Below are 109,604 nucleotides of genomic sequence, written 5' to 3' on the forward strand. Positions count from 1 at the left end.
CGAGGACACGGGGAGCCCAGTCTCACCAGCGAACTGCGACGCATACATGCGGTACTGATCGAGCAACGGTTGCATCGTCATCTGCGGGAACTGCTGCACCGTGGGAGTGTCGCCGTCCTCGTCCTTAGTGAGCGCAAACCAGCGGTCGATCGCCGCTTCCCACTTGCCATTCGAGAAGGCATCCTCAGCCACACCAAGCGCAGCCATACGGGGCGCCGCATAGAAATCAGACGCAATCTCGGAACGAACGATCGTAGACAACGCATGATCAGTGATCGTCATTACCGCGCGAGAGATCCTCGAACGGCCAAACGGGCGATCCAACTGCGGATCGTACGTCAACGGCTCCGCAGCGACCTCACCCAACAGGTTCGGAATCACCTCAGCGGACCAACGCCCCCGATTGTCGCGCGAGCACTTCAGGACTCGCTCGGGAAGGTACACATCGAACGACTCGAGCAAACCACCCTCGGTGATGCCCGTGACCCCCATATATGCCGAAACCCTGCGTCGACGCTTGTCCCAAAGCGCAGCTGACCATTCAGCCGAGCGGGCCTGAATGACAACCTCCGGGTCGCCAGACTGCACATCGCCACGCGTCGTCGTGATGAACGCACACGAGTGCTTGAACGCCGAGACGACTGCCTGTGGGAACTCAAGATCGAAGCTATTCGCCTCCAGAAGACTGCCAAGCTCGAACGGATCCTGGTCCGTTGACGGAGTAACGAACCCATCAAACACTGTGCGCTGCGCGAGAGCCTGCACCGACTTTGCCGGCCAACCGAGGACCGCCCTGATACGCTGCATCGCCTCTGCAGGAATGTTCCCGGTCGGCTTCAGCGGCATCTTGCCGTCGTAATAGACAGACCGCAACTGGTTCCGCGTGAGCTTCGCTCTCCACGTAACGGCGAGCTTCTGAATTACACGCAGGTCGCCATCGGACACCCCCGCGATAACTTGGGGGAGCTCCTCGATCACTGCAATTGCTGTCATAGCAGCACCTGCTTTCTGCCTGGTCGGCGCTTCGATACCTTCGCTGCCCAAAACGCGAGCGTTGCTGCGTCGAGAGCGACTACCGTTCCGCCTTCGGGGGCTTGCCAACCCCATCCGCCAGACTTGCCAATGGTTCGTTTCGTGGCCGCAGTGACCTGGGCCGTGAAGTCTTTCTGTCCGCCGTGAGACAAGCCGCCCGAGATGATGTTCTGCTCAAACATCGTGTGGGCAGCCAACACCTGATCCAGCGAGGGAACGAGCAACTGCTTCTTGTTCCGCACGCCAGCATCGTTGAGTTCGTTAACCAGGGCACCGACGCCGGCCTTCCCGTCGATGACGATCTGCGCAGCATCGGGAGCGAGCGCGACGAGCTCGCGCACCAGCCAATCGATACCCTCGCCAAGATTCGCCTGTTTCAAAGGCTGAACGAACACCGGGCCAAGGACGGGCTTGTAAGCCGCAACGAGCGCGACACCAGAGCCATCAGCGGTGAACTTCACCCCATAGGACACGACCGACTCGTCAGGTAGAGTGCCGCGAAGCCGGTCCCAAGCTTTCTCCTTGATCGCCTTCGGATCGAGCTTCTCCTCATCCCAGATGCCGAAGCCCTCGCGCCTGAACGACTCATCGGAACCGAGCAGCTTCTGCATACGGCGGATAGCACTCTCGCTCGTGCGATGAGGGTAAGAAGGATTCGCCTTCGCGAGCTGTTTGCGGTCGTCAGACTTCGCGTCAGGATCCGCCGAGAACTCGACATATACCGTGTCTTCATCGCCCTCGAGCGCACGCTTGCGGGCACCCGCGAACACATCGCCAGGGTCCTTCGGTCGCGGAGGCGTTCCCATCAGGAAAACCAGTCCGTTCGGTGCCGCGTTTGTGGCGGGCACCATATCCGACATCGCATCCTCCGAAAGGATCTGCGCCTCATCAAGCACCAGCACATCGACTTCATCGAAGCCGCGTCCAAAGCCAGACTCTCGCGCACCAAACAGGATCCGCGACCCGTTGACGAAAGTGATCTCCTGCTCGCCATTCGCGGCACGCACGTTCTCGACGTACGGCGCGATCTTCTTGCGCCGAGACATCGACTGCATCTTCTTGAACGTCTCGTTATGAGTGCGAGTGCGGTGCGCCGTCCAAATCACCGTGATGTTCGGGAACAACGTACACAACGCGAACACCAGCGCAGCAATCAGATAGGTCTTACCAACCTGCCTCGGAATACTGAGAACAACGCCGCCCTCGCCAGCGGCATACAAGCCGCCCTCACGCTTCGCCAAAGCGAGACGCGCGACACCCTGCTGCCACCCATCAAGCGGCATACCCATCTCAACCGAACGCCGATACACAGGACGAAACCCCGTCGACACGATCCCCGAAGGCTGAACCACATGACGAGCAAGATCAGATAGCTTCTTCTGACCACTCTTCGTCTGAGGTGTCGGCATCCTGCACCGCCTCTTCCTCAAGCTGACGACGCAAAGACTCAATCTCCTTCGAGATCTCCAACTGCCTCCGCGTCAACGACGCCAAATCACGCGCCGGCGTATCCTCGTCCTGAACCGCCTTCGCGATCCGCTTATGTGTCGCAACCATCTCCGCCAAACGGTCACCAGCTTCAACCGCCTCAACGATCGTCAACGGCTTAGCTCGAGGCTTCTCGCCAGGTTTTACGGCACGCAACTTCGGAGCAGCCATCACAAATCACCGCCTGAACCCTGTGGGGTGGTTGGAAAAAACTACGGGGAGAGATATTTCGCTATGCCGCGGGTGCGAGCGGGACCGAGGGGGAGGGGGGGCACCCCCTGTGTGTGTCTGTGTGCGCCTCGGGCCGCGTGTGGCTGTGTCGCGTCTGGTTGTGGCTTCTGCATCTGTCTGGTGAACGAGGGCGGTGTGCGGAGGTCTGTGGTGGCTGCTGGGGCGTTGTGTCCGCCTGGCCGTCTCTGTGTGCCTGGTCGTGTGTTGTCTACCTGTGTGTGGGGCCGACGTGCGGGGCTGGTTGCCCTCTGCGTGTGCGGGTGTCCCTGTTTGTCAGGTGGTGAAGTCGATGGTTGTGACTTGTTCGCGCTTCTTTGGGCGTTTGTCGCCTTGTGATGTGTTGCAGGTGAAGCAGATGACTGCGAGGTTGTTGGTGTCGTCTGTGCCGCCGTTTGCCCATGCTGTGATGTGGTCTGTTGTTGCGCCGTTTGGTCTGCGTCGGTTCTCGTAGTCGAGTGGGATGTTGCAGCGTCTGCCTTTGTGGTGTCGGCAGTGTGCTTGGCATGGGCAGTTGGTGAGTCCGTTGCGTTGTGCTTGGCGTAGGGCTTTGGTGCTGTTGTGTTTGTATCGGGTGGTGCCGGTGCGTGATGTGGCCATGACCCCTCCCGCTGTTCTACAGGGGCTTGAATGTCCAGGCGTACCCCTTGAGGTAGCCCCCCTTGTATTTGTCGGGGGCCACGTATCGGGTGACCCCCTCTAATGCGAGGGGGCGCCCCTTGCTTTGGGTGAGGGCCAGCTCTGCGGCCTCCCCGTATGCTTCTTCACCGTCGTTGGTGGTGGTGACAATGATCGGCTTCATCTGTTCTCCTCGGTGTATCGGTCGCCGCGGTACTCCTCATCACAACAGAGCATGGCGGCGCGTACGGACGGGTAGACGGCGCCACACTCGGTACAGGTGCGATCGTCAGCCATCGGTGATGCTCCCTACAGATCGTTGCTGTGCGACGAAGTAAGCCAGCCCCATCGTGGTTACGGAAGACTGTCCGTCAGGTACGACGTCGACAACATGCGAGAAGCCGTCGTCTCCACCGAGTGGGACGCGTTCGGTGATGAGCACCCATGATGCCGCTAGTGAGTCGTCGTGCTCGTCAGCGATGTGCGCGCGGATGGCTTCGTCCAGTGCTTGCTTGGTTGCTGCGCTCATTGTCGTCCCCTCGGGAGGTTGTTGATGATGACGCCGGCAACGATGAGTGCGATGATCAGCACGTACGTTGTGTTGTCATCCATCGTGTGCCTCCGTTGGTAGGGATCCCCGCGCGCGCACCCATAGGTCGTGAAGCGTCACGCCGTGAGCGTGCGAATGAATGACTGCCGACGATGCGGCGCGGGGAAGAGTGTGGGGGAATGGCAAAACCCCCGGTGGGATGCCGGGGGTTTTGGTCTGAGGTCGTGTGGTGCTCTAGGAAGCGAGAATCTGCTTGGCGATTTCTAGCCCCGCTGGGCCGTCAAGTTCAGGGAGGTTTGCCCATCGCCCGCCTGACACTGTTACTTCGACGCCTGGCACCCAAATTGTTGTTCCGATGACGGCAGAGATTCCGATGTCGACTGTCATCGTGAACGCGTCACCGTTGTTCGCAGTGACCCATTCGTCGCTGACGCGCTCGAAGCCTGCCATGCCCTCTAGCGGACTGTAGTCGGGCCGCTCTGAGATCGCCGCGAATCTGACTTCCACCGAGCGAGCATTATCTGGTGTGACGTCCTCCGGTGGCGTATCCCAGCCGCAGTGAATGTCAGTCTCGGAGACGCTGTTCCAGTCGTAAGGCTTGAGGCCTTCGACCCAAGTCGACACGAACGGTTCTACGTCATCGCAGGATTTTATGTGGGCGAATGAGAAGTCGCCGTCAGCGCTAGTCTGCTCGGCTGGGGCCTTCGAGGTGTCCTCGGTTGGGGCGGGGGTGTCGTGCTGTTCAGCCGGGGCTGAGCATCCAAGAAGTGAAAAAGCGAGAGCGGTCGTTACACACACTAAAAAGGTCATTCTCATAGCTACAGCATAGGCCGGAAGGTGCAGCCGGCTGACAAGGCAGCCCGTCCTCCTCGCTTCACGAGAACACGAACTCGTAGCCCGCCAGAGATGGGGCAGCGATGCGGCGCGGGGAAGAATGAGGGGCTTTATCGCTAGGGTGAGTAGCTATGAGCAACCCGGCACGCGACCTCTTTGAAGTATTCTCTGGATGGCGCTCCAAACTTGACAAAGAGGACCCGACTTACATGGTGTGGGCCGTCGATGTGCGTGAGTCGTCTGGTGCCATGGAAATCCTGAAAGTGTTCAGGATTATTGACCGCGTGTCGGCAGCGATCGATGCTGCCGAGCACTCGACTGGCTCCGACCTGAGTGTCTTTCGGGCGGAGGTGCCTCAATGGGTGCAAACGGCAGTGGCGTTGCCTGTTCACTGGGTTGACGTCTGCGATCCAGAGGATGCTGTGCCGATGGCGCTGTTGAAAGACCTGAACCATTTGGCACTGTATTTGGACGGAAAAGTCTTGGTTCTGGATAGTACGCGCCGAGCTTCACTTGGGGATCTTTTGACTGAGATTGAGGAGGCCCTCAACGCTGGTGGAATCTCCGCTGAGCTTAAGCTTTACGCCAGTCGCCTCGTTGCAGAGATACGGGCTTCGATCTCGGATGCTAATGCCGGACTCGGCTTCGACCTGTCGGAGGCACTGCGTCGCCTTTGGATCTGTCTTGGGGCAGCGCAAAATGAGGCCCCGGAGAAATCAAAGGGTGTCTTTAAAGCGCTACGGGAGAAAGTCGTGCCTAGCGTAGTGAGCAGCGTGGGCTCGGCAGGACTAATCGCCGGAGGCACGGCAGCTCTTGGCCTGCTCCCTTAGCTTGGCGAACTCGACTTCTAGTATTGCATCAATGAGGCGCTGCAATTCCGGAGCTGCGAGCACGGAGGCCTCTGTGACTACAGCTGTTAACCTGCCGCGGAGGAAGGCCACCATGTTCAATGCTCCGTCAATTTGCTCTTTCGTTTCCGCGATCTGCATGGTTTCTCCTGTCTGAGTGTTGGGGTGCCGCGCATGGTGGACAAACCATGCCGCACCCACTCGACCGGACTTTATACGGCGGACAGTTGATGAGTTGGGTCTAGACCGCTGTCATCATCGTGTACACGTCGGGCCCGCCCTTGATGTGCGTTTCGTGCGTGACTGTGAACCCGTGCTTTTCGTAAAGTGCGACGTTGCCCTCTGCAGATGTCTCAAGCGATACGCGAGGGTTTCCTGAACTGGTGGCTCGATGAAGTGCCTGTCTGATGAGTGCGCCTCCGAGGCCTTTGCCTGCGTGGTCGGGGTGCACTCCGATGGTGGCAAAATCCCAAGAGTTAGCGGGGCGCTGAGGTAGCTCGACTTCCATGACCGCATTGAGTCGGTCACCCATGAGGTCTGCGATCTGAGCCTGAACGGGCTCTAGCGGCTCTGGGGTATTGGGAGGTAGCATGGCGGCCACGCCGGTGAGTTCGCTGGTCACGAGAACGATCCCATGTTGGATCGCGTGGGATAGGTAGATGGCTTGGAGTTGTTCTAGTCGTGCTTCGTAGTCCTGGGCGGGGATGCTCCACCGCGTCCAGGGATATGTTGCGAATGCTGCCGCGAGGGTTGCTGCTGCGGCAGGGACGTCGGCCTGTGTTGCCGGTCGGATTGTCTTCTCTTGGTCGTTCATGTGGCTTCTAGCCTATTTGTAGTTCCTCCGCTTGGGGCAGCGGGCGGCCTTGCGCTCGCCTTGCACAGTGGGTTGCGAACGTCTCTTTGTGGCTCTGTTTAACGGGAAGAGTGTGTGCTTGCTGCGCAGTGCGTGGCTGTCGCAGGCGCTCGACCGCCCGGTTGGGATGGTGGAACGAATTCTGAGGATTGCCTCAAATCTCTTGCATTGCTGACGCTTCGCACGTTGACTGGCTGTAGGCGGTTCAATGATCAGCCTCTTGCTCGTCGCTGAGCCGTCCGATTCCCACAAGCATGCTCAGGCTGTGCCGGAGCGAATAATGCAGGACGGAGCGAACAATGAGCAGTAACGTGAAGAAAGAAGTCCAGAAGGTTGCAGATAAGACCGCATGGAATCCCATGCGTCTTGTGAGCAGCTGGGGTGTTCGGAGCAACCACGCCTATACCGCCGGCCTGCTCTCAGTTGGCGTCTCACTCGCCACCTGGCTTGTGTCGCGGGGCAAGAATGATGCTAAGTCGCAGTCTGACCGATGGGGAATCTTCATCGGTCAATGGGCGCCGACGTTCTTCGTACTCGGTGTAGGTCTGAAGTTGGAGGAGGAGTCATGAACGTTCTCCTGGGGGTTTCAAAGATCTTGACCATCATCGGTGGCCTCAACTGGGGGCTGATTGGTTTTTTCGACTTCAACCTGGTTGATGCGATCTTCGGTGCGGGTTCCGTTGGATCAAAAGTGGTGTACATCGTCGTTGGTATCGCCGCAATCCTGACGCTACTGGACTTTGTGCCACGAGAAGGCCGCGGGCGAACTGAAGTCTGAATCAGTGCTGCCCGTGTGCTCGGTCGTTGAACGCCGAGCGCACGGGTGGCACTCTTCCTGGTGGGGCTCCCCAATCAGAGTTCAGCGACAGCTCCCGTCACGCGCGGGAAGTGTGTGGTCGTGAGCCGGTACGTTCTTGCGCCACCGCTTCCGCTCTGATTCGTCCCGGCTTCAATATCCAGGGTCATGTTCGTCAGATAGCGTCCCCGTCACGCCGGGGAAAGGGGTAACCCGCAGAGTTCCCCGCCGTCGCGGCTATCTGCGTCTTCCATGCCGCCGTGTATACCCGGCATTGGCTTGGCTGTCTTCACTTAGACGATTGGGTCGTGACGCTCCCAGGGTTCGAACCTGGACTGGATTCCCTTGTCAGGCGGCCTCTACCACTTGGGCTAGAGCGTCAGGCGCCCGCACGAGTGTGCGAGCTATTGAATTGTGTATTCAGTTATGGGCGCAGAAAGCAAGAAACCCCGGTGCCGTGAGGCTATCCGGGGTCGCTTGAAGTGCGTGGTACGAATGTACCATGATCGAAGCTATGTTGCAAACATACTTACTACTCCTCGTTGGTATGGTTCGCATCGGCCCGCATGCTTTGCCAGCGAGCGCGGATAGACTTCGCCGTGAGAAGGGGCCACTTCCATGCATGGAACACCAACTTGGCGTCCTCGCGACGGCGCTTGATGGGGTCGTCTGGGTCATAACTTGACAGGCCAGCGATCATGAGTCCGACTGTTCCGGAAGCGTAGATGAGTGCAATGGCAAGGGAAGTGTTCCACCAGTTCATGCTGCCACCCCCATTGCGAGCTCGCGGAGTGCAGCAACATCGACTTCAAGGCCCATCGCCTCGGCGAGCGCGACGAGTTCGGTCTCTGTCGCCCACATGGCTCCGCAGCTTCGGCATTCCGCGATAACGGCGCGGCCGCGCTTGACGGGGATGGAGACCGCGGCGACCTGCCGAGTGTCGGTGACGTTCCCGTCTTCGTCTTTCTCCTGCACTAGGTGGTGCCGTTCACCACATTCAGGGCACGGGGCTGTGAGTTCCTTCTGGTGGGGCGGGTCGAACAGGTCTTCAATCTCGTACACCCATTTGCCGAAGGCGGATTCGAGGCGTTCGCGGAAGTCGTCATCGATCGCGCCGGCCGCGTGCTGGGCTTGGATAGCGTGGGGGAGGCGCTGCAGAGCCTCAGCGAGTTGGCCACCGTGGTCTAGTCCCCATGTGCGAAGCCAGCCTCGGACGATGCCGTCGATGTATTCCCAGAGGTTGAGTGCGTCGAGGTTGAGCAGGTTCCCACCAGTGCCCCCGCCGCCACCGGAACCGGCGCCAGTCGAAGAGGAGATTGCTTCGCGGAGCTGCTCGAGCAGGGGCGCGCACTCGTACTCTGCGCCCTCGAGGTGGACAATGTGGGGTTGCGTGAGCCGCTCAACTGCACGAGCTGTGTCTGTCATGTGTGTTCCTCCCGAAAATAGAAAAGGCCCATCACAAGTCGATTCCACGTTCTCCGTGGGATCTAGTTGTGATGGGCCTAAAGCACCTATTGAGATCTAGTGTACGCGCAATTTGAGGATTGCGCCAGCGTTCCTATCGCGAGCCTTGGGGCCCGCCGTCGCGGTGCAGGTGCATGCGTCACGGCCTCAATGTGCAGGCGTATTCGCGTCGCAAGAAGAGCGCAGGTGCAGGCCAAGCAGGCGGGAAGCGGACTGCGCCAGAACGCTGTCGGTGTGTGCCACTCAATAGGAAGTTCGTAGTCATTCAGTGGCGGATCGCTGCGGCCTTGAGGGGCTGGTGCTACGTAGTGTGGACATCGGCTAGGCGCAGAGGTTGAAATCCGCTGAGTTGCGCGCCCGAAGTTGCGAGCATCACGCCCGAGGAGACCAGGCTCCCGGAACAGCGCCATCGAACGAAGGATTAGTTGGCGGAGAGATCTCGGTAGTACTCCGCCATTCTCTCGATGGCACTTTTCTCAAGATCGTTGTCCGAGTAGTTGTTCCCATGCATATTTAGCTCCAGGGGAACGAGCAAGTCGAGAGCGGGCGCAACTCCCACCCACAGTCGAGGCCATTGTCCAGGGCGCAACCCTTGGGTCATCACTTGGAACTTCCACACCTCAAAGCCCTCACCGTCGTGCAGATGAATGAGGCGCTTGGGTCCAAGGGGGCGCGCTGGCTTTGCAGGGCAGAGGTGGTGATTAAGTAACGTGAATGCCTGCTCGAAATCCGCAGGAAACGTTCTGTGCTTCTTCGCAATATCCTTTAAGACTGACGCACAGAACGTCTTAACTGACTCACGCTGCATCAGTGAAATCGGTGTCCCGGTAAAAAGCCAACTCGAGCGGGATCGTATCCTTGTGTTCGACAGCAAGCCAGGGGGCTTCCTCGTGGCTTAGATCTTGAAGCTGTTTCCCGGTGAGGGGCAGGTACTTCCTCACAACCCGGTCGATAATCGCCATATCCTCGGGGGAGAACACCGAAAGGTCAGGGCTAGCCTGTGCGCGGAAAACAGTGGTATTCCGGCGCCCGGCGAACTGGGCTTCCTCCGTGACTTCCAAAAGCCCTTTGCCGCTCATGCTGTTGATTACTCCAGTCATGGACTTGGGTACCGGCCCCATTGGCAGGCGGCGATAGCCGTCGCCGGTCACGCTTTCCATTGACTCGTTGAACTCGAACCGGTCAAAGTCCACGTAGTACAGCAGCTTCGCGAGCTTGACCTTGCCCTGGATGGCCTTCTCTGGGAGCTTGGAGCAGAGGTACAAGATCACATTCTCGTACTTTTCGAGCTTGAGATTGTTCACGCCCGACTCCTTTCCACAGGTTTTCCACTGATCTATCCACAGGATCGATCTACTATGAGTGTACTACTTTACCGCCCGAATGGGCCGGTTTTCGCTCACTGCGGACCGTGTTCCCTTGTGCTGCGAGAACCGGTTTCAGGGCCCTCGGTCTTGGCGGACCGTTGATAATTGTCCGATGGGAATTGAATCAGAGGTCCAAAAACTCGTGCGGGAAGAGCTGGGCCGCGCGATAGAGCGGCTCAGGAGGGGGAGTGAAAGCGAAGGCAAGATTGCGACGTGCCTTGTCTGTGGCCACGATGGAGCGCGTCACGACGCGTCAGCTTTTGTGCCCGGTTATGAGCCAGCGTGGACCACAGCGCAGGTCGCAGCATTCTTAGGGCTCAAACCGCGAACTATACTCAACATCCTCTCGGCGAAGACAGCCGGCTTCCCGAAACCTCGAAAGAATGGGAAGCTCCATGCTTTCGTGCCCTCGGAGGTGGCCGAGTATCGGCGCGCGCGTTTGGGATTTTGACAGCAATCCTCAGATTGCGCGAGTGGATAGCCCTGTATGTACCCCCAGGTGCGAGCATCGGTCTATGGAAGAAATCTTGGCGCAGCTTCTCAAGTCAGTAGTTTCTGACGCCGTGGTGGATGCACTGGACAGGGTATGGGTCATTAAGGCTCTAGACGCATTGCCGCCCGGCCCGTGTTCATGCAGCGTGGAATTTGAATCCCTTGTGCGAGCAATGTTTGAGGCGCGCGAGGTCGATGGGCCGAGTACTTGGGATCCTGACCGGCTATTAACGAAGGTACAGCTCGCGGAGTATTTGCAGGTGGATGTGCGGACTCTGGAGCGATGGGCAGCAGAGCGCGGGCGCAGTGGTCCTCAAGGGCCGCCTTATGTCCGTTTCCCCGAGCTTCGCTCCGTGCGATATCGAGTTCGCGATGTCCGAGATTGGCTCGATATCTAGTTGCTCATCGCGGGCGACCATGGGAGCGCTGTCAGGCTTACGTGAAAGCGCAGTGGTGGCGCTCTCGTGCGAGCTCTATTTGGGCTCGGCATCCGTGCCGGGATCTTCGCGCGCCTACAAGGGGTTCCTATGCATTTCCAGAGTAGACGAGTGGGATCTGCGCCACGTCTCGTGAGCGAGTGATGGCATCTCGTCTGCTGGCGGTATAAATCTACGTGCTGGGTTTGTTGCGTCGATGTGGTCGTTGGCCCACGCGATGTATCTAGTGAGTGCCCTTCGGTGCTCGGTTCCCTCTGGTAGTGAGTTAGCGTATGCGGTGAGTTCGTCGACGGCGGCAGCTACCTTGTGGTGTCGCGAGACGCTGGAAGCCAGCTTCTCTAGTGGGGACAGCCATGACTCGTACTGCCAGGTGAGGTGTTCGATCTCACGCCGCTCCTTTTCTTCCCTGGCTCGCTCGATGGCCCACTCCTCAGCCCGGCGCCGATTGTCGAGGACTTTCGTTGTCGCATCTTCGACCTTCTGCAAAGCGCGTGAGATCCCGTCCTCAATGGATTTCCTTGGCCCGTCTCGCAGCACTGTCGGCGAGTACGGGTCGGCCCTGACCTCGACCTGGATAGCGTTGATAGGAATGAAAGCCCATTTTGGGATGTCCCAGCTGAAAGGCTTTGACTTCCTGCTTGCCTCGTTGTGGTCTGGAGTGTGGGGTTCCTTTCTGAACTGCATTCGAATTCGGATGTTTATCGGAGCACTTCCCGCATCAATCGCAAGCAAGTTTCGACCGGGCGGTGCATAAGCGGTTGTACTGCGAGTGTGATTGTGTCCTGAAGGCTGCACCGGAGGCACAACTTTCCAGCCTCTGCGAATGGCCTCGGAGGTGAGGGCGTGGAGGATTTGGAGCGCTCGTGCTCGGTGCTCTTCTGTAACGTCGAGCTTTCGGGGCGACTTGCTGAGTGCTTTCACTAGGCGATGTGCGTTGTTCAAGTCAGTGTGGGGTGGCGCCGTTGGCCGGGAGCTCGCGGGATTTGCGTTCATATTTTGATTGTGAGGGAGGTTGGGCTCGCTTGCAACGCCCCCGGGTGTCGGCCAGTTCGTCGGGGACGCCGCGCAGTCTCAGGGCCGCGTGAACGATAGCTTTGGCGGGGATAAACCGCTGCGTGCATCCCACATTCATCCCACATGGCTCTGAGCGAGCGAGGAAATTCGTGTCCGTCTAAGTCCCCTTTGGTGGCATATAAACCCCTGATCGTAGTGTGTAAACGAGGTAACTTGGGTGTACGCGGGTACCCCTGTCCAAACGTGCGAGGGCATGACGGGGTCGCAGGTTCAAATCCTGTCATCCCGACCACGAAAGCCGCGGAAACCTTCGGGTGTCCGCGGCTTTTTAGGTTTCGCGACCAATTCGAACAACCTGGCCACAACTTCGCGTCATGGCGCAAGAACGTGTGGATACCGGTTCACGCACCCGTATTCCAGCTTGGTCAGAGAGGTGCCAGTCTGGGGCATACGTTTCTCTAGAAGGGGACGAATAGCCTGGGCTCTCCCGTGGAGATGTCGAGCGAGACCCCGGGCTGATACCATCCGCGTGGCTAGCCGTCGCGAGACCTCCGACGTACACTGGGGGCATGTCCATGAATCTTGCGGAAGTTGAGCAGGCGATGCTCGCGCTGGATCGACGCGACCTCGCCGCGTTGATTCGTCGTGGCCTTCAAGCGCTGGACTACGGAGATTCCGAGGCTTCTCAGGACGAGGTCGATGAGGCTTGGCGTGACGAGTTGCGCAAGCGCGTTGACGATATCGAGAGAGGCCGAGTCGAGACCGTTCCGCTTGCAGAGTCCTTCGCTCGTGCTCGTGAGGCAGTGGCAGCAACGCGAATGTGAACGTCCCTCACCAATCACACCCACGTGCCGACCATGAACTGGTTGAGGCGGCACGCTGGTATGAGGGTGAAAAGGCGGGGCTTGGCGATGATTTTCTTGACGCTGCGAACGAAGCCGTGGAGGCGATCCTTGCATGGCCCCTCAGTGCTCCAGCGTTCCCTGGGTGGTGTCGTGAGCCTGTGGTTCGTTCAAAGAGGATCAAACGGTTCCCGTATCGTGTGCTCTATTTCGTCTCCGAAGACCACGTGCTGACAGTGGTGGCGTATGCGCACAACCGCCGTAAACCGGGATATTGGATGCCCCGTCTAGTCAATTGAATGCAGAATGCTTCCCGCCCGATATCAAACGGAATCACCCGCGGCGATTCCGAACCAGCCGGTTACACTCGAAATAGGTGAAACGCCTCGATTTTAAGTTAGTCGAGGGAACCCGAGGGAACGACTCGTAACTCACAGTTCCGTCGATTCGGGCGTTTAAGTGATGGGGCGCGGGTTCAAATATTGTCATACGGCCTCTGTTATCCCGTCTCGGTGCCGAATAACGACGACGGATCGATGAAGAATGATGATGCCAGCTGAGTGGAGCGCGAGCGGCGAAGGCAGCATGCTTCGCGTTCGAGCCGGGAGCTTGCGTGAGGCCCTATCGCCCGGGATGGTCGCGCTTGCGGCCGCGCTCGGCGTGGGCAGCACGGCCGTTGCGCTGGCAGCTAGAGGCAGCCTGAGCACCGGGGCGCTCGTCGGACTCGTGCTCGGGGCGCTGTGCCTCGTCTTTACGGGATATCTGCGTCTCAGTTCGCAGGCCACGGAGGTGACGATCGCACTGAACGAGCAGACGATCATGTTCGGCAGCGACAAGGATCGCGTCACGCAGCCACTCACCAGCCTCCTCCGGCTGCGCATCGTTCACGATGGTGCGACAGCGCGGATCGCAATCCATGCCGGCGGCATGCGGCGTTCCTGGGCGATCGGGCATCTGTACCGACACAATTCGATCGAGCGTTTCGTCGAGGAGGTTCCGGAGCAGGCCGACCGGTGGCTGACGGGCTCGGGCATGCGGCGCACCTCGACCATGCGGCGTGGCGTGCTCACGACCGAGTACCGCCGGTAGGCTTCCGGAAACGCTCGAGGCCGGTCCCGCGCGAGCGAATTGGATGAACAAATCTCGCCATTAGGGCGAGCGAATTCCAAATTATTGCAGCGCTGGCATAACATGGACACCATGCTTAGTGACAGTTTCCGTCGACTTCCGTCATATGTCCAGCAGGGGGTGCTCGACTATCTTGATGAGGAAATCCGAATCGGATTCCAAAAGAGCGAGGATGCGGCGGCCGATGAAAAGACCACGCCGGAGGGGGCCCGGCAGCTTGCGGACGGTATCGTCCGCTCGCTGGCTCTCCGCAACTCATTCACAGGGGAGTCGGTTTCGAGTCCTCGCGACCTAGGGATTGGCAAGCGCCAGTAACCGCTGAGACTCTGAACAACAGCCCCGCCGGCGCGATGCGCACGCGGGGCTGTTCTGTCCCAGCGGCACCCGCGCCAACGTGGCGCTAGCGGCGACCGTTCGCCGGCCCAGAGGTTGCACGAGACACCTGCGCCACCTGGTTCGTGTCCCAGAGCACCGAGCCGTTCGCCTCCTCAAGCGTGTCGTGCTGCGAGACCACCCGGCGTTTTGACGGCTCGGGGTGCCAGGTCATGACAAAGAATAAGGGCACGTTCTCGCGGTTCGCGAGCCCCTGAATCATCGCGACAGGCCGGTCCTTCGGGTAGCGCATGACCGCCCACAAGTTGGTGTCAACCTGCACGTACGGCATGCGCTCGCGCTCGGTATCTTTCTCGCGCTCGTTCCGGTACACGGCCCTACCCCCATTCGAATGTGTGTTCGATGAGTGTAAATCGGGGCTCGGACATTTGCGTCGAGTATGCTCGGTGGCGTTATGAGGATTCGCGCCAACACGACAATCGGGGGAGCATCGCGCTTCGACGCTGCCGCAGCCGAGGAGACGCTTCGTGAGCTCGAAGAGCAGTACGCGAACGGGGACATCGAGCGCCACGCCTACTTCGAGAAGAAGAGCTCGCTCGTGCGCCTCTTTGTGAAGTCCACGACGTCGCCCACACGGAAGCCGCGCGGCGACTTCGACTAACCGTCACGCGCGCCATGCGCAGGCTTTCCGCGCACAGGCTCGCCAGCGGCGTGCTCGGGCCGCGTCCGCTCGTCACGCGCGCCCTCCCGCCGCGCCCATGATGGGGCCGCCTCCGGGTGATTCGCATCGAAGGCCGGGGATTCGGATCTGATGCGCGGGATCGAGACGAAGTTGTGCCGCGGCGGCGGGCACGACGTGGCCCACTCGAGTGAGCGGCCGAACCCCCAGGGGTCGTGACGGGTCACGCGCTCACCGCGCCGCGCGGTGAGGTAGACGTTGACGAAGAATGGGATCATCGAGGCGCCGAGAATCATCGAGCCGACGGTGGAGACCTGGTTTCCCCAGGTGACCCCGTCCTCAGGCAGGTAGCTGTAGTAGCGGCGCGGCATTGCCATGACGCCGAGCCAGTGCTGCACGAGGAACGTCGTGTGGAAGCCGATGAACAGCACCCAGAAGTGGATCTTGCCGAGGCGCTCGTTGAGCATCTTGCCGGTCCACTTGGGCCACCAGAAGTAGAACCCAGCGAACATCGCGAAGACGACCGTGCCGAACACGACGTAGTGGAAGTGCGCCACGACGAAGTACGTGTCCGAGAGGTGGAAGTCGAGCGCGGGCGAGGCGAGGATGACGCCGGTGAGGCCACCGAACACGAAGGTCACGAGGAAGCCGAGCGACCAGAGCATCGGGGTCTCGAACGTGATCGAGCCACGCCACATCGTCCCGATCCAGTTGAAGATCTTCACGCCGGTGGGAACCGCGATGAGCATGCTCATGAGCGCGAAGAACGGCAGGAGCACCGACCCGCTCACGTACATGTGGTGCGCCCACACTGTCAGCGAGAGCGCGGCGATGGCGATCGTCGCGTAGATCAGCGTCTTGTATCCGAAGATCGGTTTGCGGCTGAACACGGGAAGGATCTCGGAGACGATGCCGAAGAACGGCAGCGCGATGATGTACACCTCGGGGTGGCCGAAGAACCAGAAGAGGTGCTGCCAGAGGATTGCGCCGCCCTCGCCCGAGAAGATCTGCCCGCCGAAGACTCGATCCAGTGCGAGCGCGAAGAGCGCCGCGGCGAGTACCGGAAACGCGACGAGGACGAGCAGCGACGTGACGAGCACGTTCCACGAAAACACGGACATGCGCCACATGGTCATGCCAGGCGCGCGCATCGTGATGATGGTGGTGATGAAGTTCACCGACCCGAGAATCGTGCCGAATCCCGAGATGCCGAGCCCGAGCACCCACAGGTTGCCGCCGACGCCGGGGGAGAACGTCTCGGACGAGAGCGGCGCGTACGCGAACCAGCCGAACGAGGCGGCGCCCTGCGGGGTGAGGAAGCCGCCGACGGCGATGAGCGAGCCGAACGTGTAGAGCCAGAAGGAGAACGCGTTCAGGCGCGGGAACGCGACGTCGGGGGCGCCGATCTGCAGCGGCATCATCACGTTCGCGAACCCGGTGAACAGCGGTGTCGCGAACATCAGCAGCATGATGGTGCCGTGCATGGTGAACAGCTGGTTGTACTGTTCCTTGGTGGCGACGACGTCGAGCCCCGGCGCGAAGAGTTGCGCGCGGATGATGAGCGCGAGGACACCGCCGACGAGAAACCATCCGACCGAACTGATGAGATACATGTATCCGATCACCTTGTGGTCGGTTGACGTGACCCACGAGACGATCGTGCTGCGTGCGGACATGGTGGAGTGCTCCTCTCGGTGGTGGAATGTTTGTCGACGGCCGTGTCAGTCGCGGGGCGGCCGCGATGGCGGGGCGAGCATGCGTCGCACCTCGGCCGCCGCGTATTCGACGGCCTCGTCGACGTCGTGGCGCTCGATCAGTGCGGTCGCGAGGGCGGCGGTGAACGCATCGCCGAGCCCTTTCGCGGTGGTGTTGCGCTGCTGCTGGCGGTGCACGCTGCTCCATGAGCGCGTCACGAGCACCTCGCAGATGTCGGGATGATGGCCCGGCTCGTTCCGCAGGCCCGGCAGGCTGACCCCCGTGACAACCACCCACTCAGTCTGCGGCCCCATGAGCGTGCGGGCGGCCGCCTCGATCGCCGCCCGGGAGCGGAGCGCGGCGCGCGGTGAGCCGCTGAGGTGGGCGAGCTCGAAGACGTTTGGGACGATGCCTGTCGCGAGCGGGAGGAGTTCGGCGCGGATCTCGGCTGCGAGGCGCGGGTCGGTATAGAACCCGAGCTCGACGTCGCCGAGCGTGGGGTCGACGATCAGCGCGGGCCGTGTGCGCGCGGGCTCGTCGCGCAGCCACTCGGCGACCGCTGCCGGTTGGCCTGGCGTGGCAAAATAGCCGGTCGTGAGCCACTCGAGCCCCGCGAGGGCGCCCGCGGCAGCCAGGTCGCGGAGGGCGTCGGCGAGCCATGCGGCGGGCACCTGGACGTCGTGCACCGCCGCGTAGTGCGGCATGACGCTGAGGAGGATCGTTGGGATCCGGATCGCGCGCACGCCGCGACTGGAGAACACTCGTTCGGCGGCGTTCAGGCCGACGGAGCCGTGCGCGAGCTGGGAGCCGATGGCGAGGAGTGTCGCGGGTGCGCGCTCGATCTCGAGCGAGCGCGCGTCGGCGAGCTGCACCGCCCGCCGCCGCTCGCCGATCCGTTCGAGCTCCCACGGTGAGCGGCGATGTTTCACACTCACAACATTTGTCATAGGACAAACGCTATCATGGTGGTGACAATGATTCGACAGGCGCCCATCGGCGCGGAGGCACACCCCATGACACAGGCACCCACGCTCATTCCGGCCGCGCGGCCACTCATCGGCAGCGAAGAACGGCTCGCCGTCGACGCGGTACTGCGCTCGGGCAGCCTCGCCCAGGGGCCGGAGGTTGCCGCGTTCGAGGCCGAGTTCTCAAGCCACTTCGTGCTCGGCCGCCCGACGGTCGCGGTGAACTCGGGCACGAGCGGCCAACACCTCGGTCTGCTCGCGGCAGGCGTCGGGCCGGGCGACGAGGTCATCGTCCCGTCGTTCACCTTCGCCGCCGTCGCAAACTCGGTCGCGCTCGCCGGTGCGACGCCGGTGTTCGCTGACATCGAGCCGGACCACTTCACGCTCGATCCGGCGCGCGTGCGCGAGGCGATCACCGAGCGCACGAAGGGCATCATGCCGGTGCACCTGTACGGGCATCCGTTTCAGGTCGACGCGCTCGAGCGGCTCGCGCGCGAGCACGGCCTCGCGATTTTTGAGGACGCCGCGCAGGCGCACGGCGCGAGCTGGCTCGACAGGCCAGTCGGCACCATCGGCGAGTTCGCGATGTTCAGCCTGTACCCCACGAAGAACATGACTGCCATCGAGGGCGGCATGGTCGTGTGTCGTGCCGACGAGACAGCGAGGCGCGTCAGGCTTCTGCGCAACCAGGGCATGGAGACCCAGTACGCGAACGAGGTCGTCGGGTTCAACGCGCGGATGAGCGACGTGCACGCGGCTGTCGGGCGCGCGCAGCTCCGCAAGGTGGACGGCTGGACGAGGATCCGGCAGCGCAACGCGGCCTTCCTCGATCGCGAGCTTGCGCTCGTGCCGGGCGTGACCCCGCCGCGCGTCGCCCCCGAGGCCACGCATGTCTATCATCAGTACACGATTCGGGTCGCTGCCGATGAGCGCGACCGGATCCGCGCCGCGCTCCTGGAGGAGCACGGCGTTGCGACGGGCGTGTACTACCCGATTCCGAACCACCGGCTGCCGTCGCTCGCGCCGTACGCGCCCGCGGTCGACCTGCCGGAGTCCGACCGCGCCGCCGCCGAAGTGCTGTCGCTGCCGGTCCACCCGTCGCTCAGCGAGCACGACCTGCACCGCATTGTCGCGGGCGTGGTCGCGGTCGCGGCTGCGGGCTCCTAGACCTCCCCCTCGCGGCCCGAGGGGGAGAGGTGGGTCGGGGCGTCTCGTGGGGGGTCGCCCTGACCCGCCGCCTTCCGTTGCACCCGGGTGCCGAGGCGGGCGATGATTTCGTAGTTGATGGTGCCCAGGCGCCGGGACCACTCCTCGATCGCGGGCTCGCCGCGTGCCGGGTCCCCGAAGCAGATCGCCCGGTCACCGACGCGCACCCGGTCGGTGAGATGCGTGACGTCGACGACGCACTCGTCCATCGCGATCGGGCCGACGAGTGGCGCGCGAACGCCCGCGACTGTCACCGCGAGGCCCGTGCCGGCGAGGGCGCGCGGCATGCCGTCCGCGAACCCGATGGGGAGCGTGGCGAGCAGGCGCTCGCCGCCGCTTGCGCCTCCGCGGTGCAGCGAGACGATCTCTGCGCTGAGCGTCAGCGCCGGGCGCAGCCCGAGCGGTGGGCTGCCTGCCGCCTGTTCCGGGTCCAAGCCGAGGGCGGCGATTCCGATCCTGACTGCGTCGTACGCGAGGTGCGGGGACGACAGCGCGGCCGCCGACGCGGCGAGGTGTCGGAGCGGCGGGTCGATCCCGGCCGCGCGGAGTAGCCGCGCGCCCGCGTCGAACCGCGCCGCCTGGGCGCGGTCGGCCGCGTCGCCCGCGTTCGCGAGGTGGCTGAAGAGGCCGGTCACCCGCACGGCGCCGGCGCGCGCTGCGGCCGCGGCGGTGGCGAAGAGCTCTGGCCAGGTCTCGGGGGCCGCGCCATTGCGGCTCAACCCGGTATCGAGCTTGAGGTGAATGTCGGCGGTCGCGCCGAGTTCCGCGCTGGCGGCGGCGACGCGCCGCACCTGCTCGGGACGGCTCACGCCGAGCGTGATGCCGTGGCGCACGGCCGCGCGGTAGTCCAGCCGTTCGGCGTGCAGCCAGCAGAGGATCGGGGCCGAGAGTCCGTCGGCCCGAAGGGCGAGTGCCTCGTCGAGACTCGCAACCGCGACCATGACCGCGCCTGCCGCGACGACCGCGGGCGCGACGATGCTCGCCCCCAGGCCGTAGGCGTCGGCCTTCACCACGACGATGACCTCGACGCCGGTGTGGCGCCGGATGGCCCCGATGTTGTGGTGCAGCGCCGGCACCGAGATCTCGGCGAGTCGCACGAGCTACGGCCTGGGTCCCGGGGGAGCGCCGGCGGTCTCCTGCGGGAACGCTTCGGGCCAGTAGTGGCTGTCGGGTACCTGTCGGGCGCCGAAGACCGCCTGACCGACGCGCACGCAGGTCGCGCCCTCCTCGATCGCGACCTCGTAGTCCCCGCTCATGCCCATCGACAACCCGCCGTCCCCGACGAGGCCGGGGTCGAGTTCGCGCATGCGATCCCGAAGCGTGCGCAGCAGCGTGAAGCAGGTGCGCACCCGGGGGGTGTCGCTCGTGAAGATCGCGAGCGTCATGAGCCCGCGGACGCGGAGCGAGGTGTACTGGGGCAGCTCGCGCAGGAACGCCTCGAGCTCTTCGGGTGGGAGGCCGTACTTCTGGGGCTCGGCTGACGTGTTGACCTGCACGTACACGTCGAGGCTGCGCCCGGCGGCCTGCAGCCTGCGGTCGAGCGCCGCAGCGGCGCGCAGTGAGTCGAGCGCCTGAAACTCGCTCGCGAACGCGGCGACGTCGCGGGCCTTGTTCGTTTGCAGGTGGCCGATCATCGACCATTCGACGCCGAGGTCGGCGAGGGTCTCGGATTTTCGTTTGGCTTCCTGCACCTTGTTCTCGCCGAGCTGCGTGCAGCCCGCGGCGATCGCGAGTCGGACGCGTTCCTCGGGCACGGTCTTGCTCACCGGCAGCAGCTGAATGTCTGCGGGCGGGCGGCCGACGCGCGCGGCCGCCCGCGCGATGTTCGCGCGGACATCGGCGATGTTCCGCGTGAACTCGGCGACCGACGTTGCCGTCGGGAAGTCGTGAATGGGAAGCTCATCTGCATCGGGTTGCTTTGTCATAGGACAAAGCGTAACATGGGCTGTGTTGATGCCGGACTGACGAGTTCGGCGCACGTTGAGAAAGGAACGAGCGTGGCGAATCGCAGCGCAGGGCACACCGGCCCCATGGAGATCACCGGCAGCACGGTCGACGACATCGTCGCGAGCATCCGCGGGTTGATCGACGCCGGTGCGCTCGCCCCCGGCGACTCGCTGCCGCCCATGCGCGGGCTCGCCGACTCGCTCGGAGTGAACCGCAACACAGCCTCCGCGGCCTACAAGGCCCTCGTGCAGGCGGGCCTCGCCGAGACGCGCGGCCGCGCCGGCACCGTCATCGTCGACCCGTATGCGGCCCACGAAGAGGAGGGCTTCGCGCGCGACACCGTGCTCCGCGACGTTGGTGACGGCAACCCCGATCCCGCGCTACTGCCGCGCCCGGAGCTCGTGCGGCTCACCCCGGCGGAACCGCGGCTCTACGGGGAGCCGACGATCGATCCTGATCTCGCCGAATGGGCGACGTCGTGGATCGCGACCGACCAGCCGCGCCCGTTCCGCCTGACCGTCGCCGCCGGCGCGGTCGACGCGATCGAGCGACTGCTCGCCCAGACGCTGACGCCCGGCGACCAGCTCGCGGTCGAGGATCCCTGCTTCCTCACGAGCATCAGCACGATCAGGCAGAACGGCTACCGCCCGGTGCCAGTTGCGATGGACGCCGACGGCATGCTCCCCGAGAGCCTGCGCGCAGCGCTCGACGCCGGGGTCCGCGCCGTCATCTGCACCCCGCGGGCGCACAACCCGACCGGGGCGAGCCTCACGCCCGAGCGTGCGGCGGCGCTGCGCGACGTGCTGGCCGACTACCCGCAGGTGCTCGTGATCGAGGACGACCACTTCTCGTTGCTCGCTCGCGCGCCGTACGCGAGCATCATCGGCGAGGGGCAACTGCGGTGGGCGCTCGTCCGATCGATGTCGAAGGCGCTCGGCCCCGACATGCGGATCGCGCTCGTCGCGAGCGACACCGAGACGGCGGAACGCCTCGCCGCCCGCATCAGCGGCGGGATCACGTGGGTCAGCCACCTCATCCAACGGCTCACCGTCGCGCTGCTCACCGATCCCGATACGCAGGCGCTCATCCGCCGCGCGAGCGACCACTACGCGTCGCGGAACGCGGCCTTCGCGGAGCGACTGCGCGCCGTCGGGCTCGCCTCCGACAGCCGAGACGGCCTGAACGTCTGGGTCGACGTTCGCGGCGATTCGTCCGCGGTGCTCGTGCAGCTCATGCGGCGGGGCTGGATCGCACGCGACGGCGCGAGCTTTGGGCTTCAGGGGGAGGGCGAACACTTCCTCAGGCTCACCGTGCACCGCCTCGACGGCGACGAACTCACGCGCCTCGCCGCCGACCTCGCCGCCGCTACCGCCGCCGCACCGCAGCCGCAGGCAGTCACACACGCCCCCGCAACTCCGTAACCGTTCCGCACCATCCCGAAGGGAATTCACGCCATGACTCAGACAGTCGCAGCTCCCGCAACCCTGCAGCGCCCGGAGCTCGTCACCGAGATCCCCGGCCCCCAGAGCCTCGCGATCCACGCCCGCCGGCAGGCGGCAGTGCCGCGCGGCGTCGGGTGCGCCCTCCCCGTCTACATTGACTACGCCGACGGCGCCTGGCTCACCGACGTCGACGGTAACCGCCTGCTCGACCTCGGCTCCGGCATCGGCGTCACAACGCTTGGCCACACGCAGCCGACGGTCGTCGCCGCTGCCAAGGACCAACTCGACCGCGTGAGTCACACGCTCTTCACCGTCACCCCGTACGAGAACTACGTCAGGCTCGCCGAACGCCTCGGCGCGCACACGCCTGGCGCGCACGCGAAGAAGACCTTCTTCGTGAACTCGGGTGCGGAGGCCGTCGAGAACGCGGTGAAGATCGCCCGCGCTCACACTGGCCGGCGCGTCGTTGCGGCCCTCGACCACGCGTTCCACGGTCGCACGAACCTCACCATGGCGATGAACCATCGCGCCGCGCCGTACGGGACCGGCTTCGGCCCGTTCGCGCCAGACATTCAGCGCGTGCCGAACTCGTACCCGTTCCGCGACGGGCTCTCCGGGGCGGAGGCCGCCGCGCGCACGATCGAGTACCTCGAGCAGCGTATCGGCGTGCAGGATCTCGCTGCGGTCATCGCCGAGCCCATCCAGGGCGAGGGCGGATTCGTCGTGCCGGCCGAGGGATACCTCCCGGCGCTGCAGGAGTGGGCGAGCGCGAACGGCGTCGTCTTCATCGCCGACGAGATCCAGTCGGGCCTCGGGCGCACCGGCACCTGGTTCGCGAGCGAGCTGTTCGGTCTCGTGCCCGACCTCGTGCTCACCGCGAAGGGCATCGCCGACGGTCTCCCGCTCGCTGGCGTCACTGGCCGAGCTGAGATCATGGACGCCGCCCTCCCGGGCGGCCTCGGCGGCACGTTCGGCGGCAACCCAGTCTCGATCGCCGCCGCACACGCCGTCCTCGACTTGCTCGAGACCGGCGAACCGTTCGCGGAGGCCGCACGGATCGAGGGTGCCCTCGTCGACAGCGTGCGCGACCTCGCCTCCCGGTTCCCGGAAATCGGCGACATTCGCGGGCACGGCGCGATGATCGCGTTCGAGCTCGTCGAGCCCGGCACCACCACTCCGCTCGCGGGGCTCGCCGGCGAGATCGCCGCCTTCGCCGCGAGCCGCGGAGTGCTCCTGCTCACCGCAGGCAGCTACGGCAACGTCATCCGCTTCCTGCCGTCGCTCGCCGTGACAACCGAGCAGATTGAGTATGCTGTGGAGGTGATCGGCGAGGCCCTTGCGCGTCCGCGCGCGTAGGGTCTCCCCGGGGCCCGTCCCGCTGGGCGGGCCAATCCGGTGGGGTGACCGAATGGCTAGGTCACGGCTCGCAAGGCCGTGTATGCAGGTTCGACTCCTGCCCCCACCTCTCTGTCCAACCGACAGGCGACCTCGCGGCCGCGAACCCATCAGGAGCTTGATCGCCATGCACGCTGCGGCACGTGACACCTGCGGGGTGCGCGCCAGCGACGCCGTCGGGGCTGTGTGATGCACGCGCTCGCCGCGGTGGCGCCGCTTGCGGCGGTGATCCTCACCCTGCTGCTGGGGCGCTCGTCGCGTGCGGCCGCGATCGCCGGGATCGCCGTGCTCGTCCCGCTCATCGCGTTCGTCTTCCCGACGCCGTGGCAGGTCATCGGCCGGGCCGCCATCGAGTGGGCGCCCGTGATGACTGAGGTGGTGCTCGTGCTCGCCGGCGGCATCCTGTTTGCCGAGGCGGGGCGCTTCACCGGCAATCAGCAGCGCATCACTGACTGGGTGACGGGCTCGCTCGGCACCGGGATCGTGCCCGTGCTCGCGATCGTGCACGGGTTCACGCCGCTCACCGAATCGCTCACCGGCTACGGCGTTGGCGCCGCGCTCGCCGTCCCGCTCCTGCTCGGGATCGGGCTGCCGGGCAAGCATGCGGCGATCGTTGGGCTGCTCGGGCTGTGCGCCGTGCCGTGGGGGTCGATGGGGCCGGGGACGCTCATCGCGTCGCACCTGTCGGGCGTCGACTTCGACACGCTCGGCGTGACGACGGCGCTCTTCAACGTTGTCGTGTTCGTCGCCGTCGGTGTGACGGCCGCGCTCCTCGTGGCGGCGCCGGGCCGCAGGGCGCCAGCCGTCCTCGCCGCGCTCGGCTCTGCACTCGCGCTGTCGGCCGCGGTGTTCGGCGCGAACGTGCTCGTCGGCACCGCGCCAGCGGGCGCGATCGGCGGCCTCACGGTGCTCGCGCTGCACATTGGCCTGCGCGCAGCCCGCGGGCACCGGATCGGAATGTCGGCCGATGTCGCCCGCGCGTTCGTCCCGTATGGGATCGTGCTCTGCGGGATGCTCGCGATGACCGCGGCGTTCGCGCTGCTGCCGGCTGGCGAGGGGGCCGCGCATGCGATCCTGACATCGCCGGCGCTCTGGCTGTTCGTGTCGACGGGCGCGCTGCTCGCGACGCATCGCGTCGCGGCGCGGGGCGCGGTGCGGTCGGCGGCGACCACCTGGCTGCGCGTCGCGCCAGCGACGGTACTGTTCGTCGTGCTGGGCGCGCTCATGGGGGTGAGTGGCATGACCGGAGAACTCGCAGGCATCCTTGCGCGCCTTGGCGCGGCGTACCCGTTCTTCCTGCCGCTGTTTGCCTCGCTTATCGGGTTTATCACCGGCTCGAACTCGGGGGCGAACGCGCTCGGCGCCGGCGCGCAGACCGACGTCGCGCGGGCACTCGGGCTCGACGTTCCGCTCGCGATCGGCGCGCATAACGCCGCGGCCGCGACAGCGATGATGGCGTCGCCGGCCCGCGTCGAACTCGCGGTGAGCCTCGCCCGAGTGCCCGAGCAGCGGGGTTCCGTGCAGCGGCTGCTGGTGCTGCAGCTTGGGGCGATCTCGCTCGTGATGGGCGGCCTGAGCTTCCTGCTGCTGTAGCCCGGCGCCCCGCTGAGCGGCGGCGCCGGGCCGGTGCAGCCGTGCCGGTTAGCCGCGCTGGAACGGCACCTCGGGGAAGTCGACGGGGACGTCGAGCGCGATATTGATGTAGTTCGTGAACAGGTTCAGACCGACCTGGGCGATGGTCTCGACGATCTGGCTGTCGGTCCAACCGAGGTCGCGGAGGCCTGCGAGCTGCTGCGGGTCGACCTTGCCCCGGCGCTCCACCAGGCTGTGCGCGAACTGCAGCAGCGCCTCGGTCTTCGGATCGGCGGCCCGGGCGCGCTGCGCGGTGGCGAGTTCCTCCGGGCTCAGGCCGGCCTGCTGGCCGAGCGCCGTGTGCGCGGCCAGGCAGTACGCGCAGTCGTTCGTGTCGGCGACGGCGACCGCGATCTGCTCGGTGAGCGCCGCCCCCAGCGCGCCGGTTGAGAAGGCGCCAAACGACCCCCACATCGACTGCAGCGCGGCGGGGGAGTTCGCGACGGCCGCGAACATGTTGGGGATCGTGCCGAAGGCCTTCTCAACCTTCGCGAGATTCGCTTGGGCTGCGGGTGCGGCTTCTGCGGTGGTGAGGACTGGGACGCGTGCCATGATGATGCTCCTTGGTTCGGTGGCGGCCGTGCCGGCCGGCTCTCTCCAGTGTGGTCGCCGCATCGGGATGTTTCGCGTCGTATCTGCCCGATTCCTTGCCCAATCGTCCATACTGTAGGGATGGAGTCCATCGACCGCCTCGACGCGCTGCTTCGCCGGTTCGGCGTGCAAGCGCAGCAGTTCTTCGACGGTACCCCCTGCGACCAACGACGGTTCGAGCCGCGACCCGGGCGCGGGTTTCTGCACATCCTCCGCGCCGGATCGATGGCCGTGGACGACGGGGCCGGTACCGGGCGGTGGCTCTCCGAGCCGACGCTACTGTTTTACCCGCGCGCGCACGACCACACGTTCGTCCCCGGGCCGGGCCGGGGAGTCGACCTCGCGTGCGCCACGCTCGCGTTCGACGGCGGCGCCTCACACCCGCTCGTCGCTGCCCTGCCCGACGTCGTGAGCGTTCCGATCAGCGAGGTCGCCGGGCTCGACGCAACGCTCGATCTGCTCGCGTCCGAGATCGACGGCGTCGCCTGCGGCCACCGCCACATCGTCGACCGGCTGTTCGAGATTGTGCTGCTCAAGCTCCTACGGCATCTCCTTGACCGACCGGGCGAGCACGGCATCAACCGGGGGATGATCGGCGGGCTCGCGGACCCGCAGATCGCTCGGGCACTTGGTGCCGTCCACGCCGAGCCTGGTGAACCGTGGACGCTCGAGACGCTCGCCCGCGAAGCGGCCATGTCGCGCAGCGCGTTCGCCGCGCGGTTTCGCGACCTCGTCGGGGCCACGCCCCACGACTACCTCACCGAATGGCGGATGACGGTGGGCAAGCAGCTCCTGCGGCGACAGCTGCCGGTCTCGGAGGTCGCGGCGACGCTCGGGTACACGGGGAGCTCGTTCGCGCGGGTGTTCGCCCAGCGAGTGGGGGAGTCACCGCGCGTCTGGGCTGCCGGAGCGTCATCCGCACCGCGTGCGTCGGGCGGGCTCTAACTCTCGGCTGCCGGCTGCCCGAACGTTGCCGGGTCGACCGGGCGCTGCGCCCGCGGGAGCGTCTCGACAACGAGCAGGTATGACTCGGTGACGAGGTCGCGCACGAGCGCTTCCTCGAGTGCGCCGCCGGCGCGGAGCGTAATCCAGTGCCGCTTGTTCATGTGATAGCCGGGAACGATGTCTTCGAACGCCTCGCGCAGCGTCGACGCGTCGGCGGGCTTCGCCTTCACCGTCACGAACGGCTCTCCCGTGGCCTCCGAGAGCAGCAGAAACATCTTGCCGCGCACCTTGTAGACCCAGTGGTCGGGGCCGAACGGCTGCTCCGGGGTCGCGCCCGGAAGCTCGTCCGCGCGTGCGACCGCCCACTCCTGCAGCGTGGTTGGGGTCATGCGGGCTCCGATCGTGGTCGCTGGCTTGTGCAAATCGAGCCTAGTGGAGCCCGCCGACACCAGAAGGCTCGTGCTGCGGGTGCCGCGGGGCCTCAGCCTGTTGCGTCCTGCGCCTGTTGGGTCCTGTGCCTGTGGATTACAGCGGCATGCTGTGGTGTGGCCTGCCGCGCGGACGCAGCGGCACGCCATGCGATCTGCAGAAGGAATCTCGAGAATCGCACTGGGGGACATTTCTGCTGCATATTGCATTGGGTGGGACCCACGCCCTCGGTGGGAGGCGCCGGGGTGCCTGCTCCTGGCGGGGCTGCCGGGGCTACCGGGGCTGGCGGACTAGGGTTGAGGCATGGCATCGGTAGTGCGTGGACGGCCCCCTGCATCCTCACGGGAGACGCTCGCCGACGCCGCGAGCGAGCTGTTTCTCGAGCAGGGCTACGACACGACGACCGTCGCAGACATCACCACACGCGCGGGTGTGAGCCGATCCTCGTTCTTCAACTACTTCGACGGCAAAGCGGCGACCATCTGGTACGCGCTCGACGAACACCTCGCGGAGTTCGCAGCCGCGCTCGCGGCGGGGGAGCCTGCGGGAGATCCCAGGCACGCCGCCGAGGCCCTGGCCCGTCGGGTCGGCACGGCACCACCGCACACGCTCGCCCTGGCGATCGCGAACGCCGACGCGATGGGCGTGCGCGAGGAGCTCGGAACTGGGCGGGCGCTCCGGCAGGCTTCGCTGGCGTCAGCGCTCCCCGCAACCTCAGAGAGCGGATCGCCGAGCGTGATCGCCGAGCAGATCGTCGCGGCGGCGCGCTCGGCAGCGGTGTTCGCCGGGATGTGGCGATGGGCCGAGCGCGGCGCTGGCACAACAAACCTCGAGGCGGAGATCCTCGCGGCGCTGCGGTCCGTGGAATTCGGACTCCCCGAACGGCAGGACGCGCTGAGCGTCGCGGTCGTCGGCAGCGGCGCGATCGGCGCTCGCGTGATCGCTGAACTCGCCGCAGGCAACGTGCCGGGCGCAACGCTGGCGGGCGTTGTGACTCGACGGGCTGATGCGCTGACGGAGGCGGTCGGTCAGCTCTCGGCGGGTATTACCGACTTCGGTGAGGATCTCGATGCGGCGATCCGCGCGAGCGACCTCGTCGTCGAGTGCGCCGGGATCGCCGCAGCACAGACGATCGGCTCGCGGGTGATCGCGGCGGGTCGCGACCTGCTCATCGTCTCGATCGGAGCGCTCGCAGACCCAGCAAGCCGCGACGCCCTGACCGGCGGCCCCGGCGTCCTCAGGCTCGCGACGGGCGCGATCGGTGGCCTCGACCTGCTTGCGGCTGCGGCGCGCCCAGGTGGGATTGAAGACGGGATCACGAGCGCCAGCCTCACCTCAACGAAGGGCGCTGCCTCGCTCGTGCAGCCGTGGATGGATGTCGAGGAGGCTCAGAAACTTGAGACCGCTACCGGACCGTTCGCCCTGTTCGAGGGGACGGTCGCGGATGCCATCGAGCTGTACCCGGGGTCGTTGAACGTCGCGTGCGCGCTCGCCCATGCGACCGGGCTCTGGGGTGAGACGCGCGTGCGGCTCGTTGCTGATCCGGCAGCCGAGCGCACCACGCACGAGATCGTCGCCGCGGGCGCCGCGGGGGAGTATCGCTTCGTGATGACGAACGCGGTCTCCGAAGCGAACCCGACATCCAGTGCCGTCGTCGCGGAGACGGTGCTGCGCGGGATCGCGACGCTCGCGGGCCCCGGCGCGACGTTCGTGTAGCTGGCGAAACGGTCTCCGGCGTCCGCTCCACGCGGGCACTACACTAGCTGAGTGAGTACACCGCGCGCCCTGAAAACGCTTGATCGATTGCCTCGCCGCGTGCTGCAGCTCGCAGTGGGGCTAGCGCTGTTCGGTATCGGTGTATCGCTCATCCTGAAGTCGAACTTGGGCGCCGCCTCGTGGGACGTGCTGACCCAGGGGCTCAGCCACCACCTGCCCCTGAGCTTCGGCACGATCACGATCATCATGAGCGGCATCGTGTTGCTCTGCTGGATTCCGCTGCGTCAGCGCGTCGGATTCGGGACCGTCGCAAACGCGATTCTCATCGGCGTCTTCGCCGACGTCGGTCTCGCGCTGTTCCCGACCCCCGACGGGTTCTGGGTGCGGATCGCGGTGATGCTGCTCGGCGTCGTGCTCGTTGGCATTGCGAGCGGCATCTACATCGGTGCCGGATTTGGCTCGGGGCCTCGCGACGGACTGATGATCGGGCTGCACGAGGTGACGGGGTTGCCGATCTGGGTGGTGCGCACCGCGCTCGAGGTGTTCGTCGTCGTGGTCGGCTGGCTGCTGGGCGGCACCGTCGGCATCGGAACGCTCGCCTTTGCAGTGCTCATCGGCCCGCTCTGCCAGGTGTTCCTCCCGCTGTTCGCCATTCGCGACGCCGAGCGGCAGCCGACCGATGTCGACCCGGCGCTCGAGGCGCCGGTTGTCGTCGCCGAGCCTGAGTTCGCGCCGATCGCCACCGGGAGTATCCCCGTTCAGCCGCCGACCAGTCCGGCGGCGCAGGTCAATGTGACGACGGTCAGCGCGGCGACATCGCCGGTCAGTCCGGCGACGCCGCCAGCCGAGGCGCGGGAGCCCGAGCAGGCGCAGCCCGCACGCGCCGCAACGCCCCTCCCTGAGCAGCGGCCCGAACCGGAGCGCAGCGTCGACGCCTGAGCGGCCCCGGCGACGGCGCGGCAGGTGAGGCTACGCCCCGGCCGCGAGCCTGGTGCCCTGATCGATCGCCCGTTTCGCGTCGAGTTCGCCTGCGACATCGGCGCCGCCGATGAGGTGGGTCGTCACGCCCAGCGCGGTGAGCTCGTCGGCGAGGCTGCGTCGGGACTCCTGCCCGGCACAGATCACAATCGAATCGACTTCGAGAATGCGCCGCTCACCATCCACTGAGATGTGGAGGCCGGCGTCGTCGATCCTGTCGTACTCCACTCCCGCGACCATCTGGACGCCGCGGCGAGCGAGCTCGGTCCTGTGGATCCAGCCGGTGGTCTTCCCCAGCCCCTTGCCGAGCTTGCCGTCCTTGCGCTGCAGCATGACGAGCTCACGCGCGGGCACGAGTTCGGCCGGCGTGGTGAGTCCGCCTGCGCGCGCATAGGCGGGATCGACGCCCCAGTGGTGGAAGAACTCGCCCGCGGTGGCAGGCTCGCCCCGCAGCCCGGGGGAGTCGGCGGGCTCGGTGAGGAACTGCGCGGTGTCGAACCCGATTCCCCCGGCACCGATCACGGCGACCCTGCGCCCGACGGGCGCGCCGTCTCGCAGCACGTCAAGGTAGCCGAGAACGGACGCATGGTCGATCCCTGGGATCGCCGGGACCCGTGGCGAGACCCCGGTCGCAACGACGACCTCGTCGAACTCCGCCGAGGCGAGCGCAGACGCGGTCGCCTCGCTACCGAGCCGAACGTCAACGCCGGTCTCCGCGAGTCGCACCGCGAAGTACCTGAGGGTCTCGCGGAACTCGCTCTTGCCCGGGACCTGCATCGCCACGTTGAGCTGGCCACCGATCGTGTCGCTCGCGTCGAACAGGGTGACGGAGTGCCCGCGCTCGGCAGCGGTCACTGCGTACGCGAGCCCCGCGGGGCCCGCGCCGACCACCGCGAGCCGTTTCGGGCGGTCGGTCGGGGCGATGATGAGCTCGGTCTCGTGGCCGGCGCGCGGGTTCACCAGGCACGATGTCAGCTTGCCGGAGAACGTGTGGTCGAGGCATGCCTGGTTGCACGCGATACACGTGTTGATGCGTTCAGGGGTCCCAGCCGCGGACTTCGAGACGAACTCGGGGTCGGCGAGGAACGGCCGCGCGAGCGAGACGAGGTCGGCGTCGCCCGAAGCGAGCACGTGCTCGGCGGTCTCCGGGGTGTTGATCCGGTTCGTTGCGATCAGCGGCACGCCGACCGCGCCGCGCAGCTCGCGTGTGACCCAAGCGAATGCGCCGCGCGGCACGGACGCGGCGATCGTGGGGATGCGCGCCTCGTGCCACCCGATGCCCGTATTGATGACTGTCGCCCCGGCCGCCTCAACGCGCTGCGCAAGCTCGATGACCTCGGCGAGCGTTGAACCGCCGGGGACGAGGTCGAGCATCGAAAGCCGGTAGATAATGATGAAGCCGGGCCCAACCCGTTCGCGCACTCGGCGCACGATCTCGGTGGGCAGTCGCAGCCTGCCGTCGAGGTCGCCGCCCCAGTCGTCGTCGCGGACGTTCGTCTCGCGCGCGATGAACTCGTTGATCAGGTATCCCTCCGACCCCATGATCTCGACGCCGTCATAGCCGACGGACTGCGCGAGGGCCGCTGCGGTGACGAAGTCGTCGATGGTCCGCTCGACGTCGGCGCCCGTGAGCTCGCGGGGAGTCAGCGGAGAGATCGGCGCTCGAACGGCGCTCGGAGCGACGAGATCCTGCTGCGCGCCGTATCTGCCAGCGTGCAGCAACTGGAGCGCGATCCTGCCACCGACGCCGTGCACCGCCTCCGTGATGAGCCGGTGCGGCGCCGCGTCCGACTCGCTCGCCATCGTCGCGCCGCCTGCGGTCAGCCTGCCCTCCGCGTTCGGCGAGATACCCCCGGTCACGATGAGGGCGGCGCCGCCGGCTGCGCGTTCCCGGTAGAAGGCTGCGAGACGCGCGAAGCCGCCGGGTAGTTCCTCGAGACCGAGGTGCATGGACCCCATGATTGCGCGGTTGCGGAGCGTCACCCCAGTGCCGGGAAGCTCGAGCGGCGTGAAGAGTGTCGGATAGGTCGTCGTTGACATGTGTTCCTCTCGGATCGACGTGCACCGAATCTAGCCGCGCCCGGGCGTGAAGTCGAGCGGGGTGGCGCGAACACACAACAGCAACTCACGTGCTCCGGCGCGTTGTCAGCGGGAAGCTCCCACTCCGAATCACCTCGTCCGCGAGCCCGACCACCCGGTGACCTGCGTCGAGGCGGCGGGCCGCGGCGATGTGCTGCGCCGCGACCGACTCGAGGCCGCGTAGCCACCAGGCCAGCGCGCACAGCGCGACGATCGCGGCGCGATCGTCGCGGGGGACGAGCGGCGCGATGAACGCGAGAGTGTCGGAGGCGGCGACGACCCTGCCGAGTGCCGCCCGCGTTGGCGCGCGCGCCGCGTCGTCAGCGCGGGACATGTCGCCAGCGCGGGACGTGTCGTCGACGCGGGACTCGTCAGCGCGAGACGTGTCGGCGTGGTGCGCCGCGAACGCTGCGGCGGTGAGCTCGCCGAAGGCGCACGCCCAGCCGTCGTCGGTGCAGAGATCGATCACCAGCGAGGCGCACTCCGCGGGCGTGCGGTGTCCTGGCGCGAAGAGCGGTCCGAGGCGCTCGCGGAGGTGACGCTCACGCCGATCGTTGGCGGGCTGCGGCTCGTGCGCTGCGGAGAACGACCCGAAGCTCGGGTGGGCGCGCTTACTTCGCTCGCGCGTGAGGGCCCGGGCAAAGGCGGCGCGCTCGGACCTCGGCACGCGACGCAGCCTGCCGAGATCCGCGAGCGTTGGCGGCGACGAGGTCGGCGCCGCCGCGCTGGCGTCGATGATGCTGAGCGGGTAGCCGTCCGGCGGCGCAGCGAGGTCAAGGTAACTCGCCCAGCCGTCGGGCGCGAGGCAGCACAGCTCTCGCGGGGAGATGCCTGCCCGTTCGAGGCCCGCGTCAAGCCGCCCGGCGAGCCGGCGCCACGGGATCTCGCCGGCATCGGCGAAGCTCAGCGCGCTCGAGACCACGATGGCGGGCCGGCTCGTCCCGTGCCGCTGCTGGGCATGCGCGACCCAGCCGATGAGCTCCGCGATGTACGCGTCGAGTGTCGTCGGGGCCTCGTCGTCGGGCAGATCGACGCGCATGGCGCCGTGGGCGCGGGAACCGGAGAACAGCACGATAAACAGGCTGTCGGGCGCGGTGAACCCAACGAGCCTGGGCAGCGCCGCGAGAAAGTCGGCGGTGGTTTCGCACCGGATGACCGGTGGCGACGTGGGCTCCGCGTGCGGAGCGAGGGTGGGATCTGAGTGCGTATGGGAGATCTGAGGCTGGTGCATGCATTGAGCATGCGGGGTGGGGGAAACCGATCCTGACCTATCCACAGGGAATGCGGGCTCGCGAGCGCCGATCCTGACTGTGGACGGCGCAGGCACCCGCGCGCGCAGCGGCTCGCCCCGGCGCGCGCCGCGTCACCGGGGCGGGCCGTATCACCCGCTACTTCTGTGCGTCGACCTGCACGAGGTCGGCCTCGAGGGCGACCCACGCGAGCATCGCGCATTTCACGCGCATGACGAACTTCGAGACGCCCTGCAGCGCGACCGCGTCGCCAAGCAGCTCCTCGTCAGGCTCGCCCTCGGTCTTCCCGTGAATCATCTCGCGGAACGCGGCGATCCGCTCGCGCGCGGTCTCACCGTCGAGCGTCTCGTCGCGAACGATCTGCGACAGGATCGACGCCGAGGCCATCGAAATGGAGCACCCCTGACCCTCCCACGCGAGCGACGTGATCTCGCCGCTCTCGGGGTCCACCGCGATCGCGAGATCGATCTCGTCGCCGCAGCTCGGATTGAACTCGTGATGAGTGGCCGTCAGCGAGCCCTCGTCGGCGGCGAGCTCGCCCTTACCGATGGGACGCCGCGAATGATCCAGAATGACCTCTTGATACAGTCCGTCGAGAGCGCTCACGCGGACACCTCCAATCCAAAGTACTGTTGTGCGCCGCGAAAGGCGTCGATAAAGCGATCCACCTCGTCCTCGGTGGTTGTCGCGTGCACGCTCGCCCGCGTCGAGGACGCCATTCCAAGCGCGCGGTGCAGCGGCTGCGCGCAGTGGTGGCCGACGCGCACGAGCACGCCCTGCTCGTCGAGGAACTGGCCGACGTCGTGGGCGTGGAGTCCCTCGACCGAGACCGCGGTGAGCGCGACGCGCTGCGCCGTGTCCGCGGGGCCGAGCAGCCGGACCCCGGGGAGCTCCGAAACGCCAGCGACAAGGCGCTCGACGAGCTCGTGCTCGCGCGCGGCGACGCGATCCATGCCGATCTCCGTGAGGAACTCGGCGGCCGCCCCGAGCCCGACGACCTGCGAGACGGGCTGCGTGCCCGCCTCGAACCGCAGTGGGGGCGGCATGAAGTCGGCGCTCTCCATCGTGACGCGCGTGATCGCTGAGCCGCCGGTCCGTGACGCGGGCAGCGCGGCGAGCAGTTCGGGCTTGCCGTAGAGCACACCGATGCCGTTCGGGCCGAGCATCTTGTGGCCTGAGAACGCGGCGAAGTCGACGCCGAGCTCAGCGAAGTTCACCGGGATGTGCGGCACCGACTGGCACGCGTCGACAACCGTGACCGCGCCGACGGCGTGCGCGAGCTCGACGAGCTCGGCGACCGGCGCGACATAGCCCGTGACGTTCGAGACGTGGGCGAACGCGAACACCCGCGTCCGCTCGGTGAGCGCCTCACGGGCGTCGTCCAGGGTCCAGGTTCCGTCCTCGCGCACCGGAATGAAGCGGAGCGTCGCGCCCGTCTTCTTCGCGAGCCGCTGCCACGGGATGAGGTTCGCGTGATGCTCGGCCTCGGTGATGAGGATCTCGTCGCCAGCACCCAGCTCGTAGCGCTCCGAGCCCGCAACGCCGTTGCCCGAGTTCGCCTCGCCCATGCCGAGCGCGACGAGGTTCAGCGCATCGGTCGCGTTCTCGGCCCAGACGATCTGTTCCGGCGCCGCCGCGCCAACGAACGCGGCGATGAGCGCACGCGCGCCCTCGAACGCGCCCGTGGCCGCGCCGACCGCGCCGCTCGTGCCGCGGTGAACCGCGGCATTCGAATGCTCGAGAAAGTTCCGTTCGGCGTCGAGCACGGCGAGCGGCCGTTGCGAGGTTGCAGCCGAATCAAGGTATGCGGGGGCGAGCTGCGGGGCGGCGCCCGCCGCGGCCCGCTCGTCAATCGCCGCGAAGTAGGGGAATGCGGCGCGGAGGCCTGCAACTTCACCCGGGGACAGAGACGCATGCATAGCCTCCATTCTTCCACTTTCGGACCCGTCGCGGCTGGGGAAGCGGGGCGACGGCCTACGCTGCGAGCGAAGCGCGCGGCGTCGGGGGCCGCGCCCGCAGCCCGCGCCCGCAGCCCGCGCTCAGCGTGGCGCATCCCCTATGATCAGAGGCGTGATCGGCGATGTGATCTATGAGGCGCTGCAGCTCGCGGGGATCCTGGCATTCGCGCTGTCAGGCGCCCTCGTCGGAGTGCGCCGTAACCTCGACATTCTCGGAGTCATCGTTGTCGGGGCCGCAACGGGCACTGGCGGCGGCATCCTGCGCGACATGCTCCTCGGCGTGCACCCGCCCGTCTCGTTCTTGCACTGGCCGAACCTCGCGGTCGCGATTGCCGGCTCCCTCGTCATGTTCTTCGTGCACCCGGGCCTGACCCGCATCCGCTACTTCGAGGTCGTGTTCGACGCGTTCGGCCTCGGCTTGTTCTCTGCGAACGGGGCTGCCCTCGCCTTTTCGACGGGGCAGACGCCCATCACGGCCGTGCTTGTCGGCACGATCGCCGCGATCGGGGGTGGCGTGATCCGCGACGTGCTCGTGAACACGGTGCCGGGCGTGCTCACGCGGGAACTGTACGCGGTGTCTGCGCTCGCCGGCGCCGCGATCGCGGTCACGGTTGGAGCGTTCGGTGGCGGCGTGATCGTCGGGTCGCTCGTTGGGGGTGCGGTCGCGATCACCCTGCGCCTCACCTCGTTCGCACGCGGCTGGCACCTGCCACGGCCGAAGTTCGCGCCCGAGCCGGTTCGCGGGACCCCAGAATCGCCCGAGCCGACCCCGGGAAGCGCGGGCGCATAGCGCCGATCAGGATCGCGGCAGCCGCTCCCGCCCGGGGCGGCTACCCGCCGGGCGCCTCCCCTCAGACGGGCGGCAGCCGGATACCGAAGCCGCGGTTAGACGTCGCGGCCTGTGCCTGACGGGGTCAGCAGCCAGTTCAGCGCACCCGCAACCGCGATGACGATGGCAGCGTAGAGCGGCAGCACGAGGGCCGTGTGCACGCCGACGTTCTCGGCGATCGACCCGCCGACCGCCGACGACAGCGACTGGCCAAGGATCACGCCCGAGCCGAGCATCGTCATCACGGTGGCGCTGCGACCCTCCGGGCTGCGCGCCGTCCCGAGGCTATACAGCGTCACGAGAAGCGGGCCGATCCCGATACCGGTGATCGCGAGGCCCACCGCGATCTGCGTCGCGGACGACGCGGATGCGAGCAGCGCCTCGCCGGCGAGCACGAACACCGCGAACACGAGCCAGCGGTAGCGCAGCGTGAACCTCGGCGGGAACAGCGAGACTGAGATCGCGAGCAGCGCCGAGCCGATGCCCATGATCCCGTAGAAGAGCCCGGCCGCCTCGGGCTGGCCCTGCGCCTTCATGAATGCGGTGAGCGCCGTGAGCGTGCTGCCGAACACCAGGCCGACGCCGGTGATGCCTGCAACGACGACGAGGAGCGACGGGCGCGCGAGCTCGGACGCCGGGGCGAGTGTCTCGGCGCGCTCAGCGGCGGACTTCGCCGGCGCACTCGTGTGGTGCAGCGCGAACGCGATGATGAAGAGGAGCGTCAGCGCCGCGGCCGCGAGGATCGGGGTGCGTGGCCCGAAGAACGTGGCGAGGATCCCGACGATGACCGGGCCGAAGACGAAGACGACCTCGTCGGCCGCGGACTCGTACGCGAGCACCTGCGACATCACCTTGGGGCGGCGCTCGGTCGGCAGGAAGTTTTGGATGATGAGCACGAGCCGGGAGCGTGACATCGGCGAGGTCTGCGGGCTCGTGGCACCGACGGCGAACGCGATCGCGAGCATCGCCCAGTCGGGGGCTGACGAGTAGGCGATGAAGGCGAGCCCGACGAGCGCCGCGCTGTGCGTCACGGCGGCGATGAGGAGCGCGACTCGCTGCCCGTAGCGATCGGCCGCGGCGCCGATGAACGGGCCGACGATCGCCGAACCGATGCCGACGACTGCAGAGGAGAGTCCTCCGAGCTGGAGCGAGTCGCGGGCGGAGACGACGAGCGTGAGCACGCCGACAACCATCATCGCGAACGGGAGGCGCGCGACGAGTGCGAGCGGGAAGTAGGCGACACCGGTGCGCTCGAAGAGCGTGGGCGAAGGTTTCGAATCGTGCATAGCCGACCAAGCCTATCCGAGCCGGTGCGCGGGCGCACCTGTCGGGTCGCGCCGGCGGTGTGGTGCCCGCCCGCGTCGGCAGCATGCTGCGAGCCCGTAGCATTGAGGCATGATCCTTCTCGCGGCGACCCCGATTGGCAACCTAGGCGACGCGTCGGTGCGACTGCGCGAGACGCTCGCGAACGCGACGGTCATCGCGGCGGAGGACACGAGGCACACGGCGCAACTGCTCAGGCTGCTCGAGATCGACGCGCGCCCTGAGCTCGTCGCGCTGCACGACCACAACGAGCACGACCGGGCAGCGAGCCTCGTCGAGCGCGCCAAGCACGAAGACATTGTGCTCGTCAGTGACGCTGGCATGCCGACGGTGTCCGATCCTGGTTTCCGGGTCGTGCAGCTCGCGGCCGAGGCCGGCGTGCAGGTGAGCGCGATCCCGGGCCCGTCGGCGGTGATCACGGCGCTCGCCGTCTCCGGGCTGCCGACGGATCGGTTCGCGTTCGAGGGGTTTCTCCCGCGCAAGGCTGGCGAGCGCGGGCGGCTGCTGCGTGATCTCGCGGGCGAGCGCCGCACGCTCGTGTTCTTCGAGTCGCCCTCCCGGCTCGCGACGTCGCTCGCCGATCTCGCCGACGCGTTTGGCGCGGATCGGCCGGCGGCCGTGTGCCGCGAGCTGACGAAGCTGTACGAAGAGGTGAAGCGCGGCGGGCTCGCGGAACTCACCGAGTGGGCGAAGGCCGGGGTGCGCGGCGAGATCGTCGTCGTTGTCGGGGGAGCCACGGCGGCTGCCACATCGCCGGAAGACGCGCTGGCGGAGGTGCTCGAGCGCGTCGCGGCGGGGGATCGGTTGAAGGACGTGACCCGTGAGGTCGCGGAGGCCTCCGGGCTGTCGAGCAAGGAGCTGTACGCGGCTGCGCTGGCGGCGAAGCGCGGGTAGGGGCGGGCCACCCGCGTTCGCGCCGAACCCGTCGGCCGGGCCTCCCGCGTTCGCGCAGTAACCATGGGATCTGCAATACGAATGCACTGGTCCAGCGGTGCGGGGATATCTCCCGCAGATCGCATATCCTCGGGCTGCTCGGTGATCGACTCCGGCGTGCTCACAGCTAGAAAGCGGCGCGATAGCGCACACTTGAAGTACATTTAACCCGTCTGATCCCATCGACGAGAACAGGATCCCCGTGAAACTCTCCCGCCTCTTTATTCCGACCGCCATCGTTGGCGCGCTGCTGCTCTCGGGCTGTTCGACAGGTAGCGACACTGTCATTAGCAAGGACGCGAGCGGTGAGGCCTGCGCCCCGGCCGGCGCCGCGAGCAAGTCGGTGAAGGTGACGGGTGACGTTGGCGGCGAGATCACGCTCACCTCGAAGACCCCGATCGAGGCCGGCGACAAGATCGAGCGCACGGTGCTCAAGAACGGCGAGGCGAAGCCGTTCGCCGAGGGCCAGGTTGCGACCGGGAACTACACGATCTTCAACGGCAAGACCGGCGAGGTCATCAACGTCGCGCCCGACATGAAGTTCCCGAACGAGGCTGACCAGTTCGCAGACGCGAAGTGGGCCTACGAGGCTGTTCGCTGCGGGTCGGTCGGGCAGCGCACCGTCATCGTGTCGTCGGTCGCCGACGCGCTTGGCGACGTGGATCCCGCGGAGCGGGGCTTCACCGGCCTCTCGAAGACCGACGCGTTCGTCTTCGTGTTCGACTTCACTGAGGCTGCCGAGGTCTGCGACGATCCGAAGCCGCGCGACGAGAAGTACCCCGAGGTCGACATGGGCGACGGCAAGACCGAGCCGACGATCACGATTCCGAGCTGCATGGAGGCGCCCGCCGAGCTTGAGCTTAAGGTCCTCGAGGAGGGCGACGGCCCCGTCGTCGCCGACAACGAGAAGATCATGACGAACTACGTCGGCGTCGACTGGAACGGCGCGGAGCGCTTCGACGGCAACTGGAGCGAGACCGGGATCGAGTTCTCGACCGCCGAGGGCGCACTCGTCGAGGGCTTCCGGCAGGCGATGATCGGCCAGAAGGTTGGCTCCACGATCCTCGTCACGATGCCCTCGGAGATGGGCTACAACGACGGCATGACCCGCACCTTCGTGCTGCAGCTGGTCTCGAAGGTCGAATAACCTAGCCGGCCCTGAATAGCGGGTCGCAAGTCGCAACCCACAGCGCGCCTCAGGCAGAATAGTCTGCATGAGGCGCGTTGTGATTTTGGGGTCCACCGGTTCGATCGGCGAGCAGGCGCTCGACGTCATCAGTCGCCATCCCGACAAGTTTGAGGTCGTCGCGCTCGGAACCGGGCGCAACGCCGAACGGCTCGCCGAGCAGGCAACGGAGTTTGGCGTCGAGCACACGGGGCTTGGCGTGGACGCGGCCGTGCAGCTCGCGCGCGACGTCGACGCCGACGTCGTGCTCAACGGCATCACGGGCTCCGTTGGCCTTGCGCCGACGATCGCCGCGCTTGAGGCGGGGCGGACGCTCGCGCTCGCGAACAAGGAGTCGCTCATCGTCGGCGGCGACCTGGTGAAGCGGCTCGCGAAGCCCGGCCAGATCGTGCCCGTCGACTCCGAGCACTCGGCCATCGCGCAGGCGCTCCGCTCTGGCACCCACGAGGAGGTGCGTCGGCTCGTGCTCACCGCATCAGGTGGGCCGTTCCGCGGTCGCACTCGCGACGAGTTGCACGGCGTCACGCCGCAGCAGGCGCTCGCGCACCCGACGTGGGACATGGGCAGGGTCATCACGACGAACTCCGCGACGCTCGTGAACAAGGGGCTCGAGGTCATCGAGGCGCACCTCTTGTTCGACGTTCCCTACGACCAGATTGACATCGTCGTGCACCCACAGTCGATCGTGCATTCGATGGTGGAATTCATCGACGGATCGACGATCGCCCAGGCGTCGCCGCCCGACATGCGGCTGCCGATCGCGCTCGGCCTCGGGTGGCCGGACCGGCTCTCGAACATCGGGGTCCCGCTCGATTGGACGAAGGCGGCAACCTGGGAATTTGAGCCGGTCGACAACGACGCGTTCCCGGCGCTGAACCTCGCGAAACAGGTGGGGGCTGCGAAGGGCACCTTCCCCGCAGTGTTCAACGCCGCAAACGAGGAGGCCGTCGACGCGTTCCACGACGGGAAAATCTCTTTCACGGGTATCGTCGATGCGGTGCGCGAGGTCGTCGACAGGCACGACGGGCCTGCGGAACTCACGCTGGAGAGCCTCGCCGAGGCCGAGCGCTGGGCGCGGGCCGAGGCGCATCGGGTGTTCGCCTGACGCGAGCCCGGAGCGCCGCCTAGCCCGCTGCACACTCCGGATACAGAGTCACCCCTATGCGGCCACCCTGGTTACTCATAGACTGAGTCGAGCTTGGGCACGGTCGCGCAGTCGCGGCCGTGCACGTTACTCGGGGGAGAGACATGCGAACGCGCGCGGGGAAGAGCCGAAACCACGGTCACCGGATCGACGGGAGCGTTCGCACTCGTGAATCGCGGCGCAGCCGGTCCCACGCACGGGCGTGGCGGTCGCTCTCGTTCGTGACCGCGGCTGTCCTCGCAGCGAGTGGGCTCACCGTCACCGGCGCGCTGTCCGCGCCCACACCGGCCAGCGCGGAGTCGCAGCCGACGAACACGCGAGTGATGTCGCCGCAGGTGTGGCACGTCTACGTGAAGGCCGGCGAGCAACTCCGCGTCGATTTCCGAAACCACTCGAACGTGGCCGGCAGCACCGCCGACAATCAGCGCGTACGAGTCATCTCCCCGGACGGGGCGGTGGCGAAGGACTGCACCGACCTCGCCGCAATGGGGAGCGTGTGCGAGTATCTCTCGCCGGCTCAGGCGGCTGACGGGGTCTGGGCGGTCGAAACCTACCGCGCCGACGGCAGCACCAAGCAGGCCCGGAACCGCTTGACCTGGACCATCGAACCCATCGCCGCCACCGGAACGCCCGTGCCAGGGCGCGTCTGGTCCGAGGGGTACCAGATGGAGGACATGGCGACGCTCCCCGAACTGAGCTTCTGGGTGCAAACCGAGTACGGCTACAGCTACCGCATGGACCTGCGCGGGTACCGCGGCGTGAACTCGGCCCTCTTCGCCAACGCCTTTGGCAACGTGGACGGTGCTTCCTGTGGATCCGTCTACCAGTCACTCGGGTTCCCGAACAACCCGTCTCCCCGCGGATACGCTCCGGTCAACGAGGTGCCGGGGTGTGCAGGCTACGAACCATACAAGCTCTTCTTCTCCGAACCGGCCGCCGACCTCCCCGCGCGAGTCGCACTCCCCGGGGGCGACACGACCTGGCTGATCGCCGACCAGGTGGAGCCAACCGTGTCTCGACTCGAGTTCGCGCGCAGCGATGCCCAGTTGGGTGCGAGGGCCGGCACCGTGAGCATCGCGGCGACGGAGTACGAGGGCAACGTGTCGTTGCTGATCGACACCGATGGCGACGGGACGTTCGATGGGCCCAGCGACCGGACGGAGACCGTCGCCCTCGTCGACCCTGGCAACAGTGGCGTGGCGAGCGCAGAGTACGCGTTCGACGGGCTCGACGCCCGCGGCGAGGTCATCCCTGATTCGACTCCGGTCGCGTTCCGCGTCGCGATCACGCGATATGCCGAGGTTCACTTCACGCTCTCCGACGTGGAGATTCTTGAGGGCGGCATCGAGATCACCCGGCTCAACGGGCCTGCGGCAGGCCGGGACAGGCTGTTCTGGAACGATACGCCGCTCACCGACGAAGCGTGGGATGGGCAGGCGAACCAAAAATGCGGATCGGTGCCGACGCCCCTGGAGACCGACGCCGCAAACGGCGTACCGAGCGCTGGCGGCGTGCACGGGTGGAACGCCGAGGGCTGCGACAACATCAACGGCAGCGCCGCATATCCCGGTGGCCCGTGGGGCAACAACCGGCACCTGGACCACTGGGCCTACGTCGACGTCGCGGACGACGACGCCGTGACGCGCACGATCGCGGTGCCGGGCGTCGAGATCACGAAGGCGGCCTCGGCGAGTTCTGAGCCGCTGGAGGCTGGCGGCACGGTCGACTACACCGTCACCGCGCGCGCGGTGCCGTACGCGCACGAGGCGGAGCTCTCGGAGCCGCAGACGCATTGGGGCGGGCGTGTGAGCGACGATCTCACTGGCGTGCTCGACGACGCGACGCTCACGGCCGGGCTCGACACGACGATTGGCGGGACCGCCCCCGCGTCGCCACTGCAGCCAGCGGACTGGCAGGCAGGCAGCGACACCCTCTGGACCTGGGCAGGCGACGGGGTGCCGCTCGCCGACGAGGTTGCAGTGACGTACGCTGCGACGCTGAACGCCTTCGAAGGGGGAGCCCCCACCGGAGACGGTCACGTGCTCAACGTCGCGTTCACCCACCCCGGACTTGAGGCGCCGCCCTTCCCCGAGGATTGCGTGGCGAAGAACAGCGAAACGTGTCAGACAACCGAGCAGCTCGTCGCTGCACTCCAGGCTGCGAAACAGGCCGATCCGATTCGAGAGACGCCGGTCACACCGGGGAGACACTCACCTACAGCCTCGAGTTCGTGAACGAGGGCACGGCCGTCGCCGAGATCGACGCGACGGATCACCTTGCTGGCCTCCTCGACGACGCTGGCGACGTGCGGATTCTCGACGTGGCCGTCACGCCCTCCAACCGCGTCGTGATGGCCGAGGTCGTCGGCGAGACGATCCGCGTGACCGGTGAGATCGAGCCCGGCGATACCGCGGTCGTCACCTATGAGGCCGTCGTCGCGGACGCCGGGGCCGGCGATGGCCCGCTCGAGAACTATCTCGTGCGCGGCGACGCCGAACCGCCCGCCGCCTGCGACGACGGCAACCTGCTCTGCACGGTCCATTTTGTTCCCCAGGTCGCGATTGAGAAGAGCTTCGACAGGCAGAGCTGGCGAGACCTTGACGGTTCAGGCACCGTGAGTATCGGTGATCAGCTCAGCTTCGGGTTCACGGTCACGAACACCGGACGAACGACGCTCAGCCCGGTCACCGTGACCGACCCGATGCTCGCCGAGGCTGGTGTCACGGTCGTTTGCGACGCGTCGCGCCTCGCGCCGGGCGCGCAGACGAGCTGCGCCCAGAACCGCGCCTATGTCGTCAGCGCTGACGATGTCGAAGCCGGCAAGATCGTGAACGTCGCGACCGCAACGGGCGGGCACGCCGGCCCGGCGGGCACGGTGCACGCCGAATCGAACACCGTCGAGGTGCCGATTGTGCCTGTCGAGTCCGGCCTCACGCTCGTGAAACGGCTCGACAAGTCCGTGCACCAGACGGGCGTCGAGGACGTGAACGGGAACGGCCTGCCAGACGAGGGCGATCTCGTGTGGTTCGCCTTCACGCTGGAAAACACGGGGGACACCATCGTCCGCGACCCGCGCATCGTCGACGAACTCCTCGATGAGGCTGGCATTGCGATCGAGTGTGGTGCCGACCTGATCGCTCCGGGGGCAACGCTCGACTGCGCTGCGGTCGCCGGGTACGCGATCACCGCGGCCGACGTCGAGAACGAACGCGTCGTGAACACGGCGAGCGCACTCGGGCAGGCCTCGACCGGAGCCGTGATCGCCCCAGACGCGACGATCACGGTGCCAGTGGTTGAGCCTGCGCCCGGGCTCGCGATCAAGAAATCCCTTAACTCAGCCAAGGGCGAGGGCGGAATCGAGGACCTCGATCTCAGCGGAACGAACAGTCCGGGCGATCTCGTCTGGTACGCGTTTGACGTGACGAACACGGGCAACGTTGCGGTCGCGGACCTGCGCGTTGTCGACGGGCTGCTGGCAGATGCGGGCATCACCGTGAGCTGTGAATCCGCAGACCTGGCGCCCGGTGCCGAGACCCGCTGCGTGGCAGACGCAGGGCTCGCGATGACGCCCGACGATGCCGCGAACGGCAAGCTCACGAACACCGCGACGGCGGCGGCGACGGCGCCTGGCGGCGACACCGTGGCCGCCAAAGAGTCGGTGCACGAGCTCCCCGTCGTTCCCGCACGCGTCTCGCTCGCGATCGACAAGGCGCTGAACGACGCGGAAGGTGCCGGAGGGATCACCGACAGCAACGGGAACGGGTTGATCGACGCGGGAGACCTCGTCTGGTACGCGTTCACCGTGTCGAACACGGGCGAGGTGCCGCTGTCGGCCGTGAGCATTAGCGACGCCAAGCTGCCTGGAGACGGCCAGATCACGTGTGCGGCGACGTCGCTGGCGCCTGGCGCAGAGACGAGCTGCGTCGCCACCGAGGGCGTCGCCATCACTGCGGAGGAGGCGACGTCAGGAGTTGCGACGAACACCGCGACGGCGAGCGCGGCCACGGCCGCTGGAGTCTCGGTCGAATCGCTGCCGTCGACCGTTGACGTGCCGACCGCGGTCGCCGAACCGAGCCTGTTCGCGCAGAAGCATCTCGCGGGATGGTCGGACCTCGACGGCAGCGGGACGCTGAGCCGCGGCGACACGTTGGACTACGAGTTCACCGTGTGGAACGACGGCAATACTCCTCTCAGCGCACTGTCAGTGGAAGACCACCTGCTTGCCGATGCCGGGATTGGCGTGACGTGCGCCGCGGTCGAGCTTGCCCCTGGCGCCCACATGACGTGTGCCGCCGACGCCGGGTACCCGGTCTCGGCGTCTGAGGCCGCGGCGGGGGAGGTCGTGAACACTGCGGTCGCGGTTGGCGCCGCTGGCGAGGCCGGCGAGATCCGCTCGCCCGAGACTGCCCTCGTGACACCGGTCGCCCCCGTGCACCCGGCGCTCGCGCTGATCAAACGGCTCAACACCGATGCGCCGGGCGGGGGCACCGAGGACGTGAACGGTGACGGGCTCGTGAACGCGGGCGACGCGATCTGGTACGCATTCGAGGTTGTGAACCAAGGGGATCTGCCGCTCACCGCCGTGGCGCTCGAGGACGCCCTGCTAACGGGGGCCGGCGTCGAAGTGTCCTGCGAGGTCGCCGATCCGCTGCTGCCGCATGCAGTCGCGAGGTGCACAGCTGACGCAGGCTACGAGGTGACCCTCGACGACGAAGCCGCTGGGCGGGTCCACAACACCGCGCGCGTCACCGGTGAGACGCTGCTCGGCGACGCGGTGGCGTCCCCGACGGCGGCGCACACCACGTGGCTCACGGTCGCGCGGCCGGGCATTGCGATCGAGAAGCGGCTCGACCGCACCGAGGATCTCGACAGCTCGGGCATGGTGACCGCCGGCGATCTTCTCTGGTACGGCTTCACCGTCACCAACATCGGAAACGTGCCGCTCAGCGCGGTGGCGGTCGACGATCCGCTCCTGGCGGAGGCCGGCGTTGACGTGACCTGCGCTGCCGGCGAGCTCGCGCCGGGGGCGACCGTTGAGTGCGCTGCGGTCGCGGGGTACGAGGTCCCGGGCGATGCGGTGGCGGATCGGCGCGTCGTGAACGTCGCAGCGGCAGCGGCAGCCTCGCCTGCGGGCGGCACCGAGAACAGCACACCATTCGAACTGGTGACCACCGTGTACCCCGCGGACGATGGCGAGGGTCCCGGTGGCCCGGGCGCGCCAGGCGGACCCGGCAGCCCTGGTGGCCCCGGGACGCCCGGCGGCCCCAGCGTGATCGGTGAGACGGGCGGGGTGGGGCCGCTCGGCGCGGCCGCCATCGCCGCCCTGCTGCTCGTGCTCGGCGCGCTGCTCGCCAGCAAGCGGCTCGCGCGTCAGCAACGTGGCTAATCTGGCCCGCCCTGTGGCAAAAGTCGCCCTGTCCCGTGAGTTCCGGCTCCGGGCAGGGTAGACTCTGCCCTAACAACTGAACACGCCGTGTAGGCATTGCGGGAGAGACCGGGTCAGCCCCGGCGCCGTAGGAGCAAACCCTCCCCGGGAAACTCTCAGGCCCCTGTACCGCAACGCGTAGGCAACTCTGAAAAGCAGCGGGCTTCCCGCTCACCGAAGGTGCAAGGGCGCAGTGGTGGTTTCACTCGCTCGAATCTCTCAGGTCACAGTACAGAGCGGGGAGGATCTTTACGTTGGTCGCGCCCGACCCCGATATTGGAGATCCTCTGTGACATCACCAGCACTGTCCGTACCCTTCGAGAACCGCCACATCGGCGTCACCTCCGACGCCGACCAGCGGGTCATGCTCGACGCGCTCGGGTTCGAGAGCCGCGCGGCCCTCGTTGACGCCGCCGTTCCGGCCGCGATCCGGAGCGCGCGCCCGCTCGACCTGCCCGACGCGCTGAGCGAGGAGGGGGTCCTCGCAGAACTTCGCGGCCTCGCCTCGCAGAACGTCGTGAAGACGCAGCTCATCGGGCAGGGCTTCTACGGCACGCACACGCCGCCGGTGATCCGCCGCAACGTGCTCGAGAGCCCCTCCTGGTACACGGCGTACACGCCCTACCAGCCCGAGATCTCGCAGGGCCGCCTCGAGGCGCTCCTGAATTTCCAGACCATGGTGTCTGATCTCACAGGCCTGCCCATCGCGAACGCGTCCATGCTTGACGAGGCCTCGTCCGCGGCGGAGGCCGTGCTGCTCATGCGCCGCGCGAACAAGTCGAAGGCCGACGCGAAGACTGTGGTCGACGCAAACCTCTTCCCGCAGACGATCGCCGTCATCACTGGCCGCGCTGAAGCGCTCGGCTTCGACGTTGAGGTCGCGGACCTCTCCACGGGCCTGCCCGACGGCGAGATCTCGGGCATCGTGCTGCAGCAGCCGGGCAACGACGGCGCGGTCGTCGACCACGCGGCGGTGATCCAGGCGGCGAAGGATCGCGGCGCGATGGTCACCATCGCGGCCGACCTCCTCGCGCTCACGCTCATCACCTCGCCGGGCGAGCAGGGCGCCGACATTGCGGTCGGCAACACTCAGCGGTTCGGCGTGCCGCTGTTCTTCGGGGGCCCGCACGCGGCGTTCCTCGCGGTGCGGGAGGGCCTCGAGCGCTCGCTCCCGGGTCGCCTCGTCGGCGTCTCGAAGGATCAGGAAGGCCGCACGGCCTACCGGTTGGCGCTCCAGACGCGCGAGCAGCACATCCGCCGCGAGAAGGCGACAAGCAACATCTGCACCGCGCAGGCGCTCCTCGCGATCACCGCGTCGATGTACGCCGTCTACCACGGCCCCGACGGGCTCAAGCGGATCGCCCAGCGCACGCACGCGCACGCTCGCGCGCTCGCCGCAGCCCTCGCGGGCGTCGGGGTGGAACTCGTGCGCGACTCGTTCTTTGACACCCTCTGGGCGCGGGTTCCGGGCCTCGCTTCGAAGATCGTCGCCGTCGCGGCTGACGCCGGGCTGAACCTTCGGCTCGTCGACGAAGACACCGTCGGTATCTCGCTCGACGAGACGACGACCGCGCAGACCGTTGCGGCCGTCGCCGAGGTCTTCGGCGCGACGGCCCCCGAGGCTGTCGAAGCGGGCGACTACGCCTTCTCGGCCGAGCTCACCCGCACGAGCGAGTACCTCACCCACCCGATCTTCCACGAGGTCCGCTCGGAGACGCAGATGCTGCGCTACCTCCGCCGCCTCGCCGACCGCGACCTCGCGCTCGACCGGACGATGATCCCGCTCGGCTCGTGCACGATGAAGCTCAACTCGACCGCCGAGATGGAATCGATCTCGTGGCCAGAGTTCGCGGGGATCCACCCGTACGTCCCCGCCGACCAGAGCGCGGGCTGGCGCGAGCTCATCGGCCGCCTCGAGAACTGGCTGCTTGAGATCACCGGCTACGCGGGCATCTCGCTACAGCCGAACGCCGGCTCGCAGGGCGAGTACGCGGGCCTCCTCGCGATCCGCAGCTACCACCTCGCGAACGGTGACGACGGCCGCGACGTCTGCCTCATCCCCGAATCCGCGCACGGCACGAACGCCGCGTCTGCGGTGCTCGCCGGCATGCGCGTCGTCATCGTGAAGAACACGCCGACGGGCGCGATCGACCTCGACGACCTCGACGCGAAGATCGAGCAGCACCAGGCGGCGCTGTCGGCCATCATGATCACCTACCCGTCGACCTACGGCGTCTACGACGCTGACGTGCGGGACGTCTGCGACCGCGTGCACGCGGCAGGCGGCCAGGTATACATCGATGGCGCGAACATGAACGCGCTCGTCGGCCTCGGCAAGCCGGGCGAGTTCGGGGGCGACGTCTCCCACCTGAACCTGCACAAGACGTTCGCGATCCCGCACGGCGGCGGCGGGCCCGGCGTCGGCCCGGTCGCGGTCGCCGAGCACCTGAAGCCGTTCCTGCCGGGCAACCCGGCCGCGGGCCTCGCGGCCGACGGGATCCAGACGACCGACGGGATCCCCGTCGCGGCGACCCTGTTCGGTTCCGCTGGCGTCCTGCCGATCTCGTTCGCGTACGTCGCGATGATGGGCGGCGAGGGGCTCACCCGCGCGACCGAGACCGCGCTGCTCTCGGCGAACTACATCGCCGCGCGCCTCCGCGAGCACTTCCCGGTGCTGTTCACCGGCGAGACCGGACTCGTCGCGCACGAGTGCATCCTCGACCTGCGCGAGCTCACCGCGAAGTCAGGCGTCACCGCCGAGGACGTGGCGAAGCGCCTCATCGACTTCGGCTTCCACGCGCCGACGCTCGCGTTTCCGGTTCCGGGCACGCTCATGGTCGAGCCCACCGAGTCCGAGGATCTCGGCGAGATCGAGCGGTTCATCGAGGCGATGATCCAGATCCGCGCCGAGATCGACGACGTCATCGCGGGCACCTACGCGATCGAGGCGTCGCCGCTGCGCGGCGCACCGCACCCCGCCGCCGTCGTCGTCTCCGACAGCTGGGACCGCGCGTACACCCGCGAGCAGGCCGCGTTCCCGAGCGAGCGCCTGCGCGTCGACAAGTACTTCCCGCCCGTCTCGCGCATTGATGGCGCGTTCGGCGACCGCAACCTTGTCTGCTCCTGCCCGCCCATCGAAGCCTACGAGGACTAATCATGACTGAGCACACGACCGAGCAGCCAAAGCACACGTCGCTGCACGCCGAGCACGAGAAGCTCGGCGCATCGTTCACCGACTTCGGCGGCTGGGATATGCCGCTGAAGTACGGCAGCGAACTCGCCGAGCACCGCGCCGTGCGGGAGGCCGCCGGCCTCTTCGACCTGTCGCATATGGGGGAGGTCTGGGTGTCGGGCGACGACGCCGCTGCGTTCCTGAACACCGCCCTCGTCGGCAACTTCGCAGTGACGGCCGTCGGGAAGGCGAAGTACTCACTCATCGTGAACGCCGACGGCGGCATCGTCGACGACCTCATCGTCTACCGCATCGCCGAGACGCGCTTCCTCGTCGTGCCGAACGCGGGCAACGCCCCGACGGTCGCGCGCCTCCTCACCGAGCGGGCCGAGGATTTCGCCGTCGAGGTCACCGACGCGTCGGCCGACACTGCCCTTATTGCCGTGCAGGGGCCGAACTCCGAGGCGATCGTGCGGGCCGTCGTCGCAACCGACGACGAGCGCGCCGCGGTCGCGGACCTCGCGTACTACGCGTGGACGGCGGTCACGGTCTCGGGCATCGACGTGCTGCTCGCGCGCACCGGGTACACCGGCGAGGACGGCTTCGAGCTGTACATCCCGGCCGATCGCGCGCCGGAGCTCTGGCAGCTGCTGCTCGCCGCGGGGGAGGGCCACGGCCTCACCCCGTGCGGCCTCGCCTCGCGTGACTCCCTGCGCCTCGAGGCAGGCATGCCCCTCTACGGCAACGAACTGAGCGTCGACACGACCCCGTTCGAGGCGAACCTCGGCGGCGTCGTCTCGTTCAAGAAGACCGAGAACTTCGTCGGACGCGCCGCGCTCGAGGCGGCGAAGGCTGCCGGGTCGCGCCGCGTACTCGTCGGGCTCAAGGGCCTCGGGCGCCGCGCTGGTCGCGGCGGCTACGCGGTGTTCACACCAGCATCCGAGGTTACCGACGAGGCGCCGCGCGAGATCGGCGTCATCACGAGCGGGCAGCCCAGCCCGACCCTCGGCTACCCGATCGCCCTCGCGAAGCTCGACGCGAGCTTCGCCGAGCCGGGCACGACCGTCGAGGTCGACCTGCGCGGCAAGCGCGAGCCGTTCGAGGTCGTCGCGCTCCCGTTCTACACGCGCAGCGCGTAGCCCCGGCCGTGCGGCAACGAACGCCGCACGGCACCACCGAGCACCCCCACACCACCCCACAGAAAGAACACGAGAACCCCATGAGCCAGGTACACGCAGGATTCCGCTACTCCGACGAGCACGAGTGGATCGACGATCAGAGCCCCGCAACCGTCGGCGTCAGCCAGGTCGCGGCCGACGCGCTCGGCGACGTCGTCTACATCGAGCTGCCCGAGGTCGGTGCGCAGCTCACCGCCGGCGAGGTCTGCGGTGAGATCGAGTCGACGAAGTCGGTCTCCGACCTCTACAGCCCGGTCACGGGCGAGGTCGTCGAGATCAACGACGCCGTCGTTACAGACCCCGCGCTCGTAAACAGCGACCCCTACGGCGCGGCGTGGCTGTTCCGCGTCGCCGTCACGGCGGAGGGCCCGCTGCTCTCGGCCGAGGAGTACGCCGCCGCGAACGACGCCACCGTCGCGTAACGCGACCCCATCACCCCACACCCCGAAAGGCAGGCCGCAGCGTGGCGATCAGCGTCTTCGATCTTTTTTCCGTCGGGATCGGGCCATCGAGCTCACACACCGTCGGACCGATGCGCGCCGGCCATGCGTTCGTGGCGGGTATCGCCGCACGCGGCCAGCTTGACGGGGTAGCCGGGCTGCGGGTGGACCTCTTCGGTTCGCTCGCGGCCACCGGCCACGGGCACGGCACCTTCACCGCGGTGCTGCTCGGGCTCGAGGGTTTCGACCCCGAGACCGTGCTGCCCAGCGAGGTTGAGTCGGCGCTCGCGCGGATCGAGGAGACCGGCGAGCTGAGGGTTGGCGCCGAGCTCGGCACCGCGGCCCTCGGGGCGGGGCCGGCGATCGTGCCGTTCGGCGTCGCCGACATGGTGCTGCGCCCGCTGACCGTGCTCGAAACGCACACGAACGGTATGCGGTTTGCAGCGCTCGACGCCGCGGGCGAGGTGCTCGACGAGCAGACCTACTACTCGGTCGGCGGCGGCTTCATCGTGCGCGACGGGGCGGAGGAGAAGATCCTCGACCGCCTGGCGGAGCAGCTCGCCGAGCAGCCCTACCCGTTCACCACTGCCGCCGAACTGCTCGTGCACAGCGAATCGAACGGGCTGAGCATCGCTGAGGTGATGCTCGCGAACGAGCTCGTGAGTCGCGACGAGGAGGCTGTCCGCGACGGACTCGCCCACATCTGGGATGTGATGGAGGCGTGCAAGAACTCCGCCCTCACCCGCACGGGCGTGCTGCCGGGCGGGCTGAACGTGCGCCGCCGCGCGCCAGAGTGGCACCGCAAGCTGAGCGAACAGGATCCTGATCGCGACCCCGTCTTCTGGCAGGAGTGGATTAACCTCGTTGCCCTCGCCGTGAACGAGGAGAACGCGTCTGGCGGCCGCGTCGTTACCGCGCCGACGAACGGCGCGGCCGGTATCATTCCCGCGGTGCTGTTCTACGCGACGCACTACGCGCCGGGCGCCGCGACCTGGAGCGCGGAAGAGAAGCAGCGCGTCGTCGTCGACTTCCTGCTCGCCGCGGCCGCCGTTGGCGTGCTGTTCAAAGAGCAGGCGTCGATCTCGGGCGCCGAGGTCGGTTGCCAGGGCGAGGTCGGTTCCGCATCGTCGATGGCGGCCGCGGGCCTCGCGCAGATCCTCGGCGGCACGCCGCAGCAGGTCGAGAACGCCGCGGAGATCGCGATGGAGCATAACCTCGGCCTCACGTGCGACCCGATCGGCGGGCTCGTGCAGATCCCGTGCATCGAGCGCAACGCGATCGCGGCGTCGAAGGCGATCAACGCCGCGAAGATGGCGCTCATGGGCGACGGTGAGCACCACGTCACGCTCGACGAGGTCATCATCACGATGCGCGAGACCGGTAAGGACATGAGCGACAAGTACAAGGAGACCGCGCGCGGCGGGCTCGCCGTGAACGTCATCGAGTGCTGAGAACTCGCCCCGCTGAGGGGCGACGCACAGCCGCCGCGGGTACGCTAAACCGGTGACTACCGTTCTCCTCTACGCCCTCGGGATCCTGATCATCGTGCTGCTGCTCGGCATCTCGATCGCGCTGCACGAAATCGGGCATCTGCTCCCCGCCAAGCTCTTTGGCGTGAAGGTGACGCAGTACATGATCGGCTTCGGGCGCACCATCTGGTCACGCAAGAAGGGCGAGACCGAGTACGGCGTGAAGATGCTGCCGCTCGGCGGCTACGTCGCGATGATCGGCATGTATCCGCCGTCGAAGCCGGGGGAGGCGCCGCGCGAGTCCACCACCGGGTTCCTGAACTCGGTCGTCGAAGACGCGCCCGTCAAGGTCGGCAAGAAGCACGGCGAGTCGATCGTCGACGAGATCACGCGGGTTGGGGACGTCGCGCCGGCGGCGCCGAGCGATGCCGGCCCGGGGAACACCGGGCCGAGCGATGCGGACGCCTCGGTAGCAGCTGGGCAGGACGAGACCGAATACCGCCGCGGCCTCGCCGGCTGGGTCGACGAGGCGCGCGACGCGAGCGCGGAGACGATCCCCGATGGGGAGGATCACCGGTCGTTCTACAGGCTCCCCGTCTGGAAGAAGATCATCGTGATGGCGGGCGGGCCGCTCATGAACCTGGTGCTCGCGTTCCTGTTCTTCGGCATCGTGATCTCCGGCTTCGGCGTCGCACAGTCGAGCACGACGCTCGCGCAGGTGAGCGAGTGCCTTGTGCCCGCGGGGAGCACGCAGACGAGCTGCGGGACCGACGACCCGGCGGCGCCAGCCGCGGCCGCTGGGTTGCAGCCAGGGGACACGCTTGTCGCCGTGAACGGGACGAAGATCGAGGACTGGGAGCAGTTCCGCTCGATCGTCGCCTCATCGCCTGGCCTCACCCTGCAGGTCGAGATCGAGCGCAACGGCAAGTCCGACATCATGGCGCTCACGCCCGAGGCGAACGAACGGATCCTCGCGGACAGCAGCGGTAAGGCAGTGCTCAACGAAGACGGCACGCCGAAGACTGAGAGCGTCGGCATGATCGGGGCAACCCCCGGCTCCGAGGTGGTGCAGCGCCCGATCGCCGAGGTACCAGCGTTCGTCGGCGAGAACGTGAAGAACGTCGCCGGGGTCATCGTGAACCTCCCCGCGCGCCTCGTCGACGTCTGGCAGGCTGCCTTCGGTGCGGAGGAACGCGACCCGAACGGCCCGATGGGCGTCGTCGGGATCGGCAGGCTGGCGGGTGAGGTCGTGAGCATGGACGAGGCCCCGCTCGCCGCGCGCGCCCAGTTCATCTTCAGCCTCGCGGGCTCGCTCAACGTGGCGCTGTTCGTGTTCAACCTCGTGCCGCTCATGCCGCTCGACGGCGGGCACATCGCTGGCGCGATCTACGAGGCGATCAAGCGGGGCTGGGCGCGGCTGCGCGGCAAACCCGACCCGGGCCCCGTCGACACGGCGAAGATGGTGCCGGTCACGTTTGTGGTCGTGATCGCCCTCGGTGCGATGAGCCTGCTGCTCATGTACGCCGATATTGTGAAGCCCGTCGCGCTATTCGGCTAACGTTCGGCTGACCCCGGTAGACTCGGTTCCGTGGCAGCAGTGAATTTGGGAATGCCGAAGGTGCCGGAAGTATTGGCACCGCGGCGCAAGACCCGTCAAATCAAGGTCGGCTCAGTCGGCGTGGGCAGTGACTCGCAGATCTCTGTGCAGTCGATGACCACGACTCCGACGACCGACATCAACGGAACGCTCCAGCAGATCGCCGAGCTCACGGCGGCCGGATGCGACATCGTGCGCGTCGCGGTGCCAAGCCAGGACGACGCGGATGTGTTGCACATCATCGCGAAGAAGAGCCAGATTCCGGTGATCGCCGACATCCACTTCCAGCCGCGCTACATCTATGCGGCCATCGATGCCGGGTGCGCCGCGGTTCGCGTGAACCCCGGCAACATCCGCCAGTTCGACGGCAACGTCGGGGCGATCGCGAAGGCCGCCAAGGACGCGGGCGTCTCGCTCAGGATCGGCGTGAACGCCGGCTCCCTCGACCGTCGCCTGCTGCAGAAGTACGGCAAGCCCACCGCCGAGGCGCTCGTCGAGAGCGCCGTCTGGGAGGCGTCGCTCTTCGAAGAGCACGACTTCCACGACTTCAAGATCTCGGTGAAGCACAACGACCCCATCGTCATGACGAAGGCCTACCGGCAGCTCGCTGCCGCCGGCGACTGGCCGCTGCACCTCGGCGTGACCGAGGCCGGTCCCGCGTTCCAGGGCACCATCAAGAGTGCCACCGCGTTTGGCATTCTGCTGTCCGAGGGCATCGGCGACACCATTCGCGTGTCGCTGTCGGCGCCCCCTGTCGAGGAGGTCAAGGTCGGCCTGCAGATCTTGCAGTCGCTGAACCTTCGCGAGCGCAAGCTTGAGATCGTGTCGTGCCCATCGTGTGGCCGCGCGCAGGTCGACGTGTACACGCTCGCCGAGGAGGTCACCAAGGGCCTTGAGGGCATGACGGTGCCGCTGCGCGTCGCTGTCATGGGATGCGTCGTGAACGGCCCCGGCGAGGCGCGCGAGGCAGACCTCGGTGTCGCCTCGGGCAACGGCAAGGGCCAGATCTTCGTGAAGGGCGAGGTCATCAAGACCGTTCCCGAGTCCGAGATTGTCGCCACCCTGATCGAGGAAGCGAACCGTATCGCCGACGAGATGGGGCACGAGCGCGAGTCCGGCGCCCCGGAGGTTCTCGCCGTCAAGTAGCGATCGCTACGCTCTCGCGGCCCCAGCCGCCAGCACGGTCCGGGCCCCAACAGGCCCCGACTGCCAGCGCGGCCCCGGTGCCGATGCGGCCCCAATCCATGCGATCTGCAGATCGTATCCAGGATTGGGGCCGTTCTTGCATTTCAACTGCAGATCTCCAGACGTGCGTTCGAGGGGACCCGGCTTGCACGACTATACACTGTGAGTATACGCTCGGTGTATGGCAACCATGGACTCCTCACATGCCCTCCTCGGGCTGCTCGGAACGGGCTCAGGCTACGGGTACGACCTGAAGCACGACTACGATCGGCATTTCGGCGCAGAGAAGCCGCTCGCGTTCGGGCAGGTGTATGCGACGCTCGCTCGCCTCATGAAGCACGGCTTCATCGCGCTGCTCGGCGACGAAGCCGGAGGCGGGCCAGACCGCAAACGCTACGAGATTACGCCGGCCGGCCGCGCCGAGCTCGAAGATTGGCTGTTCTCCGCTGACACCCCCTCGCCGGCGCTCCAGAGCAACCTGTTCGCGAAGACGATCATCGCGCTGTTGCTCGACGACGACGCCGCACGGCTGCTCGATCTCCAGCGTGCCGAACACCTCGAGCGGATGCGCGAGCTGACGCGGCGAAAGTTGGGCGCTGATCTTGCCACGGTGCTCGTCTGCGACCACGCACTGTTCCACATCGAGGCTGACCTCCGGTGGATCGAGCTCACTTCGGCAAGGCTCGGCGAACTGCGGTCGGAGGTGGCGCGATGAATCCCGTGCTCAGCGTCAGCGGCATCGAACGGTCATTCGGCATGGACGTCGCCCTGCGCGGCGTCGACCTCGACGTCGCGCAGGGCGAGATCCTCGCGATCATGGGGCCATCGGGTTCCGGCAAGTCGACACTGCTGCACATCCTCGCCGGAGTGCTCACTCCCGACGCCGGCACCGCGACCTACCGCGACCCGGCAACCAGCGAGACCGCGGAACTCAGCGCGCTCGGCGAGGCGGCACGGGCGAAGCTTCGGCTCAGCGAATTCGGCTTCATCTTCCAATTCGGGCAGCTGCTCCCGGACCTCAGCGCGGTCGACAACGTATCGTTGCCGCTGTTGCTCGCCGGGCAGCCTCGAAAAGTCGCGCTCCGGCAGGCGCGCCGGTGGCTTGAGCGCCTGGGGCTCGACGCCCACGCGCAGAAGCTTCCGTCGGAGCTGTCGGGCGGCCAAGCGCAGCGCGTCGCGATCGCCCGCGCACTCGTCACCGCCCCCAAAGTGATCTTTGCCGACGAGCCGACAGGGGCGCTCGACTCCCTCTCTGCTGAGCAGGTGATGCTCACGCTCACCGAGCTTTCCCGCGCCTCAGGAACGACGGTGGTGCTCGTCACACACGACGCACGCACCGCCGCGTACGCGGACCGTGAGATCGTCGTGCGCGACGGCAAGCTGTCGGGGCTGGCCCGATGAAGGCGCTGACACTCGGCTGGGTGCTTGCCTCGCGAGAGCGTGGCGGGTCGAAACGCCTCGTCGGCATCGCCGCGGGTGTCGCGGTCGGCGTCGCGCTGCTGTTGCTCGTCATCGCGGCCTACCAGGCGCTCGGCGACCGGAGCGCCCGGTCGACCTGGCCACTCGATAGTGCCTTCAAGACGGGCCAGGTCGCCGAGCTCGAGTTCGGCGACGACACCCTGTGGGTCGCGCCGAGCGGCATGCTCGGAGCCCCGGGCGACTACTACGACGGCCAGGCGATCACGCGGGTCTCGATCGCGGCGACCCCGCAGTCGACGGTCGCGGTGCCGGGCATCGAGCGCGCCCCGCAACCGGGGGAGTACTACGCCTCGCCTGCACTCGCGGCGCTGATCGACGGCACCCCCGCGGACGAGCTCGGGGACCGCTTCGGCACGCGGATCGGCATCGTCGGCCCCGATGCGCTCCTCGGCCCAGAAACCATGCTCGCGATCGTCGGCGCCGACGCAGCCGCCGTCGAACCGATGCTCGGAGCGAGCCTGCACGCGGAACTCTCAGGCGTCCGCTTCCCGACACCCGCGTACGCGATGATCGCGATTGTCGGCGGGATCGCCGTCCTCTTCCCCGTCGTCGTACTCATCTCGATCGTCACCAAGCTCGGGCAGGCCGCACGTACCGAGCGGTTCTCGACGATCCGGCTCATCGGCGCATCGCCGCGGCTCGTCGCCATGCTCGCGGCGCTCGAGGCCGTCGTCCCAGCGCTCGCCGGGGCGCTCGCCGGAGTCGGGCTCTTCTACGCCGTTCGTCCGCTCGCGGCGCTCGTCGAGATCGAAGGATCACGATTCTTCGTGAGCGACCTCGCCGTTCCTGCCTGGGCGATGATCGCCGCCGCACTCGGGACGGCACTGCTCGCCGGCCTGGTCGCGTTCGGTACCGCGCTGCGCACCGGCCTGGGGCCGCTCGGCGGAAGCCGCGAACAGCAGGAGCGCCGGCCTCGATGGTGGTCGCTTGTGCCGCTTGGGCTCGGCGCGGTCGTGATCGCCGCGCCCGCAGTCGTCGCAGCCGCGGGGCTCGACGTGCGGGTCCCCGACGTCGCCGTCCTTGTCGGGTTCATTCTCATCACCGTTGGACTCGTGCTCGCCGGGCCGTGGCTTGCCGCTGCCGTCAGCCGCTTCGGCGCCCGACGCGCGAACGATGCGGCAGGGGTGCTCGCGATGCGCAGGATCGCACGCCACCCGCGCGCAACCTTCCGGTCGGTGAGTGGCCTCGTGCTCGCGCTGTTCGTGGTGACGGTGTTCGCTGTCGGAACGACGACAGAGATCGTTGACGAGGTCGCCGACGTGCCGGCGACCGAACTCGTGCCTGCCGACGCGCTGGTTACGAACCTCGGGTTCGAAGCCGACGAAGCGGAACAGGAGCGGGCGCTCGCTCGCGTCGCCGCCGCTGACGGGGTCGACCGCGTCGTTCGGGTCGGCTGGTACGACGACGAGACCGCGGGCGCTGACGGTGAGCAGGGCGACGCCGGCGACGCGTCCGCCGAGGCGAACGGCGAAGCGCTCGGTGGCGGCTTCGTCGTGTCGGCGGCGGACGCGGCGGCGCTCGGCCTCGACGCGGGGAGCGCCGAGTGGCTGTGGATCGAACAGCCCTACTTCAGCCCCTTCGAGATCGGCAGAGACATTGACACCGCCCCGATGACCGCAGCGGCCGCTGCCACCGCGACGCCGGCGCTCGTCACCGTGCTCACCGACGGGCAACCTGGCTCGCGTGAGCGGGCGCGGACCGCCATAACGACCAGCGGCCTCACTGTCGCTGGCCTGCCAGCGACGCGGGCGGAGAGTACAGATGCGAGCGCGACCCGGTTCGCGCGGCAGTACGTCAGCCTTGCCTGGATCGGGATCCTGATCGCCACGCTCATCTCGGCGATCTCGCTGTCTGTCTCGACAGTCGCGGGCATGATCGATCGACGGCGCCAGCTTGGCCTGTTGCGGCTGAGCGGGATGCCAGCAGCGACGCTCCGGCGAATGATTGTGGTCGAGACCGCGCTGCCGCTCGCGACGGTGTTCCTGCTCACGGTCGGCCTCGGCTTCCTCACCGCGTGGGCCGTCGTCGTCGCGTTGAGCGGGGGCGACCGAGGCGTGACGCTCCCCGACGTCGGCTACCTCGGGCTCATCGGGATCTGCCTGGGGCTCGCTGCCGCCGCGATCCTCGTCGTGTTCCGCACAGTGCGAAGTGAGCTGCCGCTCGCCGCGACCCGGTTCGAATAGGGCGCGGAGGAGTCAGGCCGCGACGAGCTCGATCGTGCCGGTCGCGACATCGGCCCGCACCACTCGGACGCGGGCGTGGCGTCCCGCGACGAGCGCGCCGCCCGGATTGGGGACGCGCGCGGTGACGGCAGGGTCAACGATCTGCACTCGCGCGGTCTCGCCGCGAGCTTCGAGCACGACCGCGTCAAACGCTTCCCCGGCGCGGTCGCGGAGCAGCGCGGCCTCGATCCTGTCGAGCGCCTCCGAGTTGAGCCTGCCCGCGATCGCGGCTGAGGATCGCATGAGCCCGGGGACCTCGCCGAGGCTCGCGAGCGCCCACTCCGGCACATCGCGGCCAGCGCAGAGGGCCTCGCAGATCGCGAGCCCCCACCTGTCGACGAGCCGCCGAAGTGGTGCGGTCACGTGCGCGTACGGGGCCGCGATCGCGGCCTGCTCGGGATGCTCGGGCGGTGCGAGCGTCACGCCGTCGTGCGTCACGCCGAACGCGGCGTAATCCGCGCCGCGGAAGAGGCTTGACGCGGCGTGCAGCACGGCGGCGCCCGCCGGCGTGTCAGCTGGGACGGTTCGGAGGTATTCGCCGTAAGGGATGCCGTCCGGCCAGGGGAGCCCGAGCGCAGCGACGCGGCCGTGAAACTCGGCGAGCGCGGTGGCGTCGGGCGGCAACATCGTGCGAAGGATCCCGATCCCGCCGTCAAGCATGATCCTGCCTGCCGCCATCCCGGTGAGGAGGGACAGCTGGGCGTTCCACTCCTCGACACGGAGCGGGAACCGGCGCTCGATCCGGTAGCCGTGCTCGTCGCGGACAACCTCCTCTTCGGCCATGTTCAGGCTCGCACCGCCGCGCGCCCGCTCGCAGGCGATCCGGAGCTCGCCGACCACCGGGAGAAGCGCGAGGGCCGCGGCTGCGGCTGCGGTGCCTGTGGGCGGGGCCCCGGCACCCGCGGCACCGGTGCCAGGCCCGGCCGTGCCCGAATCGACAGCGACCTGCGCCGACGCATAGTCGAGCTTCGCGCGGGAACGGATCCGGGCGCGCTCGACGCGGGCAGGGCCGACATCCGCCCCGTCGAGCGCGGCACGGCCATCGGCGTCGAGCTCGATCGTCCAGACGAACGCGCTCCGATCCTCGTTCGGGAGCAGCGAGGCGCGCCCCTCACTGAGTTCGCGCGGGTGCAGCGGCACCGACCCGTCCGGAAGATAGAGGGTCTGGCCGCGGCGCCGTGCCTCGGCGTCGAGCGCGCCGCACGGCGCCACAAAGCCCGGCACGTCGGCGATCGCGTAGCGGAGCATGAACCCGGCGCGGCCGGTGCGCTCGATATGGAACGCCTGGTCGAGGTCACGCGACTCCGCTGGGTCGAGCGTCACAAACTCGATGTCGCGGAGGTCGAGATCGGGGACGGGCGGCGCGGCCGAGACGGCCTCTGCGAGCGCTTCCGGTGGGAACGCGTCGACGATCCCGTTCGCCTCCCTGAGCGCGGTGAGCGCCGCGGCGAGCTGGCCGCCTGGCGCGTGAGGTGCGATGTGCGTCCGCCTGCTGGGCATGGTCGTAGCCTAGCGCCTCGGCCCCAACAAACTCCTAGACTGGGGGCATGACAGCCGCAGCGAGTGACCAGACCACGGAAGCCGTAGACGCCCTTCTCAAAGTGGCCGGGGTGACGCAGCAGCGCGGGCTCGTTCGGAGGATCGTCGAGGCAGGCCTCGGGCTGTCCGCAGACGCCGCTTCACGGCTGGACCTGAAGATCTCTGCCGCGGCGCTCGAAGAGATGCGGGAGGCCTTCGCCCTATTCGCCCCCTACGCTGGCGTGCGGAAGGCGACGATCTTCGGGTCCGCGCGCACGCAGCCGGGCGACCTGCTCTACACCGCGGCGGAGGCGAGCGCGCGGGCACTCTCGGACGACGACTGGATGGTCGTGACCGGCGCCGGTCCAGGGATCATGGAGGCCGCCGCAATCGGGGCAGGCGCCGAGCACTCCCTCGGGGTCTCGATCCGGCTGCCCTTCGAGGAAGAGCCGAATGCGTTCGTCGCGAACGATGAACGGCACGTCGCGATGAAGTACTTCTTCACCCGGAAGCTCATGCTCGTGAAGGAATCGAGCGCCTTCATCTGCCTGCCCGGCGGATTCGGCACGATGGACGGGACGTTCGAGCTACTCACCCTGCAGCAGACGGGAAAGATGGCGCCCGTACCGATCGTACTGCTCGACCGGCCGGGCGGAACCTACTGGGAGGGATTCAAGAGCTTCGTGCTCAACGAGCTCGAGCGCGGGGGCTTCGTCACGCCGGGCGACCTCGACCGCGTCCTCATCACGGACTCCGCAGACGCCGCCGTCGAGCACGTGCACGGTTTCTGGAGCAACTACACGGACCTGCGCTGGTTCCCGACCCACGTGCCAGGCGAGCGTGACGCGCTGCTGCTGTACGTGCGGACGGCTCCGACCGCGGCGCAGCTTGCCGAGCTCACCGAACGCTTTGGGTTCATGCTCGCGGCCGGAGCGATTGAGGTCGTGGAGCCCTACGCCGAAGAAGGATCGGAGCGCGCCAACCTCGTGCGGGTACGCCTGGTGCCCCGGCCGCACGCGATCGGGGAACTCTACCGGCTCATCTGGGCGTTGAACGAGATGGTGCCCGGCGACCCGTCGACGGAGGAATAGCCGTGGGCGCGGCACCCGGCTCAGGCGACGACGCGTTTCGTGCCGCGCTCGCGGACGCGCGTACGGAGGTCGCCGGACGCCTGGCCGATCTCGAGCGCACCCTGGCCGAGCTTGTGCGCAGCCGCGAGTCAGCGAACGATGACGACGAGCACGACCCTGAGGGCGTGACGCTCTCCTCCGAGTGGTCCCGGCTCAGCGGCCTCGCGGACGCGGCGCGCACCGAACTCGCCGAGGCAGACGTGGCGCTCGAGCGGTGGGCGGCAGGCCGCTATGGTGTGTGCGAGAACTGCGGTGGGCCGATCCCTGTCGAGCGGCTCGAGGTGCGCCCGTTCGCGACGCGCTGCGTGCCGTGCGCGAGTCTGCGGCGCTGACAGGAGCCGTCGACGTGCGACGCCGCGGGGCGGTTGTCCACAGATCGCGCGAGGCGGTCGCCGTGCGCGGGGCTCGTCGCAATCCTTGAGACATGAACAGGCCCGCACGCCAGTTGCCAGCAGACCTCGGCGACGCGTTTCTGCGGTCGGAGGCGATCGCCGCTGGCGTCTCCCCTCGACGCTTGCGAAATGCTGACCTTGACACGCCATTTCGAGGCGTACGGAGGAAACGCGTTGATCCGTGCAGCATGTCGCAGCCTGGGCCGACCGGGCAGGTTTCCGCCGGTCACGCGAGCGCTGCTCACCCGCTCGCCCGACGGCGGGCCGAGCACCTCGAGCGGGCAAGGCTCTACAGCCTGATCGCGTCCGATGGCGCGTTCTTCTGCGGCAGAACGGCTGCGGTGATCCTGGGGCTCCCCGTTGCGCTCAAGCCCGCTCAAGATCTCGAGGTTGGGCGGCTATATCCCGCCCGCGCACCGCGAGCGCGGAGCATCCGGGGCGTCCAAGCTCGGCCAGCCCTCGTCACGCTGCAGTCGACGGCGGGGCTGCGCACGACCAGCCCGTCGACAACGTGGGCGATGCTCGGCCGCTGGCTCAGCCTGGAAGAACTTGTAGTGCTCGGCGACGCGATTGTGAACGACTCGCGCTTTGGGCGGGACGCGCCGACCGCGCTTGATGCGGCCGCGAACGCGCCAGGACGGCCTCGCGCGCGGCTGCTCAGGGAGGCGCTCTCGCTCGTGCGCGTAGGCAGTGCTTCTCCGCCCGAGACTCAGCTGCGGTTGGCGCTTCGCGCTGCTCGCCTACCCGAGCCCGAGCTCGATGTTGACGTGCGGGACGCGAGCGGGGGTCTCCTAGGGCGGAGCGAGCTCGCGTATCCGGAGAGCCGGGTTGCGATTGAGTACGAGAGCGACCACCACCGCGTTGACCAGCGGCAGTGGAACCGCGACATCGAGAAGTATCAGGCCTACGCCGAGTCAGGCTGGCGCATCATCCGGGTGACCGCGGCCATGCTGTACACCAACAGGGATGAGATGGTCAGGCAGGTTGCGGATGCCCTCGCAGTGGCAGGGCGTCCAGCCCGGTAGTCCCAGTGGCTCTGCAGTGCCAGTCACGGAGGTGCCAGCCACAGAGGTGCCAGTCATGGAGTTGGCAGTCCTGGAGTTGGCAGTTGTGGTCGCTTACGGGCCGCCAGAACGACCACTAGTGCCAACCCGGGCGGGGTGGAGGAGCCTGGGGGAGATATCTTGCCCACGGCCCCACCTGCCGCCCGCCTCCTGCCTCCTGCCGCCTGCCGTGAGTTGGCAGTTGTGGTCGCTTGCCGGGGCGTACAGCGACAACTACTGCCAACCGCCGGGGGTGTGGAGTGGGGTGGGCAGGGGCCGGGCCGGGGTGGCCCGGCCCGGGCAGGCCCGGCCCCTAGCCGACGTACTCCGCGAGGTGCTCGCCCGTGAGGGTGGACTTCGCCTCCACCAGGGCCGCGGGTGTGCCTTCGAAGACGACGGTGCCGCCGTCCTGCCCTGCCCCGGGCCCGATGTCGATGATCCAGTCGGCGTGGGCCATCACGGCCTGATGATGCTCGATAACGACGACGCTCTTGCCCGAGTCCACGAGCTTGTCGAGCACGCCGAGCAGCTGCTCGACATCGGCGAGATGCAGACCCGTCGTTGGCTCGTCGAGCACGTACACGCCAGCGTCTTCTGCCATCGCGATCGCGAGCTTCACGCGCTGGCGCTCGCCGCCGGAGAGCGTAGTCAGGGGCTGGCCGAGGGTGAGGTATCCGACCCCGACGTCGACGAGGCGGGACAGGATCTTCGCGGCCTTCGGCACCTTCGCGCTCGCGCCGGCTGGGGAGGTCCCGGACAGGAACTCGTTGGCGTCACTGATCGACATCTCGAGCAGCTCGGCGATGTTCTTCCCGCCCTCATCTTCGCTCCCGCCGAGCCTGTACTGCAGCACTTCGGCCTGGTAGCGCCGGCCCTCGCACTCGTCACAGGGGGTGGCGACGCCGGCCATCACGACGAGGTCGGTGTAGATAACGCCCGCGCCCTTGCAGACCGGGCAGGCGCCCTGCGAGTTTGCCGAGAACAGCGCCGGCTTCACCCCGTTCGCCTTCGCAAACGCGGTGCGGATCGGGTCGAGCACGCCCGTGTATGTTGCAGGGTTCGACCTGCGCGATCCCTTGATGGGGGACTGGTCGACGGCGATGACTCCCTCCCGGCCCGACACGTAGCCGTGGATGAGCGACGACTTGCCGGAGCCGGCGACGCCCGTGATCGTGCACAGCACGCCGAGCGGGACGTCGACGTCGACGTCGCGGAGGTTGTTGCGGTCTGCTCCGCGCACCTCGATCTTGCCCGTGGCCTCGCGCACCGATTCCTTGAGTGAGGCGCGGTCACCAAAGTGCTTACCGGTGACGGTGTCAGACGCTGCGAGGTCGTCGACGGTGCCCTCGAAGCAGATCTCGCCGCCCGCGGCACCAGCTGCCGGGCCGAGGTCGACGACGTGGTCGGCGATCTTGATCATCTCGGGCTTGTGCTCGACGACAAGCACGGTGTTGCCCTTGTCGCGCAGCCTGAGCAGCAGGCCGTTCATGCGCTGGATGTCGTGGGGGTGGAGTCCGATCGATGGCTCGTCGAAGATGTACGTCACGTCGGTGAGGCTCGACCCGAGATGGCGGATCATCTTCGTGCGCTGCGACTCGCCGCCCGAGAGCGTGCCGGCGGGCCGGTCGAGCGACAGGTACCCGAGCCCGATCTCAACGAACGAGTCGAGGGTGTCGCCGAGGTTTGCGAGGAGCGGCGCGACCGAAGCGTCTTCGAGCCCACGCACCCACGTGGCAAGGTCAGAGATTTGCATCATGCAGGCGTCGGCGATGGAGATGCCGTTGATCTTTGACGAGCGGGCGAGCTCGGTGAGCCGGGTGCCCTCGCACTCGGGACAGGTGTCGAAGGTGATCGCGCGGTCGACGAACGCGCGAATGTGCGGCTGCATGGCCTCGCGATCCTTCGAGAGCATCGACTTCTGAATCTTCGGGATGAGCCCTTCGTAGGTGACGTTGATGCCGTCGACCTTGATCTTCGTCGGCTCCTTGTAGAGGAGCGCGTCGAGCTGCTTCTCGGTGAAGTCCTTGATCGGGGTGTCGGCGTCGAAGAAGTCGTTCCCGCCGAAGATGCGCCCGTACCAGCCGTCCATCGAGTACCCGGGGATCGTGAGCGCGCCCTCGTTGAGGGTCTTCGAGGCGTCGTACAGCGCGGTGAGGTCGAAGTCGCTGACCTTGCCTCGGCCCTCGCAGCGCGGGCACATGCCGCCGATGATGTTGAACGAGCGGCGCTCCTTGGTGGTGCGGCCGCCCTTCTCAAGCGTGACGGCGCCAGCGCCCGAGATCGAGGCGACGTTGAAGGAGAACGCCTTCGCGGGGCCGATGTGCGGCGTGCCGAGCCGGCTGAAGAGGATGCGCAGCATTGCGTTCGCGTCGGTCGCAGTGCCCACGGTGGAGCGCGGGTCGGCGCCCATCCGCTGCTGATCGACGAGGATCGCGGTGGTCACCCCGTCGAGCAGGTCGACGTCGGGGCGGGCGAGGGTGGGCATGAATCCCTGCACGAACGTCGAATACGTCTCGTTGATGAGCCGCTGGGACTCGGCCGCGATCGTCGCGAATACGAGGGAGCTCTTGCCGGAGCCGGACACCCCGGTGAACGCGGTGAGGCGCCGCTTCGGGAGCTCGACGCTCACGTCCTTCAGGTTGTTTTCGCGGGCGCCATAGACGCGAATACGGTCGTGTGAATCGGCTGGATGGGAGGCTGCCTCAGTGCTCATACGCACAGCGTAGTCCTCCACAATTGTGAGCACGGAAAAACTTGTTCATGCATTGCAATACTTGCTACGCAAGGTATAGTCGCCGGTATGGATCCACAGGCGGAGCGAATAGCCACGAACCTCCGCAAGGGCGTGCTCGAGTACTGCGTGCTCGCGCTGCTCTCAGGCCGCGACATGTACGGACTCGAGCTCGCGGGCGCGCTCATGGATCGCGGCCTGACCGCGAGCGAGGGGAGCCTCTACCCGCTGCTCGCCAGGATGCGCGAAGCCGGCGCGGTCGAGACCAGGTGGGAGCAGCCTGAAGACACGGGCGGCACCCGCCCGCGGCGGTACTACGCGATCACCGCGCGGGGTCGTGAACTGCTCGCGGTCTTCGCCACGGTGTGGGGCGGGATCGCAGCCCAGGTGGAATCGCTCATCGCCGATGCCCGACCAATTGAGCCCGCGGCGGAACCTGAGCCCGGCACAGACACCAAGGAGCCCTCATGAATGCACGGACCCAGGCCGGGCAGGTCGAGACGTACCTGCGCTCGCTCGGCGACGCACTCAGCGATGCGCCCGCCGCACTGCGGAACGCCGCGCTTGACGATGTCCGCGCGCACGTCGCTGAGGCCCAGGACAGCGGGCGTTCGGACGCAGAGGCGCTCGCGGGCCTCGGCGATCCCGAAATCCTCGCGTCGCAGTATCTCGCCGAGCTCGACCCAGCGACCGTGGGGGCAGACGCGAGCGGGCGCCGGGCCGAGCGCGCAGCCTGGCTGCTGCAGGCCGCCGGCCTTGCGGTCGCGATCCTCACCGCGGCGTTCTCCGGGTTCCTGATGCGCGGTGGCGGCCAGGCAGCGCTCCTCTCGCTGATCCCCATTGCGATCGTCGCGCTCGGGCTCGTGCTTCCAACGCGGTACCGGCTCGCCTACGCCTGGGCGAGCGCCGCCTCGGTGACGGCGTTCGCCGCGATCGTCAGCGCGATCCCCGCGGCGCTCCTCTCGGTCGTCGAGTACCTGCCGTTGCTCCTCGTGGTGTGGGGCGCCGCGGTCACCCCCTGGCGGCTCTCGCGCGGGATCGGGCCGCGGGAGGCGCGGGTGTGGCGCTGGGTGGGGGCGGCGGTCGTCGCGCTCCCGGCCGTCTGGATGGGGGTCGCGGGCCTCATCGGCACGTTCGGCCTCGACTGGACCGCGTGGGTTGTGCTCGCCGTGCTCTTGGCGGTCGCCGTGTGGTGTGGGCTCGGGAGCAGGATCGCGGTGTCGGCTGTTGCCCTCGCCGGTGCAGTACTGCTGTCGATGCCATTCTTCGACGGCGGGGTCCTGACCCTCCTGTGGTGGTGGGTCGGCGGGCTCTTCCTCGCGGTGGGATTGCCGGCGGTGGTCGCGGGGCGCCAGCGGGAATCGTCGGCCGTACGCTGAGTGCGGGCTGTTGCTGCGGGGTGCGGTTACGCTAATGCCATGAGCGGGACGACACGGCGCCACGCGCGCGACGCGCGGGACCCGGGCGGGAGCCGGGAGGCGCGTTTGGGTCTCGGCCTTGTCGCCGCGCTCTGCGTGGTGCTCGCCGCCCCAGCTTTCTTCGTCGCCGAGCTGCCGTGGCTCGGGGCGGGGCTGCTCGCGGCCGGGCTCCTCGGTGCGGTCGTGGCGGACAGGCGGGCAGGGATCCGGATCTCGCCGCGGACGGGAGACCCCGCCGCGCCCTCGCTCACGCGCGATCTCTCGCTCGTCGCGCTCGGCCTGATGATCGTGCGCACAATCCCGCTCGCGGCCGAACTCGACACGCTCTCGATGCTGCGGTTCACGCTCGCGCTCGGCGGGGCGGTGCTCGTCCCGTACCTCGTGTCGCGCTTCGTCTACGGCGACCGGGCCACGGGGTTCCCGTGGCGGGGCGAGCCGCCACGGCGGCGGTGGGGCGCGCTGCACTGGGGCTGGCTCGCTGGCGTGCTCGTGCTCGGGTGGCTGATCCTGCCGTACTACTTCATCTCATCGGGCGTATACGCGAACTGGCCGGAGGTGAACACGCCCGATCTCGTCGCTCGCCTGTTCGTTGGCGTGGGGGCCGTGGGCATCTGGGACGAACTGTTCTTCATCTGTACGGTGTTCGCGGTGATGCTGCGCCACTTCCCAGCGTGGCTCGCGAACGTGCTCCAGGCGGTGGTGTTCGTGTCGTTCCTCTGGGAACTCGGCTACCGCGCGTGGGGCCCACTCCTGACAATCCCGTTTGCGCTCGTGCAGGGTCTCATCTTCCTGCGGACGCGCTCGCTCGGGTACGTCGTGACCGTGCACCTCTTATTCGACGCCGTGGTCTTCGCTGTGCTCGTGCACGCGCACAACCCGGCGCTGTTCGACGTCTTCCCGACGGCCCCGTAGGCGCCCGGGACTCCGGGAGGCGCCCCTGGGGGTTCTGTCAGCTCCTCCGGCAGCCCCGTCGGTGCCGTCGGGTGCCGTTGGTGCCGTCGGGCTAGCGTGCGAGGAGACCGGCGATCCGGCGTACCGCGAACTCGTACCCCTGGATGCCCGCGCCGGTAATCACGAACTCGGCGAGCGGGGAGAGGAACGAGTGGTGGCGGAACTCCTCGCGGGCGAAGACGTTCGAGATGTGGATCTCGGCGAACGGCAGCGGCACCCCAGCGAGCGCGTCGCGCAGCACGACGGACGTGTGCGTGAGGCCAGCCGGATTGATGATGATCGCTGAGCAGTCATGGCGCGCCTCGTGGATCGCGTCAAGGATCTCACCCTCGTGATTCGACTGCACGGCACGGACATCGATGCCGTATTCCTTCGCGACGCGGAACACGAGGCGCTCGACGTCTTTGAGGGTGTCGCTGCCGTAAATCTCAGGCTCGCGGGTGCCGAGCAGGTTGAGGTTCGGCCCGTTCACCAGCAGGATCCGCTTCATCTCGGCACACTCCTTGTGACTCGTTTGGTGTCTCACTATCGTAGCCCCGCGCCGAGCTCGCGGCGGGATACGCGGAGCGCCGTAATTGCACTCTCAGGGGCGCCCGGCTACCGTTGACGGGTGACTGAGCAGCCGCGCAAGCCTTTTGATCCCTCGACATTCCGCGACAAGCCCGTATCGTTTGTCCGCCGCAGCGGCAGGATGACGCCGTCGCAGGAGCGGGCCTGGGAAGAGTCGCGTAGCGACTTCCTGCTCGAGATCGCGCACGGTCCCGCCGCCACGAGTGTCGCAGCTGGGGAGACGGGAGACCCCGCCGAGATCTTCGGGCGCGAGGCCGACCTCATCGTCGAGGTGGGTTCGGGACAGGGGCACCAGATCCTCTCCGCCGCTGCGGCTCGGCCGGAGACGAACTTTCTCGCCGTTGAGGTGTTCCGCGCGGGGCTCGCGCGGACCGTCATTCGGGCGGCGGACGCCGGGCTCACGAACCTGCGTCTCGCGGAGGTCAACGCGCCGGAGCTGCTCGAGCACTACCTGCCCGAGGGGTCGGTCGCTGAGATCTGGGTGTTCTTCCCTGACCCGTGGAAGAAGGCCAAGCACCACAAGCGCAGGCTCATCAGCGCGGACTTCGCTCGGATCGCGCACCGAGCGCTCAAGCCTGGCGGCGTGCTGCGCCTCGGCACCGACTGGCAGAACTACGCCGATCACATGCGTGAGGTGATGGACGAGGCCCCCGGCTTCGAGCGCGCGTTCGAGGGCGACTGGGCTGAACGGTACGAGGGGCGCGTGCTCACCGCGTTCGAGAACAAGGGCATTGAGAAGGGCCGCGACATCCGCGACCTCACCTACCGCAAGATCTAGCGGCCGGGCTCAGCCGGGCCGTCTCGTCGGGCGGCTCTTCGCGCCGTCCGTCTGGGATCGACGATGGGAATGTCTCCGGGCCTAACTTCGGGCAGGTCTTCTGCCGATCCCATACGTTGCGACGGGAGTTTGGGGTGCCGCGACACGCGACACGCCCGGGTTGCACCGTGCGAATCCCTGTGTCAGAATAGACAGGTTCAGTACTCCGTGCATGCGGATCACTGCCAGGTAGTGCATTGCCCCTCGACATGATCGGGGTGTGAGGCCGCGGGCAGCGAACACAGCCTGCACGCCGAGAGGCGGCCAGACGCAAGTCCGGCCGTTTTGGTGCGTGCAGAAATTGATAGGTGAACAGAGACCCAGCATTACGGCACTTCAGGGTGCCCGTCTGCCAAGGGCGCTGGTACGCAAGACGTCCAATGCTGTCGGCCACAAGCCGGGAGTACGACGCAAGTAGAAAGTAGAGATGTCATGGCGGGACAGAAGATCCGCATTCGACTCAAGTCGTATGACCACGAGGTCATTGATAGCTCAGCGCGCAAGATCGTGGATACGGTCACCCGCGCGGGCGCAACCGTGATCGGCCCCGTGCCGCTCCCCACGGAAAAGAACGTGATCGCTGTGATCCGTTCGCCGCACAAGTACAAGGACAGCCGCGAGCACTTTGAGAAGCGCACGCACAAGCGCCTGATCGACATCGTCGATCCCACCCCGAAGGCCGTCGATTCGCTCATGCGTCTCGATCTCCCGGCCGATGTCAACATCGAGATCAAGCTCTAAGGGGGGATCCAGACATGACTGCAGTACGTAATGTGAAGGGTCTCCTGGGCACCAAGCTCGGCATGACTCAGGTATGGGACGAGGACGGCAAGGTCGTTCCCGTTACCGTCATCGAGGTGGCGCCTAACGTTGTCACCCAGATCCGTACCCCCGAGGTCGACGGCTACAGCGCCGTTCAGATCGCCGCGGGTCAGATCGATCCCCGCAAGGTGAACCAGCCCTCGGCTGGTCACTTCGAGAAGGCCGGCGTGACGCCGCGCCGCCACATCACCGAGATCCGCACCGCCGACGCTGCTGAGTACAGCCTCGGTCAGGAGCTCACCATCGAGGGCGCATTCGAAGCCGGTCAGAAGATCGACGTCGTTGGCACTTCGAAGGGTAAGGGCTTCGCGGGCGCCATGAAGCGTCACAACTTCAAGGGCGTTGGCGCTTCGCACGGTGCACACCGCAACCACCGTAAGCCTGGCTCCGTCGGTGGCGCAGCAACTCCTGGTCGCGTCTTCCGCGGCAAGAAGATGCCTGGCCGTATGGGTACCGATCGCGTGACCGTGCAGAACCTCACCGTTCAGGCGATCGACGCCGAGAAGGGCCTCATCCTCGTTAAGGGTGCAGTTCCCGGTGCGCGTGGTCGTCTCGTTTTCGTCCGCAACGCAGTGAAGGGGGCGTAGTTCATGGCTACCGCTACCAAGCTCGAGGTTTTCGACGCGAAGGGCAAGAAGGCTGGGTCGGTTGACCTTCCCGAGGCTATCTTCGGCGCTGAGACCAACGTTCCGCTGATCCACCAGGTGGTCACGGCACAGCTGGCTGCTGCCCGTCAGGGTACGCACAAGACCAAGACCCGTGGCGAGCGCTCGGGTTCCGGCGTCAAGCCGTTCAAGCAGAAGGGCACTGGCCGTGCACGCCAGGGCTCGGTCCGCATGCCGCAGCACCGCGGCGGTGGCATCGTCCACGGGCCCGTGCCCCGCGATTACTCGCAGCGCACCCCCAAGAAGATGATCGCTGCTGCACTCGTTGGCCTGCTCTCGGACCGCGCACGCGCGAACCGTCTGCACGTCGTCGAGGGCTTCGGCATCGCTGACAAGCCGAGCACCAAGACCGCGCGCGAGTTCCTCGCACAGGTCGCACCGGGCAACCGCGTGCTCGTGGTCGTAGACCGCGAAGACGTGCTCACCGTGCTCAGCGTTCAGAACCTTCCGAACGTTCACGTGCTGTTCCACGATCAGCTCAACGCCTACGACGTTGTCGTCAGTGACGATCTCGTCTTCACCAAGGCAGCTTTCGACGCGTTCGTCGAGGGTCGCGCCGTTAAGGAGGACTCGAAGTGAGCATGAACAAGGCTGCGCACGACGTCATCATCCGCCCGATCGTCTCGGAGAAGAGCTACGGCCTCATCGACGCAAACGGACAGTACACCTTCGAGGTTGCTCCCACCGCGTCGAAGACTGAGATCAAGCTCGCCATCGAGTCGGTATTCGGTGTGAAGGTCGCAAAGATCAACACCCTGAACCGCAAGGGCAAGACCCGCCGCACGAAGTTTGGCCTCGGCAAGCGCAAGGACACCAAGCGCGCCATCGTCACGCTGAAGTCGGGCTCCATCGACATCTTCACGGCTGCGCTGTAGAAGGGGCGAGAAGGAACACAACATGGCAATTCGCAAGTACAAGCCGACGACCCCCGGTCGTCGCGGGTCGAGCGTTGCTGATTTCGCTGAGATCACGCGCTCCACGCCCGAGAAGTCGCTGCTGCGTCCGCTCCCCAAGACGGGTGGCCGCAACAACCAGGGCCGTATCACGACCCGTCACATCGGTGGTGGCCACAAGCGCCAGTACCGCGTCATCGACTTCCGTCGCAATGACAAGGACGGCGTCAACGCCCGCGTAGCGCACATCGAGTACGATCCCAACCGCACCGCGCGCATCGCGCTGCTGCACTTTGAGGACGGCACGAAGCGTTACATCATCGCTCCGAACAAGCTCAAGCAGGGCGACATCGTCGAGTCGGGTGCCGGCTCGGACATCAAGCCCGGCAACAACATGCCGCTGAAGAACATCCCCACGGGTACTGTTATTCACGCCATTGAGCTGAAGCCCGGTGGGGGAGCGAAGCTCGCTCGTTCCGCTGGTTCCTCGGTTCGCCTCGTGGCGAAGGATGGCCCCTACGCCCAGCTGCGTCTCCCCTCGGGCGAGATCCGCAACGTCGACGCGCGCTGCCGCGCGACCGTCGGCGAGGTCGGCAACGCTGAGCAGTCGAACATCAACTGGGGTAAGGCCGGCCGTATGCGCTGGAAGGGCGTCCGCCCGACCGTGCGTGGTGTCGTCATGAACCCGGTGGATCACCCCCACGGTGGTGGCGAAGGCCGCACCTCGGGTGGCCGTCACCCGGTTAGCCCCTGGGGCCAGAAGGAAGGCCGTACGCGCCGTCCGAACAAGGAAAGCGACAAGCTCATTGTGCGCCGCCGTAACGCTGGCAAGAAGCGCTAGTCGGCAGGTAGGAGAATAGAAGATGCCTCGTAGTCTCAAGAAGGGCCCCTTCGTCGACAACCACCTGCTGAACAAGGTGGTCGTACAGAACGAAGCTGGCACCAAGAACGTGATCAAGACCTGGTCGCGCCGCTCGATGATCATCCCCGCAATGCTGGGACACACCATCGCAGTGCACGACGGTCGGAAGCACATCCCCGTATTCGTCACCGAAACCATGGTTGGACACAAGCTGGGCGAGTTCGCCCCGACTCGTACCTTCCGTGGCCACGTGAAGGACGACAAGAAGGGCCGTCGCCGCTAACGCGGTGACGTGAAGGAGGAAGAGAAATGGTGGAATCGATCGCACGCGTGCGTCATATCCGCATCACCCCCCAGAAGGCCCGTCGTGTCGTTGACCTGGTTCGTGGCAAGAACGCGCAGGAGGCACTCGCCATCCTGAAGTTCGCGCCCCAGGCTGCCGCTGAGCCCGTGTTCAAGCTCGTCGCTTCGGCGATCGCGAACGCACGTGTGAAGGCTGACGCTGAGAACCTGCGCCTCAACGAGGACGAGCTCGTCATTGCACGCGCATTCGTGGACGAGGGTGCAACGCTCAAGCGTTTCCGCCCCCGTGCACAGGGCCGCGCGTTCCGTATCAACAAGCGCACCAGCCACATCACGGTCGTTCTGCAGACCGCTGATGAGCTGGCAGCTCAGAAGGGAGCCTAAGGAATGGGCCAGAAGATTCATCCCTACGGCTTCCGCCTCGGGATTACAACCGACCACGTGTCGCGTTGGTTCTCGGACTCGACGAAGAAGGGCCAGCGTTACGCTGACTACCTCGCCGAGGACATCAAGATCCGCCAGCACCTGCAGGTCCAGCTGGACCGCGCCGGTGTCTCGCGTGTTGAGATCGAGCGCACCCGCGACCGCGTCCGCGTAGACATCCACACTGCTCGCCCCGGCATCGTTATCGGTCGCCGCGGTGCAGAGGCAGAGCGGATCCGCGCTGACCTCGAGAAGCTCACCGGCAAGCAGATCCAGCTGAACATCCTCGAGGTCAAGAACCCCGAGGCTGACGCTCAGCTCGTCGCTCAGGGCATCGCCGAGCAGCTCGCTGCTCGTGTGGCGTTCCGTCGCGCGATGCGCAAGGGGCTCCAGGGCGCACAGCGCGCTGGCGCCAAGGGCGTCCGTATCCAGGTCTCCGGCCGTCTTGGCGGCGCTGAGATGAGCCGTTCGGAGTTCTACCGTGAGGGTCGCGTGCCGCTGCACACGCTCCGCGCGAACATCGACTACGGCTTCTACGAGGCGAAGACCACCTTCGGCCGCATCGGCGTGAAGGTCTGGATCTACAAGGGCGACCTGACGAACAAGGAGCTCGCTCGTGAGCAGGCGGCCCAGAAGCCGTCTCGCGAGCGTGGCGATCGCCGCCGTGCGCCCCGTGGCGCGCAGGCTGAGGCTGCACCCGCTGCAGCAGGAGCGGAGAAGTAACCAATGCTGATTCCCCGTCGAGTCAAGTACCGCAAGCAGCATCACCCGAGCCGCAGCGGTCAGTCCAAGGGTGGCAACACTGTCACCTTCGGTGAGTTCGGTATTCAGGCGCTCAGCCCCGCTTACGTGACGAACCGTCAGATCGAGTCCGCTCGTATCGCCATGACGCGTCACATCAAGCGTGGCGGCAAGGTGTGGATCAACATCTACCCTGACCGTCCGCTGACCAAGAAGCCCGCTGAAACCCGCATGGGTTCCGGTAAGGGCTCACCCGAGTGGTGGGTTGCGAATGTCAAGCCGGGCCGCGTCCTCTTCGAGGTCGCCGGTGTCGATGAGGAGCTCGCGCGTGAGGCACTGACCCGTGCCATCCACAAGCTGCCCCTCAAGGCCCGCATTATTAAGCGCGAGGAGGGCGACGCGTAATGGCGATCGGAACCAAGGAACTGGCTGTCACCGAGCTTGACAGCTTCGAAAACGAGCGTCTCGCGGAGGAGCTGAAGAAGGCTAAGGCCGAGCTCTTCAACCTGCGTTTCCAGTCGGCCACCGGCCAGCTTGAGAACCACGGGCGCGTACGTCAGGTGAAGCGCGACATCGCTCGCATCTACACCGTGCTCCGCGAGCGCGAGCTCGGCATTCGGGTCACCCCGGCCGCCGAGCCCGCGAAGAAGGCTTCTGCGAAGAAGTCGTCCACCAAGAAGACCGAGCAGGCGCCCGCCGCCGCTGAGACGAAGGAGGCCTAAGAATGGCTGAGGTCGAGAAGGAACAGCGACCGTATCGCAAGGCGCGCCGTGGCTACGTCGTCAGCGACAAGATGGATAAGACCATCGTCGTTGAGGTCGAGGATCGCGTGAAGCACCCGCTCTACGGCAAGGTCATGCGTCGCTCATCGAAGGTGAAGGCCCACGACGAGCAGAACACCGCCGGCATCGGCGATCTCGTACTCATCCACGAGACCCGCCCGCTCAGCGCTTCGAAGCGCTGGCGTCTGGTCGAGATCCTCGAGAAGGCGAAGTAAGCGCCCCGCGCTTACTGACTGAAGGAGTAGCAAGTGATTCAGCAGGAATCCCGACTCAAGGTTGCCGATAACACCGGCGCCAAGGAGTTGCTTACCATCCGTGTCCTCGGGGGCTCAGGACGTCGTTACGCAGGTCTCGGCGACACCATCGTCGCGACCGTGAAGGACGCGATCCCCGGCGGCAACGTCAAGAAGGGTGAGGTCGTCAAGGCCGTCATCGTTCGTACCCGCAAGTCGACCCGTCGCGTTGACGGTTCGTACATCAGCTTCGACGAGAACGCCGCCGTCATCCTGAAGGCAGACGGGGAGCCCCGCGGCACCCGTATCTTCGGACCGGTTGGCCGTGAGCTTCGCGACAAGAAGTTCATGAAGATCGTCTCGCTCGCACCGGAGGTGATCTAGTCCTATGGCTGCAAAGATCAAGAAGGGTGACCTCGTAGAGGTCATCTCGGGCCCGACCCAGGAGCGCGGTGGATACCGTGGCAAGCAGGGTCGTGTTCTCGAAGTTCTCACCGAGACCGACCGCCTGGTCGTCGAAGGCGTGAACTACGTCACCAAGCACGTCCGCGTCGGCCAGTCCGACCGCGGGACGAAGGAGGGTGGCATCGAGACCGTTGAGGCTCCCATCCACGTGTCGAACGTTGCTGTCGTTGACCCCTCGACCAAGAAGCCCACTCGCGTTGGCTTCCGCGTCGAAGAGGTTGAGAAGGACGGCAAGAAGAAGACGGTTCGCGTGCGTTACGCGAAGTCGTCTGGGAAGGACCTCTAATGTCTGAAGCTGCTGTAGCGGCTGGCAAAATCCAGCCTCGCTTGAAGCAGAAGTACCGCGGCGAAATCGTCCCGGCACTCCGTGAAGAGTTCTCCTACGCAAACGTCATGCAGGTTCCCGGTCTCGTGAAGATCGTCGTGAACACTGGCGTCGGCGAGGCAGCTCGTGACAGCAAGGTGATCGAGGGTGCGATTGCAGACCTCGTCAAGATCACCGGTCAGAAGCCCAAGGTCACCCTGGCCCGCAAGTCCATCGCGCAGTTCAAGCTGCGTGAGGGTCAGGCCATCGGCGCGCACGTCACTCTCCGTGGCGATCGTGCCTGGGAATTCCTTGATCGTCTCGTGAACCTCGCACTGCCCCGTATCCGCGATTTCCGCGGACTTTCGGACCAGCAGTTCGACGGTGCGGGCAACTACACGTTCGGTTTGACCGAGCAGAGTGTGTTCCACGAGATCGATCAGGATAAGATTGATCGCGTGCGTGGTTTTGACATCACCATTGTCACCACCGCAAAGACTGACGACGAGGGTCGCGCGCTGTTGAAGGCGCTCGGCTTCCCGTTCAAGGCCGACAACTAAATAGTCCAAGCGGATAGGGTGCCCGGGGCCTCCCCGGGTACCCCGTTCGCGTGTCACCCAGGTCGCGACCCGTGTAACGGGTCGTGAAACCAGGCGAGAAAGAAAGAGTCAATCATGACGATGACTGATCCGGTAGCAGACATGCTTACCCGGTTGCGCAACGCTAATAGCGCACATCATGACGACGTTTCGCTTCCCGGCTCAAAGCTGAAGGAGCGGATCGCCGAGATCCTCAAGCGTGAGGGCTACATCAGCGACTGGAAGGTCGAGGCGGCTCGCGTCGGCACGACCCTCACCATGACGCTGAAGTACGGACCGAACCGCGAGGCTTCGATCGAGGGCCTCAAGCGCGTCTCGAAGCCCGGCCTCCGCGTGTACGCGGGCTCGGCTGAGATTCCGAGCGTGCTCGGTGGCCTCGGCATTGCGATCCTGTCCACCTCTTCGGGGCTCCTCACGGACCGCGAGGCCGAGCAGAAGGGCGTGGGCGGCGAAGTGCTGGCCTACGTGTGGTAAGCCGTCATGTCACGTATTGGAAAGCTTCCCATCGCCATCCCCGGCGGTGTAGATGTCAAGATCGATGGCCAGCAGGTCACGGTCAAGGGTTCGAAGGGTGAGCTGTCGCTCGTCGTCGCAGAGCCCATTCGCGTCGCAGTCGAGGACGGCCAGATCCTGGTCACCCGTCCCAACGACGAGCGCGAGTCCCGAGCGCTGCACGGCCTGAGCCGTACGCTCATCAACAACAACATCATTGGTGTGACCGAGGGCTACGCTAAGCAGCTCGAGGTTGTTGGCACCGGCTACCGTGTGCAGCAGAAGGGCGCGGACCTCGAGCTCGCACTCGGCTTCTCGCACCCCGTGTCGTTCACCGCTCCTGAGGGCATCACGCTCGTCGTCGAGGGCGCCAACAAGATCACCGTCAGCGGCATCTCGAAGCAGGCAGTCGGTGAGGCCGCAGCGAACATCCGCAAGCTGAAGAAGCCGGAACCCTACAAGGGCAAGGGCATTCGTTACGCTGACGAGGTTGTTCGTCGCAAGGCTGGAAAGGCTGGTAAGTAACCATGGCCGCTAACATCACCCGTGCAAAGGGTCGTTCGGCTGCGCGCGTTCGCCGCCACGCCCGTCTGCGCAAGAAGATTGTCGGCACCGAACTGCGTCCCCGTCTCTCGGTGACCCGCTCGTCGCGCCACGTATTCGTGCAGGTCATCGACGACTCGAAGGGCCACACCGTGGCATCGGCGTCGACGATGGAAGCAGATCTCCGTGCATTCGACGGTGACAAGACCGCTAAGGCCCGCAAGGTCGGCGAGCTCGTCGCAGAGCGTGCAAAGGCTGCTGGTGTCGAGGCTGTTGTCTTCGACCGTGGCGGTAGCAAGTACGCAGGCCGTGTCGCTGCGATCGCCGAGGGCGCTCGCGAGGGAGGTCTGACACTGTGAGCAACGAAACGAAGGAGCAGGAAGTGACTGCTGAGGCTCAGACAGAGGCTCCGGCCGCTGAGGCGCAGAACAGCGATCACCGCAACGAGCCCCGTGAGCAGCGTCGCGGTAGCCGCGACCGCGGCACCCGTGGCGAGCGTGGCGGCGGCCGCGACCGCGCCGAGAGCCAGTTCCTCGAGCGCGTCGTAACCATCAACCGCGTGTCGAAGGTCGTCAAGGGCGGCCGTCGCTTCAGCTTCACCGCGCTCGTCGTGGTTGGCGATGGCAACGGCACCGTCGGCGTCGGCTACGGGAAGGCGAAGGAAGTTCCCCTCGCAATCTCGAAGGGCGTCGAAGAGGCGAAGAAGAACTTCTTCCGCGTGCCGCGCGTCGGCAGCACGATCCCGCACCCGGTGCAGGGCGAGGCCGCAGCCGGCGTCGTTCTTCTCCGTCCGGCAGCTGCTGGTACCGGTGTTATCGCCGGTGGCCCGGTTCGCGCCGTACTCGAGTGCGCTGGCATCCACGACGTCCTGAGCAAGTCGCTCGGCTCGTCGAACACCCTGAACATCGTGCATGCGACCGTTGAGGCGCTGCGTCAGCTCGAGGAGCCCCGCTCCGTCGCAGCTCGTCGTGGTCTCGACTTCGACCGCGTCGCTCCGGCTCGCCTCGTGCGCGCTGAGGCGAAGGCTGCGGCCGACGCTGCCGCTAAGGCAAAGGCAGGTGCGTAATGGCTAAGAGCCTGAAGATTACGCAGACGAAGTCCGTGATCAGTGAGAAGCAGAACCAGCGCGACACGCTGCGCAGCCTTGGTCTCCGCAAGATCGGCCAGACGGTCGTTCGCGAGGACACCCAGGCGAACCGCGGCTACGTCCGTGCGGTTGCTCACCTGGTCCAGGTTGAGGAGATCGACGAATGAGCGAGAACAACGAAGAGCGCGGCGCCGTGCTGAAGGCACACCACCTTCGCCCGGCTGCTGGTTCGAAGACTGCTAAGACCCGCGTTGGTCGTGGTGAGGCGTCCAAGGGTAAGACCGCTGGTCGCGGCACCAAGGGCACCAAGGCGCGCTACCAGGTCAAGGCTGGCTTCGAGGGTGGCCAGATGCCACTGCACATGCGTACCCCGAAGCTGCGCGGGTTCAAGAACCCGTTCCGCACCGAGTACCAGGTTGTGAACGTCGCCAAGCTCGAAGAGCTGTACCCGAACGGTGGCGAGGTCACGATCGAGGATCTCGTCGCAAAGGGTGCCGTGCGCAAGAACCAGCCCGTCAAGGTGCTGGGCAACGGTGACCTGAAGGTCAAGCTCTCCGTTCAGGTCGACAAGGTCTCCGGCTCTGCAGCCGAGAAGATTGTCGCCGCTGGCGGTGAAGTGAAGTAACATCCGAGTTTCACTCGGGTGAATATGGGGGTGTTGGGGAGCACGTTTGGCTCCCCAACACCCCCTTTTCGTTCACCAGCACGCATCGCACGTGTAGGCTGGTCTAGTTGCTCCTCGCAGGCACTCGCCTGCGAACTATCCAGGAGGCTAAGTTTTGTTCAGCGCCATTGGACGGATCTTCCGTACCCCCGACCTCCGTCGGAAGATCGTTTTTACGCTCGGAATCGTCGCACTGTTCCGGCTCGGTTCGTTTATCCCTACGCCGTTTGTTGACTTCAACAACGTCCAGGCCTGCCTTGCCTCGAACAAGGGCGACGGTACCGCCGGTCTCTACGACATGGTCAACCTCTTTAGCGGCGGCGCACTCCTGCAGCTTTCGATCTTCGCGCTCGGCATCATGCCGTACATTACTGCGTCGATCATCACGCAGCTCCTGCGCGTGGTCATTCCGCACTTCGAGACTCTCCACAAGGAGGGCCAGGCGGGCCAGGCGAAGCTCACGCAGTACACCCGTTACTTGACGATCGCGCTTGCAGTGCTGCAGTCGACGACGCTCATCACGGTCGCGCGTTCGGGCCAGCTCTTCGGCTCAGCCGTCAACCAGGCCTGCCAGAACCTCGTCGCGCAGGAGTGGTGGGCGATCCTCATCATGATCATCACGATGACCGCCGGCACCGGCCTCATCATGTGGTTCGGTGAGCTCATCACCGAGCGCGGCGTCGGCAACGGCATGTCGCTTCTCATCTTCACCTCGATCGCCGCGAGCTTCCCGGGTGCCCTCTGGGTCATCAAGGAGCAGCGCGGCTGGGAGGTCTTCTTCTTCGTTATTCTCGTCGGCATGGTCGTCATTGGCGCTGTCGTGTTCGTCGAGCAGTCCCAGCGCCGTATCCCGGTGCAGTACGCGAAGCGCGTTGTCGGACGCCGCACCTATGGCGGTTCGAGCACGTACATTCCGATCAAGGTGAACATGGCCGGCGTGATCCCGGTGATCTTCGCCTCGGCGATCCTCTACCTCCCGATGCTCATTGCGCAGTTCAACCAGCCGAAGGCTGGCGAGGAGCCCGCCGCATGGATCGTGTGGGTGCAGAACAACCTGGTGTACGGCGATCAGCCGCTGTACATGCTCGTGTTCTTCCTGCTCGTCATCGGGTTCACCTTCTTCTACGTCCAGATCACCTTCAACCCTGAAGAGGTTGCGGACAACATGAAGAAGTACTCGGGCTTCATCCCTGGCATCCGTGCCGGCCGCCCGACCGCCGAGTACCTGAACTACGTGCTGACGCGCATCACCAGCGCAGGCTCGCTCTACCTCGGCATCATCGCGCTGCTTCCCCTCGTGGCGCTCTCGTTCTTCGGCGCAAACCAGAACTTCCCGTTCGGCGGCGCGTCGATCCTGATTATCGTTGGCGTTGGACTTGAGACTGTCAAGCAGATTGACGCTCAGCTCCAGCAGCGCCACTACGAAGGACTTCTCAAGTGACAGTAACTCGACTTCTCATCATTGGCCCTCCCGGTGCGGGCAAGGGCACCCAGGCGTCCAAGATCGCCGAAGCGTACGGCATCCCTGCGATTTCGACGGGGGACATCTTCCGCGCGAACATCAAGGGCGGCACCGAGCTTGGCCAGCGCGTGCAGGCAATCATCGAGTCGGGCGAGCTCGTTCCCGACTCGCTGACGAACGAGATCGTTCAGGATCGCCTGCAGCAGGACGACGCGGCTGGCGGATTCCTGCTCGACGGGTACCCGCGCAATGTTGAGCAGGTCGAGGCGCTCGACGGCATGCTCGAGGGCGACGCGCTCGACGCGGTCGTGCTGCTCGAGGCCGACACGGACGAGGTCGTCGCGCGACTGTTGAAGCGCGCGGAGATCGAGGGTCGCGCCGACGATACCGAAGAGGTCATTCGTCACCGCCAGGACATCTACGCAGAGCAGACCGCGCCGCTCATCGAGCTCTTCACGAAGCGTGGGATCCTCGTGAGCGTCGACGGCCTGGGCGGCATCGACGAGGTCGCCGAGCGCATCGCTGGCGCCCTCAGCGCAAAGCTGGGCCGCTAGGAATGTCGCGTCGCGGGTTCCTCCGCCGTTCGATTTACAAGTCGCCGGCGCAGCTCAGGCTCATGATTGAGCCCGGGCTCGCCGCGGTCGACGCTCTCGCTGCGATGCGTGCAGCCGTGAAGCCAGGGATCACCACGCTCGAGCTCGACGCGATCGCCGAGGCGGCGATTCGTGCGCGCGGCGGTGAACCGAACTTCATGCTCGAACCCGGGTATCGCCACACCATCTGCGCAAACGTGAACGCCGATGTGGTCCACGCGATCCCGACGGACAGGCCGCTTGAGCCTGGCGACATCGTCTCGCTCGACGTCGGCGCCGTTATCGGCGGCTGGCACAGCGACGCCGCATTCACCGCGGTCATTCCCGATCCCGCGCGGCCGGAGCTCACCGAGTCGAACGAAAAGCTTTCGCACGTCACCGAGCAGGCCATGTGGCAGGGGATCGCGCGGCTCGCGCGCGCGACGCACCTCAACGAGGTCGGCGAGGCGGTCCAGAACTACGTGCGCAAGCACAGCGACTACGGCGTGCTCGAGGACTACATCGGTCACGGCATTGGCCGGAGCATGCACGAGGATCCGCCCGTGTTCAACGTCGCGGTGCCGAAGCGCGGTCCCGAGGTCAAGCCCGGGCTCGTCGTTGCCATCGAGCCGATCATCTCGGCCGGCACGATCGACACTGTCGTCCAGGACGATGACTGGACAGTGTCCATCGCCGACGGCGCGATGAGCGCCCAGTGGGAACACTCGGTCGCCATTCACGAGGGCGGCATCTGGGTGCTGACCGCACCGGACGGGGGAGCCGCAGGACTCGCCCAGTTCGGGATCACCCCGACCCCGATCGCCTAGCGCCCGACCTGTGCTACGGCTGAGCGCCGCCACCCATTGGGTAGCGGCGCTCAGCCGTTCTCACGTGACGCGCTAGCTGAAGACGGGCAGCGCGGGCCACCCGCGTTGTAGCGCCGCCCATTCCGCGGCGAACGCGTCCCGAAGGCGCCGCGGCTGCCAGCTGGAGTCGCGAAGCTCGCCGGGAAGCAGGGGGTCAACGGCGAGGGCCCGGTCGAGGCCCTCGGAGAGCTGCAGTGCGCGCGCCGTCGCGGCGACCCCATCGAGAGGGCTAGCCGCCGGGACCGCGAGCACCTTCGCGAGAGGAGCGTACGCGGCGAGCGTCGCCTCGGCGGGCCACAGTGCCTCCGCGATCTGCCGTGGTGTGCTGGCTCCAGGAATGGCGAGATCCGCGGTCGTGCCTCGTACAAGCCACCGGTCGAGGATGCTGGGCGCGACCGCTCCGGCAAGTTCTTCGGAGAGCTCGTGCGGGCTCACGTACATTCCGGCGACGACGGGCGCTGCCCCGAGCCAGGTGAGCGCGGCCCGAAGCGCATCGCGCTCCGCACGTGCGGGCTCTGGCACCGAAAAGGCGTACAGGTGCCAGGCCCCATCCCATGGCGCGGCGCCTGCGTCCTGTGCGAATGCAAACGCGACGAGTGCGCCATCCCGGCGCGACCGGGCGCGCGCGTCTGAGGTCCGCTCGATCCTCCCGGCGCGACCCCTGCCGACCTGCGTGAGCTCGCCGGCGGACTGCATGCGACGCAGCGTGAGGCGCACCGTCTGTTCGGGGATCCCGAGGGCCAGGCCGACGTCGTAGACGGCCGCGAGCTGCGCCGCGCCAGCCGCGTCAAACGATCCCTCGATGAGCGTGCGGGCGGACACAGAGATGAGGGGTGGCTTCACCTCGCAGCCGCCTTAGGGTCGCGCTCGATGGACTCCCATGGGTACCCGTGGCGCCGGAACGCGGCGGCGATCGCGAGCTTGCCGCCCTCGACGTCGTCGTGAAACAGGATCCGCCCCTCGGGGGACTCGATTCGCACCTTGCCGCCCCTCGCATACACGCCGCCGACCTGGCCGCGCTCGATGATGCGGGTGTCGTCGCCCTCGGTGACAGTGATCTCCTCATCGGTGAGGACCAGCGTTGCGGCCTCGTGGGTGATGAAGAACGCGATGGTGAGACCGACGAGGCCGAGTGCGGCGGGCCGGCCGATCACCATGAGGGGCGAGTCGATTGAGCCGATGGCCTCCAGCACGGTGAAGTAGGGGATGGGCCACGATGCGGCGTGTTGGAGGAGCCAGGGGAGTGCGACACCAAGCCCGACGCCGGCCGCGCCGAGCACCGCCCAGACGAGCAGCTTGGTGCGGGGTGTCATCTTGAGCGTTGTCGCGTCGCCGCTCTGCTGACCGGTCGTCATGTCAGTTCCAAGTTATCGTTCACGAAACGATCGTATCATTAGCGATAGATTTGGGGTTGGGGTTGGGGTTGGGGTTGGGGTTGGGGTTGGGGTTGGGGTTGGGGCGGGGCCGCGGGGCGACCTCCGCGCTCACTGCGGAACGTTGGCGGCAGTCGCGGACGCCCGGTGCTGCGCCACGCGCGTTCGCGTCGCGCAGGTCGTACTGCAGAATCGCTGCGGGGCGCGTCGCCCTTCGTCGATGAACACGTTGTTGCAGGTGGCGGCCGCGCACACGCCCCACGCGCAGCGGCCGCGCTCCGCGAGCCAGCCGGCGAGGGCGAAGGCGCCGAGTCGGGTGAGCGCCTGCGCGGCGCTCGGCGCGGTGGTCAGTGCGGGTCGGAGCGCCCAGCGGCCGTCGGGGAGCTCGGCGAGTGCTGTGGGGGCGGGGTCGGACGCCATGAGCGCGTTCAGGGCGTGAGCGGCCGCGTGGGGATCCTGTTCCCGAAATACTGCGCGGAGCGCGGCGACGGCGGACGCGAGCGTTGCTGCGTCTCCCGCGTGCGCGTCCGTGGTGAGCTGGGCGAGTTCGGGGGCGCCGTGGGTCGTGGCGAGCTGAGGCCAGGCGGCGGTCAGGTCAGGTGCGTTGACCGCGTCGGCGAGGAATCGGAGTCCGAGCGGGCGAGTGGGGTCTGTGGCGAAGGTGGCGCGAACTGGCATGTGTATAGGGTAACGTCTAAAGCGGAAATAGACGTTACGGAGGGCGCTATGCAGGAAACCACAACGCATCGCGAGGTCATCATCGTTGGGGCGGGCCCCGTCGGGCTTACGCTCGCACTGCTGCTGCGTCGGGCCGGTGTTGACGTGCTGGTGCTCGAAGCTCACCCGGGGTTGTCGCGCCACCCGAAGGCCCGAGGCGTCGCTGCGAGCTCAATGGAGACCTACCGCGGGCTCGGAATCGAGGGGGCGGTCCGGGCGGCGTCCCTGCCTTCCGAGCACGTACGGTTCTTCCGCGGCGACAGTCTCGTGGACGCCGCTGCGGAGCTGATAACTGGCGCGGCCGATCCTGCCGAGGGGTCGGCGAACACGCCCTCACCGGGCGCGTTGTGTTCTCAGGACCGGCTCGAGCCCGTGCTCGCCGACGCGGCGCGCGCGGCCGGAGCGGACCTGATATTCGGGGCGAGGGTGACCGATGTTGCTGAAACCGAGCACGGGGTCGAGGTCTCAGTCGACGGCGGTGCTGGGCTGCGTACGCTCACCGCCGACTGGGTCGTCGGGTGTGACGGCTCGCGCAGTATCGTCCGAGAGCGCGCGGGGATCTCGCTTTCGGGCGATCAGGATCTCGGCCGCTTTCTCTCCGTCCGCTTCCGCGCGCCGCTCGGCGCGACCGTGCGGGGGCGCGAGGCGACGTCTTATTTCATCTCAGGGGGCAAGGGTGGGTTTCTCGCAGTCGACAACGACACCGAATGGATCTACCAGTACCCAATCGCCGAGGGTGTTGACTCCGAGGCGCTGCGACACGACGTGCCGCGGCTGGTCGGGCTCGTCCGCGATGCCGCCGGCATTCCGGAGCTCGCAGTGGAAATCACGGACACGATGCTCTGGCGCATGGACGCCTGCGTCGCCGACTCGTTCCGCGCGGGCCGCCTCCTGCTCGCGGGCGACTCGGCTCACCAGACCCCGCCGACGGGCGGCCACGGCATGAACGTCGGCATTGCCGACGCACAGACGCTCGCGTGGCAGCTCGCTGCGGTGATCCAGGGCCGGGCGGGCGGCGCCCTGCTCGACACCTACACGGCAGAGCGCCGAGCCGTCGCGGTCGCGGTCGTTGCGCGCTCGCGCGGCAACGCCGGCCGGGCATACGGGATCGAGGACGAGCTGCTGTTGGGAACTGGATACGCCCCGGCGCCAGTCCTTCCCGAAGGCGCGTATGCGCCGGCCGCAACGCCGGGACGTCGGCTGCCACACGCTGACCTCGACGGTGGCGGCTCAGTGCTCGACATCGAGTGGGGACGTGCCAGGCTGCTGATCGCGGGCGGCGTTGCACGCTGGGCGGAGGCCGTCGGCTCGCTCGCTCCCGCGTCCCACCTCGAGCTTCCGGTTGTCTCGCTGACCGAGGGGGAGTGGGCGTCAGCCGCGCTCCTGAAGCGCGCCGAACTCGCGCCAGGTGAGGCGCTGCTTGTGCGCCCGGACGGGGTGGTCGCTGCGCGTGCGGCAGCGGCCGAGCCCGTCGGCTGGCTCAACCAAGCACTCGGGGCGATGCTGCGACGCTAGCGGCCCGCAGGCGCCCCGCCCTCCGCGGCTTCCTCGAGTCGCACCGGGCCGGAACCCTGTTCGGCGAGGACGTCGCCGGGGTTCAGTGCGTTGCAACTGCTGAGCGAGAGGCAGCCGCACCCAATGCAGGCCGAAAGCTCCTGCTGGAGCGCCTCGATGCGCCGCTTGCGCTCGTCAAGGAGCGCTGCCCAGCGGGCGGAGATGCGCATCCAGTCACGCTTGCTCGGCATTCGGTCTGCTGGGAGGGTCTCAAACACCGCGGCAACCTCGGTGAGCGGGATGCCGAGGCGCTTTGCGTAGCCGATGATCGAGAGCCTGCGCAGCGTGTGGCGGGGATAGCGTCGCTGGTTGCCGGCGGTGCGCACCGAGGTGATGAGCCCCTCCTGCTCGTAGAAGCGGATCGCTGAGGTCGCGATGCCGGCACGTGCAGCGACCTCCCCGATGGTGAGGTGATCGGTGGGAGTCTTGCGTTCCATGGCGCCCCTTGACTTCAAGTTAACTTGAACTTCTAGGCTAACCTGCGTGACTGAGAATGCAACGAACGTGAACCCGCGCGAACCGAAAGAACCGAGTGAGGCGCGCGCTGCCGGCCTCTTCTCTGGCGACCACATCGTGCCAGCACTGGTCCTCGCAGGAGGCACCGTGCTGTACGCGATGAACCTCTATTTCACGGCGGCGCTCATGCCCTCAATCGTCGCGAGCATTGGTGGACAGCGGCTGTTCGCGTGGGTGGCCACCGGCTTTCTCGTCGCGGCGGTGATCGCGTCGACGCTTGTTGCGCGCGCGATCACCGCGCTCGGGGCCAGGGGAGCGTACCTCGTTGGCTTCGGCGGATTTGCGCTCGGATCCGTCGCGGCCGCGGTCAGCGGCACCATGGGGATCTTCGTCGCGAGCCGCGTACTCCAGGGCGTCGGCGGTGGTCTGCTCGCGGGGCTTGGCTACGCGGTGATCCGGTCGGCGCTGCCGCAGCGGCTGTGGCTCAAGGCCTCGGCGCTCGTCTCCGCGATGTGGGGCGTTGGGGCGCTTGTTGGGCCGAGTCTCGGGGGCGTCTTTGGGCAGCTCGGAGCGTGGCGAGCGGCCTACGCGGTGCTCGCCGGCGTCGCCGTCCTGCTCGCGCTGCTCAGCATACGGGCGCTCCCAGCCCGCGTGCGGGGCGGCCGCGCGCCGGAGCCGGTGCCCTACGGGTCGCTGCTTGCGCTCGTCGCCGCCGCAGCGGCCTTCAGCGTCGCGCCCATGCTCCGCGCGGCGGGGCTCGATCTCGTGGCAATCCTTGTCGGTGTGCTCCTGCTCGTGCTGTTTCTTGCTGTGGAGTCCCGCGCGCGGCATACGGTGCTGCCTCGGCTCGCTTTCGTGCGCGGAAACCCGCTCAAGTGGGTGTACCTCCTCGTCGCGACGCTCTGTGCCGGGGTCATGGTCGAGACCTACGTGCCGCTGTTCGGCCAGCAGCTCGCAGGGCTGACGCCGGTGTGGGCCGGGTTCCTCGGTGCGGCGCTGTCGCTCGGATGGACCGGGATGCAGCTCGTGAGCGTGCGCTTCGGGCCACGGCTCGCGCGCGCAGCGATGGTCGGTGCCCCGGTCCTGCTCGCGCTGTCGATGGCAGCGTACGGCCTGCTGCAGGCGCCAGCTGCGAGCACCGGCAGGGTTGTCGCGTGGGCCGTCGCGTTGCTGCTCGGCGGGGTCGCGATCGGCGCCGTGTTCCCGCACCTCAGCGTGGCGGCGATGGGGGCGAGCGCCGACGGAGCCGAAGGTGAGAAGGCCGCCGCCGCGCTGAGCACGACACAGCTCATCGCGTACGCGCTTGTCTCGGCGCTGCTCGGCGTCTTTGCGGCCGGAGCCGACGGCGACCTTGTCGCGACGGCCGAACGGATCTCCGCAGGTCTCGCCATCATGACGGGGATCGGGGTCGTGCCAGGGATCATGCTGCTCCGTGCCGCCCGCCGTCCACGCTAAGGAGGCCGGCGGCTCCCGGGCGTCTGCGGCAGAGAGGTAGACAGCGAGGGGAATCGGGGATATGATTACTCGTTGGTGCTTTGTGCCTGTTTTCGTGATCGCGAAAACCGGGGGGAAGCATTCGCAAGACCGGTGAATCAACACGAGCGACAGTGAGGCTATGGCGAAGAAAGACGGCGTCATCGAGATCGAGGGCCAGGTAGCTGAGGCGCTCCCGAACGCACAGTTCCGGGTAGAGCTTACAAACGGCCACAAGGTGCTCGCGCACATCTCGGGCAAAATGCGTCAGCACTACATCCGCATCCTTCCAGGGGACCGCGTGATCGTGGAGCTGACCCCGTACGATCTGACCCGCGGTCGCATCGTCTACCGTTACAAGTAGACCTGCGCACGTCCATCGGAAAGTAACGACTCGCGGCACCCCGTGAGTACGAGGACAGCGAACCCGCTAAAGGAAAAACAATGAAGGTCAACCCCAGCGTTAAGCCCATCTGCGATCACTGCAAGGTGATCCGCCGCCACGGCCGCGTCATGGTGATCTGCAAGAGCAACCCGCGTCACAAGCAGCGCCAGGGCTAACCTGCCCGCTGCTGCTCGCAGATCAAATAAATCAAAATAGAAACAGCGCATCGAAGAACCCCGCCGCTTGTGTGGCGGGGAGACACCTCGGGTCGGAGGCCTGATCCCACGATGCGCACCACACCTCCACTAATCCGCAAGGAGAGCCAGACATGGCACGTATTGCAGGCGTAGACATCCCGCGCGAAAAGCGCGTAGAGATCGCGCTCACCTACATCTATGGCGTCGGCCGCACGAGCGCACTCAAGACGCTCGAGGCGACTGGCATCGACGGGAACACCCGTGTTCGCGACCTCAGTGACGACCAGCTCGTTCTGCTCCGCGACCACATTGAGGGCAACTTCAAGGTTGAGGGTGACCTCCGCCGTGAGGTCCAGGCCGACATCCGCCGCAAGGTTGAGATCGGCAGCTACCAGGGTATTCGCCACCGCCGGGGCATGCCTGTGCATGGTCAGCGCACCAAGACGAACGCTCGTACCCGTAAGGGCCCGAAGCGTACCGTCGCCGGTAAGAAGAAGTAACACCGGTTCACACCGACCATCACACATAGCTTTCAGGAGAATTCTCAATGGCTGCACCTAAGTCGGCAGCGCGCAAGCCGCGCCGCAAGGACAAGAAGAACATCGCCGTGGGCCACGCCCACATCAAGTCGACGTTCAACAACACGATCATCTCGATCACGGACACCACCGGTGCCGTGCTGACCTGGGCTTCCTCGGGTGGAGTTGGCTTCAAGGGTTCGCGTAAGTCGACCCCGTTCGCCGCTCAGCTCGCCGCAGAGTCCGTCGCCCGCAAGGCGCAGGAGCACGGCATGAAGAAGGTTGACGTCTTCGTGAAGGGCCCCGGTTCGGGTCGTGAGACCGCGATCCGCTCGCTGCAGGCCGCAGGCCTCGAGGTTGGCTCGATCAACGACGTCACCCCGCAGACCCACAACGGCTGCCGCCCGCCGAAGCGCCGCCGCGTCTGAGCCTCACTGTCGCGCCGGCTCCGGCCGGCGCGACACCGGCTCTCCTCACGCGAGAACCGGTACGTTCCCAACACCCTCTTTACCGCAGAGTCATATAGCGGACTCCAGCGAAAGGAACTAACACAGTGCTCATTGCACAGCGCCCCACTCTGACCGAAGATTCAATCTCCGAGTACCGCTCGCGCTTCACCATCGAGCCCCTCGAGCCTGGCTTCGGTTACACGCTTGGAAACTCGCTCCGTCGTACCCTGCTCTCCTCGATCCCCGGAGCCGCTGTCACCAGCGTCCGCTTCGAGGGCGTCGCTCACGAGTTCACGACGATCCCCGGTGTCACTGAAGACGTCACCGAGATCATCCTGAACATCAAGGGCCTCGTTGTTTCGAGCGAGCACGACGAGCCGATCACCGCGTACCTTCGCAAGACCGGGGCAGGCGAGGTTACTGCCGCTGACATCTCCGCGCCGGCCGGCGTTGAGGTGCACAACCCCGAGCTGGTCATCGCGACCCTTGGCGACGACGCACAGTTCGAGCTTGAGCTCACCATTGAGCGCGGCCGTGGCTACGTTTCTGCAGCGCAGAACCGTAACGACGACGCAGAGGTCGGCCGTATTCCGGTCGACTCGATCTACTCGCCCGTACTCAAGGTGACCTACCGTGTCGAGGCAACTCGTGCCGGCGAGCGCACCGACTTCGACCGCCTGGTGGTCGACGTCGAGTCGAAGCCCGCCATCAGCCCCCGCGACGCAATCGCGTCGGCAGGTTCGACGCTTGTCGAGCTGTTCGGGCTTGCACGCGAGCTGAACACTGCCGCTGAGGGCGTCGAGATCGGCCCCGCGCCGGTTGAGGTTGTCGCCGAGGGCGAGCTCTCGATTCCGATCGAGGATCTCGACCTGTCGGTCCGCAGCTACAACTGCCTCAAGCGTGAGGGCATCAACTCCGTGAGCGAACTCGTTGCGCTCTCGGAAGCCCAGCTCATGAATATTCGTAACTTCGGTCAGAAGTCCGTCTTCGAGGTGCGCGACAAGCTCGCCGAGATGGGCCTCTCGCTCAAGGACGCGGTTCCCGGTTTCGACGGAGCCAACTTCTACAGCTACGAGGACGACGTTAACTAACGATCCGGCTTCAACGCTGATCGAACACTTACAGGAGTACAACCATGCCTAAGCCCACCAAGGGCCCCCGCCTCGGAGGCGGACCCACTCACGAGCGCCTCATGCTCAACCAGATGGCTGCGCAGCTCTTCGAGCACAAGCGCATCCAGACCACCGAGACCAAGGCAAAGCGCCTGCAGCCCATCGCAGAGCGCCTCGTGACCTTCGCAAAGCGTGGAGATCTCCACGCTCGCCGTCGCGTCATGCGCCAGATCCTCGACAAGTCGGTTGTGCACGAGCTCTTCACCGAGATCGCACCGCTCGTCGAGAACCGCGAGGGTGGCTACACTCGCATCGTCAAGACCGGTTTCCGCAAGGGTGACAACGCTCCCCTCGCAGTGATCGAGCTCGTTCTCGAGCCCGTCCAGCCGAAGCCGAAGGCGAAGAAGGCCGCTGCCGCTCCGGCTGCAGAGGTCGTCGAGGACGCACCCGAGGCTGCTGAAGAGGCACCCGAGGTCGTCGAGGAGGCAGCTGAGGCTGCCGAGACCGAGGCACCCGCCGAGGAGAAGGCTGAGTAAGGGATAACCCCCACTCGTTTCACGCAGAAACGCCCCGTGGCTTCGGCCCCGGGGCGTTTCTGCGTGTGCGCCGAAGCATCGCAGCACAGACGCGTCCGCAGCACAGACGCGTCCGCAGTGGCGGCGCGCGCCGTGCGGTGGGTGGCTGCTGCGCGACGCCCCAGCAGCGCTAGCGTCGTGCGACGCCCCAGCCGCGGGCCTCGGCGGGGGAGAGGAGCTCGTCGAGCGCCTGCCGAATCGCGCCCGCGTAGATCTCGCCACCCTCCGGGCCAGGGTGGATGCCGTCCTCGGCGAGGAACTCTGGTGTGCCTGCGACGCCCGAGTCCCACTGCGCGACGACGACCCCTCTGTGCGCCGCTGCGAAGGCGTTGAGGTTTTCGTTGACCTCGGGGATCCACTCGCGGTCCGCGTGCGCGTCGATGAGCACGAGCGGTCGCTCGCCGATGACCTCCCGGAGCGCGGTGAGCGACTCCGGTTCTACCGGCCCGTTGGTGCCGAGCCCCACGACGACGACGTCGCGCAGCTCGCCTCGGTCGGCCAGCTCCCCAAGGACGTCGACGCCGGCCCAGAGCCCCCGCGACACCGCCGCATCGACGTCGATTCCCGGGAACGCGTCGGTGAGCTCGGGGTAGCTTGCGAGCATGACGGAGTCGCCGACGGCGGTGATCTCGCCGCCCTCGAACCGGATCGCTGGCGCGGCCGTGGGCTGATCCTGATCGCCGGACTCGCCGCCCGGCTGAGGCGACGACCCCTCGCCCGGTTCGCCCGCTGCCTCGTCGCCACCGGCGGCGCTCTTGTCAGCCTTGAGCTGTTCCTGCCCGCGCAGGATCGAATCCGCTGACGACGTCCGCTCGGGCGCGATGGCGACCGCAACGCCCGTGAGCGGAAAGGTCACCGCGAGCACGGCGGCGAGGGCGAGCGACACACGCCGTTGCCGCGGGGTGTAGCGGCGCGGGCTGAACCACCGAACGAGCGCCCCTCGCAGCCCCACGCGGCGCACCGGCTGCTCGACGTAGCGGTACGAGAGCGCGGCGAACACGAGCGTCATGGCGAGCGAGACGACCTGCGCGACCGGCGTCGTGCCGAGCCCCGCAGCCGTCGCGACGCTCGTGGCGATCACCAGCAGCGGCCAATGCCACAGGTAGATCCCGTACGAACGCTCGCCAATCCAGCGAAGGGGGGCGACATCGAGCAGCCGTCCGACGAGCGCGCCCTCGCGGGTCACGGCCCAGACCACCGCGAGCGCGGCGATCGTCGCGGCCTGGAAGCCCCAGGCGAAGCTCTCCTGGCTTGCCTCCTGCAGGGTCACGGCGAGGGTGCCGAGCACCGCGAACCCGGCAACCGCGACGCCGAACGAGGCGACTTGCCCGGCCCGACCGACGGGCCGCTGCGCGCGACGGGAGAGCAGGACCGCCATCGCCGCGCCAAGGAACAGCCCGAAACTGTGCGAGTCGGAGCCGAAGTACACCCGGGTCGGCTCGGCGCCGGCGTTTGCGAGCGCCGCCATGAGGAACGCGGAGCCGAGGCCGAGCGCCGCGAGGGGCAGCGCCCGTGTCAGTCGCGAGCGGAACTTGAAGACCAGCAGCGCGAGCAGCGGCAGCACGATATAGAACTGCTCCTCGAGCGCCAACGACCAGAAGTTGCGGAAGAGCTCGGGGGCGTCCCGCGCGAAATAGTCCGATCCGTTCGCGATGAACACCCAGTTACTGACGAACAGCAGCGCTCCGGCGATCTGCTGGGCGACCCCGACGAGCAGGTCGCGGCTCGCGGCGAGCGCCAGCGAAGTACTGACAAGCACAACGAGGGCGACCGCGGGAAGGAGCCGCCGCGCTCGCCTGCGCCAGAACGCGAGCAGGTCGATCCGGCCGGTGCCCGAGAGCTCCCGCAGCAGCAGCGACGTGATGAGAAACCCGCTCATGACGAAGAACACGTCAACACCGAGGAACCCGCCGGGAAGGGCCGCAGGGAACAGGTGGTATACGAGCACCATGCCGACGGCGATGGCGCGCAGCCCATCGAGACCGCCGAATCGCCCGCCGCGCGCCGTCACCGGTGCCCCGGTTGGGCGAAGCGGACGAACAGACACCCAAAAATGGTACCTCGGAAGAATGAGAGCACCCGGTTGAGCGCCGTGCTGCGGGTGCCTCGCGGCCACGCGGGAGCGGGCATCTGGCACACTTGAACGGTGGAAATGATCCGGCTGCGCCTCGACATCGCCTACGACGGGACCGACTTCTCGGGCTGGGCGACCCAGCCCGGCCTGCGGACCGTGCAGGGCGAGATCGAGGCGGCGCTCGCGACACTGCTGCGTACCGCCGAAGGCGAGCTCCGGCTCACCGTCGGCGGGCGAACCGACGCTGGCGTGCACGCCAGGGGACAGGTTGCCCACCTCGACGTGACGCCGGAGCAGTTCGCGAAGTGGGGCGCATCGCAGCGGCGGGGGACCACCGCGCCCGCCGGTGCAGTGGCCGACGGCGCTGCGGCCGGCGATCCTGATCGCGCGGCCGCTCCCCAGCATCCCGACAAGGAAGCCGCTCGCCTCATGACGCGACGCCTGAACGGTGTGCTGCAGCGCGGGGCAAGCGACATCGCGATCCACGCGGTCGCGCCCGCGCCCGCGGGATTCGACGCCCGGTTCTCAGCGCTCAGGCGTCGATACGAGTACCGCCTGCGGCCGGAGAACGCCCGCCGCGACCCGCTCACCGCCAGGTTCACCGCCGACGTCCCGCGCGTGCTCGACCTCGCGACGATGCAGCGCGTCTCCGAAGACCTGCTCGGCCTCCAAGACTTCACCACCTTCTGCAAGGCGCGCGAGGGGGCGACGGCCGTTCGCGAACTCCTCGCGTTCGCCTGGCGCGAGACCGAGGACGGCGCGTACGCCGCCCGGATTGAAGCAGACGCGTTCTGCCACTCCATGGTGCGGGCGCTCGTCGGGTCGGTCGTCGCCGTCGGCCACGGCCGGCTCACCCGTGGAGAGCTCGTCGATCTCCGCGACGCGCGAGAGCGCACCAGCCGGTTCACTGTCATGCCAGCACATGGCCTCTCGCTCGAAGAAATCGGCTACCCGGAAGACGCTGAGCTTGCGGCCCGAGCCGAGCAGACGCGGGCGCGCCGCGACCCGCTCGATGACTGAGTGATCTGTGCTAAAGTTGATCCTTGGTGCGTAAGCACCCGAATTGTTGAGCCCTCCACCGCACAGGAACTCACGAGGCAGCGCCCCGGGAGACCTCGCACGGAGTGGGATTCAAGAACTCCTCCATTTCGACAGAAAGCAGCACGACAGTGACTCGCACATACTCGCCGAAGGCAGCTGACCAGAAGCACGACTGGATCGTCATCGACGCAACAGACGTGGTTCTCGGCCGCCTCGCATCCCACGCCGCAGCTCTGCTCCGCGGCAAGCACAAGACTACCTTCGCACCGCACATGGACATGGGTGACTACGTCATCATCGTCAACGCGGACAAGGTTGTGCTGACCGGCAACAAGGCAGCACAGAAGAAGGCATACCGCCACTCGGGCTACCCGGGCGGCCTCCGTTCGGTGAGCTACACCGAGCTCCTCACGAAGAACCCCGAGCGCGCAGTCGAGAAGGCCATCCGTGGCATGCTCCCGAAGAACTCGCTCGGTGCAGACCTGTTCCGCAAGCTGAAGGTGTACGCGGGCCCGGAGCACCCCCACGCTGCACAGCAGCCGACCCCCTACACCTTTGGCCAGGTTGCGCAGTAAGCGCGCTAGAGACGCAAGAAGAGAGACTTTAACGTGACTGAAGAGCAGACCGTGGCCCCTGAGAGCTACACCACTGAGACCCCCGCGTCGCAGGCAACCGCCGCAACGCCGCGCCCCGCGCTCACCGTTCCCGGTGCAGCTGTTGGTCGCCGCAAGCAGGCTGTCGCGCGCGTCCGCCTCATCCCGGGCGAGGGCAAGATGACCGTCAACGGCCGTGAGCTCGCGGAGTACTTCCCGAACAAGCTGCACCAGCAGCTGATCACCGATCCGTTCACCGTGCTCGAGCTCGGCGGCGCATACGACCTCATCGCCAACATCGACGGCGGCGGCCCCTCGGGCCAGGCCGGTGCACTCCGCCTCGCGGTTGCACGCGCCCTCAACGAGATCGACGCAGAGCACAACCGTGCAACCCTGAAGAAGGCTGGCTTCCTGAGCCGCGACGCTCGCATCAAGGAGCGCAAGAAGGCCGGACTCAAGAAGGCCCGTAAGGCGCCTCAGTACTCGAAGCGCTAAACCGGAGCGTATTCCCACATGGGACGCCTGTTTGGCACTGATGGGGTGCGGGGCTTGGCCGGGGTGGATATCACCGCCGACCTCGCCCTGCGCCTCGCGCACGCAGCGGCTCTCGTACTCGGACGTAATGCCCGAGGCGAGAGCCGTCGCGCTACCGCGATCGTTGCGCGCGATCCGCGAGTTTCTGGCGAGTTCATCTCGGCCGCAGTGTCGGCCGGTCTCGCTGCCGCCGGAGTAGACGTGCTCGATGCCGGTGTCATTCCGACGCCGGCCGCCGCGTACCTCGTCGCAGATACCGGCGCCGACTTCGGTGTCATGGTATCGGCATCGCACAACCCCGCGCCCGACAACGGCATCAAGTTCTTCGCGGAGGGCGGGCGCAAGCTCCCCGACGAGATCGAGGACAAGATCGAGGCCGCAATGCGCGAGCCCGCGATCGCCGTCACCGGGCACGAGGTCGGCCGGATCCAGCGTTTCGCCGACGCTGAGGATCGCTACCTCGTGCACCTCCTCGGCACGCTCGAGGGCCTCTCGCTCGATGGGCTGTCGGTCGTGCTCGACTGCGCACACGGGGCAGCGTCCGGGATCTCACCCGACGCGTTCACCGATGCGGGCGCCAAGGTCGTCGTGATCGGAAACGACCCCGACGGCATGAACATCAACGACGGCGTGGGCTCCACCCACCTCGAGCCGCTCATCGCCGCAGTCCGTGAGCACGGCGCCGACCTCGGCATCGCGCACGACGGCGACGCTGATCGCTGCCTCGCTGTTGACGCCGCAGGCAACGTGATCGATGGCGACCGCATCATGGCGATCCTCGCGCTCTCGATGTCCGCACGCGGCAAGCTCGACCAGAACACCCTGGTCGCGACCGTGATGTCGAACCTCGGGCTCAAACTCGCGATGGCAGACAACGGGATCGACGTCGTCGAGACCGGCGTTGGCGATCGGTACGTGCTCGAGGCCATCAACGAGCACGGCTACTCGCTTGGCGGCGAGCAGTCGGGCCACGTCATCATGAGCGAGTTCGCGACGACCGGCGACGGCATCCTCACGGGGCTGCACATCGCCGCCGAGATCGTCCGTTCCGGCAAGTCGCTTGCCGAGCTCGGCGAGTGCATGAAGGTGTACCCGCAGGTGCTCGTGAACGTGCGCGGCGTTGATCGTTCGCGCGCAAGCAGTGACGAGGTGCTGCAGCAGGCGGTTCATCAGGTTGAGGAAGCGCTGAAGGGCGAGGGCCGCGTGCTGCTCCGTCCGTCGGGCACCGAGCCCGTCGTTCGCGTGATGGTCGAGGCAGCCGAGGTCGATCAGGCCCAGCAGCTCGCCGACGACCTTGCGGCGATCGTCAAGGAACGCCTGGCAGTGTAATTCAGGTTCCGGCTGGCCGGGGTGCAGTGACTCGATGTCACAGCGCCCCGGCCGTTGGCGTTTCTGGGGCGTGGTGGTGTGCGCTCGCGCCTTCGGTGCCGGGTGCTTGTGCCCCTCCGGGGACGGGTGCTTGTGCCCCTCCGGTGCCGTGCGCTTCCACACTGCGTATGCGATCTGCGCCTGGAATGCCGCGGCGCGCCCAGGCGGCACTATATTCTGCCGATCACAGTCGGTGTGAGTGTCGCGTGCCTGCATCCGCTCGGCCAACCCAGGCTTCGGGCCAAGCCCGGCTCGGCCAACCCAGGCTTCGGGCAGCACTCCGGCATCTTCGGGCGTGACAGCCGCGTCAGTGCACTAGGCGAGCCGAGCTGGCTCATGGAGTCCAACCGCGACGGCCCGCATGATGAGGGCCTGCGTCTCCGGCCACGCATGCATGATCTGCGAGTAGCTCACCCGGATGACAGTGAACCCGCGAAGCCTGAGCTGCGCGTCGTGTTCAATGTCGATCGTCCGCTGTGTCCCGGTGTGGTGTCCACCATCAATCTGCACGACAAGACGAGACCCGATGAGAAAGTCGACTCTGCGGCCAACGAGCCAAGCCTGTGAGACGATCGGCAGTCTCATCCACTTCAGGCGCACCCTGAAGTAGCTCTCGAGTCCCGAGTCCGCGAATGGGTCGGTTGCCTCGAGCACGCGCTTTGATGCTGCGGGCAGCGGCAGAAGTTCCAGCGCGGCACGATCCACGAGTCTCTTGTTGAGCGCGGAGTCCCATGACGCGACTGCGTCCTCGAACGGCTCACACTGGGCGATGAGCATGAGGACGTTTTCGACGGAGTCGACGAGGGCAAACCGATCCCTCGGCACGATCGGGGCGTGGTAGTGGAGGACTGACCCGGGTGGGCGACGCTCCGACCCCGGACGGGGAACACCAAAGTGCTGGCCCTCCGGGACTCGTCGCACCCAGAGCCCGAGGCGTGCAGCCTGGGTGACACAGCTCAGCGTGAGACCCGCGGACGCCGCGGCAACCACCTGAGGATCGGCCGTGGGCGTCGCGAGCCACCCCTTCTTGAACCGTATGAGAGCTCCGGCTACAACCTCCTGCTGGATGCGGTACCGGGTCATCCCGCGGGCAATGAGTTCGGAGCTGCGGATGACGCCGCCGCGTTTCGAGAGCATGCCAGTAATCATGCGAGTCAGTCTGCGCCCACGCCCCAGTCTGCGGTGGCCGCCGGCGAGGTCTGTGCAGAACTACGAGTCCGTCGCGCTTGGGGAGCGGCTGTGGGCGAAGCTTGGCGGGGATTACTAGTGCCGATCCCAGGGATACGGGCTGCAGCGTGGCCGGGTCGCGGGCTGCCGGGACTGCGCTTGTCGGCGCTGGGTGCCTGCGTTGGCAATGTGATCGGCGGTGGGTATGCCCTGGATGGAGCTGGCGGGGATTGTGACTGTCGATCCCAGGGATACGGGCTGCAGCGTGGCCGGGGTCGCGGGCTGCCGGGCCTGCGCTTGTCGGCGCTGGGTGCCTGCGTTAGCAATGTGATCGGCGGTGGGTATGCCCTGGATGGAGCTGGCGGGGATTGTGACTGCCTATCCCAGGGATACGGGCTGCAGCGTGGGGCCCAGGGCAGGGCAGGGCAGAGCAAGTGCAGGGCACAGCACAACAGAAGCACAGGCCAAAGCCAGCGCAAGCCCAAGCCCGCACGGGCCCCTACAGCTTGCGGAGCAGCACCTTCTCGACCCGGTGGTCGGCACCCTTGCGGAGCACGAGCGTCGCCCTCGCCCGGGTCGGGCGGATGTTCTCAATGAGGTTCGGCTCGTTGATCGACTTCCAGATCCCGTGCGCGTAGGCACGGCTCTCAGCGTCGCTCAGCGTCGCGAACTTCCGGAAGAACGAGTTCGGGTCGGAGAACGCCCCGTCGCGCAGCCGGAAGAATCGCTGCGTGAACCACTCTTCGATGTGGTCGGTGCGTGCGTCGACGTACACGGAGAAGTCGAACAGATCGGAGACGGCGAGGGGGTGCTCGCGCGTCGGCGGCTGCAGCACGTTGAGCCCCTCAAGGATGAGGATGTCGGGCTGCCGCACCGTCGTGTACTCATCGGGCACGATGTCGTAGATGAGGTGGCTGTAGTGCGGGGCGCGCACCTCGGGCATGCCCGACTTCACCTGCGATACGAAGCGGAGCAGCGCCCGCCGGTCGTACGACTCAGGGAAGCCCTTGCGGTGCGCGATGCCCCGGCGTTCGAGCTCGGCGTTGGGGTAGAGGAAGCCGTCGGTGGTGACGAGCGTGACGTTCGGGGTCTCCGGCCAGCGGGCGAGCAGGTCGCGCAGAATGCGGGCGACCGTTGACTTGCCAACGGCGACGGACCCGGCGACGCCGATCACGAAGGTGCTCTGCTTTTCGCCCTCGCGCTTGAGAAAGCTGCGAGTTCGCTGATGCATCTCCCGGGCGGCGATCGCGTACTGGTTGATGAGGCGGCTGAGCGGCCGGTAGACCTCTGACACCTCTTCGACATCGAGCGAGACGCCGAGCCCGCGGAACGCGTCGACCTCCGCTTCGGTAAGCGGCATGGGCGTTTCCCCGGCGAGCCTGGCCCACTCTGACCGGCCGATCTCCGCGAACGGCGAAGTGAACTCTGGCCGAACAAGCGTCTGAGTTTCAGGCCCGAGCACCAGGTTTCGTGAACTTTCTTCGGCAGCCTCGTCGTCGCGAGCAAGTTCGGTGACTGCGCCTTCGCTGTGTTTTTCGCTCATCGCACTCCATCGTGCCACTAAAATTGGGCGTATGTGTGGAATCGTAGGATATGCAGGCCCAAATGAGACCATTGAGGCCCTCCTGAACGGCCTTCGCCGACTCGAATACCGCGGATACGATTCCGCGGGCGTTGCCGTGATCGACGACACCGGCGGCATCTCCGTCCGGAAGAAGTCGGGCAAGCTTGTGAACCTCGAGGATCTCCTCGAGGCGAGCCCCCTCCAGGCCGCGGGCACCGGCATCGGTCACACCCGCTGGGCGACGCACGGCGGACCGACCGACGTGAACGCGCACCCGCACCTGGGCGACGACGGCCGCCTCGCCCTGATTCACAACGGCATCGTCGAGAACTTTGCTGAGCTTCGCGACGAGGTGGTGTCGCGCGGCGCCGAGCTCGCGAGCGAGACCGACACCGAGGTCGTCGCCGCCCTGCTGGGCCTGGAGACCGGGTCGGGCAAGGACCTGGAGACCGCGTTCCGCGACGTCGTCCAGCGTCTGCATGGCACGTTCACGCTGCTCGCGATGCATCAGAGCGAGCCCGGCAAGATCGTCGCCGCCCGCCACCATTCGCCGCTCGTTGTCGGCCTGGGCGACGGTGAGAACTTCCTCGGCTCCGACGTCGCGGCGTTCGTCTCGTCGACGCGCAGGGCTGTTGTCGTCGAGGAAGACAACATTGCTGTCATCACGCCCGAGAGCGTCCGCATCACCGACTTTGCCGGTGCTGAGGTCGAGTTCGAGGAGTACGAGGTCGAGTGGGATGCCGGCGCCGCGGACAAGGGCGGTTGGTCATCGTTCATGGCGAAGGAGATCAATGAGCAGCCTGAGGCGATCGAGAACACGATTCGCGGGCGCATCGTCGATGGCCACGTCGAGATTCCCGAGCTCACCGCGCTCGGTGAGGATCGCCTGCAGAACGTCGACCGGATCATCATCGTCGCGTGTGGCACCGCCTCGTACGCCGGTCTCGTTGGCTCGTACGCGATCGAGCAGTGGGCGCGCATTCCCGTCGAGGTCCAGCTGAGCCACGAGTTCCGCTACCGCGACCCGGTACTCACCGAGCGCACCATGGTGATCTCCGTGAGCCAGTCGGGCGAGACGATGGACACGCTCATGGCCGTGAAGTACGCGATCGAGCGCGGCGTCACGACGGTGTCGGTGTGCAACACCCAGAGCGCGACGATTCCGCGCGAGTCGGACGCAGCCGTGTACACGCACGCCGGCCCGGAGGTCGCCGTGGCGTCGACGAAGGCGTTCGTTGCGCAGATCACCGCACTGTACCTCCTTGGACTGCACCTCGGGCGCGTGCGCGGCACGCTCTCGGCGGCAGACGAGGCTGCGGCGATCGCACAGTTCGAGACGCTTCCCGAGAAGATGGCGGAGGCCGTCGCGACGCACGACCAGATTGCCGAGCTCGCGCACTGGATGGCAGATACTCGCTCCGTGCTGTTCCTCGGGCGTCACGCGGGCTACCCGGCGGCGCTTGAGGGCGCGCTGAAGCTCAAGGAGATCGCCTACATCCACGCTGAGGGCTTTGCCGCGGGTGAGCTGAAGCACGGCCCGATCGCGCTCATCGACCACGGCCAGCCGGTGTTCGTGCTCGTGCCGAGCCCGCGCACGTCGCCGCTCATGCACTCGAAGGTCGTCTCGAACATTCAGGAGATCCGTGCGCGCGGCGCGCGCGTCATCGCGATCGTGGAGAAGGGCGACACCGCCGTACTGCCGTTCGCCGATGAGGTCGTGCGGATCCCGCTCACGGACGCGCTGTTCGACCCGATCCTGCAGGTCGTTCCGCTGCAGTGGTTCGCCCTCGAACTCTCGACGGCGAAGGGGCTCGACGTCGACCAGCCGCGAAACCTTGCGAAATCGGTGACCGTCGAGTGATCATCGGCATCGGCGTCGACACTGTCGATATCCAGCGCTTCGAGCAGCAGCTCGCGCGCACTCCGAAACTGCGGGAACGGCTGTTCAGCGTGGCGGAGGGACAGCTGTCGACGCCGTCGCTCGCGGCGCGTTTCGCCGCGAAGGAGGCGCTGATCAAGGCGCTCGGCGATTCCGGGGATCTCACCTGGCCCGACATGGAGGTGCGTCGGAACGAGTTGCGGGCCCCGGAGTTCGTGCTCACGGCCGGCCTGCGCGCCGCGCTTGCGGCGCGCGGGGCTGACCGGATCCACCTGTCGATGACCCATGACACCGGGGTGGCGACCGCGTTCGTTATTGTTGAGCACGGAGGTGGGGCCGAATGAGAACCGGTTCAATGCGTGTCGCCGAGGTGTCGGTGTCGGCGATTCGACAGAACGTTCGCCGGCTTCGGGAACTCACAGGCGGCGGCAACGTGATCGTCGTCGTGAAGGCGTGCGGTTACGGCCATGACGCCGCGATCGCCGCGCGGGCGGCGATGGCTGGCGGCGCGACGATGATTGCGACCGCCGACCTCGAAGAATCTTTGAAGCTCCGCGAGAGCGGCATCGACGCGCCGCTGTTGTGCTGGCTGCACGGCCCGCGGGTGGACTTCGCGGCCGCGATCGAGCAGTCGATCGACGTCGGGGTGTCGCACCTGAGCCAGCTTGAGGCGCTCGCGCAGGCCGCACGCGCGACGGGCAAGCGGGCCACGCTGCAGTTCAAGATCGATACCGGTCTGAGCCGCAACGGCGCCGCCCGCGAGGAGTGGGAGGCGCTGTTCGCCCGCGGTGCGGAGCTCGAGCGTGACGGCCTCGTCCGCGTGTGCGGCATCTTCAGCCACCTTGCGAACGCGGGGGAGGACGCCGACCTCGCCCAGGGCGCGCGCTTTGACGAAGCGATCGCCGCGCTCCGGGCGGCGGGCTCCGATCCCGAGATGATCCATCTCGCCGCGAGCGCCGCGACGTTCACGCGCCCCGAGCTGTACTACAACACCGTGCGCGTCGGCATGGCCGCATACGGCCTGAGCCCCCTCGCGGGGAAGAACTCCGCCCAGCTCGGCCTCGTCCCGGCGATGACGCTGCGCTCCGAGGTTGTTGCGTTGCGCGGCGTTCCCGCAGGAACCGGCGTCTCGTACGGGTTTAACCACGTGTGCGAGGTCGCGACGACGCTCGCCCTCGTGCCTGTCGGGTACGCGGACGGCATGCCGCGCGCGCTCAACGGCGCGGGCGCGTGGGTGACGATCGCTGGCGAGCGCTGCCCGATCGTCGGCCGGATCGGCATGGACCAGTTCATCGTGGACGTCGGCCCGATCGCGGGCCGCATTGACATCGGCGCCCCGGTGATCCTGTTCGGCGACCCCGAGCGCGGCTTTCCCTCGATTGATATCTGGGCCGGCCTGATGCGCACGATCAACTACGAGATTTTGGTGGGGATCGGCCCCCGCGTGTTGCGCGTTGCCGTTGACGAGGAGGAGCTGTGAGCGTCGTCGAGCGCTACTCCGCGGCCGACCCCGACGCGATGCACGAGCTTGGCGTCGCGTTCGGCAGGCGACTTGGCGCCGGCGACCTCGTGATCCTGACCGGCGAGCTCGGCGCGGGAAAGACCACGTTCACCCGCGGCCTCGGTGAGGGCCTCGGCGTTCGCGGTCCGGTGCAGAGCCCGACGTTCGTGATCGCGCGCACGCACCCGTCGCTTGTCGGTGGGGCGCCGCTCATTCACGTCGACGCGTATCGGCTCGCCGATTCGAGCGAGCTCGAGGACCTCGATCTCGACTTCGACGGTGCGGTCGTCGTCGCCGAGTGGGGCGCGGGCCTTGTCGACGCGCGCGATTCGTGGGTGGAAATTGTGATCGACCGCCCCATCGGCGCGGGCGACGCGGCCGCAGACGATGCGGACGACGACGTCGCGGAGGCTCCGATCGAGCCCCGCGCACTGACAGTCACCGGGCACGGCCCGCGGTGGCAGAACGGGGTGTTGGCGTGACCGCTATCGAGGTGCGTTCGGTCGCGGCGCCCGAGCTCGGCGAGCGCGTGATTCTCGCCATCGACACGTCGCTCGGCACGAGCGTCGCTGTCGGCGCGGGCGGGCAGGTCGTCGAGGTGTCGAGCGACGACCCGCGCGGTCACGCGGAGGTGATCGGGGCGCTGATTGCGCGCGCGTTCGCGGAGATCAGGATCCCGGCAGCATCGGTCACCCACGTCGTCGCCGGGATGGGCCCTGGGCCGTTTACCGGCCTTCGCGTCGGCATTGCGGCCGCGCACGCGTTCGCGCTCGGACGCGGGTTGAGCATCCTCCCGCTGGTTAGCCACGACGCCGTCGCGCTCGAGCAGCTCGAGGCGGGCGCTCCGGCAGGGATCCGGGTCGTGCAGGACGCGAAGCGGCGCGAGCTGTTCGTGACCGAGTACACCGGGCTGGACTGGGCGGGAGCCCCGGCGCGCGGGGCCGAGCCGCACCTGCGCCAGCGGGAGAGCTACGAGAGCGTCGTGAACGAGGTGTGGCCCGACCGCGTCCCCGCCGCGTCGCTCGTGCGCCTCGCCGCCCGCCGCCTCGCGTCGGGCACGCCCTTCGAGCCCGACCAGGCCCTGTACCTGCGGCTGCCGGACGTCATACAGCCGAAGGCCCCGAAGCCGGTGACGCCGTGATCCTGCGCGACGCAACGCTCGCCGATCTCGATGAGGTCGCGGCGCTCGAGGCCGACCTGTTCGGGAGCGACGCGTGGAGCCGGGAGATCGTGCGCGAGGAGCTCGCCGGCGATCACCGCAGGTACCTCGTGCTCGTCGACGAGGGCGGCGCGATTCGCGGCTATGCCGGCCTGCTTGTCGTCGGCACGGACGGTGACATCCAGACGATCGCGGTCGCCCCGGAGCTGCGCGGCGGCGGGCACGGTCGCGCGCTCATGTTGGAGCTGCTCGCCGAGGCCGCGCGCCGCGGTGCGCGGCAGGTCTTCCTCGAGGTTCGGGCAGACAACCCACCGGCTCGCGGCCTCTACGCGTCCCTCGGGTTTGCCGAGATCGGCGTGCGGCCGCGCTACTACCAGCCCGAGGGGATCGACGCGATCGTGATGCAGCTGCAGCTGAAGGAGCAACAGTGAGTGAGACAGTGAGCGACGCGTTGGCGGAGCCGGACCGGAGTGGCGCCGAGCGCGAGCCACTCGTACTCGGGATCGAAACGAGCTGCGACGAGACCGGGATCGGGATCGTGCGCGGCCGCACTCTGCTCGCGAACGCGATCGCGTCGTCGATGGACGAGCACGCACGCTTCGGCGGCGTCATCCCTGAGATCGCCGCCCGCGCCCACCTCGAGTCGATGACGCCGACGATCGAGCGCGCGCTCGCCGACGCCGGCGTGACGCTGGACGAGGTCGACGCGATCGCGGTCACCGGCGGGCCCGGCCTGGCTGGCGCGCTCATGGTCGGCGTCTCCGCGGCGAAAGCACTCGCGGTCTCGCTCGACAAGCCCCTCTACGCGGTGAACCACCTGGTCGGCCACGTCGGAGCGGACCTGCTGCACGGCGACGGCCTGCGGCCGGCGGTCGGCACTGTCGGCGAACTCGAGCTGCCGACGGTCGCACTGCTCGTCTCGGGCGGGCACACCTCGCTGCTGCTCGTGCGCGACCTCGTCGGCGACGTCGAGCTGCTCGGCGAGACGATTGACGACGCGGCGGGCGAGGCATTCGACAAGGTCGCGAGGCTGCTCGGGCTGCCGTATCCCGGTGGGCCGCACATCGACCGCGTCGCGGCGGAGGGGGACACGCAGGCGATCCGGTTCCCGCGCGGCCTGACGCTGCCGAAGGACATGGCGAAGCACCGCTACGATTTCTCGTTCTCCGGGCTCAAGACCTCGGTCGCCCGGTGGGTCGAGAAGCGGGTGGCCGCGGGGGAGGACGTGCCCGTGGCCGACGTCGCCGCGAGCTTCAGGGAGGCCGTCGTCGACGTGCTGCTCACGAAAGCGCTCGCCGCCTGCGCCGACCTCGGCGTTCCCCGGCTGCTGCTTGGCGGCGGCGTCGTCGCGAACGCGCGGCTGCGCGAGGTCGCGGCGGAACGTTCCGCGGCGGCCGGCGTCGAGCTGCGCGTGCCGCCGCTGTCGCTGTGCACCGACAACGGCGCAATGATCGCTTCGCTCGGGGCGCAGCTCGTTGCCGCGGGCCATGCGCCTTCCTCGCTGAGCTTCGGCGCCGATTCGACGCTCCCGGTGACAGACATTCAGTTGTAGCCAAGTCGCGTCCGCGCTGTATCGTTGTAGGTAGGGCTATGCCCGCCGAGACCGTTATCGTTAGGAACGCTATGTCCGACAACACGCCGAACACCGACCCGGGAACCACCCCGGAGCAGCCCCAGGCGACGCCTGCCGCGCCCGAGACGCCCGCAGCATTCCCGCCTGTCGATCCATCGCCGGCCGCGGCTCCCGCCGCTCCGCCCGTACCGCCGACCGCTCCGCCCGTCGCACCGCCGCTGCCTGAGGCCGCGCCGCTGCCGCAGGCAGCGCCGTTTGGCGAGCAGGCTCCGCAGCAGCCGGAGTTCCCGGCAGCACCGGGTGCGCCCTACGTCGCCCCCGGCACCCCCGCGCCCGGCTACCCGGCCCCCCAGGGCCAGAACTACCCGCAGGGCTACGGCGCGATGCCGCAGGCGCCACAGGGCTACGCGCCCGTCCCCACGACAATCCCGGGCAAGACGCTCGGCATCGTCGGCCTCATCGTCTCGTTCATCCTGCCGATCTCGCTCGTTGGCCTCGTGCTGAGCATCATCGGCCTCGTGCAGTCGAAGAAGGCGCAGGCGAAGAACGTTCCCGCCGTCGTCGGCATCATCGTCGGTGCGCTCGGCGTCATCACCGGCATCATTCTTGCCGTCGTGTTCATCGGCCTCGCGGTCGCTGGCGCTGACGCCGCGCAGGCGTGCCTCGACGGCGCGGAGTCGGTCCAGGTGTTCGGCGAGACGATCCCGTGCTCGGCGGTCCTCTCGGGCGCGTACGAGTTCAGCTACTAAGCGGCTACTGCACCTCAGCAGCGCTCGGCGAGCAGCGCAATGTGCCTGTTCGCCGAGCGGCTGAGGATCAGCGTCGCAGCGCCCGCTCCCTTCAGGCGCAGGCGCGTGCGAAGCGCGGCTGGATCCACATCCACGCCGCGCTTTTTGATTTCCAGCCTCCCGATGCCTCGCGCGGCCAGGGCGCGCTTGAGATCCTTCTCGCGCGCGGGGAGCTCCTCGAGGATCCTGAAGACCTGCCCGAACGGCGTCGGGGTCGCGCGGTCGGCGGTGAGGTAGGCGATCCCGTCGTGGATCATGCCGGCGTCGAGCTCCGCGGCGAGCTTCCCGATGAGGCGCGCACGGATCACCGCGCCGTCAGGCTCGATGAGATACTCGCCGAGGTCGCGGGTGTCGGCGTCGGGGAAGTCGGCGGCCGCGCTGAGCTCGTGCCAGACCGGTGCGCCGCCGGAGGCAGCTGCGTTGCCCGCGGCCGCCGCCCGTGCACCCGCCAGCCCAGCGTCCCCGCGCAGCACGGCGGCTGATCGCCGGATCCCGGGCCGAGCGGCGTCGCCAAACCACAGCCCCATCTCGACGACCTGGCCATCGACCGATACCCACTGGGCCTCGGCGTCGTCGGGAATGAGCTCCCGGTCGAGGCCAGGCCCGAGCTTGACGCCCCCGAACCGAGCGGCGCGGGCGGCGCCGAACGCGAAGTCGAGCGAGGGGGAGTAGTCGTCGCTTGACGCGAGCCTGCGGGTGTCCCGGTGGCCGGCGGTGCGCCGAGCCGGATCGAGGAACACCGCATCAGCGGAGCCAGCTCCGAGCTCGGTCGCGTCACCCGTCAGCACGTCGTGCGGCGGCGCGCCCTCGCCGTCTGCTCGCATCGACGCGGCCTCGACCGCGAGGTTGTGCGCGGCGAAGTCGGCGGTGAGCGGGTCGAGCTCCACCGCGCGCACCGCGAGGCCGGCACGGAGGAACGCGAGCGACTCGGCGCCGAGGCCACAGCCGAGATCGGCGACGGCGTTCGCGCCGGCGAACCGGAGCGCGTGCAGTTCGGCGACGGGCAGGCGCGAGGCCTGCTCGAGTCCAGCCTGCGTGAACAGCATCGCGCCCGCGTTCGCCCCGAACTTCGGTGCGGCCTTCTCGCGCAGCGCGGTCACGGTGAGGGCAGCGGCAAGTTCGTCGGGAGCGGCGCCGTCGCGCCGGAGGCGCTGACCTGCGCGGTCGAGACTGTCGCCAGCCGCGCGCATGGCGGCCGCTGACGCGAGCAGTTCGGTGCCGTGCTGGCTGGTGAGCCCGTCCCATCCCGGAGTGGACGCAGCAGGCCCCGGGCGGCGTGCCCGGGGCCTGTCGCTGCCTGCGCCGCTCATTAGTAGTAGTAGCTCCCGCTTGCTGCGGCGCCGACGATCATCACGATGAAGCCGATGTACATCACGACAAAGAGCACGCCGAGGGCGATCGCGCAGTAGCCGTAGATGACGGCGGTCAACGCGAGGCCACGGCCAGCGTCGCCCGTGCGCTTGATCTGGTTGAGCCCGAGATGGCCGAAGATGATTCCGGCGATGGGGGCGATGAAGGCGAGGACGATGGCGACGAGCGCGTAGGTGTTCGTGTCCTTTACCGTGGTGCGCTGCGGGGTCGCGCCCTGTGCGGGGTAGGCGTACGCCGGTGCCTCGTAGCCATACTGCGGCGCAGCGGTGCCAGCGGTGCCAGCGGTGCCAGCGGTGCCAGCGGCGTCGGCAGACGGCGCGCCGTACGGCAGCTGCACGGTCGGCTGTTCCGACGCCTGCGAGGGCTGGTGCTGGGTTGGCCCTGTGGGCTCGGTGGTGCTCATGATGCTCCAAGTCGTTGTGGGTGTACCCCAGAGTGTACCGACAGGGTATGTGGGGTCTTCTGGGCCGGTGTTCGCTGTCCGCGATTCGGCCCCATCACAGTTGGCACTCACCTTGCATGAGTGCCAACAGGGGTCATAGAATCTCGTACAGAGGCGCTCGCAAGAGTGCGAAACTAACAGCTTTGGAAAGAGGTCAACCGTGTCGGTCGCCATTAAGCCGCTCGAGGATCGCATCGTCATCCAGCAGGTCGAGGCTGAGCAGACTACTGCTTCGGGTCTCGTTATCCCTGACAGCGCGAAGGAAAAGCCCCAGGAGGGCAAGGTTGTTGCAGTGGGCCCCGGCCGTGTCTCGGACAACGGCACCCGCATCCCTGTCGACGTCAACGTGGGCGACATCGTCATCTACTCGAAGTTCGGCGGCACCGAGATCAAGGCTGCCGGCGAAGAGTACCTCGTGCTCTCGAGCCGCGACATCCTCGCCGTCATCGAGCGCTAATCATCGCTGAACGAGCCGGGCCCCGCCACTGCGGTGGGGCCCGGCTTTTTCGTACCCGCGGGGCGGCGTAGACTGTCACGGTGAAGGACACTCGTGCTGGATTAGGGTATGGAATCGGCGCGTATCTGATTTGGGGCGGATTCCCGCTCTTTTTCACGCTCATCGCGGTCGTCAACCCGTTCGAAGTCGTTTCGTGGCGCGTCGTCACCACGCTGCTCGTCTGCGCCGTGATTGTCACGGTGACCCGCAGGTGGCGCCGCATTGGCGAGGTGCTGAAACAACCGAAGACGTTTGGGCTGTTCGCGCTCTCGTCGATCCTGCTCTACGCGAACTGGCAGATCTTCGTGATCGGCGTGATCTCCGGTCACGTGCTTGAAACGTCGCTCGGCTACTTCATCAATCCGCTGTTCACGATCCTGTTCGGGGTGATCTTCTGGCGCGAGAAGCTCTCGCGGCTCCAGTGGATCGCGGTGGTGGTCGCGGGCACCGGCGTGCTGTTCTCCGCGATCTCCTACGGCCGCGTGCCGTGGATCGCGCTCGGGCTTGCCCTCTCCTTCGGCCTGTACGGCGTCGTGCACCAGCGCATCGAGGATGTCGACGGCGTCACCGGGCTCACCGTCGAGACGCTCGTCTCGGTGCCGATCGGCCTCGCGCAGCTCGCCATCGTCGGCTCCGTTGCCGGCCTGACTGCGTTCTCGCACGGCGGCGTGACCACCGCGCTCGTGCTCGTCAGCGGGCTCCTGACGGCGATCCCGCTCATTCTCTTCGGCGAGGCCGCGCGCAGGCTCCCGCTCACGTACGTCGGATTCCTGCAGTTCCTGACGCCGGTGCTCGGGTTCCTCTTTGGGTACTTCATCATGCATGAAGAACTCCCGATTGAGCGCTGGGTGGGCTTCATCGCCGTGTGGATCGCGCTGATGTTCCTCATCGCCGACATGATCGTCAGGCTGCGGCGTTCGCCAAGCGCGGACCTCGCCCATCAGCCGCACACAGGTCCTATTCCCTTAGACTAGATAGTCTTCGACGACGCCACGAGCATTAAAGAGGTTGTATGGAACAGCGTGACCCTTTCGCGTTCACAGGACTCACCTACGACGACGTGCTGCTGCTTCCCGCGCACACC

General features: G+C 67.1%; 119 protein-coding genes, 2 tRNA genes and 1 riboswitch (2 of these 122 running past the window's edge). Of the genes, 84 read left to right on the forward strand and 37 right to left on the reverse strand.

Going from position 1 to position 109,604, the window contains the following annotated elements:
* From BJ960_RS04460 to BJ960_RS04490, 7 genes are all read right to left on the reverse strand, one after another.
* Positions 1-1,044, reverse strand: the 5' portion of a protein-coding gene (locus tag BJ960_RS04460) for a phage portal protein (RefSeq protein WP_185986427.1). 597 nt of this gene lie to the left of the window's left edge; 1,044 of the gene's 1,641 nt are visible here — the first part of the coding sequence; it begins with the start codon at positions 1,042-1,044; its stop codon lies off the left edge, out of view.
* Entirely contained in the window at positions 990-2,441 is a 1,452-nt protein-coding gene (locus BJ960_RS04465) for a terminase large subunit domain-containing protein (RefSeq protein WP_202229183.1), read from the reverse strand. Before BJ960_RS04465 ends, BJ960_RS04460 begins: the two co-directional genes overlap by 55 nt.
* The gene (locus BJ960_RS04470) at positions 2,398-2,691 is read right to left on the reverse strand and encodes a hypothetical protein (protein ID WP_202229184.1); all 294 of its coding nucleotides are present in this window, start codon (positions 2,689-2,691) and stop codon (positions 2,398-2,400) included. The genes BJ960_RS04465 and BJ960_RS04470 overlap by 44 nt, the downstream gene beginning before the upstream one ends.
* 333 nt (positions 2,692-3,024) lie before the next feature.
* Positions 3,025-3,348: an HNH endonuclease gene (locus tag BJ960_RS17350; RefSeq protein WP_185986428.1), complete on the reverse strand. Its 324-nt coding sequence runs from the start codon at positions 3,346-3,348 to the stop codon at positions 3,025-3,027.
* A gap of 16 nt (positions 3,349-3,364) precedes the next feature.
* Positions 3,365-3,550 carry a hypothetical protein gene (locus tag BJ960_RS04480; RefSeq protein ID WP_185986429.1) on the reverse strand — a complete coding sequence of 62 codons (186 nt, stop codon included), beginning with the start codon at positions 3,548-3,550 and terminating at the stop codon, positions 3,365-3,367.
* Positions 3,551-3,655: 105 nt separating this feature from the next.
* A complete protein-coding gene (locus BJ960_RS04485; protein ID WP_185986430.1) occupies positions 3,656-3,895 on the reverse strand; it encodes a hypothetical protein in 240 nt (79 codons plus the stop codon).
* A 255-nt stretch (positions 3,896-4,150) separates the two neighbouring features.
* Positions 4,151-4,732 (reverse strand): hypothetical protein, encoded by a 582-nt coding sequence (locus BJ960_RS04490; protein ID WP_185986431.1) that lies wholly within the window; start codon positions 4,730-4,732, stop codon positions 4,151-4,153.
* Between the two features lie 149 nt (positions 4,733-4,881).
* Between BJ960_RS04490 and BJ960_RS04495 the strand changes: the two genes are divergently transcribed.
* Positions 4,882-5,580 carry a hypothetical protein gene (locus tag BJ960_RS04495; RefSeq protein WP_185986432.1) on the forward strand — a complete coding sequence of 233 codons (699 nt, stop codon included), beginning with the start codon at positions 4,882-4,884 and terminating at the stop codon, positions 5,578-5,580.
* Positions 5,581-5,839: 259 nt separating this feature from the next.
* Here the strand turns inward: BJ960_RS04495 and BJ960_RS04500 are convergent, their stop codons facing one another.
* Positions 5,840-6,412, reverse strand: a complete 573-nt coding sequence (locus BJ960_RS04500; protein ID WP_185986433.1) for a GNAT family N-acetyltransferase — start codon at positions 6,410-6,412, stop codon at positions 5,840-5,842.
* Positions 6,413-6,750: 338 nt separating this feature from the next.
* Between BJ960_RS04500 and BJ960_RS04505 the strand changes: the two genes are divergently transcribed.
* Positions 6,751-7,020, forward strand: a complete 270-nt coding sequence (locus tag BJ960_RS04505) for a hypothetical protein (RefSeq protein ID WP_237463630.1) — start codon at positions 6,751-6,753, stop codon at positions 7,018-7,020.
* The gene (locus BJ960_RS04510) at positions 7,017-7,229 is read left to right on the forward strand and encodes a DUF378 domain-containing protein (RefSeq protein ID WP_185986434.1); all 213 of its coding nucleotides are present in this window, start codon (positions 7,017-7,019) and stop codon (positions 7,227-7,229) included. The genes BJ960_RS04505 and BJ960_RS04510 overlap by 4 nt, the downstream gene beginning before the upstream one ends.
* Positions 7,230-7,556: 327 nt before the next feature.
* On the opposite strand, the gene BJ960_RS04515 is transcribed toward BJ960_RS04510, so the two are convergent.
* The 5 genes from BJ960_RS04515 to BJ960_RS04535 all read right to left on the reverse strand — a co-directional run bounded on the left by BJ960_RS04515 (position 7,557) and on the right by BJ960_RS04535 (position 11,691).
* A tRNA-OTHER gene (locus BJ960_RS04515) sits at positions 7,557-7,628 on the reverse strand.
* A gap of 151 nt (positions 7,629-7,779) precedes the next feature.
* The gene (locus tag BJ960_RS04520) at positions 7,780-8,010 is read right to left on the reverse strand and encodes a hypothetical protein (protein ID WP_185986435.1); all 231 of its coding nucleotides are present in this window, start codon (positions 8,008-8,010) and stop codon (positions 7,780-7,782) included.
* Positions 8,007-8,672 carry a DUF7341 domain-containing protein gene (locus BJ960_RS04525; RefSeq protein ID WP_185986436.1) on the reverse strand — a complete coding sequence of 222 codons (666 nt, stop codon included), beginning with the start codon at positions 8,670-8,672 and terminating at the stop codon, positions 8,007-8,009. Before BJ960_RS04525 ends, BJ960_RS04520 begins: the two co-directional genes overlap by 4 nt.
* 836 nt (positions 8,673-9,508) lie before the next feature.
* Positions 9,509-10,015: a Panacea domain-containing protein gene (locus BJ960_RS04530; RefSeq protein ID WP_185986437.1), complete on the reverse strand. Its 507-nt coding sequence runs from the start codon at positions 10,013-10,015 to the stop codon at positions 9,509-9,511.
* A 1,067-nt stretch (positions 10,016-11,082) separates the two neighbouring features.
* Positions 11,083-11,691, reverse strand: a complete 609-nt coding sequence (locus tag BJ960_RS04535; RefSeq protein ID WP_185986438.1) for a hypothetical protein — start codon at positions 11,689-11,691, stop codon at positions 11,083-11,085.
* Positions 11,692-12,590: 899 nt separating this feature from the next.
* Between BJ960_RS04535 and BJ960_RS04540 the strand changes: the two genes are divergently transcribed.
* The 4 genes from BJ960_RS04540 (at position 12,591) to BJ960_RS04555 (ending at position 14,306) form a co-directional block, all read left to right on the forward strand.
* Positions 12,591-12,845, forward strand: coding sequence for an addiction module protein (locus BJ960_RS04540; protein WP_185986439.1), 255 nt, complete (start codon positions 12,591-12,593; stop codon positions 12,843-12,845).
* Complete coding sequence (locus tag BJ960_RS17355; protein WP_185986440.1) at positions 12,842-13,162, forward strand: type II toxin-antitoxin system RelE/ParE family toxin; 321 nt, start codon at positions 12,842-12,844, stop codon at positions 13,160-13,162. The genes BJ960_RS04540 and BJ960_RS17355 overlap by 4 nt, the downstream gene beginning before the upstream one ends.
* A 250-nt stretch (positions 13,163-13,412) precedes the next feature.
* Positions 13,413-13,952, forward strand: coding sequence for a hypothetical protein (locus tag BJ960_RS04550; RefSeq protein WP_185986441.1), 540 nt, complete (start codon positions 13,413-13,415; stop codon positions 13,950-13,952).
* A gap of 111 nt (positions 13,953-14,063) precedes the next feature.
* Entirely contained in the window at positions 14,064-14,306 is a 243-nt protein-coding gene (locus tag BJ960_RS04555) for a hypothetical protein (RefSeq protein ID WP_147429802.1), read from the forward strand.
* A gap of 85 nt (positions 14,307-14,391) precedes the next feature.
* Here BJ960_RS04555 and BJ960_RS04560 read toward each other — a convergent pair whose 3' ends face one another.
* Positions 14,392-14,697: a hypothetical protein gene (locus BJ960_RS04560; RefSeq protein ID WP_121075259.1), complete on the reverse strand. Its 306-nt coding sequence runs from the start codon at positions 14,695-14,697 to the stop codon at positions 14,392-14,394.
* A gap of 81 nt (positions 14,698-14,778) precedes the next feature.
* Between BJ960_RS04560 and BJ960_RS04565 the strand changes: the two genes are divergently transcribed.
* A complete protein-coding gene (locus BJ960_RS04565) occupies positions 14,779-14,985 on the forward strand; it encodes a hypothetical protein (RefSeq protein WP_185986442.1) in 207 nt (68 codons plus the stop codon).
* Here BJ960_RS04565 and ctaD read toward each other — a convergent pair.
* The gene (gene ctaD, locus BJ960_RS04570; RefSeq protein WP_237463631.1) at positions 14,982-16,679 is read right to left on the reverse strand and encodes an aa3-type cytochrome oxidase subunit I; all 1,698 of its coding nucleotides are present in this window, start codon (positions 16,677-16,679) and stop codon (positions 14,982-14,984) included. The two genes, BJ960_RS04565 and ctaD, sit on opposite strands and share 4 nt — an antisense overlap.
* A 45-nt stretch (positions 16,680-16,724) precedes the next feature.
* Positions 16,725-17,645 (reverse strand): bifunctional hydroxymethylpyrimidine kinase/phosphomethylpyrimidine kinase, encoded by a 921-nt coding sequence (locus tag BJ960_RS04575; RefSeq protein ID WP_185986443.1) that lies wholly within the window; start codon positions 17,643-17,645, stop codon positions 16,725-16,727.
* A 66-nt stretch (positions 17,646-17,711) separates the two neighbouring features.
* On the opposite strand from BJ960_RS04575, the gene BJ960_RS04580 reads away from it, so the two are divergent.
* Positions 17,712-18,830, forward strand: a complete 1,119-nt coding sequence (locus BJ960_RS04580) for a DegT/DnrJ/EryC1/StrS family aminotransferase (RefSeq protein WP_185986444.1) — start codon at positions 17,712-17,714, stop codon at positions 18,828-18,830.
* Here BJ960_RS04580 and alr (BJ960_RS04585) read toward each other — a convergent pair.
* Both alr (BJ960_RS04585) and BJ960_RS04590 read right to left on the reverse strand, forming a co-directional pair.
* Entirely contained in the window at positions 18,827-19,966 is a 1,140-nt protein-coding gene (alr, locus tag BJ960_RS04585) for an alanine racemase (RefSeq protein ID WP_185986445.1), read from the reverse strand. The two genes, BJ960_RS04580 and alr (BJ960_RS04585), sit on opposite strands and share 4 nt — an antisense overlap.
* A gap of 3 nt (positions 19,967-19,969) precedes the next feature.
* Positions 19,970-20,794, reverse strand: coding sequence for a YggS family pyridoxal phosphate-dependent enzyme (locus tag BJ960_RS04590; protein WP_185986446.1), 825 nt, complete (start codon positions 20,792-20,794; stop codon positions 19,970-19,972).
* A gap of 105 nt (positions 20,795-20,899) precedes the next feature.
* Between BJ960_RS04590 and BJ960_RS04595 the strand changes: the two genes are divergently transcribed.
* The 4 genes from BJ960_RS04595 to BJ960_RS04610 all read left to right on the forward strand — a co-directional run bounded on the left by BJ960_RS04595 (position 20,900) and on the right by BJ960_RS04610 (position 25,246).
* Positions 20,900-22,237, forward strand: a complete 1,338-nt coding sequence (locus BJ960_RS04595; RefSeq protein ID WP_185988147.1) for an aminotransferase class I/II-fold pyridoxal phosphate-dependent enzyme — start codon at positions 20,900-20,902, stop codon at positions 22,235-22,237.
* A 33-nt stretch (positions 22,238-22,270) separates the two neighbouring features.
* A complete protein-coding gene (gabT, locus tag BJ960_RS04600; RefSeq protein WP_185986447.1) occupies positions 22,271-23,614 on the forward strand; it encodes a 4-aminobutyrate--2-oxoglutarate transaminase in 1,344 nt (447 codons plus the stop codon).
* Positions 23,615-23,652: 38 nt separating this feature from the next.
* Positions 23,653-23,723 (forward strand) — tRNA-Cys (locus BJ960_RS04605).
* Positions 23,724-23,842: 119 nt separating this feature from the next.
* Complete coding sequence (locus BJ960_RS04610) at positions 23,843-25,246, forward strand: L-lactate permease (RefSeq protein ID WP_185986448.1); 1,404 nt, start codon at positions 23,843-23,845, stop codon at positions 25,244-25,246.
* 48 nt (positions 25,247-25,294) lie between these two features.
* Here the strand turns inward: BJ960_RS04610 and BJ960_RS04615 are convergent, their stop codons facing one another.
* The gene (locus BJ960_RS04615) at positions 25,295-25,837 is read right to left on the reverse strand and encodes a carboxymuconolactone decarboxylase family protein (RefSeq protein ID WP_185986449.1); all 543 of its coding nucleotides are present in this window, start codon (positions 25,835-25,837) and stop codon (positions 25,295-25,297) included.
* Between the two features lie 120 nt (positions 25,838-25,957).
* Between BJ960_RS04615 and BJ960_RS04620 the strand changes: the two genes are divergently transcribed.
* A complete protein-coding gene (locus tag BJ960_RS04620; protein WP_185986450.1) occupies positions 25,958-26,821 on the forward strand; it encodes a helix-turn-helix transcriptional regulator in 864 nt (287 codons plus the stop codon).
* On the opposite strand, the gene BJ960_RS04625 is transcribed toward BJ960_RS04620, so the two are convergent.
* Positions 26,818-27,210 carry an MmcQ/YjbR family DNA-binding protein gene (locus tag BJ960_RS04625; RefSeq protein WP_185986451.1) on the reverse strand — a complete coding sequence of 131 codons (393 nt, stop codon included), beginning with the start codon at positions 27,208-27,210 and terminating at the stop codon, positions 26,818-26,820. The two genes, BJ960_RS04620 and BJ960_RS04625, sit on opposite strands and share 4 nt — an antisense overlap.
* 343 nt (positions 27,211-27,553) lie before the next feature.
* On the opposite strand from BJ960_RS04625, the gene BJ960_RS04630 reads away from it, so the two are divergent.
* Both BJ960_RS04630 and yczE read left to right on the forward strand, forming a co-directional pair.
* Positions 27,554-28,966, forward strand: a complete 1,413-nt coding sequence (locus BJ960_RS04630) for an aspartate dehydrogenase domain-containing protein (RefSeq protein ID WP_237463632.1) — start codon at positions 27,554-27,556, stop codon at positions 28,964-28,966.
* A gap of 51 nt (positions 28,967-29,017) precedes the next feature.
* Positions 29,018-29,905 (forward strand): membrane protein YczE, encoded by an 888-nt coding sequence (yczE, locus tag BJ960_RS04635; RefSeq protein ID WP_202229187.1) that lies wholly within the window; start codon positions 29,018-29,020, stop codon positions 29,903-29,905.
* Between the two features lie 30 nt (positions 29,906-29,935).
* On the opposite strand, the gene BJ960_RS04640 is transcribed toward yczE, so the two are convergent.
* The 4 genes from BJ960_RS04640 to BJ960_RS04655 form a co-directional block, all read right to left on the reverse strand.
* Positions 29,936-31,984, reverse strand: a complete 2,049-nt coding sequence (locus tag BJ960_RS04640) for an NADPH-dependent 2,4-dienoyl-CoA reductase (protein ID WP_185986452.1) — start codon at positions 31,982-31,984, stop codon at positions 29,936-29,938.
* A gap of 85 nt (positions 31,985-32,069) precedes the next feature.
* Entirely contained in the window at positions 32,070-33,254 is a 1,185-nt protein-coding gene (locus tag BJ960_RS04645) for a DUF4192 family protein (RefSeq protein ID WP_185986453.1), read from the reverse strand.
* Positions 33,255-33,411: 157 nt separating this feature from the next.
* Positions 33,412-33,879 (reverse strand): Fe-S cluster assembly sulfur transfer protein SufU, encoded by a 468-nt coding sequence (gene sufU / locus BJ960_RS04650; protein WP_121078694.1) that lies wholly within the window; start codon positions 33,877-33,879, stop codon positions 33,412-33,414.
* On the reverse strand, positions 33,876-35,201 hold the full coding sequence (locus BJ960_RS04655) for an aminotransferase class V-fold PLP-dependent enzyme (protein WP_185986454.1): 1,326 nt from the start codon (positions 35,199-35,201) through the stop codon (positions 33,876-33,878). Before BJ960_RS04655 ends, sufU begins: the two co-directional genes overlap by 4 nt.
* Before the next feature lie 142 nt (positions 35,202-35,343).
* Between BJ960_RS04655 and BJ960_RS04660 the strand changes: the two genes are divergently transcribed.
* A complete protein-coding gene (locus BJ960_RS04660) occupies positions 35,344-36,021 on the forward strand; it encodes a trimeric intracellular cation channel family protein (RefSeq protein ID WP_202229188.1) in 678 nt (225 codons plus the stop codon).
* 95 nt (positions 36,022-36,116) lie between these two features.
* Here BJ960_RS04660 and BJ960_RS04665 read toward each other — a convergent pair whose 3' ends face one another.
* The gene (locus tag BJ960_RS04665) at positions 36,117-37,346 is read right to left on the reverse strand and encodes an MFS transporter (RefSeq protein WP_185986456.1); all 1,230 of its coding nucleotides are present in this window, start codon (positions 37,344-37,346) and stop codon (positions 36,117-36,119) included.
* A 109-nt stretch (positions 37,347-37,455) separates the two neighbouring features.
* On the opposite strand from BJ960_RS04665, the gene rsmI reads away from it, so the two are divergent.
* From rsmI to BJ960_RS04735, 14 genes are all read left to right on the forward strand, one after another.
* Positions 37,456-38,277 carry a 16S rRNA (cytidine(1402)-2'-O)-methyltransferase gene (gene rsmI, locus BJ960_RS04670; RefSeq protein WP_121078686.1) on the forward strand — a complete coding sequence of 274 codons (822 nt, stop codon included), beginning with the start codon at positions 37,456-37,458 and terminating at the stop codon, positions 38,275-38,277.
* Between the two features lie 241 nt (positions 38,278-38,518).
* On the forward strand, positions 38,519-39,463 hold the full coding sequence (locus tag BJ960_RS17155) for an FKBP-type peptidyl-prolyl cis-trans isomerase (protein ID WP_185986457.1): 945 nt from the start codon (positions 38,519-38,521) through the stop codon (positions 39,461-39,463).
* Positions 39,464-39,530: 67 nt separating this feature from the next.
* Positions 39,531-40,607 (forward strand): 1-deoxy-D-xylulose-5-phosphate reductoisomerase, encoded by a 1,077-nt coding sequence (gene dxr / locus BJ960_RS04680; RefSeq protein ID WP_185986458.1) that lies wholly within the window; start codon positions 39,531-39,533, stop codon positions 40,605-40,607.
* Between the two features lie 260 nt (positions 40,608-40,867).
* Positions 40,868-42,880, forward strand: a complete 2,013-nt coding sequence (locus BJ960_RS04685; RefSeq protein WP_185986459.1) for a DUF7927 domain-containing protein — start codon at positions 40,868-40,870, stop codon at positions 42,878-42,880.
* The gene (locus BJ960_RS04690; RefSeq protein ID WP_185986460.1) at positions 42,877-46,032 is read left to right on the forward strand and encodes a DUF7507 domain-containing protein; all 3,156 of its coding nucleotides are present in this window, start codon (positions 42,877-42,879) and stop codon (positions 46,030-46,032) included. Before BJ960_RS04685 ends, BJ960_RS04690 begins: the two co-directional genes overlap by 4 nt.
* 89 nt (positions 46,033-46,121) lie before the next feature.
* A riboswitch (glycine riboswitch) is annotated at positions 46,122-46,213 on the forward strand.
* Positions 46,214-46,360: 147 nt separating this feature from the next.
* Entirely contained in the window at positions 46,361-49,225 is a 2,865-nt protein-coding gene (gene gcvP, locus BJ960_RS04695; RefSeq protein WP_185986461.1) for an aminomethyl-transferring glycine dehydrogenase, read from the forward strand.
* A 2-nt stretch (positions 49,226-49,227) separates the two neighbouring features.
* Positions 49,228-50,382, forward strand: a complete 1,155-nt coding sequence (gene gcvT / locus BJ960_RS04700) for a glycine cleavage system aminomethyltransferase GcvT (RefSeq protein WP_185986462.1) — start codon at positions 49,228-49,230, stop codon at positions 50,380-50,382.
* An 80-nt stretch (positions 50,383-50,462) separates the two neighbouring features.
* Positions 50,463-50,843: a glycine cleavage system protein GcvH gene (gene gcvH / locus BJ960_RS04705; protein WP_121078676.1), complete on the forward strand. Its 381-nt coding sequence runs from the start codon at positions 50,463-50,465 to the stop codon at positions 50,841-50,843.
* Positions 50,844-50,884: 41 nt separating this feature from the next.
* Positions 50,885-52,312 carry an L-serine ammonia-lyase gene (locus tag BJ960_RS04710; protein WP_185986463.1) on the forward strand — a complete coding sequence of 476 codons (1,428 nt, stop codon included), beginning with the start codon at positions 50,885-50,887 and terminating at the stop codon, positions 52,310-52,312.
* 52 nt (positions 52,313-52,364) lie between these two features.
* Complete coding sequence (locus BJ960_RS04715) at positions 52,365-53,888, forward strand: M50 family metallopeptidase (protein ID WP_185986464.1); 1,524 nt, start codon at positions 52,365-52,367, stop codon at positions 53,886-53,888.
* Between the two features lie 51 nt (positions 53,889-53,939).
* Positions 53,940-55,073 (forward strand): flavodoxin-dependent (E)-4-hydroxy-3-methylbut-2-enyl-diphosphate synthase, encoded by a 1,134-nt coding sequence (gene ispG, locus BJ960_RS04720; RefSeq protein WP_121078670.1) that lies wholly within the window; start codon positions 53,940-53,942, stop codon positions 55,071-55,073.
* A gap of 220 nt (positions 55,074-55,293) precedes the next feature.
* Positions 55,294-55,827: a PadR family transcriptional regulator gene (locus BJ960_RS04725; protein ID WP_237463633.1), complete on the forward strand. Its 534-nt coding sequence runs from the start codon at positions 55,294-55,296 to the stop codon at positions 55,825-55,827.
* Positions 55,824-56,513, forward strand: coding sequence for an ABC transporter ATP-binding protein (locus BJ960_RS04730; RefSeq protein WP_121078652.1), 690 nt, complete (start codon positions 55,824-55,826; stop codon positions 56,511-56,513). Before BJ960_RS04725 ends, BJ960_RS04730 begins: the two co-directional genes overlap by 4 nt.
* On the forward strand, positions 56,510-58,774 hold the full coding sequence (locus BJ960_RS04735) for an FtsX-like permease family protein (RefSeq protein WP_185986465.1): 2,265 nt from the start codon (positions 56,510-56,512) through the stop codon (positions 58,772-58,774). Before BJ960_RS04730 ends, BJ960_RS04735 begins: the two co-directional genes overlap by 4 nt.
* Before the next feature lie 12 nt (positions 58,775-58,786).
* On the opposite strand, the gene BJ960_RS04740 is transcribed toward BJ960_RS04735, so the two are convergent.
* The gene (locus BJ960_RS04740; protein WP_185986466.1) at positions 58,787-60,313 is read right to left on the reverse strand and encodes an RNB domain-containing ribonuclease; all 1,527 of its coding nucleotides are present in this window, start codon (positions 60,311-60,313) and stop codon (positions 58,787-58,789) included.
* A 47-nt stretch (positions 60,314-60,360) separates the two neighbouring features.
* Between BJ960_RS04740 and BJ960_RS04745 the strand changes: the two genes are divergently transcribed.
* The 3 genes from BJ960_RS04745 (at position 60,361) to BJ960_RS04755 (ending at position 62,878) form a co-directional block, all read left to right on the forward strand.
* Positions 60,361-61,422: an LOG family protein gene (locus BJ960_RS04745; RefSeq protein ID WP_185986467.1), complete on the forward strand. Its 1,062-nt coding sequence runs from the start codon at positions 60,361-60,363 to the stop codon at positions 61,420-61,422.
* 2 nt (positions 61,423-61,424) lie between these two features.
* Positions 61,425-61,793 (forward strand): TraR/DksA family transcriptional regulator, encoded by a 369-nt coding sequence (locus BJ960_RS04750; RefSeq protein WP_185986468.1) that lies wholly within the window; start codon positions 61,425-61,427, stop codon positions 61,791-61,793.
* A 248-nt stretch (positions 61,794-62,041) separates the two neighbouring features.
* Positions 62,042-62,878 (forward strand): hypothetical protein, encoded by an 837-nt coding sequence (locus BJ960_RS04755; protein ID WP_185986469.1) that lies wholly within the window; start codon positions 62,042-62,044, stop codon positions 62,876-62,878.
* 331 nt (positions 62,879-63,209) lie between these two features.
* Here BJ960_RS04755 and BJ960_RS04760 read toward each other — a convergent pair whose 3' ends face one another.
* On the reverse strand, positions 63,210-65,609 hold the full coding sequence (locus tag BJ960_RS04760; protein WP_185986470.1) for an ATP-binding cassette domain-containing protein: 2,400 nt from the start codon (positions 65,607-65,609) through the stop codon (positions 63,210-63,212).
* An 87-nt stretch (positions 65,610-65,696) separates the two neighbouring features.
* Between BJ960_RS04760 and BJ960_RS04765 the strand changes: the two genes are divergently transcribed.
* Genes BJ960_RS04765 through BJ960_RS04775 form a run of 3 tightly spaced genes read left to right on the forward strand, consistent with a single transcriptional unit; the run spans position 65,697 to position 67,957 of the window.
* Positions 65,697-66,098 (forward strand): PadR family transcriptional regulator, encoded by a 402-nt coding sequence (locus BJ960_RS04765; RefSeq protein ID WP_185986471.1) that lies wholly within the window; start codon positions 65,697-65,699, stop codon positions 66,096-66,098.
* A complete protein-coding gene (locus tag BJ960_RS04770) occupies positions 66,095-67,006 on the forward strand; it encodes a DUF1700 domain-containing protein (protein WP_185986472.1) in 912 nt (303 codons plus the stop codon). The genes BJ960_RS04765 and BJ960_RS04770 overlap by 4 nt, the downstream gene beginning before the upstream one ends.
* Before the next feature lie 39 nt (positions 67,007-67,045).
* Complete coding sequence (locus tag BJ960_RS04775; RefSeq protein ID WP_237463634.1) at positions 67,046-67,957, forward strand: CPBP family intramembrane glutamic endopeptidase; 912 nt, start codon at positions 67,046-67,048, stop codon at positions 67,955-67,957.
* Between the two features lie 91 nt (positions 67,958-68,048).
* Here the strand turns inward: BJ960_RS04775 and aroQ are convergent, their stop codons facing one another.
* Positions 68,049-68,486: a type II 3-dehydroquinate dehydratase gene (gene aroQ, locus BJ960_RS04780; RefSeq protein WP_121078636.1), complete on the reverse strand. Its 438-nt coding sequence runs from the start codon at positions 68,484-68,486 to the stop codon at positions 68,049-68,051.
* Between the two features lie 120 nt (positions 68,487-68,606).
* Here aroQ and trmB point away from each other — a divergent pair, with 120 nt between their 5' ends.
* The 24 genes from trmB (at position 68,607) to map (ending at position 82,122) form a co-directional block, all read left to right on the forward strand.
* Complete coding sequence (trmB, locus tag BJ960_RS04785; RefSeq protein ID WP_185986473.1) at positions 68,607-69,344, forward strand: tRNA (guanosine(46)-N7)-methyltransferase TrmB; 738 nt, start codon at positions 68,607-68,609, stop codon at positions 69,342-69,344.
* A 471-nt stretch (positions 69,345-69,815) separates the two neighbouring features.
* Positions 69,816-70,124 carry a 30S ribosomal protein S10 gene (rpsJ, locus tag BJ960_RS04790; RefSeq protein WP_010156393.1) on the forward strand — a complete coding sequence of 103 codons (309 nt, stop codon included), beginning with the start codon at positions 69,816-69,818 and terminating at the stop codon, positions 70,122-70,124.
* Positions 70,125-70,138: 14 nt separating this feature from the next.
* On the forward strand, positions 70,139-70,792 hold the full coding sequence (rplC, locus tag BJ960_RS04795; RefSeq protein ID WP_121078632.1) for a 50S ribosomal protein L3: 654 nt from the start codon (positions 70,139-70,141) through the stop codon (positions 70,790-70,792).
* Between the two features lie 3 nt (positions 70,793-70,795).
* Positions 70,796-71,449, forward strand: a complete 654-nt coding sequence (gene rplD / locus BJ960_RS04800) for a 50S ribosomal protein L4 (RefSeq protein ID WP_119281526.1) — start codon at positions 70,796-70,798, stop codon at positions 71,447-71,449.
* 2 nt (positions 71,450-71,451) lie between these two features.
* Entirely contained in the window at positions 71,452-71,745 is a 294-nt protein-coding gene (rplW, locus tag BJ960_RS04805) for a 50S ribosomal protein L23 (RefSeq protein ID WP_183075415.1), read from the forward strand.
* Positions 71,746-71,767: 22 nt separating this feature from the next.
* Complete coding sequence (rplB, locus tag BJ960_RS04810) at positions 71,768-72,604, forward strand: 50S ribosomal protein L2 (protein WP_119281524.1); 837 nt, start codon at positions 71,768-71,770, stop codon at positions 72,602-72,604.
* 22 nt (positions 72,605-72,626) lie between these two features.
* A complete protein-coding gene (gene rpsS, locus BJ960_RS04815) occupies positions 72,627-72,908 on the forward strand; it encodes a 30S ribosomal protein S19 (RefSeq protein ID WP_025133706.1) in 282 nt (93 codons plus the stop codon).
* Between the two features lie 26 nt (positions 72,909-72,934).
* Positions 72,935-73,312: a 50S ribosomal protein L22 gene (gene rplV, locus BJ960_RS04820; RefSeq protein ID WP_119281523.1), complete on the forward strand. Its 378-nt coding sequence runs from the start codon at positions 72,935-72,937 to the stop codon at positions 73,310-73,312.
* A 3-nt stretch (positions 73,313-73,315) separates the two neighbouring features.
* Positions 73,316-74,074, forward strand: a complete 759-nt coding sequence (rpsC, locus tag BJ960_RS04825) for a 30S ribosomal protein S3 (protein WP_121078630.1) — start codon at positions 73,316-73,318, stop codon at positions 74,072-74,074.
* Positions 74,075-74,077: 3 nt separating this feature from the next.
* Positions 74,078-74,497, forward strand: a complete 420-nt coding sequence (rplP, locus tag BJ960_RS04830) for a 50S ribosomal protein L16 (protein WP_119281522.1) — start codon at positions 74,078-74,080, stop codon at positions 74,495-74,497.
* Positions 74,497-74,814, forward strand: a complete 318-nt coding sequence (gene rpmC / locus BJ960_RS16980; protein WP_119281521.1) for a 50S ribosomal protein L29 — start codon at positions 74,497-74,499, stop codon at positions 74,812-74,814. Before rplP ends, rpmC begins: the two co-directional genes overlap by 1 nt.
* Positions 74,815-74,816: 2 nt before the next feature.
* Positions 74,817-75,089, forward strand: coding sequence for a 30S ribosomal protein S17 (rpsQ, locus tag BJ960_RS04840; RefSeq protein ID WP_119281520.1), 273 nt, complete (start codon positions 74,817-74,819; stop codon positions 75,087-75,089).
* A gap of 33 nt (positions 75,090-75,122) precedes the next feature.
* On the forward strand, positions 75,123-75,491 hold the full coding sequence (rplN, locus tag BJ960_RS04845) for a 50S ribosomal protein L14 (RefSeq protein WP_059063306.1): 369 nt from the start codon (positions 75,123-75,125) through the stop codon (positions 75,489-75,491).
* A gap of 4 nt (positions 75,492-75,495) precedes the next feature.
* Positions 75,496-75,858, forward strand: a complete 363-nt coding sequence (gene rplX, locus BJ960_RS04850) for a 50S ribosomal protein L24 (protein ID WP_121078628.1) — start codon at positions 75,496-75,498, stop codon at positions 75,856-75,858.
* Positions 75,858-76,436 carry a 50S ribosomal protein L5 gene (gene rplE / locus BJ960_RS04855; protein WP_121078626.1) on the forward strand — a complete coding sequence of 193 codons (579 nt, stop codon included), beginning with the start codon at positions 75,858-75,860 and terminating at the stop codon, positions 76,434-76,436. The genes rplX and rplE overlap by 1 nt, the downstream gene beginning before the upstream one ends.
* Positions 76,437-76,550: 114 nt before the next feature.
* Positions 76,551-76,949, forward strand: coding sequence for a 30S ribosomal protein S8 (gene rpsH / locus BJ960_RS04860; RefSeq protein ID WP_121078624.1), 399 nt, complete (start codon positions 76,551-76,553; stop codon positions 76,947-76,949).
* A 6-nt stretch (positions 76,950-76,955) separates the two neighbouring features.
* Positions 76,956-77,492, forward strand: coding sequence for a 50S ribosomal protein L6 (rplF, locus tag BJ960_RS04865; protein WP_185986474.1), 537 nt, complete (start codon positions 76,956-76,958; stop codon positions 77,490-77,492).
* A gap of 2 nt (positions 77,493-77,494) precedes the next feature.
* Positions 77,495-77,869, forward strand: a complete 375-nt coding sequence (rplR, locus tag BJ960_RS04870; protein WP_185986475.1) for a 50S ribosomal protein L18 — start codon at positions 77,495-77,497, stop codon at positions 77,867-77,869.
* A complete protein-coding gene (rpsE, locus tag BJ960_RS04875; protein ID WP_121078618.1) occupies positions 77,866-78,576 on the forward strand; it encodes a 30S ribosomal protein S5 in 711 nt (236 codons plus the stop codon). Before rplR ends, rpsE begins: the two co-directional genes overlap by 4 nt.
* Entirely contained in the window at positions 78,576-78,764 is a 189-nt protein-coding gene (gene rpmD, locus BJ960_RS04880; RefSeq protein ID WP_119281513.1) for a 50S ribosomal protein L30, read from the forward strand. Before rpsE ends, rpmD begins: the two co-directional genes overlap by 1 nt.
* Positions 78,761-79,222, forward strand: coding sequence for a 50S ribosomal protein L15 (gene rplO, locus BJ960_RS04885; protein WP_119281512.1), 462 nt, complete (start codon positions 78,761-78,763; stop codon positions 79,220-79,222). The genes rpmD and rplO overlap by 4 nt, the downstream gene beginning before the upstream one ends.
* A gap of 154 nt (positions 79,223-79,376) precedes the next feature.
* The gene (gene secY / locus BJ960_RS04890; RefSeq protein WP_185986476.1) at positions 79,377-80,702 is read left to right on the forward strand and encodes a preprotein translocase subunit SecY; all 1,326 of its coding nucleotides are present in this window, start codon (positions 79,377-79,379) and stop codon (positions 80,700-80,702) included.
* The gene (locus tag BJ960_RS04895; RefSeq protein ID WP_121078612.1) at positions 80,699-81,277 is read left to right on the forward strand and encodes an adenylate kinase; all 579 of its coding nucleotides are present in this window, start codon (positions 80,699-80,701) and stop codon (positions 81,275-81,277) included. The genes secY and BJ960_RS04895 overlap by 4 nt, the downstream gene beginning before the upstream one ends.
* A 2-nt stretch (positions 81,278-81,279) precedes the next feature.
* Positions 81,280-82,122, forward strand: coding sequence for a type I methionyl aminopeptidase (gene map, locus BJ960_RS04900; RefSeq protein ID WP_185986477.1), 843 nt, complete (start codon positions 81,280-81,282; stop codon positions 82,120-82,122).
* Between the two features lie 72 nt (positions 82,123-82,194).
* On the opposite strand, the gene BJ960_RS04905 is transcribed toward map, so the two are convergent.
* The 3 genes from BJ960_RS04905 to BJ960_RS04915 form a co-directional block, all read right to left on the reverse strand.
* A complete protein-coding gene (locus BJ960_RS04905) occupies positions 82,195-83,004 on the reverse strand; it encodes a PaaX family transcriptional regulator (RefSeq protein ID WP_185986478.1) in 810 nt (269 codons plus the stop codon).
* Entirely contained in the window at positions 83,001-83,516 is a 516-nt protein-coding gene (locus BJ960_RS04910; RefSeq protein WP_185986479.1) for a YqeB family protein, read from the reverse strand. Before BJ960_RS04910 ends, BJ960_RS04905 begins: the two co-directional genes overlap by 4 nt.
* A 129-nt stretch (positions 83,517-83,645) precedes the next feature.
* Positions 83,646-84,212 (reverse strand): CGNR zinc finger domain-containing protein, encoded by a 567-nt coding sequence (locus BJ960_RS04915; protein WP_185986480.1) that lies wholly within the window; start codon positions 84,210-84,212, stop codon positions 83,646-83,648.
* 48 nt (positions 84,213-84,260) lie between these two features.
* Here BJ960_RS04915 and BJ960_RS04920 point away from each other — a divergent pair, with 48 nt between their 5' ends.
* Positions 84,261-85,766, forward strand: coding sequence for an FAD-dependent monooxygenase (locus BJ960_RS04920; RefSeq protein ID WP_185986481.1), 1,506 nt, complete (start codon positions 84,261-84,263; stop codon positions 85,764-85,766).
* Here the strand turns inward: BJ960_RS04920 and soxR are convergent.
* Positions 85,763-86,242, reverse strand: coding sequence for a redox-sensitive transcriptional activator SoxR (gene soxR, locus BJ960_RS04925; protein ID WP_185986482.1), 480 nt, complete (start codon positions 86,240-86,242; stop codon positions 85,763-85,765). The genes BJ960_RS04920 and soxR overlap by 4 nt on opposite strands.
* Before the next feature lie 46 nt (positions 86,243-86,288).
* Between soxR and BJ960_RS04930 the strand changes: the two genes are divergently transcribed.
* From BJ960_RS04930 to rplQ, 7 genes are all read left to right on the forward strand, one after another.
* Complete coding sequence (locus BJ960_RS04930) at positions 86,289-87,716, forward strand: MFS transporter (protein WP_185986483.1); 1,428 nt, start codon at positions 86,289-86,291, stop codon at positions 87,714-87,716.
* A 160-nt stretch (positions 87,717-87,876) separates the two neighbouring features.
* Complete coding sequence (gene infA, locus BJ960_RS04935) at positions 87,877-88,098, forward strand: translation initiation factor IF-1 (protein ID WP_059063343.1); 222 nt, start codon at positions 87,877-87,879, stop codon at positions 88,096-88,098.
* An 80-nt stretch (positions 88,099-88,178) separates the two neighbouring features.
* Positions 88,179-88,295 (forward strand): 50S ribosomal protein L36, encoded by a 117-nt coding sequence (gene rpmJ / locus BJ960_RS04940; protein ID WP_005050492.1) that lies wholly within the window; start codon positions 88,179-88,181, stop codon positions 88,293-88,295.
* A 152-nt stretch (positions 88,296-88,447) separates the two neighbouring features.
* The gene (gene rpsM, locus BJ960_RS04945) at positions 88,448-88,816 is read left to right on the forward strand and encodes a 30S ribosomal protein S13 (RefSeq protein WP_119281502.1); all 369 of its coding nucleotides are present in this window, start codon (positions 88,448-88,450) and stop codon (positions 88,814-88,816) included.
* A gap of 47 nt (positions 88,817-88,863) precedes the next feature.
* On the forward strand, positions 88,864-89,262 hold the full coding sequence (gene rpsK / locus BJ960_RS04950; protein ID WP_042544393.1) for a 30S ribosomal protein S11: 399 nt from the start codon (positions 88,864-88,866) through the stop codon (positions 89,260-89,262).
* A 125-nt stretch (positions 89,263-89,387) separates the two neighbouring features.
* Positions 89,388-90,374, forward strand: coding sequence for a DNA-directed RNA polymerase subunit alpha (locus BJ960_RS04955; RefSeq protein ID WP_042544392.1), 987 nt, complete (start codon positions 89,388-89,390; stop codon positions 90,372-90,374).
* A 44-nt stretch (positions 90,375-90,418) separates the two neighbouring features.
* Positions 90,419-90,931 carry a 50S ribosomal protein L17 gene (rplQ, locus tag BJ960_RS04960; protein ID WP_185986484.1) on the forward strand — a complete coding sequence of 171 codons (513 nt, stop codon included), beginning with the start codon at positions 90,419-90,421 and terminating at the stop codon, positions 90,929-90,931.
* Between the two features lie 169 nt (positions 90,932-91,100).
* On the opposite strand, the gene BJ960_RS04965 is transcribed toward rplQ, so the two are convergent.
* Entirely contained in the window at positions 91,101-93,017 is a 1,917-nt protein-coding gene (locus BJ960_RS04965; protein ID WP_307814668.1) for an acyltransferase family protein, read from the reverse strand.
* 105 nt (positions 93,018-93,122) lie between these two features.
* Between BJ960_RS04965 and BJ960_RS04970 the strand changes: the two genes are divergently transcribed.
* The 4 genes from BJ960_RS04970 (at position 93,123) to glmM (ending at position 96,541) form a co-directional block, all read left to right on the forward strand.
* Positions 93,123-94,064 (forward strand): tRNA pseudouridine synthase A, encoded by a 942-nt coding sequence (locus tag BJ960_RS04970; protein ID WP_185988152.1) that lies wholly within the window; start codon positions 93,123-93,125, stop codon positions 94,062-94,064.
* A gap of 149 nt (positions 94,065-94,213) precedes the next feature.
* On the forward strand, positions 94,214-94,660 hold the full coding sequence (rplM, locus tag BJ960_RS04975) for a 50S ribosomal protein L13 (protein WP_119281588.1): 447 nt from the start codon (positions 94,214-94,216) through the stop codon (positions 94,658-94,660).
* 33 nt (positions 94,661-94,693) lie between these two features.
* Complete coding sequence (gene rpsI / locus BJ960_RS04980; protein WP_119281499.1) at positions 94,694-95,173, forward strand: 30S ribosomal protein S9; 480 nt, start codon at positions 94,694-94,696, stop codon at positions 95,171-95,173.
* Between the two features lie 18 nt (positions 95,174-95,191).
* Positions 95,192-96,541: a phosphoglucosamine mutase gene (gene glmM, locus BJ960_RS04985; RefSeq protein ID WP_121078591.1), complete on the forward strand. Its 1,350-nt coding sequence runs from the start codon at positions 95,192-95,194 to the stop codon at positions 96,539-96,541.
* Between the two features lie 354 nt (positions 96,542-96,895).
* Here glmM and BJ960_RS04990 read toward each other — a convergent pair whose 3' ends face one another.
* Entirely contained in the window at positions 96,896-97,729 is an 834-nt protein-coding gene (locus BJ960_RS04990) for an endonuclease domain-containing protein (RefSeq protein WP_237463635.1), read from the reverse strand.
* Between the two features lie 517 nt (positions 97,730-98,246).
* Positions 98,247-99,290 carry a type I pantothenate kinase gene (gene coaA, locus BJ960_RS04995; protein ID WP_121077590.1) on the reverse strand — a complete coding sequence of 348 codons (1,044 nt, stop codon included), beginning with the start codon at positions 99,288-99,290 and terminating at the stop codon, positions 98,247-98,249.
* A 31-nt stretch (positions 99,291-99,321) separates the two neighbouring features.
* On the opposite strand from coaA, the gene glmS reads away from it, so the two are divergent.
* The 8 genes from glmS (at position 99,322) to BJ960_RS05035 (ending at position 106,172) form a co-directional block, all read left to right on the forward strand.
* A complete protein-coding gene (gene glmS, locus BJ960_RS05000) occupies positions 99,322-101,172 on the forward strand; it encodes a glutamine--fructose-6-phosphate transaminase (isomerizing) (RefSeq protein ID WP_121077588.1) in 1,851 nt (616 codons plus the stop codon).
* The gene (locus BJ960_RS05005) at positions 101,169-101,534 is read left to right on the forward strand and encodes a holo-ACP synthase (protein WP_121077586.1); all 366 of its coding nucleotides are present in this window, start codon (positions 101,169-101,171) and stop codon (positions 101,532-101,534) included. The genes glmS and BJ960_RS05005 overlap by 4 nt, the downstream gene beginning before the upstream one ends.
* Positions 101,531-102,670 (forward strand): alanine racemase, encoded by a 1,140-nt coding sequence (alr, locus tag BJ960_RS05010; protein ID WP_237463636.1) that lies wholly within the window; start codon positions 101,531-101,533, stop codon positions 102,668-102,670. The genes BJ960_RS05005 and alr (BJ960_RS05010) overlap by 4 nt, the downstream gene beginning before the upstream one ends.
* On the forward strand, positions 102,667-103,173 hold the full coding sequence (gene tsaE, locus BJ960_RS05015; protein WP_372430592.1) for a tRNA (adenosine(37)-N6)-threonylcarbamoyltransferase complex ATPase subunit type 1 TsaE: 507 nt from the start codon (positions 102,667-102,669) through the stop codon (positions 103,171-103,173). The genes alr (BJ960_RS05010) and tsaE overlap by 4 nt, the downstream gene beginning before the upstream one ends.
* Entirely contained in the window at positions 103,170-103,832 is a 663-nt protein-coding gene (gene tsaB / locus BJ960_RS05020) for a tRNA (adenosine(37)-N6)-threonylcarbamoyltransferase complex dimerization subunit type 1 TsaB (protein WP_307814669.1), read from the forward strand. Before tsaE ends, tsaB begins: the two co-directional genes overlap by 4 nt.
* Positions 103,829-104,281 carry a ribosomal protein S18-alanine N-acetyltransferase gene (gene rimI, locus BJ960_RS05025; protein WP_185986485.1) on the forward strand — a complete coding sequence of 151 codons (453 nt, stop codon included), beginning with the start codon at positions 103,829-103,831 and terminating at the stop codon, positions 104,279-104,281. The genes tsaB and rimI overlap by 4 nt, the downstream gene beginning before the upstream one ends.
* Complete coding sequence (gene tsaD / locus BJ960_RS05030; protein ID WP_307814670.1) at positions 104,278-105,402, forward strand: tRNA (adenosine(37)-N6)-threonylcarbamoyltransferase complex transferase subunit TsaD; 1,125 nt, start codon at positions 104,278-104,280, stop codon at positions 105,400-105,402. The genes rimI and tsaD overlap by 4 nt, the downstream gene beginning before the upstream one ends.
* A gap of 71 nt (positions 105,403-105,473) precedes the next feature.
* Positions 105,474-106,172, forward strand: a complete 699-nt coding sequence (locus tag BJ960_RS05035) for a DUF4190 domain-containing protein (RefSeq protein ID WP_185986486.1) — start codon at positions 105,474-105,476, stop codon at positions 106,170-106,172.
* A 14-nt stretch (positions 106,173-106,186) separates the two neighbouring features.
* Here the strand turns inward: BJ960_RS05035 and BJ960_RS05040 are convergent, their stop codons facing one another.
* Complete coding sequence (locus tag BJ960_RS05040) at positions 106,187-107,521, reverse strand: THUMP-like domain-containing protein (protein ID WP_237463637.1); 1,335 nt, start codon at positions 107,519-107,521, stop codon at positions 106,187-106,189.
* Positions 107,521-107,985, reverse strand: a complete 465-nt coding sequence (locus tag BJ960_RS05045) for a DUF4190 domain-containing protein (protein ID WP_185986487.1) — start codon at positions 107,983-107,985, stop codon at positions 107,521-107,523. Before BJ960_RS05045 ends, BJ960_RS05040 begins: the two co-directional genes overlap by 1 nt.
* Positions 107,986-108,184: 199 nt before the next feature.
* On the opposite strand from BJ960_RS05045, the gene groES reads away from it, so the two are divergent.
* The 3 genes from groES to guaB all read left to right on the forward strand — a co-directional run.
* Positions 108,185-108,481: a co-chaperone GroES gene (gene groES, locus BJ960_RS05050; protein ID WP_042544383.1), complete on the forward strand. Its 297-nt coding sequence runs from the start codon at positions 108,185-108,187 to the stop codon at positions 108,479-108,481.
* Positions 108,482-108,561: 80 nt separating this feature from the next.
* Entirely contained in the window at positions 108,562-109,494 is a 933-nt protein-coding gene (gene rarD, locus BJ960_RS05055) for an EamA family transporter RarD (protein ID WP_185986488.1), read from the forward strand.
* Positions 109,495-109,532: 38 nt separating this feature from the next.
* Positions 109,533-109,604, forward strand: the beginning of a protein-coding gene (guaB, locus tag BJ960_RS05060; RefSeq protein WP_121077571.1) for an IMP dehydrogenase. The gene runs 1,431 nt beyond the window's last position; the window shows 72 of its 1,503 coding nt (coding positions 1-72); it begins with the start codon at positions 109,533-109,535; its stop codon lies beyond the right edge, outside the window.

Source organism: Leucobacter aridicollis (assembly GCF_013409595.1).
Classification (GTDB): domain Bacteria; phylum Actinomycetota; class Actinomycetes; order Actinomycetales; family Microbacteriaceae; genus Leucobacter; species Leucobacter aridicollis.

What these genes read in the sequence shown, in the direction of transcription:
- BJ960_RS05040 (WP_237463637.1), bottom strand. Translation starts at nt 107,521, where the DNA reads ATGAGCGGCGCAGGCAGCGACAGGCCCCGGGCACGCCGCCCGGGGCCT.
- rplR (WP_185986475.1), top strand. Translation starts at nt 77,495, where the DNA reads ATGGCCGCTAACATCACCCGTGCAAAGGGTCGTTCGGCTGCGCGCGTT.
- rpmJ (WP_005050492.1), top strand. Translation starts at nt 88,179, where the DNA reads ATGAAGGTCAACCCCAGCGTTAAGCCCATCTGCGATCACTGCAAGGTG.
- BJ960_RS04470 (WP_202229184.1), bottom strand. Translation starts at nt 2,691, where the DNA reads ATGGCTGCTCCGAAGTTGCGTGCCGTAAAACCTGGCGAGAAGCCTCGA.
- rplE (WP_121078626.1), top strand. Translation starts at nt 75,858, where the DNA reads ATGTCTGAAGCTGCTGTAGCGGCTGGCAAAATCCAGCCTCGCTTGAAG.
- BJ960_RS04740 (WP_185986466.1), bottom strand. Translation starts at nt 60,313, where the DNA reads ATGCCCAGCAGGCGGACGCACATCGCACCTCACGCGCCAGGCGGCCAG.
- glmM (WP_121078591.1), top strand. Translation starts at nt 95,192, where the DNA reads ATGGGACGCCTGTTTGGCACTGATGGGGTGCGGGGCTTGGCCGGGGTG.
- infA (WP_059063343.1), top strand. Translation starts at nt 87,877, where the DNA reads ATGGCGAAGAAAGACGGCGTCATCGAGATCGAGGGCCAGGTAGCTGAG.
- BJ960_RS04725 (WP_237463633.1), top strand. Translation starts at nt 55,294, where the DNA reads ATGGCAACCATGGACTCCTCACATGCCCTCCTCGGGCTGCTCGGAACG.
- BJ960_RS04620 (WP_185986450.1), top strand. Translation starts at nt 25,958, where the DNA reads ATGGAGTCCATCGACCGCCTCGACGCGCTGCTTCGCCGGTTCGGCGTG.
- BJ960_RS04920 (WP_185986481.1), top strand. Translation starts at nt 84,261, where the DNA reads ATGCAGGAAACCACAACGCATCGCGAGGTCATCATCGTTGGGGCGGGC.
- rplW (WP_183075415.1), top strand. Translation starts at nt 71,452, where the DNA reads ATGAACAAGGCTGCGCACGACGTCATCATCCGCCCGATCGTCTCGGAG.
- BJ960_RS04525 (WP_185986436.1), bottom strand. Translation starts at nt 8,672, where the DNA reads ATGACAGACACAGCTCGTGCAGTTGAGCGGCTCACGCAACCCCACATT.
- glmS (WP_121077588.1), top strand. Translation starts at nt 99,322, where the DNA reads ATGTGTGGAATCGTAGGATATGCAGGCCCAAATGAGACCATTGAGGCC.
- rplO (WP_119281512.1), top strand. Translation starts at nt 78,761, where the DNA reads ATGAGCGAGAACAACGAAGAGCGCGGCGCCGTGCTGAAGGCACACCAC.
- BJ960_RS04580 (WP_185986444.1), top strand. Translation starts at nt 17,712, where the DNA reads ATGACACAGGCACCCACGCTCATTCCGGCCGCGCGGCCACTCATCGGC.
- rpsH (WP_121078624.1), top strand. Translation starts at nt 76,551, where the DNA reads ATGACGATGACTGATCCGGTAGCAGACATGCTTACCCGGTTGCGCAAC.
- BJ960_RS04915 (WP_185986480.1), bottom strand. Translation starts at nt 84,212, where the DNA reads ATGCCAGTTCGCGCCACCTTCGCCACAGACCCCACTCGCCCGCTCGGA.
- BJ960_RS05045 (WP_185986487.1), bottom strand. Translation starts at nt 107,985, where the DNA reads ATGAGCACCACCGAGCCCACAGGGCCAACCCAGCACCAGCCCTCGCAG.
- dxr (WP_185986458.1), top strand. Translation starts at nt 39,531, where the DNA reads ATGAGGCGCGTTGTGATTTTGGGGTCCACCGGTTCGATCGGCGAGCAG.
- BJ960_RS04490 (WP_185986431.1), bottom strand. Translation starts at nt 4,732, where the DNA reads ATGAGAATGACCTTTTTAGTGTGTGTAACGACCGCTCTCGCTTTTTCA.
- ctaD (WP_237463631.1), bottom strand. Translation starts at nt 16,679, where the DNA reads ATGTCCGCACGCAGCACGATCGTCTCGTGGGTCACGTCAACCGACCAC.
- BJ960_RS04630 (WP_237463632.1), top strand. Translation starts at nt 27,554, where the DNA reads ATGGCATCGGTAGTGCGTGGACGGCCCCCTGCATCCTCACGGGAGACG.
- BJ960_RS04520 (WP_185986435.1), bottom strand. Translation starts at nt 8,010, where the DNA reads ATGAACTGGTGGAACACTTCCCTTGCCATTGCACTCATCTACGCTTCC.
- rplV (WP_119281523.1), top strand. Translation starts at nt 72,935, where the DNA reads ATGGTGGAATCGATCGCACGCGTGCGTCATATCCGCATCACCCCCCAG.
- gcvT (WP_185986462.1), top strand. Translation starts at nt 49,228, where the DNA reads ATGACTGAGCACACGACCGAGCAGCCAAAGCACACGTCGCTGCACGCC.
- BJ960_RS04495 (WP_185986432.1), top strand. Translation starts at nt 4,882, where the DNA reads ATGAGCAACCCGGCACGCGACCTCTTTGAAGTATTCTCTGGATGGCGC.
- BJ960_RS05035 (WP_185986486.1), top strand. Translation starts at nt 105,474, where the DNA reads ATGTCCGACAACACGCCGAACACCGACCCGGGAACCACCCCGGAGCAG.
- rpmD (WP_119281513.1), top strand. Translation starts at nt 78,576, where the DNA reads ATGGCTAAGAGCCTGAAGATTACGCAGACGAAGTCCGTGATCAGTGAG.
- rplQ (WP_185986484.1), top strand. Translation starts at nt 90,419, where the DNA reads ATGCCTAAGCCCACCAAGGGCCCCCGCCTCGGAGGCGGACCCACTCAC.
- BJ960_RS04990 (WP_237463635.1), bottom strand. Translation starts at nt 97,729, where the DNA reads ATGATTACTGGCATGCTCTCGAAACGCGGCGGCGTCATCCGCAGCTCC.
- BJ960_RS04745 (WP_185986467.1), top strand. Translation starts at nt 60,361, where the DNA reads ATGACAGCCGCAGCGAGTGACCAGACCACGGAAGCCGTAGACGCCCTT.
- rplB (WP_119281524.1), top strand. Translation starts at nt 71,768, where the DNA reads ATGGCAATTCGCAAGTACAAGCCGACGACCCCCGGTCGTCGCGGGTCG.
- BJ960_RS04665 (WP_185986456.1), bottom strand. Translation starts at nt 37,346, where the DNA reads ATGCACGATTCGAAACCTTCGCCCACGCTCTTCGAGCGCACCGGTGTC.
- BJ960_RS04485 (WP_185986430.1), bottom strand. Translation starts at nt 3,895, where the DNA reads ATGAGCGCAGCAACCAAGCAAGCACTGGACGAAGCCATCCGCGCGCAC.
- gcvH (WP_121078676.1), top strand. Translation starts at nt 50,463, where the DNA reads ATGAGCCAGGTACACGCAGGATTCCGCTACTCCGACGAGCACGAGTGG.
- BJ960_RS04615 (WP_185986449.1), bottom strand. Translation starts at nt 25,837, where the DNA reads ATGGCACGCGTCCCAGTCCTCACCACCGCAGAAGCCGCACCCGCAGCC.
- BJ960_RS04765 (WP_185986471.1), top strand. Translation starts at nt 65,697, where the DNA reads ATGGATCCACAGGCGGAGCGAATAGCCACGAACCTCCGCAAGGGCGTG.
- rplF (WP_185986474.1), top strand. Translation starts at nt 76,956, where the DNA reads ATGTCACGTATTGGAAAGCTTCCCATCGCCATCCCCGGCGGTGTAGAT.
- alr (WP_237463636.1), top strand. Translation starts at nt 101,531, where the DNA reads ATGAGAACCGGTTCAATGCGTGTCGCCGAGGTGTCGGTGTCGGCGATT.
- rpsM (WP_119281502.1), top strand. Translation starts at nt 88,448, where the DNA reads ATGGCACGTATTGCAGGCGTAGACATCCCGCGCGAAAAGCGCGTAGAG.
- rpsJ (WP_010156393.1), top strand. Translation starts at nt 69,816, where the DNA reads ATGGCGGGACAGAAGATCCGCATTCGACTCAAGTCGTATGACCACGAG.
- BJ960_RS04500 (WP_185986433.1), bottom strand. Translation starts at nt 6,412, where the DNA reads ATGAACGACCAAGAGAAGACAATCCGACCGGCAACACAGGCCGACGTC.
- rsmI (WP_121078686.1), top strand. Translation starts at nt 37,456, where the DNA reads ATGATCCTTCTCGCGGCGACCCCGATTGGCAACCTAGGCGACGCGTCG.
- BJ960_RS04655 (WP_185986454.1), bottom strand. Translation starts at nt 35,201, where the DNA reads ATGGAGGCTATGCATGCGTCTCTGTCCCCGGGTGAAGTTGCAGGCCTC.
- BJ960_RS04535 (WP_185986438.1), bottom strand. Translation starts at nt 11,691, where the DNA reads ATGCAGTTCAGAAAGGAACCCCACACTCCAGACCACAACGAGGCAAGC.
- BJ960_RS04770 (WP_185986472.1), top strand. Translation starts at nt 66,095, where the DNA reads ATGAATGCACGGACCCAGGCCGGGCAGGTCGAGACGTACCTGCGCTCG.
- BJ960_RS04555 (WP_147429802.1), top strand. Translation starts at nt 14,064, where the DNA reads ATGCTTAGTGACAGTTTCCGTCGACTTCCGTCATATGTCCAGCAGGGG.
- BJ960_RS04465 (WP_202229183.1), bottom strand. Translation starts at nt 2,441, where the DNA reads ATGCCGACACCTCAGACGAAGAGTGGTCAGAAGAAGCTATCTGATCTT.
- rplD (WP_119281526.1), top strand. Translation starts at nt 70,796, where the DNA reads ATGGCTACCGCTACCAAGCTCGAGGTTTTCGACGCGAAGGGCAAGAAG.
- BJ960_RS04645 (WP_185986453.1), bottom strand. Translation starts at nt 33,254, where the DNA reads ATGCACCAGCCTCAGATCTCCCATACGCACTCAGATCCCACCCTCGCT.
- ispG (WP_121078670.1), top strand. Translation starts at nt 53,940, where the DNA reads ATGCCGAAGGTGCCGGAAGTATTGGCACCGCGGCGCAAGACCCGTCAA.
- BJ960_RS04480 (WP_185986429.1), bottom strand. Translation starts at nt 3,550, where the DNA reads ATGAAGCCGATCATTGTCACCACCACCAACGACGGTGAAGAAGCATAC.
- BJ960_RS04595 (WP_185988147.1), top strand. Translation starts at nt 20,900, where the DNA reads ATGGAGATCACCGGCAGCACGGTCGACGACATCGTCGCGAGCATCCGC.
- BJ960_RS04510 (WP_185986434.1), top strand. Translation starts at nt 7,017, where the DNA reads ATGAACGTTCTCCTGGGGGTTTCAAAGATCTTGACCATCATCGGTGGC.
- BJ960_RS04550 (WP_185986441.1), top strand. Translation starts at nt 13,413, where the DNA reads ATGCCAGCTGAGTGGAGCGCGAGCGGCGAAGGCAGCATGCTTCGCGTT.
- BJ960_RS04760 (WP_185986470.1), bottom strand. Translation starts at nt 65,609, where the DNA reads ATGAGCACTGAGGCAGCCTCCCATCCAGCCGATTCACACGACCGTATT.
- rpsS (WP_025133706.1), top strand. Translation starts at nt 72,627, where the DNA reads ATGCCTCGTAGTCTCAAGAAGGGCCCCTTCGTCGACAACCACCTGCTG.
- BJ960_RS04610 (WP_185986448.1), top strand. Translation starts at nt 23,843, where the DNA reads ATGCACGCGCTCGCCGCGGTGGCGCCGCTTGCGGCGGTGATCCTCACC.
- BJ960_RS04590 (WP_185986446.1), bottom strand. Translation starts at nt 20,794, where the DNA reads ATGACAAAGCAACCCGATGCAGATGAGCTTCCCATTCACGACTTCCCG.
- BJ960_RS04575 (WP_185986443.1), bottom strand. Translation starts at nt 17,645, where the DNA reads ATGACAAATGTTGTGAGTGTGAAACATCGCCGCTCACCGTGGGAGCTC.
- rplC (WP_121078632.1), top strand. Translation starts at nt 70,139, where the DNA reads ATGACTGCAGTACGTAATGTGAAGGGTCTCCTGGGCACCAAGCTCGGC.
- rpmC (WP_119281521.1), top strand. Translation starts at nt 74,497, where the DNA reads ATGGCGATCGGAACCAAGGAACTGGCTGTCACCGAGCTTGACAGCTTC.
- aroQ (WP_121078636.1), bottom strand. Translation starts at nt 68,486, where the DNA reads ATGAAGCGGATCCTGCTGGTGAACGGGCCGAACCTCAACCTGCTCGGC.
- BJ960_RS04735 (WP_185986465.1), top strand. Translation starts at nt 56,510, where the DNA reads ATGAAGGCGCTGACACTCGGCTGGGTGCTTGCCTCGCGAGAGCGTGGC.
- rpsQ (WP_119281520.1), top strand. Translation starts at nt 74,817, where the DNA reads ATGGCTGAGGTCGAGAAGGAACAGCGACCGTATCGCAAGGCGCGCCGT.
- BJ960_RS04505 (WP_237463630.1), top strand. Translation starts at nt 6,751, where the DNA reads ATGAGCAGTAACGTGAAGAAAGAAGTCCAGAAGGTTGCAGATAAGACC.
- rplX (WP_121078628.1), top strand. Translation starts at nt 75,496, where the DNA reads ATGGCTGCAAAGATCAAGAAGGGTGACCTCGTAGAGGTCATCTCGGGC.
- BJ960_RS04970 (WP_185988152.1), top strand. Translation starts at nt 93,123, where the DNA reads ATGATCCGGCTGCGCCTCGACATCGCCTACGACGGGACCGACTTCTCG.
- BJ960_RS04625 (WP_185986451.1), bottom strand. Translation starts at nt 27,210, where the DNA reads ATGACCCCAACCACGCTGCAGGAGTGGGCGGTCGCACGCGCGGACGAG.
- BJ960_RS04755 (WP_185986469.1), top strand. Translation starts at nt 62,042, where the DNA reads ATGTCGCAGCCTGGGCCGACCGGGCAGGTTTCCGCCGGTCACGCGAGC.
- rpsK (WP_042544393.1), top strand. Translation starts at nt 88,864, where the DNA reads ATGGCTGCACCTAAGTCGGCAGCGCGCAAGCCGCGCCGCAAGGACAAG.
- BJ960_RS04640 (WP_185986452.1), bottom strand. Translation starts at nt 31,984, where the DNA reads ATGTCAACGACGACCTATCCGACACTCTTCACGCCGCTCGAGCTTCCC.
- BJ960_RS04565 (WP_185986442.1), top strand. Translation starts at nt 14,779, where the DNA reads ATGAGGATTCGCGCCAACACGACAATCGGGGGAGCATCGCGCTTCGAC.
- BJ960_RS04730 (WP_121078652.1), top strand. Translation starts at nt 55,824, where the DNA reads ATGAATCCCGTGCTCAGCGTCAGCGGCATCGAACGGTCATTCGGCATG.
- gabT (WP_185986447.1), top strand. Translation starts at nt 22,271, where the DNA reads ATGACTCAGACAGTCGCAGCTCCCGCAACCCTGCAGCGCCCGGAGCTC.
- rpsC (WP_121078630.1), top strand. Translation starts at nt 73,316, where the DNA reads ATGGGCCAGAAGATTCATCCCTACGGCTTCCGCCTCGGGATTACAACC.
- rplP (WP_119281522.1), top strand. Translation starts at nt 74,078, where the DNA reads ATGCTGATTCCCCGTCGAGTCAAGTACCGCAAGCAGCATCACCCGAGC.
- coaA (WP_121077590.1), bottom strand. Translation starts at nt 99,290, where the DNA reads ATGAGCGAAAAACACAGCGAAGGCGCAGTCACCGAACTTGCTCGCGAC.
- BJ960_RS04540 (WP_185986439.1), top strand. Translation starts at nt 12,591, where the DNA reads ATGTCCATGAATCTTGCGGAAGTTGAGCAGGCGATGCTCGCGCTGGAT.
- BJ960_RS17350 (WP_185986428.1), bottom strand. Translation starts at nt 3,348, where the DNA reads ATGGCCACATCACGCACCGGCACCACCCGATACAAACACAACAGCACC.
- BJ960_RS04775 (WP_237463634.1), top strand. Translation starts at nt 67,046, where the DNA reads ATGAGCGGGACGACACGGCGCCACGCGCGCGACGCGCGGGACCCGGGC.
- soxR (WP_185986482.1), bottom strand. Translation starts at nt 86,242, where the DNA reads ATGGAACGCAAGACTCCCACCGATCACCTCACCATCGGGGAGGTCGCT.
- map (WP_185986477.1), top strand. Translation starts at nt 81,280, where the DNA reads ATGTCGCGTCGCGGGTTCCTCCGCCGTTCGATTTACAAGTCGCCGGCG.
- BJ960_RS04910 (WP_185986479.1), bottom strand. Translation starts at nt 83,516, where the DNA reads ATGACGACCGGTCAGCAGAGCGGCGACGCGACAACGCTCAAGATGACA.